The sequence below is a fragment of the Mycobacterium sp. NPDC050853 genome (assembly GCF_040653875.1).
Lineage (GTDB): Bacteria > Actinomycetota > Actinomycetes > Mycobacteriales > Mycobacteriaceae > Mycobacterium.
In genome coordinates this window covers 337,479-448,685 of sequence record NZ_JBFAGW010000004.1, presented here as the reverse complement: position 1 = coordinate 448,685, position 111,207 = coordinate 337,479, and the positions used below count along the sequence as shown (strand labels likewise).

Sequence of the window (111,207 nt, the reverse complement as noted above, 5' to 3'; positions counted from 1 at the left end):
GGCGAGCGTGAGGCTCGCAAACAGGAACTGGCCGCGCATGACGTGGACCCCCTCTGCGGTCAGTCTCTGGATTTGTTACCGATGTGGCAGGTGTGCCGGTCACGGTAGCTTACTAGTACGGCCACATACCCGCTGACTGGAGCCTCCCACGGGGATCCCCGTGGGAGGCGATTTCACTGCAAGGGGCTGTGTCTGGCACAATTAGCGAGCTGTCTGCCGCCGTTCGGCAGACCCAGACAGAACTTAAGCAACATTGATCGGCCGAGGTGCATTTCCTTATGCGACCCGGCCGCGCGACTTAAGTCGAGAGACCAAGAGGGAAGTACACCGATGAACACGCTGGACTTTGTCGATCAGGCGTCGTTGCGCCAGGACGTGCCTGACTTCCGTCCCGGCGACACCGTCAATGTGCACGTCAAGGTGATCGAGGGCTCCAAGGAGCGCGTCCAGGTCTTCAAGGGCGCCGTGCTGCGTCGCACGGGTGGTGGCGTGGGTGCCACCTTCACCGTCCGCAAGGAGAGCTACGGAGTCGGCGTTGAGCGCACCTTCCCGGTGCACTCGCCGAACATCGACCACATCGAGATCGTCACCCGTGGTGCGGTCCGTCGCGCCAAGCTGTACTACCTGCGCGAGCTGCGCGGTAAGAAGGCCAAGATCAAGGAGAAGCGCTGACCGAGTCGGCGCTTTCGTGACAGCACCGGTATCGGGCGAATCGGAGTCATCCGAGACATCCGCGCAGCCCCCCGCCGACACTTCCGAAGCCGAACCAGCCGCTGAGACGTCATCCGCAGCATCGTCGTCCGACGACGAAGGCAGTGGATCCGGGATGCTCAAAGAGGTCGGCGTTCTACTGTTGATCGCCCTGGTGCTGTACTGCGTCACGCAGAACTTCATTGCTCGGCCGTATCTCATTCCTTCGGAGTCGATGGAACCGACCCTGCACGGATGCCGCGGTTGCACCGGCGATCGGATCATGGTCGACAAGATCGTGTTCCGGTTATCCGATCCGACCCCCGGCGACGTGGTCGTGTTCAAGGGTCCGCCCGAGTGGAACGGCAACTACCGGTCGATCCGGTCGTCGAACACCGCGACCCGGTACGTGCAGAACACACTGTCCTTCATCGGCGTGGTGCCCCCGGACGAGAACGACCTGGTGAAACGTGTCATTGCGACCGGCGGGCAGAACGTGGAATGCCGTCCGAACACCGGCCTGACCGTGGACGGGAAGAAGCTGAACGAGCCCTACCTCGATCCGGAGACCATCGGTCCCAACACCGATGGGTGCTGGGGTTTCCCGTTCGGTCCGGTCAAGGTGCCGGAGGGCAAGCTGTGGATGATGGGGGACAACCGCACGCATAGCGGTGACTCGCGTGCGCACTGCCAGAGCCGCGACCGCGACGCCGGACCCGATGTCGAGATCGAGCGCAAGGTCTACTGCACCGGCGACCCGAATATCGGAACGGTGCCGGTGGATAACGTCATCGGCAAGGCGCGATTCATCGCGTGGCCCCCCGCGCGGTGGGGCGGCGTCTCATCGGTGAACCCCCAAAACTAGTTTCACGGTATGACCAGCTGGCCGCCACGCACGGTGATTCGCAAGGCCTCCGGACTGCGAACCCTCGAATTGACGCTCGACAGAGTCGGTTTAGGCCCGGTCGCCGGAGTCGACGAGGCCGGGCGTGGGGCGTGTGCGGGACCGTTGGTGATCGCCGCCTGTGTGCTTGGTTCTAATCAGCGGAAAAGCCTTGCCGCGCTCGATGACTCGAAGAAGCTCTCCGAAAAGATGCGCGAGACGCTGTTTCCGCTGATCTGCCGGTACGCCGAGGCGTACCACGTGGTGTCGGTGCCCGCTGAAGAGGTGGACCGCATCGGTGTGCATGTGGCCAATATCGAAGGAATGCGCCGGGCGGTGGCAGGCCTGGGCGTCAAGCCTGGATATGTGTTGACGGACGGATTCCGGGTACCGGGGTTGCCGGTGCCGTCCCTGCCGGTAATCGGTGGTGACGCCTCCGCGGCATGCATCGCGGCGGCCAGCGTGCTGGCTAAGGTGAGCCGGGACAGGGTGATGGTGGCGATGGATTCGGACCACCCCGGGTACGGATTCGCGGTGCACAAGGGGTACAGCACGGCCGTCCATACCGAGGCGTTGCACCGGCTGGGACCGTCTGCTCAGCATCGACAGTCGTTCGTCAATGTCCGCAATGCGGCGTTGGGGAGTTCACAGGGGGGATAATGGGAAGCCTATGAGTGCTGAAGACCTCGAAAAATACGAAACCGAGATGGAACTCTCGCTGTATCGCGAGTACAAGGACATCGTCGGGCAGTTCAGCTACGTGGTGGAGACCGAGCGAAGATTCTACCTGGCCAACAGCGTCGAGGTGATTCCGCGGAATACCGAGTCCGAGGTCTACTTCGAACTGCGACTCTCCGATGCCTGGGTGTGGGACCTCTTCCGACCCGCGCGCTTCGTCAAGCATGTGCGGGTAATCACCTTCAAGGACGTCAACATCGAAGAGGTCGATAAGCCTGAGCTGCGCCTACCGGAGTAAGTCACGGTAGACGCAGCTCCGGATGTGGCTTACGGGATGCTGACGCAACCTACGTTGTCGACACAGCCCGCCCCGCCGCCGGGGCCACCGTGACCGCCGCCCACGCCGGGGATGTTGCCCCCGCCGCCTTCGGGTCCGCCGCCGCCGGTAGGACCACCCGGGATGCTGCCACTGCCGCCTTCGGGTCCGCCGCCTCCGGTCGGGCCGCCGGGGATCGCACCGGATCCGCCCTCGGGACCGCCGCTACCGGTCGGGCCGGGCGCCGGGGTGCCTTCGGGTGCGCTGCTGGGCACCGGGGTGGTCGTGGTGGTTGTTGTGGTGGTCGTCGTCGTACTGGTACTTGTCTGTCCGCCGTCGGTGCTGGTGCCGCATCCGGCGAGTGCTGTGCCGAGCACGATAACACATCCGGCAAATACCTTGGCAGACTTGGCTGTTCGTATTTTCATCTGATGCTCCCTAAACGTGTGGGGCTTCTTTGATCTTGCTGTTCTCGTTGCCCAGCGTCTTGCAATAGACGGCAGAGGAGTTCCGTGCCGCCATCGTCTGCAGACCGCTGGGGTCCTGTTGGTTCTCGTCCTTCAGCATCTTGGTGACGGCCTCGTTCTGCGTGCCCTCGTCCTGAGTGAGGAATTCCTTGCATGTGGTGTCGCCACCCTGGTTGATCACGCTGGAACAGCCCGCCAGCGATATCGCTGCGATGGTGCCGACGGTCACTGCGAGCTTCTTCGATATGGACGGAATCACTAGGGCCCCTTCTGTTGTGGACTGGCGGAACTTCCTGTTACTCATCGCCGACCGCTGACGAGGCGCACGAGAAACAAGAGAATGCATGCGCCCGCCAACGCGGTGACGAATGTCAGAACCCAGCCGAAACCGTAGGTGCCGACGTCGAGCAGGTTCAGCAGGAATCCGCCCAGCAGCCCGCCCACGATGCCCACCACGATGTTGAGCAGGAGCCCTTGCTGGCCGTCGGTGCCCATGATCTTGCTGGCCACCCATCCGGCGATCCCGCCGATGACGATCCATCCGATCCAGCCGATGCCAAAGCCAAGGTGGGCTGCCGCAACATCAGCGGCCATAGGTGAAATCATTTGTGGTTTCCTGATTCTCGTTGGAGTGGGGGCGGGCTGCTGTGACGATCTGCGCTACTTCTCGGCGTCTTCGCGAGCCTGATGCACGGCAGCCTCGGCGCGGGCCTTTTCTGCCGCGGCTTCCTTGGCGGCTACCTCGCGCTGAGCCTCGGCCTTGTCCTGCTGTGCCTGGCCTTCGCGCTCCAGCGACTCGTCGTCCGTGAGCTTGCCGAAGGCCTCCTTGGCCTTGCCCTTGACATCCTCGACGACGCCCTTGATGCCGGCCTCGATACCGCTGTCCCTGTTGTCATCGCTCATATGTCGCTCCTTTTCAGTGCGTGTGCGGTGAAACCGCTTACGCCGCCTCGTGATGAGGCAACAGAATCCACCGTAGCAGAGTTGCGTACTACGTAAACTACTCTGTAAACAAACCGGTGCTGGTCAGGGGTTTAGCCGACGGAGGTACCTTCTTGTGGACGGCGAAGCCGCCACGGGAGTGCCGTCATGGCCTGAGCCCAGATATGTACGGTGGGAGTGACGGACGCATATGGACGAGACGGAAAACCGAGCAGGCGCCGGTAGCGCCGAGGGTCGCAAGCCGCGCTCGCTGACCCGCGCCGAGATCCTCGATACCGCGATCGCGTTGGTGGATCAGGAGGGGTTGGATCAACTGACGATGCGGCGGCTCGGCGCGGCATGCGGAGTCGAAGCGATGGCTCTGTACCGCCATGTGCACGGCCGCCAGGATCTGCTCGGCGGAGTTGTCGATCACCTCGTCGAAAAGCTCTACGACGACCAGCTTGCTGCCCGGCGGCAGGAAGACGGGTGGCAGGACTATCTCGTCAGGCTCGCGCATGGGGTGCGGGCCATCGCCATCGAGCATCCGCATCTGTTCCCGACATTGGCAACGCGGCCGCCGGAGGCGCCGTGGGTTCGCCCACCGTTGCGAAGCATGAAGTGGATGGAAACCTTCTTGGACACCCTGATCTCGTATGGCTTCGACGACCGCACCGCCGTCACCGCCTACCGGGCGTACACCACCTTCCTGCTTGGCCAACTATTGCTGGAGGTGTCTGCACGCGGAGCCTCGCTGAGCCCAGTCGAGGATGAACTGCCGGAGAAGACCCTGCAGAGCCTGTCGAACTACCCGAACCTGCGGCGGATGCAGAAGCAACTCAGTGAAGACCACGGCGCAACGGAGTTCGAAGAGGCACTCGAATCGCTGCTTGACCGCCTCGAGAGCGGCGCACCGCGCTAGTGCTGTCGACGGGGCGTGCCCAGTAGATGCTCGACCACCCGCCGGATGTATTGCTCTACCTCGACGGGACGGGCCTTCTGGTAGGCGGGATCCGGGACCAGCACCAGCGACATCACCGTTCGGATAAGGACGTCTGCCACAAAATCTGCGTCGGGAGCGGGCAGCGGGTCCTGGAGCTGGGAATCCTGTAGCAGCGTGGAGATGAATGCGCGCCCGAGCTCTTGGCCGGGTGGTTCCAGGTCGCGCCACATCCGGACGATCTCCTGCGGTTCGGCGCGGATAATCCATTGCAGAGCAGGAATTTTCGAAGCGCTATCGACCATTCGGGTGGCCACCGCGGTGGCCCGGCGCACGGACGTGTCGGTCTTCTCCGCGTATCCGGTGATGTCACGGAGGGCCTTGGTGATCTCACGACGGTAGGCGATGTCGATCAAGTTCTGTTTGGAACCAAAGCGGCGGAAGACCGTCATCCGCGACAGATGTGCGCGCTCGGCGACCATATCGACGGTCAGTCGTTGCTCTCCGCAGATTCCGAGCACTTCGACCGTTGCCTCGAGGATTCGGATATCCGAGGCCGGGAGGTCGGACGGGTCCTCAGCGATTGCCGCGGCAACGACGTCTGGCCAATTCATCGCACCGGTATCGGGCATGTGCTCGATGATCCCACCCCCCTCCGGTCGGCTGCGGGGCCATGCCGACAGTTTGGGTATTGACTAATGTGACTCAATTGATAACGATAGTAACATGATATTGATTGAAAAAGCTTCGACCTGGGTTTTTAGTGCATCGGGCGTACTACTTCCCGGGGAGGGCGGCATGCCGGTCGCACCGGAGCTTCATGCGAATCAGGTCGTTGCTTGGGTTTCGATTGCGCTGGCGTACGGGGGAGCCGTCGCGGCCTTGATCTGGGCGGTGTGGAAACTCTTGAAGCACAAGGAGATGCTTCCGCTAGTGCTGCTGGGGGCGGGGTTGATCGCCGCCAATATCGAGCCGTTGGGGGATCTGGTGGGATCGATCGTCTACGCCAATGACACTCCATGGTTCGGCTACACCGTGATGGGCCGGCGCATGCCGGCGTGGATTCTCGTTGGTGCGTCCTCGTACGTCGCGATCGGCGGGTACATCGCCTATCGCTATATCCAGCAAGGCCGATCCCTGCGTGACATCTTCATGCTCTCGGCGGTATACGTCGGCATTCCGGAGATCGTGATCGAGATGGTTTGGCATTTCACGGGAGTCATTTCCTATTACGGTGACAACCCGACCCGCGTCGGAGGGATTCCGCTGTACTCCATCGTGCAGAACACCACGCTGCTGCCTGTGTACGGCATCGTCATCTTCTACGCAGCGAGATACCTCAAGGGCGCCCGGCTCTGGCTCCTGCTTCTTCTGATTCCGGCGACCACCATCGGGTACATCGTCGGCGTGAGCTGGCCCGCGTACCAGGCCGTGCAGTCTTCAGCCCCGGCTCCGGTGACCTGGATCGCGGCGGTCGCGGTGATGGCGACCTCGGTGTTGGCGACGTATCTGCTGCTGCAGATACCCGAGCTACGACAGATTCGCGAGACGGCAAGCAGGACAATGCATACCCAGCATCGGCGGCCGTCGCGGGAGGTATCGGCAGCATGAATTCGATGATTGTCAGTCCCGTCGATGTGGGCAATCTGCCCGTCCCGCCGGGCCCCTCAGGTATCGGCGGTGCAAACGCTCTGGCGCGACTGATCCGCGACCCGTGGCGCTACCCGCTGGAGCTGACCAAGAAGTTCGGCGATATCGTCTCGGTCCCAACACCGTTCGTGAAGACGGTGTACATCAGTCATCCGGACTGGATCGATCACGTACTGGTGAAGAACCCGGACCGGTACCGGCGGTCGGACATGGTCGCCAAGCAGATGGTGCCGCCGAAACTTGGCCACAACTTCTTCGCGTTCGCCGATGACCAAGAGTGGCAACGGGGCCGGTCCCTTTACCGGCCGAGCTTCACCCAGAAGAACCTCGCCGAACTTGGGGACTTGTTCACCGAGTCGGTAACCGAACAGGTGGAAAGTTGGGCGCCGGCGGCCGGCGGCGGGGACGGCCATATCGATATCGAAGAGAAAACCCGCAAGCTGGCATTGATCGTGTTGTTCAATGCGATGTTCGACGAGTACTTGTCTTCGCGCATGTTGGAAGCATCAGTCACGAAGAACGCGATTAGCTTTGGGATGCTCGCGACGACGGCCCGTGTTGCCATGTATTCGTTACCGTCGTGGATTCCCCGGCCATTTCAGCGGCGCATGGATTCGATGCTGGAGATGATCATGGGCGGTGCCGATCAGCTCATCGAGATGCGCCGTCGCCATCCCACGGAGCGCACGGACATCCTCAACCTGCTCATCGACGCGAAGTATGACGACGGCACACCGCTGGAAAACGACAAGATCGCCGTCGAAATCGCCGGAATGATTGTTGGAGGTCATGAGACCACGGCGGCTGCGTTGGCATGGACCTTCGCCTTGGTGTCCGGCCATCCCGAGATCGAACGACGGCTCATCGACGAAGTCGATGCATTGGGTGGAAAACCTGTGACGGTGGCCGATATGGCGAGTCTGCCGCTGGCACGCGCATGCTTCGACGAGGCCCAGCGCCTCCAAGGCGGGTTGGTCATCAACCCCAAGACGGCGCTGGTCGACGACGAAATGGGTGGATTCCGGATCGCGGCAGGGACAACGATCCTGTATTCCTCCCTTGCGATGCAACGAGATCCGCGATTCTGGCCCGAACCGGATCGATACAACCCGGACCGGTTCTTGAACAACGAGGCCGACCTCCGGGCATTTATCCCGTTCGGGCGAGGCCAGCGGCTATGCCTCGGTATGCGCATGGCGTACATCGAGGCGGTGCTCACCATCGCAAGCGCCTACCAGCGCTATCGTTTCGAACTTCCCGCCGGTTACCAGCCCCGGCATCAGTACCGAATGTCCATGGGTCTGAAGGGCGGGTTACCCGTCAAGATCATCCGGCGTTAGTGGGCACCCACTGGTCGCTGGCAGCAGTAGCGTCGCGCCTGCCGGAACCGCGCTAGTTGAACCCGCATCCCTGGTAGCGAGTCGGTCCCTCTTCGAGTTGCGGAACTCGTGAGTATGTCTAGTCTCTGCTAATGAGTACTTTGCTGCTGCGGGCAATGGTTGTGACGGCGCTGGTGGCCGCCGGGGTGCTTCTGGATTCGCCGAGTGCAACGGTGTCGGCATCTACGGTGCACTGTGAGCCGTCGAAGGCAAGTAAAGCTGTGTGTTCTGCCACCGACGATATCGAGATCAAGTCAGCTCCTAACTCGAAAGATCTGCCCGCGCCTGCTTCGGGCGCGATAGGCAAGGTTGCACCGGTAGTTCATCCGGTCAAGATGTGGAACTAGTGGTGCTCTTTAGTTTGCTTGTGGATGAATGCCGGTTTGTGGATAACTATCGATAGGCATAGCTCGGCAGTGCATTGACGTCGGTGCCCGTAGCGATGGTGGGCTCATGACACATTCTCTGAATCGATCCCAGATCGGGACACGCGGTGAGGATCTAGCCGTCCAGCACCTGGCATCGGACGGATACGGCATCCTTGTTCGCAATTGGCGGTGTCGTTACGGAGAAATCGACATCATCGCGGTAGATGGCGAAGCGGTGGTCTTCGTCGAGGTAAAGACCAGGACCGGTTCGGCTTTCGGGACACCCGCCGAGGCGGTGACCGCCGTCAAGTTGCGTCGGTTGCGCAGACTTGCCGGGCTGTGGTTGGCGGCGCAGCGCGGATCCTGGGCAGCGATCCGGATCGACGTCATCGAGGTCCGATTGCGCGGATACGTGCCGGAGATCACGCATATTCACGGGGTGAGCTGAGATGGCCTTGGGCAGAGCGTATTCCGTGGCGGTGAAAGCGGTGACCGGACAGACCGTTGAGATTGAAGCCGACATCAGCGCTGGGCTGCCGGGTGTGCACCTTGTTGGCCTGCCGGATGCGGCGCTACAGGAATCGCGCGACCGAGTGCGGGCAGCTATCACCAACTGCGGATTCACCTGGCCGTCTGCCCGTTTGACCTTGGCTCTATCGCCTGCGACGCTGCCGAAGATGGGCTCGGTGTACGACCTGTCATTTCGTCGATTAGAACTGTGCTATTTGTCCAGTTCAGATGGGTGACGCGCCGGGTGGGGTGAATGTCTTGTTTTCGCTCATGTGTTTGAGTAGGGTTTTGACTGTTCGAACAGAGACCTACAGCTAGTCACCAACGAAGTATCCCCGTCTCCAAGGTCTGAGGGCGTCCACCTTTCGGTGTGGGGCGTTGGGGTATCCGTGAGTATGAACCGGGTGGACGTGCGTTTCGCCGTCAAGTCATGACTGGTACCGAATATTGTTTGTTTACAGCTGGGCTGATCATGAATCCGGGGAGACTCGGGCGCTTGTGATGTTTATACCGAGTGGGTGTGCGTTTCGCCGCCGAATTGGCCTGGTACCGAATATTGGCACTTAGTGGGGCTCACGCTATCCGTGTGCCCTCATTTGGTGTCTTAAAACCAAAGTAGCTAGCCGCTTATTTAAGCGTGTATCGGGGGAGGTTCTGGCTGGCCCGGTTAGGGCTGTGGGCCAGTTTTGGTGTCTGACCTGCATCAAGTGGGTTGGCTTTAACGTTTGGGGTGGGTAGTTCCCGCTGGATGGAGCGGGGGCGAGTTATAGGTTCGATTCGGGGTTTAGATGGTTTATCAATATGCGGATCTGGTGGCGAAGTCGGTGGCGCAAGCACCGCCACTGTCCGGTGGGCAGATCAACAAGCTGACGGTGTTATTCACGATTAACGGTCAGCCGTCACGTGTGGCGAGCATCGTGGATATGGCTGCTACGTATTTACGCGCAGCAAGTTAACGAAGGAGGGGTCTGATAGTGAACAGTTCTGTCGAAATGGATACGGTAACTAAGCGTCGGCCTGGCCTTAGTCCGCTGCGCAAGATCGGCGGCATACCCGGTAAATATGTCCCGGTGTCTAATGAGTTCGCCCGCGATAGGACAGTGACTGCAGTCGGCAAAGCGGTGATGCTGGATCTGCTGTCTAACGACGAGATCACGTGGCGCGTATCTATCCGGTCGTTGGCACAGAATCTGGGGATGGATCGTAAGACGGTCACGCGAGGTGTGGAGTCGCTGGTGGCTGCTAGATGGCTCGCGGTGCGCGATGACCATTCGGCGTACCTGGTGCATCGGGCGCGTCGGCTGACAGATGAGGAAATCCGCGAGTTCATGGATGAAACGTCGCCTAGCGGTGGCCGAGAAATGGGGCCACCGGTTACGCGGGGTGGTGGAGATATGCCACCGGCCAGTGGTAGAGAAAACGGGCCAGGGGTGGTGGAGAAATGGGACCAGCATGTGGGGGAGAATCGGGACCACATAGAAGACTATGTAGAAGACGAATCTAAGAAGACGAAAATAGAAGCACGTTCAGGCGCGCTAATCTGTCACAGCTGCCATACCCCAAACACGGGACTACCAACAAACACGGACAGCAAAGGAAACACATACTGTCAGTCCTGTCCTCCCTTCTAGCGGATATAGAAAAGACAGCATCGAAAAGGCATAACACTTCACGCAATCCACTTGAATTGAAATTGAAAGTGTGTGGACTGTTTTCGGGTCGGGGAGAGAGGCCCGGATAGGCAGAAGTGTCAGGGCGTGAGCGGCTTTGGGGTGTCCCCCAGGCAGTCGAACAGTGACGTGTTGCGCACGTACCGGGAATCAAACAAACGGACCAAAATCGTCGGGCCCCTGACTTAGGATCTCAAGATGCGCCGTTAAGAACGGGAGGTTTGGTCTTGGTAACCGCTTGGCAAGACACGGGTGAGCTGTGCAAGCGTGGTGCTCGCATTCAGAAGCGCACCGTAACGGACGAAATTGAGCAGCCCGCAGGTGCCGAATGGACCGAGGTTGAGACGCGGTGTTGTCGAGCCTGTGAACTTGAGGACGAGTAGAGCAACGTCGAGCAGCGAGGGGGCTCACAGTATGAGCACCCTTTGGCGATGTGGAGATAGGCCACTGCCCTGCAAGGGAACCGGGGCAGGTCAGGCGGGTTGGGTTTTGTAGTTGTAGACCGTTTGGCGGCTGATGCCGTACTCACGGGCCAACGTGGTGGGCGGTTCGTTGTTGTTCAGGCGTGAGCGCAGCGTGGCGTGTCTTGACCGAGGTTCCGGGGTAACCCCCAGGGGTTACATCGGGCAACTGGCACAGCCGGGACACCATTCCTTCGCGGGTACCCGGCGAGCCTCAGTTAGGGAGCAGGTCGAGCGTGCCGTCTTATGCGTCTCACACAGAGCGAACACCGGGTCGTCGATCTCGAAGGACAGCACCACCTTGTATCGCGCCAGGTTGGCGGCGGTGACTGGCTCTCCGCGTCCGTGATACAGCGGGTTTGTGTCCACGAGGCGAAATCCCTTACGCCATGTGCGCAACTCGCCGACCTGACGGTACGGGGCAGTCCGTGCCCATTCCTTCACATGTGCATCGACCAGAGGGGCTACCGTTTCGATGCACTCTGGACGCCACCGTTGCTGTCGCCTGGTTTCGGGACCGCCGCCAACATCGCCGATAGACATCACAGCAGCGTAGTCACGACGCCACGATTAGTTGGATGATCCTCTGTACTGGCCCGCCTGTCTCAATTCTTTAGAAACGGACACTCGCGCCGGAAGGGAGCCGGGACCGTTCGACGGCTCTAAACGTGCTGGTCAATTTTCTCAAAAGTTGTATCAAAACGAAAGTCTTGTATTGACATAGTTTTGCGACTTATGAGACGCTTTCGGTATGGCGACGAACAGCACCGCGACAAGCACCCTGGCTCCGACTGCGGAACCGGCGACCGCGACGGGTTGGTTGTTCGGGTATGCCCGTGTGTCCACTGGGCATCAGAGCTTGGATCAACAAGAGGACGCACTGACCGCTGCCGGGGTTGATCCGGCCCGCATCTACAGCGACAAGCAATCCGGCATGTCCACAAGGGAACAACGCCCCGGTCTAGCTGGCTTGCTCGACAAGGCGCGCACGGGGGATGTGATCGTGGTCGTCGGTATCGACCGGCTCGGACGCAACGCCTCGGAAGTCATGTCCACCATCAGGGAACTAGGCCAACACGGCATCGTGCTTAGGTCACTGCGCGAGGGCATCGACACCGGCAACGCTACGGGGCGCATGATCGCCGGAGTCCTCGCCAGTCTCGCGGAATTGGAGCTAGAGCTGGGTAAAGAACGGCGCACAGCGGCGCGTGAGGCCCGTAAAGCGCGGGGTCTGCATGTTGGCCGACCCAAGTCCCTCAGCGCCGAGCAGGCAGCGTTAGCGGCCCGTATGCACGCCTCGGGAGAGTCGGCCACCACGATTGCCAAGGCGGTAGGTGTCAGCCGTGCGACGGTGTACCGGGTGCTGGCAGAACAGGACGGGTAGCAGCACTCAGGGTGTCGGCAACAGTGACTCCCTTGTCGGCACCCGATGCGTGGAGCGTTCCTGGCTGTCGCCGCTGGTTAGGGTGCTTGACGTGGCCAAACATGGGTATGCGAATCCGCCTCTAAACCGGTGGTGATCTTGGTAGCTTCTGTGTCTCACAGTCACTTCACAGAAGCGGGGGCAAACATGGTCGCAATCTCGTCATGCCGGTATCCACGGGGCGCGGTCCTTGCGGCGGCAATGGTGGCGTTATCGCTGCCGGTGGGGGTAGTGCCGGTGGCGCTGGCCGATCCGCCGTACGCCAGCTGCAAAGAAGCTCATGCGGATGGTAAGTACAACATTCCGCGCGGTGCACCGGGCTACTCGGCCAAGCTGGACCGAGACGGAGACGGTCTGGCCTGCGAAGGCTAAACTTTGAGGCGGTCGGCTAAGCGGGGAGCAACACATAGCCCCTCAGTGGAGCTTCCGTTGGTCCAACTCCCCGCCTAGCCGCCTGCACGCAGATGCCCGGACGAATCCACTCCCGGCAGCCAACACGTTGATACTTGGCTCCGCGTTGCGCTTCGCTTTCTGGCATCTTCATGAGATGGAAAAACCCCTTCCGAAACGGCTAACTTCCCCATTGCCGTATCGAAAGGGGCTCTCCGACAATCAGTTACCGGTAAGAGTTACTGGCTGCTGATTGCAACGCTGATTGAACTGCCGATTGCAACGAGGCCGAGCACATGGCCGATGCTTCGACATTGTCCATAGTGGACCAGGCGGCAAGCTGTGCACCTGGAGCGCTGCTGTATGCCTCCGGCTTACCGAAAAGCTGGACTTGGGTAGCCACGGTTTTCGCAGGCACGTAGAAGGCGATATCGCCCCAGGCGTGGCTGTTGTCCACCAGCGACCCCATCAACGGACCTCCGAGGCTGCCAAGGTCGAAATTTCCATTCGCAACCGGCTGGACGTTCCCCGTCTGTAAACGCCAGGTTGATGTCGGAATCGCACCCTTGTCTGCGCTTGCATTCACGTGGAACACCAGTACCCGTCCACCATTGGCCACGCTGCACACCGGACCAGCTGAGACGTCGATATCGCCTTCGAACTTCTCGCCGTTCCATCCCGGCCCCTGCCCACTGATGTGTGCCGCAGAACCCAGTTGTTGGATGCCGGAACTGGCCTCGGATTTGTCACCGCACGCCGCCAATGCGAGAGCACTGGCCACCACGGCACCCACAGCCACGCCATGAGTGATCTTGATAACTGCCATGTTGATTCCATTCTTCGTGCAGGTCGGACGCCTACACGAGATTGGAAGGGGTGGCGGCACACGGCGTGCCCCATTTGGGCGAGTCGCCGCCGCACTGATACCGTTTAATCCTGTCTCCACAACAGGGATTAGGGGTCCCAGGCTGTGACGCCACCACCAAGCAAGCAGCTTGGGGTTCCTTCCACGTAAATCTTATCCATGTCATTTACCGAAATCACCTTGCGACCACGCAAAATATCCCCGACACGGGAAATCTAAGAATCCCACACTGTGGAACAGCGCCAACGCCCAAGCTGTGGATAAGTCCCAAATTAGCTGCTAGATGCTATCCAACGCTTGTGTACAAGCTGTGAGCTAAGTGTGGACAATGACAAACACTAGCCCAGAAAAATAATTTACCCCGCCATCTGCAATCCCCGGCGCGCCGCGCTGCCAAAGGGCTCAACACACGTCTGCATCAGCGATTCGGTTGCTCCGATGGAGCATGAAACAGGCCCCGTTCCACCCGCCAAGCTATTCAACGAGACCCCGTAAGCCTTAGGGGGGTGGGGGGTGCCTCGAAACGTGCCCGGAACACGCCTATCACGGCCAGCGCTCGCTCTCTCTCTGGCCAAACGGCTGATAGGGCACCTGTCAGCGGTTCTTAGGTTTGAGGTGGTGTGTCGGTGGGTTCGTAGTCGAAAACGAGTTCACCGGAGGGCAGGGTGCGCAGCATCTTTTGCGGTTCAGATGGCACATCGGGCATTGGGGGAATGGGTGTGGTGTGGGGCAGTTGTCGGATGCGGTCGGCGTATTCGTTTTCGATGACTTGGATTGCGGCTTTCATGCGTTCTAGGCGCTGCTAGATGGGCCTTACCCCTGATGGACACTGCCGCTCGACTTGCTGGCCTGCCATGGACGGGTAGCTCGGAGAGTTTGGCATGGCTCGGAAGAACTGCATTTTCGATGGCGCTTGACTGCTTGCGCGTACAGCTAGCGGGCTAGTGTGTGTTCACGCTGTTGTCGTCAGGTTTAGGGGGTACGGATGCCGCGTCACGGGGAGCCCGATTCAAGGGCTAGGAACCTACTTAGCTCCGCCTCGCGTGTGGTCCTAGTCAGCATTGTTTTCGCTGTTATCGCAGCTTTTACGGGAACGTGGTTCTACGAGCACTACTACGGCGCGAAGCAGGCCGTCGTCAATGAGCGCCGCATCGCCGAAGACAAAAACTCTATGGATAGCAGAACTCCGGCAGTGCGGGTCTATCTAGACCAGGGGCCATCGGATTGGCCTTCGTGGCTATCGAGCGATGAGATTGATATTCCACCCGGACAGACACGAGGAATTGCGAACACCGGACAACCGACTGATCGGCAGGTTGTCAATACCGCAATGCCCTTCAACCATCACTCCCAAACATCGCAAGTCTCATCGCGAATCTCATTTACCCTTACAGGTCTGCACAACAACCCCGTCCGAATAACGGGTATCAAAGCTGTGATCGACGCACAGCGGCCTCCACCAGCGGGAACCGTCTACTATGCTGTTCCGCAGGGCGCGGGTGGTAAGGAAGACTTCGCGATTGATTTCGGCTCGCCAGACCTCAATGCCCGTATTCAGGACGACGAGGGTGCACCTACCAAGGTCCATTACCTGGGTAAGAGAACCGTCACCCTGTCAAAAGGCGAATCTGTCGGGTTCAACGCAATGATGATCGCGCCCTTCTATGGCACAGACATCGACTACCACCTGACGTTTTCATTCGATGACAAGTCAACGGTCAATGTGTACAGCAGTAGCGGAAAGCCATTCCGGATCGTTGGATACCCGAGCCAAGCCAAACGCGGATATGTCACGGCAAAAGACGGCCCGGAAGATCCCGAGTTGCATAACTATGGGATTTATCCCTGTGCCTGGCCGAAAGAATGCCGTAGTAACGCTCTCCGTGAATGGCCTTACGGGCAATAAAGGGGGGGTGGGGGGAGGCCCTCAAACGTTCTTAGCGCACGCCTCGCTCGGCCAGCGCCCCCTCTCTCTTCGGTAAAATTGCAGCTCACAGATAGGGGTACCCGTACGCGTCGGTCATGGTGCCGCGCCTGTCGAACTCGAACACGGTGTCACCGTTCCATGCTATGTGAATTATGTAAGGAGCAGCCCGGCCATAGGACAGCAGATACGCCAGAGCCGATTTCTTGATATCGGACCTGTAGCCAATATTGGTACGAATTATGTCGTTCCAGACATACCGTGCATGAACGGCAACCCGGAACGAGCCGTCGGTGTGGGGCGTTAGATTCAATGTGCCGTTAAATTCGAAATCGCCGGCGTCTGGGTAGGGAATGTGTAGGTATTGATATCCGATGGCATCCTCACCATTATCGATTTTTACTGAGAAACGCTCAGAAAATTTCGATATACCACCCTCCGGTGAGCCGTCTTCGGATAAAAATCTTTCCACCTGCCGCGACATATGTGCCGCGACGCTGTGCGCTAAAAAATTGTTCCTCATCATGTATTGTGACCAGGCAGAATCATTCTCAATGATCCAGGTTGCGCCGTTCCCGACGAAATAGTGCTCCAAAATTGCGCGACCAGCCCAGTCACTAACTAGTAACGGTTTTCCCGGCCACTCAACTGGGCGTATAGCCAATACGGCAGTCGCAATTAACCCCCATACCGCGAAGGTGAGAAATATCGTCGCAGAGAATGGTCGCGCACGGCGGAAGGGTGCGACCATCCGCCGCGACTGCACCAACTCTAAATCTGTCATGCCCTGGGTATTGCTGACATCAGTACAGCTAGTCAGGCAGTCAATGCCACGCCCCAGCGCATACCTAGTAGCTATCGCAAGCACAGTCGCGACCGCGATCCGCATAGTCCAATCCGCCGCACCCGCATGAACTGTGCCGGTGAACCACAATACCCAGCCCATCACTGTGTTCGGCGCAAACCACCCTAGCGCTACTAACGCCATAGCCATCCCGGCGAAGACTAATAACGCGATCCGAACATGCTGGCGTCGTCGAGGGTTCCTCGCCCCGGGTGTCCAAGCCTGCAGCAACCTTGCCGCTGGCGGTGGTGCTACGTCTCCGGTTGTGTACAAACCGTGAACCGGCGCTGAGGATGCGTATACCCACCGCTTGTGCACCCATCTAGCCCCATGGTGTCAACGATCACCTTCAGCGGCTTGTATTTCTTCGGCGCTTGCGGATCATCACACGACACCTTCTTGACGGGCTGTCCCAAACTCAAACACGACGACGCATCCCACGCCAAATCCAAACACACCGCAAACGGGCCAGTTGCTTTCGAATTGAAGAAATACGAATGATCGGCATCCCCGCACTCCTGAGGCTGATTCACCCGGCGAACAATCCTATACGCGTGCGCCACAGAACTACAATTCACCAAAACCGGCTTCGCATCAACCACTGAACCACCCAAATTCAAACAACCCCCCACCGGCGCATCCTGCTCACCATTCGCCGTCAACGCCCCCGGGGACACCAACTGACCAGAGATACTCGAAAAGTCAGTCGACTCCCGGCCTTTATCTACCGAATCGGTGGCGCAGCCGCTAATGGCTAAAGTGCACAGCGTGGCCTGTGCCAATAAATTCGAAAGTCTTGAAGTCGGCATAGCAGGCGAACTACTTAGCATTCTTAGTATTGTCAAGAGTGGATTCGAACAGCTTTGCGGCTGTATCGCCTGCATCGCCCTGCCAGGTTACCGAGACGATAATGCCGCGAAGATATCCTACGTAACTAGTCTGTTTAGCAGTTTTCACGCCAACCGTTCTCTCTGCAGAGGTCTGCGGTACGGGAGTTAGTTCCTGCCTCATAGCGGGTACTTCTCGATCAAGGCGGGGAGTGTATTCTGGACATTTCTTGACGTAAGCGTCCACACTATTCACGTAGTCAGGACCTGGAAGCTGCCGATCTATAGAAACGGAAATCCAACCATTGGGCGATGATGCATTGTATGTCACAACCAGGTCCCGATAGGCCAGGAAGTATCCCAATGCATTTTCGCCGCAGGCCAAAGGATCCTTTGGTGCGGTTGGTTTGCCGAGTTCTGGAATAGTCCGCGGACCTTTATCAATTGTTACTTTGTTCGGAAAATCACTAGCTGGAGGCATTAATGCGGTTAGTTCATCGTTAGTCTTTGCCCGCAAATCTGATGATTGACTCGGCGCACTTGTACTTGTACTTGCGGATGCTGGCGCATCGCCGCCAGGGCTAAAATCGCATCCAGCCGTTGTCAGTGAAATCACTAGGGTGGTCGCAGCCATTAGAGTCCGGCAAACGCCAAGCTTGTTACTCAGTTTTCTTTCCATAAAATCCTCCTGCGAAGCCCAGTGGTCCAATGCCCGCTGTCGGGTCTATTTTGCCAGACACTGCCCGTATTTGGCTACGGAATTTTTGAATGAGTCCCAGGGAAAGTTTTTTCCCATGTCGAAGTGGCGATCTGAATCTGTAGCCTTATCTTCTTGCTTAATTCGCTCCCAGAATGCTTCGTTAATCAAATTATGATCAACGATCCCCTTCTCGCCCTGCTTCAACTCATCAGCGGTGAGAACTTTCGCAGGAATGCCATTGGCTAATGCTTCACGGACCGAAATATATGCCATTACGTCTAGAGCGTTTCCCATCTTCTCTATCCATTGCTCAGGAGTCCAATACTCGCGGGCATCTGCGATGACGATGTGGATGCCATGGTCATTCGGAAAACTAAAGGCGGAGTACGATTTTAAAGCTGTATCGACCACGTCAAAGACATCAGTGTTGTCGAGAGCAAAATGATAGCTGAGACCTCCTGCCTCATTCTTGAGCCACCCATTCGCGAGATTTGCAGCGGTACGGCCTTCTGGATTCCCCGGCTCGAGTCCTTCTGTATGGAGAACGATCCACTGAACGCCAGCAGGATCACCCGGCTTGTTAGTTCGAGGCCCGTGATTCGCAGATCTCTGGCCTTCAGGCTCCAGCGGATGTTCGGTAAATCCAGGCGGAGTGCAATCCTTTTTGGGTTCTGTTGATTTCGTTGGGGTTGGTGTTTGTTTGGGTTCTGTGGGTTGGTCTTCTTTGTTGCGGTTGTTGGCTTGTTTGTTGTTCTGGTTTTGTGGCTGGTCTTGGGGTGCGGTTTGTTCGTCGGTGACGCAGCATTGCCCGGGCGGTGCCCAGTGGCGGCTGGGCTGCTGGAAGACGCTTCCGGCGCCGCCTGCGTTGGTTGATGCGACGCTGCGGTATTGCTCAACGTTGCCGTAGTACTGGGCCTGTTTGTCGCACTGCTGCCGCATTTCCTGGTCCTGCTGGTCTTGCTGTTGATCATTGTTGTTGGGTTGTTGGGTCTGTGTGGGCGCTTGGCTCTGTTGTTGTGGCTGCTGCTGTCCCTGTTGGGGCTGTTGTGGCTGGTTGCCCTGTTGTGGTGCTTGGTAGTCGGGGTTGGCCTGGCCGGGGCCTTCGGTGTAGGGGGTGGCGGTCTGGTAGTCCGGCGGCTGCGTCCCGTGAATCGGTTGCTGATTGCCTGGCTGTTGTTGCGCGCCTTGCTGACCACCTTGCTGAGGTGCTTGCGGGGTGCCGCTGTTGTAGATGGACACACCGTTGTCTTGATTGAGGGGCGGCCGGTTGATGCCGCCCTGGTAATCGGGCTGCTGCGCAGGCATTTGAGGCGGGGAGAATTGGCCTCCGTTCATCCCTCCGTCGCCGCCGGGTCCGCCTGTGGGGCCTGTGGGATCGGCAGCGGCGGTCTGGACAGTGGAAAAACCTGTGCCGGGCATGGTGTGGTCGCTAGCGACCTTCGCCCCGCCAATAGCAAGGGCCGCAATCGCTACAACTGCCGATACCCTGCGCAAACCTGGCGACATGCGCCAACGGTCACTCATAGCCATCTTGGGTAGACCCTCCCACTCCTTGCCCCACGCGGAGAACGCGCGTAGCTATTCCTGGGAGCATGGCAGACAAGACCAGCTTATGTCCACACAAAGGGCAAAAATATTTGTTTGCTGTCTTAGATTTTTCGGCGCAAGGGGCGGGCGAACCGGGTTAGTGACCTGCTGCCACCTGGCAATATGTCGACCCAGACGTCAGTAACGGTTATGGAACCGAGGTCTAACCGAGGTCCAGCTACTAATTCAGATGCTCCGTGTACCCGAGGCAGCCAGCTCTGGCCCTGGTTGCCGAGGCTGGCGGCTTTCGGCTGGTGCGGTGAGCGGGTTGTGTTGGCTGGTTAGGGGTTAGATTCTGTGGTTGATGAGTAGTGCTTGGTCTGCCGGTGAGCTTGCGGTGGCTGCTGATGTGTCGTTGTCGAACGCGCAAGTAGCGGCACGGTTGGGGCGTTCGGTGGCGGCGGTCAAACAGCGGCGAGCCGTTATGCGGTTGCGGGGTAAGCCGGTTCCCGAGGGTTTGCATGGTAGTACGCGCGCCTATCAGGTGTACGGGTGCCGATGCGCCGATTGTGTACAGGCACGCCGTGGGGCCGAGCAGGCGCGCTACCACGCGCGTAAACAAGCCGAACACACCGAACTAGCCCGTGCTGGTGTCGATACGGGGGCGCGGCATCGTTGGACCGCCGATGAGCTTGCGGTGGCGTTAGATCGGTCGTTGCCGCGCCGGGAAGCTGCGCAAAGGCTCGGATGTACTGAGAACGCGGTGAAGTGGGCGCGGCGACAGTACCTCGGTGGCGCAGTGGCAGCAGAGCGTCCGTGGCGGGAATGGTCACCGGAAGAGTTGGCGGTGGCGCTAAACGCGTCGCTGTCCACTGCGCAAGCCGCGCAGCGGTTGGGGCGCTCGGTCGCGGCAGTCAAAGACATTCGACACCGCTACCGCCGACCCGACACCAGCGCCGATCACGCCACCGAACACGGCAGGGAATGGACCGCTGCTGAGGTTGCGATCGCAGTAGACAAGTCGTTACCGGCTGCCGAAGCTGCCCGCCGTTTAGGGCGCACGATCAACGCGGTGCGCCGTCGCCGCGTCCTGCACAGTGCTGACAACAAATCGGTGCCCGATGACCTGCACGGCACCCTGCACGCCTACCAGGTATACGGGTGCCGTTGTGAGCCATGCCAACAAGCACTAAGACTAAGGGAGCGCACCCGAAATCGGTTGCACTAGTCTCGCTTCGGCAACTTCGCCAGTCCGGCGCCTATCAACACCACGCCGTGTCGGGCTAGGCTACTTCCATACGATCTGGATTTTCGTCGGATCGAAGTAGCCGCCGCCTGGTTGTCTGCCAGGCGCAACAGGCAGGATCGTGACAGTCATCAACGTGTCAATCACCTTGCCCCGCACATCAGGTGGCACATTCTTCCACGCTGCGCGCACATCATCCTCTGCCAGGATCGAGGCTACTGCCGACGACGAACGTATCGACGCAAGTTCAGCGTCCACTACAGCTAGCTTGGCCTGCAAATCGGAGGTGCCACGTTTCAATTGCGGGCCGTCGATGCTGCCATCAGCGAAATAGGCGCTCAGTTCGTCCAGACGCACTCGCAGGCCCTCCCGTTGGGCGTGTAGGGCGCTCACATCGGGTTCGGCACCCAGGATGACTTGACGGGCATTGGGGTCGCTGAGACGGGCAATGACGTGCTCGCTCACATATTCATCGACGTACTCGGCCACACGCGCAAGGTGCTTAACCTGGCTGCATGCGTAGACCTTGCGCCAATCGGCTTTGCGTTTTGAACCGACTTGGGAGGCACTGCCCATCCGGGCACCGCACTTGCCGCACACGTATACCCCGGAGCCTTGGTACTTGCGGACATAGCTGATGTGTTTGGCGCGCGTAGGGTCACGTAACAGGGCCTCTATCGCGGCGAACGTCTCGGTGTCGATGATCGCTTCCCACTGGCCTTGCCCGACGTGCTGGCCTTCGTGCAGGGTGATTCCGGCATTGCGAGGTCGCAACAAGATGGTGCGCACTTCGCGTGACGTGAACTCCTTGCCGCCAAAGGCTGTGCGCAACCCGGCACTGTTCCAGTCTCGTGCGATCTGGCGCAGCGATACCCCACTCAAAACGCGTTGTGTCCCGGCGCGGATGGCCTCGGCTTCTGGCTCGCGTAGACGTAGCCCGTCCGTCTCGTATCCGAACGCGCGCCGACCACCCCGGAACCTACCGTCAAGGGCGGCTTGTTTTTTCGCGCTCTTGGCCCGTTCAATCAAGTGCTCGACCTCATGGCGGGCCATCGCTCCGAGCAAGCGGGCAGTCACCCTGCCGGTGGGCGTGGACAGATCCAAGGTGCCTGCCGTGACCGCCCGGACGTCGATCTTCTTGCGCTCGCACAGTTCGATGAAACCTTCCAGGTCGATCGGTCGCCGGTGCAATCGGTCGGTATGCCATGCGATCACCGCTTGTGCTTTACCGGCTTCTAGCGCCGCCAACATTGCCTCGTAGGCCGGTCGTGCCTTGCCTGAGAACGCCGAAATATCGTTGTCCGAGAACGTTTCTACTACCGTCCAACCGAGGCTGTCGGCCAACCGCATACAGTCCTCGCGTTGACGCTCCACACCGAGCTCACTACCCGCACGATCCTTACTGATACGTGTATAGATCACAGCCAGCATGTTTAACAGCGTACTAGACGACTATACGACCTCGCGCTGGCGACAGCAGTGTTGTCGGCCAACAAGGTACTACCGCCGACGCGTCTGGAGAAGACGTTGCTGCTGGGGGAATTGGCGCTCGACGGACGCGTACGCCCGGTGCGTGGTGTGCTGCCGGCGGTACTGGCCGCCAAACGTGACGGGTGGCCCACGGTGGTGGTGCCCGATGAGAATCTGGGGGAGGCGGGTCTGGTCGACGGTATCGAGGTGCTGGGGGCGCAGACCCTACGCCAGGTCACGGCATGGCTGACTGGTGCGGGCGAGCTCCAACCGGTGCCGCAGTGGAGCTTTCGGCAGCAGGTTGATAGTCCGGACCTGGCGGATGTGGTGGGCCACGCTGATGCGCGGTTCGCTGTCGAGGTGGCGGCCGCCGGTGCGCATCACCTCATGCTGACTGGGCCTCCCGGCATTGGGAAAACCATGCTCGCGCAACGGCTGCCGGGACTGCTGCCGCCACTCTCTGCTGAGGAGGCGCTCGAGGTGACGGCCGTCCATTCGGTGGCGGGCCTGTTGACGGCGCGGCAGCCGCTGATCACCCAACCGCCGTTCGTCGCGCCGCATCACACGTCGAGTGTCGCCGCGCTCGTCGGCGGCGGTTCCGGTACTGCCAAACCTGGTGCGGTGAGCCGGGCTCACCGAGGTGTGTTGTTCCTCGATGAATGCGCCGAGCTGTCCACGGCGGCGCTGGAGGCGTTGCGTACACCGTTGGAGGACGGTGAAATTCGGCTGGCCCGGCGCGACGGCGTGGTCACCTACCCGGCTCGGTTCCAGCTGGTGCTGGCCGCTAATCCGTGCCCATGCGCTCCGGCGAACCCACGTGATTGCACGTGCGCCGCGCCGCTGCGCCGACGCTACTTGGGTAAGTTGTCGGGGCCGCTGCTTGATCGGGTGGACCTTCGGGTAAGGATGCACCCGGTCAGTCAAAACGCCCTCAACGATGACACTGAGGGCACCGCGCTGGTACGTGAGCGCGTCACGCTGGCCCGCGAGCGCGCGGCGCTTCGATGGTCGGCGTACGGATTTCGGGTCAACGCTGATGCCCCGGGTCCGCTGTTACGCAAGGAGTTCCGGCCCTCGCGAGTGGTCATGGAGCCGCTACGCAACGCCATGGAGCGCGGCCTTATCAGTGTTCGCGCCTTGGACCGCTGCTTGCGCGTTGCATGGACGACAAGATAGCAGATGTCGGGTACGATAGCTCTTATGCTGGCCCGTGACAACACCAAGCCCCGTCGAGTTGCCATTTACTTACGCCAGTCGCAGGATCGCGATGGAAACGCGTACGGTATCGAGCGCCAGCGTGAAGAGTGCAAACGCCTTGTTGAGCAACGCGGTTGGGTGATCGTCGGCGAGTTCGTCGACAACGATGTATCTGCACTGTCACGCAAGCCGCGCCCACAATTCGAGGCGATGATGGCTGCGGTGGACGGTGGCGGTGTCGACGTGATCGTCGCCCGGCACATGGATCGACTGCTGCGGCGACTGGCTGAACTTGAGTCGGTGCTCGCGCGGTGCGAAGCGGTTGGTGCGGCCATTGTGACCGCCGCCGATTCGGTGGATACCAGTAACGACGGAGGGCGCCTGGTAGCGCGTCTGCTCGCGTCTGTGGCGCAGGGTGAGGTCGAACGAAAGTCGGCACGACAGCGCGCCGCGGTCGCCCAGGCGGCCAAGCAGGGGCGCCGGGTCGGTGGGCGACGCCCGTTTGGATACGAGCAGGATGGAGTGACGGTACGGCCAGACGAAGCAGCCTTGATCAAGCAGGGTTACGAAATGATCCTTGCTGGGGAATCGATTGCTGCAGTTGCGCGGTCGTGGAATACGGCTGGAATACCCCCGCCGCAGCAGGCCAGCGAATGGGGGCGTGCGGTAGTGCGCGACTGCCTTTCCAACCCGCGGTACGCCGGCCTGCGGCGCCATCGGCCAGAGGCGGAACGGGACGAGATGCGCAAGAATCCGGAGCTGGGCATCGTGGGCACCGCCGAGTGGCCCGCGATCGTCGATGAGCCGACCTGGCGGGCGGTGGCGAAGCTGTTCGCCGACCCGTCGCGCCGTCGCGCACCTGTAGGCGGCAAGGGTCTGCTTACCGGTCTGGCCGTGTGCGGCGTGTGCGACATGACTGTGCACCGCGGCGGTGCGGCGGGGGACTATCCGATGTACCGCTGCCGGTCAAATCGGCACGTGTCGCGTCGTGCCATGCCGGTCGACGAGTATGTCGAGGCGACCATTGTCGAGGTGCTGAAGCGGCCCGACGCGGCAGAGCTCTGGAAGCCGCAGGGTCTGCCCAACTCCACCCAACTCATGGCCGAAGCTGATGTGTTGCGCAAGCGTCTCGACGACTTAGCGGTTGACTATGCCGACGGCATCATGTCCCGCGATCAGTTCCGCATCGCCAACGACCGAGTCGGCGACCGGCTGAACGAGATTGAGAACAAACTGGCTGCTGCGGGGTCATCGTCGCCGTTAGTAATCGTCGCCGCAAAAGACGTGGATGATGCATGGTCGAGGCTGACGACAGCGCAGAGACGTGCGGTAATCGCCACCCTCTGTACGCCGGTGCTGCACTCGCCAGGCCGAGGTGTTCGGCGGTTCGATCCGGCAACGGTCGGCTTCCGTTGGCATCACGGCGATGGTTGATGGACCGGGCCTAGCCTCAGCGTGATTCGGTCGTCCCTTACGAGGACGGCGCCGGCGGAATGGCCCGCGAGTCTGTGTTCGTAAGGGTGTCACGGTCCCTTTCGTTGAATGCGCCTCTGCCCGTAGACAGTACGTACAGGCACGAACGTCGGCTTGTACGCACGAATACGATCGAAGAGCGGAGCCATGGACGAGACAGAGCGGATACTCACCCCCATTCCTGAATGCTGCACGGTGCTCGGTGGCATCAGCCGCACCACGGTGTATGAACTGATCAACCAGGGGCTGTTGACCCGGGTAAACATTGGTGCTCGCGCATTCATCACGGCTGAGAGCATCCTGGAGTACGTCCGCGGCCTATGCGCAGATCAGGCTGTAGGGCAAGGCGATGTGGGCCGAAGTGAACTGGCGACGCCTGACCGCGGCAAGATCGACACGCGTTCACAGCGTCTCGGCGGTGCCGTTGCGTGATGACCCCGGAGCACAAACTACCGGGCCGCTGGCACCGGCCCGGCACTTCAACTGCAGCAATCAAAGACACCCCGCGTGGTGCTGATGCTTCACGTTGCGCGGCGGATGCGAATTCGCAGGATATCTGTTCGGCGGCCAAACACGCTGCGGCTCAATGCCCACCGCTGACTGTCGCGCAGCGCGACCGTATCGCCACAGTGCTGCGCGCGGCCCGGCTGCCTGAACGTGAATCCTTGAGGGCGGTCGCGTGATCTTCACCGAAACCAGCTTCCCCGACCTGCTCCAGATCCTCGGCTACGCCCCAGACGAACACGTCGCCGTCTGCACCGATGCCAGCGGAGTCTTCGCATCCTCGGTGATCACCGCCGACCAGGCTCCGGGCCTCACCCCGGACGATGATGCTAACTACTGGTTTTCGGTCAACCCCGTCACCGGCCCCGTACGCAGGAACAAGGGCCGCGGGTCGGCGCCCGACGTAACCCGGCTCGCCGCGGTGTGGGCCGACATCGATATCAAGGATGGTGCGTGCCGCGACTTCGATCAAGCCCACGTCGTCATCAACGCACTCTCGGGCCTGCTTGGTAGTAGGCCGTCGGCCATCGTGTCCAGCGGCCACGGACTGCAGCCGTACTGGCCCATAGAGGACGGCCAGATCGTCGATAACGAGACGCGGGCACAGGCCGCCAGGCTGCTGCTGCGGTTCGGGCGCCTGGTGCACGCCGTCGCCAGAGGGCAAGGCGTCAAGCTGGATTCGGTGTTTGATCTGCCGCGCGTCATGCGGCTCCCCGGCACCAGGAACTGCAAACGCGAACCCGTCCCCGTCACCTACACCGTCGACACGGGCGGTCCGCTGTCCCTTGAAGAACTGGACGAACGCCTCACCGAGGCAGGCATCTTCGAAGTCGACGACGACACCCGGGTCGGCGCATCCACGGCCGCCGAGATCTCAGCACCCGCCGAGTGGACGTACACCGATAACCCCTGCTCGTATGCCATCAAGACGATCGAAGGCTGGAAGGTCGACAACCCCAGCGGCAGGCACCCCTGGCTGGTCGCACAGGCCACCCGGATCGCTGTCATGCACCGGCTCGGCTGCCTCACGAGTGATCTGCACCAGTACGCCCTGGCGACCCTGCAGGCAGAGTTCGTGCGGCTATGTGGGCGCAGCGGCGACACCCGGCCGGTACCGCCCCACGAGTTCTCCGATGCGGTGGAGTTCGGTCAGTGGCGGGCCTCGTCAATGAGCGCCCAACAGGTCGCCACCGAGACAGGCAGGCATGTCGAGAAAGGCTTACACATCAACCTGATGGGCAAGTATCAGGTGGTAGCACCGCCCCCTTTCGTCATCCGTGACGCGGATGACACGGATGTCACGGATAAATCAGTAGACAGGGGCGAGGTAGATATGGGGGCCTCTGACACAGATGTCACGGATGTCACGGATAAATCAGAAGACGGGGGGGAACTGCTCAACGAAGTTGAGACCTACCTGTCACGCTTCATCTCGTTCCCCTCACGTCACGCACGGATCGCGTACGTCCTCTGGATTGTGCACACGCACCTGATGGATGAATGGGAGTCGACACCGCGGATCCTGTTCGTGTCACCAGAGCCGGGGTCGGGTAAGACCAGAGCACTCGAAGTAGCAGAGCCCTTGGTGCCGCGTGCGGTTCATGCCGTGAACTGCACCCCCGCATATCTGTTCCGGAAGGTGAGTGACCCAGCAGGTGCTCCGACTGTCTTCTACGACGAGATAGACACCGTCTTCGGTCCGAAGGCGAAGGACAACGAGGACATCCGCGGAATGCTCAACGCAGGCCATCGCAAGGGTGCGGTGGCGGGGCGCTGTGTTATACGGGGGAAAACTGTTGAGACAGAGGAGATCCCGGCGTACTGCGCTGTCGCGCTGGCGGGCCTGAACGATCTGCCGGACACAATCATGACACGCAGTGTCATCGTGAGGATGAGGCGCCGAAAGCCGGACGAGAAGGTGGAGCCGTGGCGCGCGAGGATCAACCGCCCCGAGGGCGAGGCGTTATTCACTCGCCTGCAGCAGTGGACCACCGCCCATAGGCAGACGGCACGTGAGACTTGGCCCGATATGCCTGAAGGTGTCGAAGACCGTGATGCCGATATATGGGAGCCACTACTCGCCGTCGCAGACCTCGCCGGGGGCGACTGGCCCGCTGCTGCCCGCGGGTCCGCGGTGGCAATGGTCGCAGCATCGAAGGCACGTACCCCGAGTATGGGAGTGCGGTTACTGCGCGATGTGCGCAGTGTGTACGGGAAAGACACCATGCTGTCGACGACTCAGCTACTCGGGGAACTGAATCGCCTTGAGGAGTCGCCGTGGGGGGTAAGCCAGAAGGGCATGCCGCTCGACCCCCGGGGTATAGCAGCAATACTCAGGGACTACGGGATCGAGTCCAAGCAACTGCGGGACGTTCGGGGTGGCAGGTTCCGGGGGTATGTCAAGGGGCAGTTCAGTGACGCCTGGACGAGGTACCTCACAGATGAGGAAGCTGTCGACGTATTCGAGGAGGCCGCATGACCTCGCCCCTGTCTTCCGATTTATCCGTGACATCCGTGACATCCGTGTCAGAGTCCCCTGACCAGGAGATATGCCACGCCAAAACAGATAGGGATGCGGCATGACCGCGGTGATGACTCGCGCCGACGCCCGCAAGATGCTCCACCTCCTCGACCGCGGCCACTTCGATGATGTTTTCGACGAGGCCACGAAGAGGGCTCAGTGGATGCGGGCGATGGAGGTAATCGCGGGCTTGACCGCACCGGACCCCCAGCCGGTGGCGCCCGCCGAGCCTGCCGCCCCCTCGATGGCTCAGATCGTCCGCGTAAGCCGAAATGGTGCAGGCGCCCGCACAGTGGAGATCAAGTGCCCCCTGTGCGGCAAGAGGCACCACCACAGCGCCTCCAAGGATGACCCCTATCCCTCGCACCGGGTTGCGCACTGCGCCACCGGTGGCGGTGGCGGGTATTTGATCCCCGACCCGGACGACCTTGATGCCGAGCAGGCACCCCAAACGCTGGCGGCCGGGAGCCGCCGAAACAAGAAACACTCGAAAGGACAAAGCAATTGACCATCCCCGCATTAGGTTCGCCCTACCTCGGCATGAGGCACTGCCGCGCATTCCTCGACCAGCTGTCCAGTGGTGGTGTCGCAGCGCCGGCGGCCCTTACCGATATCGCGGCCGCCGCTGGCCGGCTCGGTGCGATCCAGGCAGGTGGCGATGCCATCGCCCAGCTCGTGGAAGACGTTGCAGGCGGCAAGCTGGCCGGGCAAGAACTCGACGACGCAATCACCGCAGCCGCCAACGCCCGTCAGGTCTCGGTGTTCAAGTCGGAACTGGTTGTGATGTTCGACCGCAGGGCCGCGAGGCTGTTCGCGCACGCTCTCAACGACGGAGCGGCCGACGAGATAATCGATTCGCTGCGACCTGCGTTCAACGGGTCCGCTACGGCGCTGGTCACCGCGCTGGCGCTGGTTCCGCCAGGGGTGGATGCCGAGTCATTCTTGGCTAGTGCAACATCCGAGCAGCTAGCCGCATGGAAATCAATCGATGAGCACGTAGCGAAACTGACCGCGATCGGCAGCCTGGTCGCCCAGTTTGGCTGCAAGTCAACAGATTTTAGTCTGATTGCCCCTCCTAGCAGGGCTGGAGGCTGGTTCTGTACACAGCTCAGCGATCTGGCGCTGCTGTGCACCGGGCCTGACGTGGAACTCACAAATGCCTCGGCACTGTTCAACACGACTGGCAGGCACCGCAACTCGCCGTGGTTCCGTGCCGCGCCGTTCCTGTCGCTGTGCACGATCGCCGAAGCGCGCGAGAAGCTGCGCGAGGCCGCTGAAGGTGAATGGGAAGCGACGAGCCCATCCCCGAACGCCAGGGGAGTAATAACTCCCGAGGGCTGGAAGGCCACCCCAATTCAGAACCCGTACGCCAAAAGTGAGTCGGTGCCCGCATGATCGACCAAGACGGCACCTGCAGGTCAGAGGATCCACGCAGGCTGATGGAACAGCGCCAGTTGTTCGAACAGCGGTTTGAGCCCGTGTATCCGCCCGGCTGGGGATACGAGAGAGAAGCAACCAAGGTGGTGGCCGATCCGGCCTATCCGCCCGAATGGGACACCGCGCCGAGAAGCCGGTGACCCAGTGCGCCGCGGCAGGTTGCGTTCCTCCCTGCCGCGGCGCACTCTCCACCGCGTGAAATCTGTGCCGAGACAATGAAAGACAGGCCGTTGCGCAATCAGAAGACAAGCCCCACAGTCGATTCTGACGGCTTCGAATCCGTCCGCACACTAGGGTATGCGCGCGGCGCGAACACCCGCATACGAGGCGCACAGCCCCCAGGGGGGTGACTCCCTTGCTGCTCGTCTGGCCACCCAAAGGGTCATAGCCTCTCGTCTTCAGTGCATGCATCGCCCCAACCCCAGACCCTGATATCCCCGCGGATTGCCTTCTTGTGAAGGCATTCCGCCGATCAACGATCGATTGGAATACGTCCGATGCCGCCCAGAACTACACGGATAACGCACGGAAAACGGCTCGTAAAGACGCTGAATGCATCGCTTGCGCAGGGCGCGGAGTGGACCGAGGCCGAGCTCATCACGCTCGCGCAGATTGAGCAGGCGGCCGATCGCGCGTCCGAGCTGCAGCGCTTGTTCGACGCCGAGGTGGCCAAGTCGCCTGTGTCGACCCGGCGCGTCACCGAGGTGGCCGCCGAGGTGCGCCAGACCGAAGCGATGATCACGCGACTGGTGGCCGGCTTGGCCCCAGATCCGAACGAGCCTCCTAAAGGCGCAGCACGGCCGAAGTCTGCCAAGCACCAGAAGGCCGCGATGACGCGGTGGCACCCGCCGGTGGCCGTCGATGGCTAGGTTCATCAGCCGCGGCGGCACCCGTGGTGTGCGGGCGCACCTGCTGGCAGACGCCAGCGAATTCCGAGACTGGCTCGTAGAGATGTTCCAAGAGTCGGGATACAGCTCAGTGGCCGATGCCTTAGCTGCTGAATGCTCTAAGCCGGTCGATGCGTTGGCGGCGGGCCTGGAGGTCTCGCTACATCGGTCGGACCTGCCTGACGATCATCCAGACCGACATGCAGGCGCCCCTGGGGACTACCTAGTGCTTGGAGTGGACGATGTGTTGCGTGAACTGTGAGGGCTACGGGGCTTTGCGCACAATCAGCGCTACGCGAGTGAGGGCACTCCCTAAAGCCGTGGTGGCTTCCGCAAGTTTCTCGGCTTTCTTGTGCTCAGACGACTCTGAATCAAGGGCAAGTAATGCCGAGTATGCGTGCTCGACCTCGACGATGGCGCGGACTAAGCTCTTGTCAGACAGACTATTACGTTCATCCTGGAGCTTGTCGAGGTGCGCGCGGAGAGCGGTTTCGCGAAGGGAACCAAGAGTCCGCGTCTTCTGCTGTGCTTCTGCAACAGCATCGCGTAATGCTATTAGCGCAGGCTTGATCGCGGGGAGCTGCTTTTCGGCACGTTGCCACCTCACGTCTAGGCGGCCGAACGTAGAGACCACCGCAGCGTAGGTAGCGGTGGCGGCACCGTATATGGCAGTCGCTGTTGTTGCCCATTCCCAACTCATTTGAGTGCCGCATGCCTAGTAGGAACGGAGCTATAGGTGTCGTATAGTCCGGGTATGCGTGACGTCGATATTCGCGCCGCATTGCTGGACGAACTTCGCGGCGAGTTCTGCGGCGACAAGATCGTCAACGAGATGGGCCTTTGCTTGGGTGCCACGCGAGTTGACGTTGCAGTTATCAACGGTTCATTGCACGGATACGAGATCAAGAGCGACAGGGACACATTGGTGCGTCTTCCTGGGCAGGTTGAGTTGTACAACAGGGTGTTGGATTTCAGCACGATTGTTTGCGGCCCGAAGTATGTCGGGAAGATCCGCGATGCGGTACCTCGGACTTGGGGGATTGTTGAGACCAGATGTATCGACGGCGCTGTGGTACTCAAGCGGCATCGGAAGCCTCGGAAGAATCGCGAGTGCGACTCATTGGCTATAGCGCAGCTCCTGTGGCGCGACGAAGCTGCATCGCTGCTCGTGGCGCGTGGCGAGCACGTGAAGCGCCGCGAAACCCGTTGGAACTTATGGGATCGTCTCGCTGAATGGCCGCTTGGTGAGTTGCAGCTCAGTGTGCGGTTGCAGCTCAAGGCTCGCCCTGCGTGGTGAGTCTGTCGATGACGTAGGCCATATGGTGACTTGTCCCGATCGCGCGCCACGTCGTCGGGTTCCCCGGCCTAGCCTCCGCGGGAGGTGGGTCTTGATCCGCGAACAGTGCTTTTTCGGCGATTTGCCGATCGCCCCAAGATAGACCGGGCGTGAAGGCGGCATGCTCGGTGATCTTTCGACAGATGTCTAGGAATTGTGCGAATCCGCGGCGATCGTTCCTTCGCCCCTTCAGGATCAGCCATGCTTCAGGCGCCGTGTATCTGATTTGTGGCGCCGGCGCGAAGGCAACGCCAGAGAAGAGTTGTCGGGGGTAGGCGACACCATAGTCTCCAAACGAGGGCACGCGTCGTCTGCCGGTGAATCTGTCTCTCAATTCGCGCCACATGACGAGTTCCCAGCGCTGTAGCTCTGTGATGGTCAACGGCTTTACGTCCTGCAGATCTGTGGGGAATCCACCTGCGGCCAGGGTCACCGATTTCCAGGCGTCAAGGTCGGGGAGATCGGCAATGATGAGGCGTGCGACGCGGGATGCAAACGATACTGAAGACTCGTTGATCGCACCGAAATCGACAACTAGGTCAACGTCTTTCGGATCAGCTTGCAGACCAGTTAGGAGTCGGTCGAGTGTTATGGCGATCGGTTCGTCTCGCTCGTCGAGATCCTCGTCTGCGAGCCGGATGCATACCTTGCGGTCGGAGAACTCACTCAGCGCGTTCCTAAGCAGGTCAACTAGCAGGGGATCGTTGGCGTCCGTGGGTCGACATGTTGGAATCACTTGGGCTTCAGCGTGGTTCGTGAAAAACCACTCGACAAGTTCGACAACGGGGAAGTAGCCAGGGATAGGGGGGAGTCCGTGGACATCCACGATCATGTCCGAGTTGTCCACCCAGTTCTTTAGGAGGCGGTCACGCGTCTTGGTGACGGTGGTCTTCACCGCCTCCAGGCGCGGATCGCCGTTGTCGTCTAGTTCGTCACCAGTTGGCACGAACTCGATGAGAGGTGTGTATCGAGGTGTTCCCTCGCTTTGCATGTGGCTGAGTGCACTGAACTCGCCTAGCCGACCTTTGAGTATCGGGACGTAATGGTTCTCGCCTCGCATGGTTCCCCTCCGATATACCCGCCGTCGGATAAGCCTAGAGCGGTATGCAGCGAGGCGAGACGTTTCGTGCCTATCCGTTTCTGAGGTGAAAGCCATAAAGCTGGTTGGGTAGCCCGAGACCGGTCGCAGTCCAATTATGTGCGGTGTAGGGTTCGGCTTGTTAGTTAGCTAAGGGGGTGTCGATGACCGGCTCAACAGGCGGCGGAATCCTTGGTGTCTCCCCAGGAGAATTGCACCGCGTATCGCGGTTGATTGCAGCGACCGGCGGCGGTCTGGCAGCTGAGCTCGATGCGCTCGATGCCGAGGTGTCGAAATTCATGGGCTCCGGCTGGTCCGGTGGGTCAGCGAGCGCCTTCACCGAACGTTGGTTTCAGTGGTACGAAGGCGCCAAGCTGGTGCACCAGGGGCTGACTCAGATGTCCTCGTTGCTGGCGAGCACCGAGCAGGCATTCGTGAATCAGGAATCAACAACTGCGGCCAACGTAGATGCGGCCGCCACGGATCTGTAGGGAGACGACGGGTGTCGGGAGAGTTTGGGGTCAACACCGACGAGTTGATGCGGATTATCGAGCGCATGGCCGAGGTCGAGCAGCGCGCCGAAGCATCGATCGCGGCGATGGACGGCGAGGTGCGCAACCTGCACGCCACCTTCACCGGCGAAGCTGCCACCGCGCAGGCACAAGCCCATGAGAAGTGGGCCGAGGGTGCCCAGCAGATGCGCGAAGCACTCAAGGGGCTGGCCAACGCGGGCCACGTCGCACACGGCAACTACTCCGGTGCCGCCGCCAAGAACCAGCAGAACTGGGCATAGCGGATGGCTCCCCCGATCTACGTCGACCCGGTGGCCCTTGATGGGGCGGGTAGGACCGTTTCGACATCAGTTGATGGCTGGAGCTCGGCCGTCTCCACGCTGCAATCGGCGCTGTCGGGCACCTCCGGCATGGGTGGCGATGATCCGGCTGGCGTCGTGTTCTCCCGCTCGTATGACTCATCAGCCAAGGAACTGCTTGAGGCGATGGTCGATGTGTCCAACGGTGCGGGGCGAGCCGCTGACGGCATCCGCGCCTCGGCCACCAACTACTCACGCGCCGAGGTCGCATCAAACGTCGATGGCAAGGGCGGCACACCGCTTCCGGCAGCGTCACCCACACGCACGGTGAAGACGGGTACACCGCCTACTGCGGTAGGCAACGATGTCGGCGACCCTCCGGGCTGGTTCCTAGTGGAGCCATTCATCGGAATGATCTGGCCCAACGGCGATTCCGCGAAACTGCGCGCCGCTGCTAACGCATGGTCTGCTGTTGGCACGGCGTTTTCCGGTCAGCAAGCCGGATTGGCAGGGGCGCAGGCCACCGCGCAGGCACAACAGATTCCCGAAGGCCCCAAGATTGACAGTGCCTTCAAGACGATCGATGGTGCGGTCGGCGAGGTCGGCGGGATGTGCGGCACCATCGGCGGCAAGCTCAATGACTATGCCGGCAAAATCGACGCCACCCACGCGTCGATCCTAGATCTGTTGTCCCGCTTGGTAAATCCGCTCACCGGGGTCAAGCAGGTGTGGGACTGGATGACCGGCGAAGAAGACGACGAGATCAAGAAGATCGCGGAAGACATCCGCACGATCGTCAACCAATTCAAGTCCGAGGTTGCCTCACTGGCGATGATGCTGGAGCCGATCATCGCGGCGGCCCAGATGGTAATCAACACGTTGAAGTCGTTGGTACAGATGCAGATCGAGCATTTCGGCAACGAGATCTACGACACCGTAGCGCCCGTGGTGAACGCCGCAGCATCATTCGGGCAAGCCATGCTCGACAACCCCGGCCAAACGATTCAGATGGCTGCAGGGGCGGCAATGTTTGGCGTCGGCTACGACATGCTCGGTGTCGGCGGCGCTGCAGAACTGCTTAGCGGTGGGGCGGCCTCCCCGGTTGCATTGCCCGTAGCGGCTGCCGGTGGCCTCCTGATGGCTGGCGGTGCAGCGATTGCCGTACCGCCGGCATTGGATCTCACCACAGAGGCGATGACCAAGGGTGTCGTCGTCATGGAGGCCAGGACTGGCCGCCCTGGCGAAGGTATCAATCGTGGCGACGACCGCGATTCCGCTGGGACCTTCACCGGACGTGGAGGTACTAGCCGTGGGTACGGTCGCCAGCCAGAGGCGGAAGGCATCGCCAAGTACAAAGACGAGACCGGGCGTTCGGTGAACACAGAGACGAAAAAGTCAAGAGTGGACGGCGTTGACCATGGCCGCTACTACGACGGACATGCGCGGAAGCCAGACGGCACGTACGAAGGCGTCGAGGTGAAATCGGGCGGCGCCTCCAGGGACGGCCAGCAGAGGGTATTTGATGACGCTGTGTCGTACGAGAATCCGGCCTATGTGACGATCACTAATGAACAGGGCATCGTAGAAACAGTGAAGATCACCTCGGTGAGGGTTGTGGAGGTTCCGGGCGAATGAGGATCGACAAGCCAACGCACATCGCAGAGTCAAACCTGGCCAAGATGCGTACCAGTGACTTCACGGAAGAGATACCCGGTCAGCTTGCCGCAGGCATAAACCGTTTAGGCACAAAGGGATACACGTACTACTCGATCTACCCGGTTGCGCCCGAGGTTCGATATGACGAGTTCCCATACTCGCCTGAGCGAATCCAAGCCTGCGGCAGGGATGGCAGGCTCACGGTTGAGATCAAACGGCTGGAGGCTGACGGCGTGCGGCGCCATTACACCATCGGAAGACCTTCCGCAGCAGACGAATCCGAAACTGAAGTGGTCTACAACGGCGATAGCGCATACCCAGTACGCCCGTCGGAGGTTCTGGCGCCGACAGAAGCTATCAGACTGTTTCTGCACTACTACGATCACAACGACGCCGCTCCCGGTTGGAATCTGCGCGAGCAACCGGAATTCGCCGACGCCGGATAAGCGCGCGTGGGTGCGTCGACAGGCAGTGTCGCGGTACGGTGCAGAGCACGCACCCCCACCGATGCTCTCTTGCGGAGGGGGTGCTACTGTGATTGACGATTTACCGGCGATCTCTCATCTGAAATGGGTACTGCCCCAACAGGTTTAGCGCTGGTAACGGCCCACCTTTTACCTGCTCCAGCGCAATAGTTTCGGTGTCAGTGAGAGTCAATATCCTCACTCGCACAAGCCAGACATCGACGCGGAGCTGCTGCGCCCAATCGTCAAGACTTGAATTGGGATACTTGAGTACCACGCCGATGAGCTCCCGCAGGGGGATCAGTCGGCGGGCGGTGATCGCCTCCACTTCGCATTCTTCGGCGGCCCGTTCGTCGGGATCGCGCAACCCGAAGATGCCCCGCTCAACATGGATTAGCTCGTGGGCCAACGTCGCTTCACGCTCGAATTGTGTCAGCGTCTTGCATACCCAGATCTGCGATGGCCTGCTCAGTCCCAGCACACGCGGTGGCAGCCGATAATCGAAACTGCACTGCACATCCGAGTGATCCGTGACCAGCGCTTCCCATGGGTTCCATCGCGCCCCATCACCGGGTACCTTCGATGTGGAACTTGCAGCTAGCTTGCTCTTGCTTCCGCTGACGGCCCCCGCCCGGTGCTCCAACACCGGGGTCTCGGGGGCCGTCTCTTTGTCGGTGGTCATATATGTTTCCTTTCAAGGGGTTTCGATTTTCGGTCGAAGGTTGACATCAGCTATTTGGTACGTCTACGTGTCGCGTGGACTCTGTCAGATCTCGGCGGACGAGATGTACCGGGTGTTGAAGATGTCAAGCTCGCATTGACGTTCCGCGACAAGCGATGAGCGGCGATCTGGCCGACTGGGCGTACCTGTCACGGGTTACCGAGGCGCCGTGTGCCGAGCTGGCGGCGATGGTGTCGGTGTTCGGTGCGCACGAGACGGCCGAGCGGGTCCGCCGGTTGGATGTGCCGGATCGGCTGCGGGGCATCGTGCAGGCCCGGCACGATATCGACCGCGGTCGCGAGGATCTGGAGATTCTGGCCCGACTCGGTGGGCGGCTGGTGACGCCGAATGACGCGGAATGGCCGGCGTGGCAGTTCCAGGGTTTCGCACTGGCGGATACGAAACGGATGCCGAATGCACAAGAGCCGCTTACACTCTGGGTGATCGGTGAGCAATCCCTGCCGGAGGTCTCGGCGCGCGCAGCAGCGCTGGTCGGTACGCGCGCCTGCACCGGATACGGCGAGCATGTGGCGGCCGAGCTGGCTGCCGGATTGGTGGCCCGCGGAGTTGCAGTGGTCTCCGGCGCCGCGTTCGGGATCGATGGTGCGGCGCATCGCGCGGCCCTGGGCAGTGACGGCATGACGGTCGCGGTGCTGGCCGGTGGTGTGGACGTGCCGTATCCCGCCGGCCACTCGGCTTTGTTGTATCGCATCGCCCGGCACGGGCTGGTGGTCAGTGAGTATCCGCCGGGAGTTCGGCCGGCTCGATACCGCTTCCTCACTCGAAATCGGTTGGTGGCGGCGCTGTCCGGTGCGACCGTTGTCGTCGAGGCAGGTGTACGCAGCGGGGCGGCGAACACGGCGGCCTGGGCGCGGGCGCTTGGACGGCCGGTTGGTGCGGTGCCAGGGCCCGTCACCTCCACCGCATCGGCCGGTACCCATATCGAAATCGCGGAACGCGGTGCACAATTGGTCGTCTCCGCCCAGGATGTGGTTGAACTGGCGGGTCGGTTGGGGGAATTCGCGCAGGAATCGGGACGACCCGCCTGCGCACTAGACGCACTCGGCGAGGATGAAAAGCGGGTCTACGAAGCGCTGCCTGGCCGGGGTAGTGCCTCGTTGCAGCAGTTGGTCATTGAATCCGGGCTGACCAGTCGAAGGGTCCAGGGCGCGCTGGCGATTCTGGAACTTGAGCAGTTGGTGATTGACGCAGACGGTGCCTGGAAGATCACCCGTGCCAGCCGAACGCGATCGATCTGAGATTCGGCAATGGTTCGGGGGGCATCGTATGCAGCGCTTCCTGCGCCATTCGTCGAGGCCTATTGGTACATAGTTCAATTCGCGCCCGGTGACATCTCCCACTATCGAGACTCTCTGTTCAAAGCTGAGCAACTCCTGGCCGGATACTTCAATGCTGTGTGTTCCGACGTCGTTGGCTGGCAATGCGTGGGCGGTAACGGCAGCGATATCCTGGTAACCAGAACGATTTGCTCTGGAGTGGGACAGCTTGAGCTCTTCCCGGCGGCGGCCAGACATGCCGGATTCGCGCGCAGCTGTTTTGTCGCCGACCAGGTGAAATGCATTCCACCGCTGTATTTTTGGGGGAGAGAATGTGCCGGTAGCACGGCGAGGCCGTGGGGTGTCCGGGTGTGTTATGGCAGTGGGTGTTTGCCAACTGATCGCGAATAGGCGTTGCAGCATCCATGGTTTCCAGGCATATTGGAGTCGGTTGCTTTCAATGTCTGCGGCGCACGCCGAGGAGTGACATGTGGCCTGATAGTGCGGTCGAAGCGGCCTGGTAGTCGGGGAGTTCGCTTTCAGCAGTTTGTATTTCAATGGGGCGCAGGGTAGCGCCGCTCCGCACTGGGGTGTGTCGAGCCTCACAGGCATACAATACCCAGGTAGGGTATGAAGGAAATATGGCATCTGATCCGAAGTCCGCCTGGAAGGCACTCAAAGAGGGTAACCAGCGTTTTGTGGGTGGGCTTCCGCTGCACCCGAGCCAGAGTGTGGCCCGGCGTGCGGAGCTCGCGAATGGACAGAGTCCTGATGTGTTGTTGTTCGGGTGTTCGGACAGTCGGGTCGCTGCGGAGATCATTTTCGATCAGGGCCTGGGTGACATGTTCATCGTGCGCACGGCAGGTCAGGTGATCGACTCGGCGGTGTTGGGTTCGATTGAGTATTCGGTGGCGGTATTGGGGGTGCCGTTGATGGCGATTTTGGGGCATGACTCGTGTGGTGCGGTGGCGGCGACGTTGGCGGCGCTGGAGACCGGCGACGTGCCCGGTGGGTACATCCGGGATTTGGTGGTGCGGGTGATCCCGTCGATCTTGGGCGGCCGTAAGGACGGGTTATCGCGAGTGGACGAGTTCGAGGCGCGTCATGTGCAGGAGACGGGGGTCAAGTTGTTGCAGCGTTCCCAGGTGGTGGCTGATGCGGTCCGTGCCAAGAAGTTGGCCATCGTGTATCTGACCTACAAGCTTGCCGACGGGAATGTGGTGCTGCACGGCCACGTCGGCGATATCGATGAGTCCTGAGCCGGCTGCCATGAAGCAGAAGAGCGGTATGCAGACTGCGGTGTTGGAGAAAGCGGTCACTCCGAAGCCTGCCGAGGCGGTAGTGACCCGTGACGCCGCACTTGGCTCCGAGGCTCGGCTTTCTTGGTTGCTTGCCGGGCTTGCCGGGATGGTTGGCGCCGTGGCCTTCTTACATAGCGCGGGATATTTCGTCACGTTCATGACCGGAAACACAGAGCGTTCGGTTCTGACCTGGTTCAGGGTCACCGATAGGCAACAAGTCGCGGGCGCCGGCCCTGTCGCCGCGATTTCGATGATCGCGGCCTTTCTCTTCGGGGTAATGGTGGCCTCGTTTTGCAGGCGCAAATTTTGGAAGAATCACCCGCACGGAGCCACTGTGCTCACGACATTCGGGCTTCTTGCGGCTGCCGCAGTCGACTTTCTTCAAGACCGTGGCTTCAACGCGAACGTTGACGTGCATTTCACGCCGATCCTCTTGCTGGCCTTCTCAATTGGCGCCTTGAATACCTCTTTTGTCAAGAAGGGCGAAGTCGCGATTCCGTTGAGCTACGTAACGGGGACGGTCGTCAAGCTTGGGCAGGGAATCGAGAGGCACCTTTTTGGGAAAGGTTCTGTCTATGACTGGCTGGGGTATGCGCTGCTGTACATGTCTTTCGCTCTAGGTGCTGCCAGCGGTGGGGTCATAGCTTCGGCCTACAACGGGTCCAAGGTGATCCTCACTGCCGGATTGATCTGTGGCGCAACGACTCTGGTTACATTCTTCTACTCCGACAGGAAGACCATTCTCGGGTGAACGGCGCGCTGCGTAGTAGTGCGGAGGCCCTGTGCCAGGGGCCCAGAGTCGGTAAATCTCTAGAAACAGATGTGAGCTCCGCTGAAAGGAATATGTGATGGAACCTGGATTTCAGATCTATGAGGCACGGAAGAGTGACGGACCATTCCTCTTCGAGCACATGAACGACCTTGTGACGGCGACACTGATATCGATCCTCTTTATTGCTCTGGGAATAGCGAAATTCGGGTCTTTCTGGCCCATCAACTACTGAGGGTTCCCTCGGCAGGGATGCCTTCATCAACTCTCATCAGGTTTGTCGGGTATAGGTGATTTGTATGGAACTGAGGCAGCTTGAGTACTTCCTCGTGGTGGCCGATCACGCGAGTTTCACTCGTGCAGCTGAAGCTCTCCATGTCGCTCAACCTTGGGTAAGCGCACAGGTTCGTCGGCTGGAACGGGAGCTCGGCCACGAGCTGTTCGACCGTTCGAGCAGAGCGCTTAAGCTGACCGAGTTTGGGAAGGCGCTGGTCCCGCTTGCTGAAATGGCACTTCAGACCGTTGGTGAGATACGGACCACCGCCGATGCCATGGCGGGAATACTGTGCGGGCGTTTGGCGATAGGAACGGTCGCTCACCCGCTACCTCTGCTCGCGGACGCCTTGGCTGCCTTCCATGAGGCGCACCCTGCGGTGTCGATAACCCTCACCGAAGCGAGCTCGGATCAGCTCACCGCCGCAGTGCTCGAACGGCACCTCGACATGGCGGTAGTCGGACGGGCCGCGCCACCGCCTCCTCAACTCTGCGAGCAGCTTGTCGCCCAACAGAACATCGTGGCGATAGTCCATCGCGACGACCCCCTGGCGGGACGCGCATCAATCACCCTCGCGGAACTGCAGAATCGCCCACTCATCAGTCACCCGCAAGGGTCCGGTGTTCGGGCGATTCTTGACCAGGCTTGCCTGGCAACAGGATTCGCGCCACGTATCGCCTTTGAAACGAGCTCAGTCGACATGATGAGCCATCTCGTTACCCGGGGTCTCGGCATCGCCGTCGCGCCGGAGCTTCCCCGCGACCGCCTGGACGGGCTCCGGCAGATTGACCTGTCCGATCAGGTGATGCGCGGGCGCCTCGCCCTCGTGTGGAGAGGAAAGGCCGTCACACCGGAAACGGTCGCTTTCGCGGCCCATATCAGTGAACAGTTCCGCAAGGAGGCCAATCTTGTTGGCGCACCCTAGCGCTGGCTGGATTCAGTCACGCGTACCAGCCGAACGCGACCAACACCGCAAGCGCGATCAGGATCACGTTGACCGGGGCGAGTTTCCATTCGTCGCGGCGGGCGTGGACACCAAAGGCGCCGGCCTGCAACACCGCGAGCCCGGCGGCGGCCAGCGGGCTCAGAACCGGGGCGATGCCGGTCGCGTGCGGGGCCACCACGCCGATGGCGCCGAGCACCTCCAATCCACCGATTGCCTTCACCACATTGGGTGAGAAATCGGTGGCCCAGGCAAGGTTCGGGTTCCCGGCGATCTTCTCGTACGGCGTGACCAGCTTGAACACGCCCGCTCCCAGGTGCGCGACCGCCAGCACGCCGGCACAGATCCACAACCAGGTATCCATCGCGTCAGTATGCCCGGGTGTAACGGCCGTATTCGGCGAACCCGATAAAGATCATGACCAGTGTGTGGACACGATGACCACGTTGCCGACGAGCGAAGGGGATGATGGATTTTGTGACTGATACCGGTGAGCTCATGCGGCGCCCTCGTGGCAGACCGCGCAAGGGCGGCGAAGGAGTGTCGACTGACGCGATCTTCACCGCGGCGCTGCACGCATTCGCCACCCACGGCTATCAGGGCATGTCGATGCGCACGCTCAATCGTGAGCTTGGCGTGAGCCACAACCTCCTACATCAACGGTTCTCCTCCAAGGAGCAGCTCTGGTATGCCGCCGTCGACTGGGGGTTCCAGGCGATCATCGACAAGGTCCTGGCCGACGACGACGAGAGCTTAAGTTCCGCCGAACGGATCAAACGATTCATCAAGATGTTTGTGATCTTCGCCGCCGAACACCCCGAATTGATCCGCATCATGGACATCGAGGCGGGCCAGGACAGCGACAGGCTGCAGCACATCTGTAAGGCCTACGTCATACCCATGCAGGAACGGCTCGGCCCGGTCTACGAGGAGGCGGTCAAGGCGGGGGAGCTGCGTGATGTGCCGCTGCAGACCAGTTTTTTTCTCATCACCTCAGGCACCGCTGCCTTGTTCAGCAGCGAAGCGCTGGCACGCACTGTATTCGGCGATGGCGTGTTCGCTCCGGAGCAAGTTCATGCCCACGCCGAAGCCGCGGCCGAGCTGATCGTCAGAGGCATGCTGCCGTGACGGAGGCACCCGGCGGCGGACATTCCTACGTATAGTCAAGGCAATTGACATAGGGGATTCGACGCAGGAGGCGATATGACGCGCCCTTTACATGAGTTTCGGGTAGTTCGGACCGAGCAGGTGACCCCGCATATCACCCGGGTGGTGCTCGGCGGTACCGGATTTGACGGATTCGAGGCCAGTTCGTTCACCGACAGCTACGCCAAGCTGATATTCCTTCCGGACGGCCACGAAGGGCCGGGGCCGCGTGATATCGACCAGGCGCGCGAGATGCAGGCCACGGTGCGCACCTACACCATCCGCTCCGTCGATGCCGATCGTCGGGAGATCGCCATCGACTTCGTGGTGCACGGCGATACCGGAGTGGCAGGCCCGTGGGCAGGCCGGGCCAAGCCCGGAGACAGGTTGTACGCCACCGACCCCAACGGTGGGTATTCGCCCGATCCCGCCGCCGACTGGCATCTGTTCGCCGGGGACGAGTCGGCGATCCCGGCCATCAGCGTGGCGCTACAGGCACTCGCGGAGAATGTCCGCGCCAAGGTGTTCATCGAGGTGGCCGGTCCGCAGGACGAGATCCAGTTCGACACCCGCGGCGATGTCGACGTTGTCTGGGTACACCGCGGCGGCGACGCCGATGAGGTCGGCGAGGGCCAGGCGGGGGACAACGCCCCGCTGATCGCGGCGGTACGCGCCGCCGAATGGTTGCCCGGGCAGGTACAGGTCTTCATCCACGGCGAGGCGCAGACCGTCATGCATAACCTGCGTCCATACATCCGTAAGGAGCGCGGGGTGGGCCCGAAATGGGCGTCGTCCATCTCCGGATACTGGCGGCGCGGCCGTACCGAGGAGACCTTCCGTGTCTGGAAGCAGGAACTCGCAGTAGCCGAGGCCCCGGCGAGTTAGCTTGCATCCGAGGGCTGCTGCACGCACCGTGGGGGAGTGACCCCTCAGCTGACCGCGATTCTCGACGAGTTCGCCGAGTATCTTGCGTTGGAACGCGGGCGGTCGGTACACACTCAGCGCGCCTATCGTGGTGACCTCACCTCGTTGTTCGAGCATCTTTCGACAGCCAATCCCGCGATCGGCACAGCCACACTGGCCGACCTGTCGCTACCGGTGCTGCGGTCATGGCTCGGCGCTCAGGGCAGGCAGGGGGCCGCGCGTTCCACCATCGCGCGGCGCACCTCGGCGGTGAAGATCTTCACCGCCTGGGCGACCCGACGCGGATTGATGGAGACAGATCCCGCGATTCGCTTGCAACAACCCAAGTCTCGTCGAACGCTACCCGCCGTGCTGCGACAGGACCAGGCCGTGGCGGCTATGGAGGCGGCGCATTCCGGCGCGGAACAAGACGATCCGATGGCACTACGCGACCGATTGATCATGGAAATGTTGTACGCCACTGGGATCCGGGTCAGCGAATTGTGCGGACTGGATGTGGATGATATCGACCAATCGCGAAAGGTGTTGCGCGTCTTGGGCAAAGGGGACAAGGAGCGCACCGTGCCGTTCGGGGGTCCCGCCGCCGACGCCTTGACCGCCTGGTTGGAACGCGGACGACCGCATCTGGCCGCCACGGGCTCCGGTGCGGCTCTGCTAGTCGGTGTCCGCGGTGGGCGCATCGACCCGCGTCAAGTCCGCACCGTGGTGCACCAGACCATGTCCGCCGTGCCCGGTGCCCCCGATATCGGCCCGCACGGGTTGCGGCACAGTGCCGCAACGCATCTGCTGGAGGGTGGCGCAGACCTCAGGGTGGTTCAGGAGTTGCTCGGGCACTCCACGTTGGCCACCACCCAGCTGTACACGCATGTCACCGTGGCGCGCCTACGAGCTGTCCACGACCAGGCCCATCCACGGGCGTGATCGTGTCGCGGCTGGTGTCCCGGCCGGTGGCTCGGTCGTGCACCACCACCGGCCACCAGAACCAGCGCCCCAGCAGCGTTGCGATGGACGGGATCACGAACGAACGCACGACGAGGGTATCCAGCAGCAGACCCAGTCCGACGGTGGTGCCGAGCTGCGCGATGTTGTGCGCATAACCGGCGATCATCGCAAACATGGTGAACCCGAACACCAGTCCCGCGATGGTGACCACGCCGCCGGTGTTGGCCATCGACCGGATGATGCCCGTCTTGATCCCGGCATGCATTTCCTCGCGGAACCTGGCCACCAGCAGCATGTTGTAGTCCGCCCCCACCGCGACCAGGAATACGAAGGACAGGGGGGCCACCGACCAGTGCAGTGGATTGCCGATGATGTCCTGCCAGACGAACACCGCCAGCCCCAGTGCTGATAGGTAGGACAGTGCCACGGTGCCGATGACCGCCATCGCGGCGACGAGGCTGCGCAGCAGGATCAGCACCACGCAGAACACGAAGGCGAACGCGGCCACCACGCTGGTGATGAAATCCTCCCGGGTGAACGCCTCGATGTTCAGCAACGTGCCGCCCGGGCCGCCGATGCTCACCGTGCTACCAGCCAACGAAGTCTGCTTGATGGACTGCAGTGCGGTCGGAATGATCTTGGAGCTCAGGTCCATTGCTTCGCGGCTGAACCCCTCCATATCCGGTGTGACGATCATCCGCGTCACCTTGCCGTCGGTGGAGAAGAAGAACGGCATCGCGTTCTTGAAGAGCGGGTTGTCGAATGCCTGGCTGGGTAGGAAGAAGGATGAGCCAGGGTCGCCTGCCGCGAAGCTCTTGCTGAGTTCGTCGGTGAATTGCGTGATCTCGGTGACCTGGGGAACCAGGACCTGCAGGGTGCTCTGCAATGGTGCGGTGACCGCATTGACCTGCGTAATGAAGGCCTTCAGGCCCGACAGCTGCGCGCCGAGCTGAGGCAATGTCTGTGCTAGAGCCCCGGTTCCGTTCACCAGATTGCCGACAAGCCCGTCGAAACGGTGCAGATCGTCGAAGAGCGTAAAACCGGTGAGCGCGGCCTGGCAGTACTCGTTGTCCCGACAGTTCGGGATGGAGCCCACGAACTGCTCGGCGGGTTTGGCGGTTTCCCGTAGCGTGTCGACCTTCTGCACGACGGCGGCCAGGCTAGTGCGCAGTTCGGCTGCGCCCGTATGGATCTGAGTCGCGCCGCGGGTGCCGTTCTGCAATGCCTGCTCCAGGCCCTTGACCGTGAGAGACAGCTGCCCGACCTGGCCACTGAGCGCGGTGAGGTCATTGATGCGCTGGCCGAGCAGATTGGTCATCTGGGTGAGGCGGCCACCGATATAGCCCGCCTGGGACGTCAGCGCGCCTTGTTCCAGTGGAGCCCCGAGTGGACGGGTGATGCCCTGCACATTGTTGATCCCGGGAATGGCCAACACCGCGTTGGACAATTTCGCCAGCGCGATCATGTCCCCCGAGTTCCGCATGTCATGATCCGACTCGATCAGGAAGAGGCTGGGCGCCATGATGTTTGGTGGCAAATGACGGTCCGCCGCGGCGAAGCCGAGATTCGCGGGAGAGTCGCTGGGCTGCGCCCGCCGCTCGTCGTAGCTGGGCCGGAATCCCGGCAGCACCAACAGCGCGAGTGCGAGGACAGCCATGCTGCCCGCCAACACCGGCCCCGGCCAGCGCACCACATAGGTGGCGATGCGGCGCCACCGACGCTGTGACTTATCTTGGCGCGGCTCGAAGAACCCGCGCCGGCTGCCCAGGGCCAGGAGTGCGGGTCCGAGGGTCAATGCCGCGGCAAGGGTGACCATCACCGCGATGGTGCAGGGCAGCCCGGAGGTGCTGAAGATGGCCAAGCGGGTGAAGACCATGCAGGCCGTGGCCCCGGCGACGGTGAGCCCCGAGGCGATGATGATGTGCTGCACCCCGGCCAGAGCCGTGTAGTACGCGGACTCCGGGTCCGCTCCGGCCCGGCGCGCTTCCTGGTATCTGCCGAGAAGGAATATGCCGTAATCGATTCCGGCCCCCAGCACAATCACCGCCAGCAGGGCTGAGGCGAAGATCGACACCCCGATGACTTGATGTTCGCCGAGGAACGCGACCAGGGGCCGTCCGACACCGAGCCCCGCGCCCGCGACCAGCAACGGCATCGCGATGGTGATCGGGTTGCGGTACACAAGGAACAAGATGGCGCCGACCAACAGGCCACAGGAGATCAGCAGCAACAGGATCGAGTCGTTGATCGACACCAGCTCGTCGTTGACCACTGCGGATGGCCCCGTCAGATGCGCGGAAAGCCCTTGGGGTGGTGGATATTCCGCGATGAGATCGCGGATGGCCTGGGTGGATTCCATGGCCAGGGCGGTTCCCATGTTGCCGGCCAGGTTTATCAGAACGTAGGCGGCCTTGCCGTCCGCACTCTCGTTGGCGGGGGAGAACTGTGGATTGGACCACAGGTCCATGGAGGAGTTGACGTGTTGCTTGTCCTGGTTGATCCGTTCGAGGACCGACGAGTAGTACTGGTGCGCTTCGGTTCCCAGGGGCGCGTCGCCTTCCAGGAGTAGATAGACGAAGTTGTTGGTACCGGCACCGCCGAAGTAGTTGCCCATCTTGACGATTGCCTGCACGGAGGCGGCGTCATCGGGCAGGAACGAGCGGGCGTGCCCCTTGATCACCGTCTCCAGCTGGGGGACAGCGAGATTGAGTGCCCCGGCGGCGACGAGCCACACCACGACGACGGGTAGGGAGAACCGGTAGAGCAATCGGGCGAGGAGGGGGCGTCGGTTGTTCTGGGTGTTCACGCCACCACCACCTGGCAGGAGACGGCCGGCGAGTCGGATGCCTTCTCGTCACGGACCTGGCCGTTGATCGTGATGCGACAGGACGCCTGCCCGCTGCTGGACTGTGCGATGACGCCAGTGGGGATGGTGAGCTGGGCCGTGCGCAGCGTGGTCTGCCAGGGGAGCGTGCCCGATACCTCGCGCACCGTTCCGTCTACATCGAGGTACGACGCCGAGACGGTGGCACCGGCGGGCCCGTCGAGCCGGTACTCGACGACCTTTTCACGGGGCGTGCCGATCGACGGTCGCTTGGCCGAATGGCCGATCGCCGGGTCGGGGATATCACTCAGCCGCAGATGGGCTATGTACCCCCCGGCGATACAGAGGATCGCAATCGATACCAAATACACCCATGCGCCACGCATTCCAGCTCCTCATCGATCCGGTCGGTGATCGTTGACGTTAACTGGACGATCGTTAATTTAACAGTCGGTCATATCAATATCACACCGATCGGTCTACTGTGACGGGGAGCACACTGCTTTTGGGGTGGCGAGCCTGCGGAACTGGTAGAAGGGACTGGTGACAAGGGCCGGTACTAAGGGTGTGCCACGCGCTGAGCGCGAGCAACAGATCCTGGATGCCGCCTGTCAGGAGTTCGGGCGCAACGGCTACGCAGGCATGTCCCTGGCCGACGTGGCCTCGAGTGTGGGCATTTCCAAGCCTATGGTCTTGGCGTATTTCGGATCCAAGGAGCAGCTGTACATCGCATGCGTGCAGCGCGCCGGAGTGATCGTGGGCGACCAGATCGAGGCGGCCATGGAGGCTGCTCCGCCCACGCTGGCTTTGCCGCGCGCGGTCCTGCAAGCCGTCTTCCAAGCCTTGGCGCCGCGCCCCTCGGACTGGCTGGTGATCTGGGACCAGACGCTCCCGGAGGAGAGCGAAGCGCTCGCCGCGGCGCGGGCTGCCAGAATCCGGCTCGCCGCGCTGGCCGGTCAGGGCGTCGCCGCGGTCGGCGACGCCGCCGCACAGCTGCGTGATGAGAAGGACATTGGTGTGCTCACCCAGGGCTGGATGGGAATGGTCGGCGCCATGATCACCTGGTGGATCCGGCATCCCGAGCAGAGCGCCGAGCAGATGGCCGAACGCGCCAGTCGGCTCATCGCGATCATCGCGAGTGCCGGGGTGTCCGAGGCGGAGGCACCCGCCGGTGCTGTCACGCCACGGCCCGGGACTCCGGTACGCGGGTCCGGTTCCGGACGGCCACTCATGGCGGCATTCGACCTCTTCGGCCGGCGCTGGGCAATCCTCGTCATATGGGAGTTGCGATCGGGGACAAAGACCCTCCCGGAACTGAGAAACGGGATAGGTGATGCGTCCAGCGGTGTGCTCACCACGCGCCTCGATGAACTCACCGCCGCGCATATCGTGCGCAACCGGGACGGGCGGTACTCCCTGACGGCAGTCGGGAAGGGTCTGCTCGTCGCCTTGGCCCCGCTGGAATTATGGGCAAGAGCCTGGTCGGCCTCGGTCCGGTGACTAAAATGCCAAGCATGCGCGCGGGAATTCTGGTGGCGGCTGCGGCCGCCGTGCTGGGCCTCGGAACCGTGGCCCCGGGCACCGCGGCTGCCGATGTCTACCCGCCATGGTGGGTATGCGTGGCCAACGGCGGTGAGATGCGCGCGTTTTATCAAGTGGTGACCGAGCAGGACGCGCTCGATCGTTTTCACGACGCGGTCTCCCGGATCTCGCAGACCACCGGTAAACCGGCACACGTGGACGTCTGTCAGCCCGCCTGAAGCGGCTTGAGCCGAATCGGTGTTGATCTGAGCAGTCCCAGCGGATCCAGGTAGTCCGCAGCGGACGCCGGCCCGCGCAGCGCACCCCAGTGCAAGCAGGCCGCCGCGGCGCAGCCCTGATGTCCCGGCAGCAGGGTGCCGATGGCGGACCCTTCTGCAACGCGCTGGCCCGGCCGCACCAGCGGAGTGACGGGCTCATACGTAGTGCGTAGGCCACCCTCGTGTTCGACCGATACCAGCGGCCGCCCCGCGAGAGACCCGGCGAACACCACGGTTCCCGGCCCGGCCGCGTACACGCGTTGGTCGGCAGAACTCACCAGGTCGACCCCGCGGTGCCCTCGGTTCCAGCGCTCCTGCGGTTTGTCGAATGACCGGGTTACTGCAGGTCGGGGTCTGAGCGGCCAGTCGAAACGGTTCCCTATATCGCCCGGGGCGGCCGCCGCCGCAGGGGACGCGGCGGCAGCCAGTGTGAGGCCGAATACCAGACAGCCGAGCCCTCTGAACCGCACAAGGTCATCGTCAGGGGAAGATGGCGCAGGGGAAAGGGCCGTTCCGGCTTCTGTGGATAACTCGCCGTGGCTTCCGGGACGTGGGAAAACCACGTACCGGAAGCATGTAAAGTCATTACCGCAACTCGCCTAGCGGGTTGACTTCGCGCGTCTGCACACGAGTACGTGATCAGCAAGCCGGGCGGTCCCAGATGGGGAGAGATTCTCCAGACGGGTTCCGGCATCAGCAGACGCCAGGGTCCAGGATCACCCGATCCCGGGCGACAACCGACTAAGTAAGGAAATAGCCGAAATGGCTGTTGTGACCATGAAGCAGCTGCTTGACAGCGGCGCGCACTTCGGGCATCAGACCCGTCGTTGGAACCCCAAGATGAAGCGGTTCATCTTCACCGACCGCAATGGCATCTACATCATCGACTTGCAGCAGACGCTGACCTACATCGACAGGGCATACGAGTTCGTCAAGGAGACCGTCGCCCACGGTGGTTCGGTCATGTTCGTCGGCACCAAGAAGCAGGCCCAGGAGTCCATCGCCGAAGAGGCGACCCGTGTCGGCATGCCTTACGTGAACCAGCGCTGGCTGGGCGGCATGCTCACCAACTTCTCCACCGTCCACAAGCGCCTGCAGCGCCTGAAGGAGCTGGAGTCGATGGAGCAGACCGGTGGCTTCGAGGGTCGCACCAAGAAGGAAATCCTCATGCTCACGCGTGAGAAGAACAAGCTTGAGCGCAGCCTCGGCGGTATCCGCGACATGATCAAGGTGCCCTCGGCGATCTTCATCGTGGACACGAACAAGGAGCACCTCGCTATTGCCGAGGCCCGCAAGCTGAACATCCCGATCATTGCGATCCTGGATACCAACTGCGATCCCGATGTTGTCGACTACCCGATCCCGGGTAACGACGACGCGATCCGCAGTGCTGCACTGATCACCAAGGTCGTTGCTTCTGCTATCGCCGAGGGCCTGCAGGCCCGTTCCGGTCTGTCCGGTGGCGACGAGAAGCCCGAGGCCGCCGAGCCGCTGGCCGAGTGGGAGCAGGAGCTGCTTGCCTCTGCCGTAGCAACTACCGACGAGGCTGCCGCTGAGTCCGCCGAGGCACCGGCCGAGGCTGTCGAGGCTCCGGCCGAGGCTGCTGAGAAGACCGAAACCGTAACCGAGGAAGGCTAAATGGCGAATTTCACTGCTGCCGATGTGAAGCGGCTCCGGGAACTGACCGGTGCCGGAATGCTCGACTGCAAGAACGCCCTAGCCGAGTCCGACGGTGACTACGACAAGGCCGTCGAGGTGCTGCGTATCAAGGGCGCCAAGGATGTTGGCAAGCGCGCTGAGCGCGCCACCGCCGAGGGTCTCGTCGCCGCGCGTGACGGTGTGCTCGTCGAGCTCAACTCGGAGACCGACTTCGTCGCCAAGAACGCCGAGTTCCAGGGTCTCGCCGACGCGATCGTCGGTGCAGCCGCGGCCGGCAAGATCGGCGAGCTGGAGGCTCTCAAGGCAGCGAAGGTCGAGGACGGCCGGACGGTCGAGCAGGCCATCGCCGACCTGGCGGCCAAGATCGGCGAGAAGTTGGAGCTGCGCCGGGTGGCGTACTTCGATGGGACTGTCGAGGCCTACCTGCACAAGCGTGCCGCGGATCTGCCGCCGGCTGTGGGCGTGCTGGTCGAGTACACCGGCTCGAACACCGAGGCTGCGCACTCCGTGGCGCTGCAGATCGCCGCACTCAAGGCGAAGTACCTGACGCGCGAGGATGTTCCGGCCGATGTGGTTGAGAACGAGCGTCGTATCGCCGAGGAGACGGCGAAGGCCGAAGGCAAGCCCGAGCAGGCGTTGGTCAAGATCGTCGAGGGCCGCGTCAACGGTTACTACAAGGACGTCGTGCTGCTGGACCAGCCGTCGGTGTCCGATAGCAAGAAGACCGTCAAGGCACTGCTCGATGAGGCCGGTGTTACCGTGACCCGCTTCGCGCGGTTCGAGGTTGGCCAGGTCTAGTTCGATCTATCACGTTCGGCCCCGCCAGGATTCGTTCCTGTGCGGGGCCGAACTATTTTGTGCGCTAGCCTCGGGCAATGCCAGCTGTCGGGCGGAATGCAAAGCGGTATCCCAAGGGCGTAGCCAAACGTCAGGAGATCCTTGCCGCCGCGCTGACGGTCTTGGAGCGTGACGGGGAGGCCGGCGCCTCGATGCGCGTCATAGCCAAAGAAGCCAACATCAGCCTGGCCGGGCTTATGCACTACTTCCCGACACGGGACGTGATCCTCACCGAGATCCAGCGCGACGCCGATGCCGGTATTGAAGAGTGGTACCGGAATCCGAATCTGGAGACAGATATCGATCCCGGTGAGGCACTTGCCCAGGCAATGCTCGACAAGGCGAGCAAGCCTGGCTCGGGGACGGTGTATCTGTCGTTGGCCGCCGCTGCGGCCGTCGACCCGCGGCATCCTGCCGGGACGTACCTGCGGGATCGGTACGAGAAGATGCGTGCACTCATCGCCGGGTACGTGCGAGGCCGTCAGGCCGCAGGCGTTGTCCCCGCGCATGTGGATGCCGATTTCGCGGCCACTGCGTTGATCGCCGCCGCCGACGGTATTCAGATCCAGTGGATGTCGGACCCGTCCATCGATATGGGTAGTCACATGCGCCGAGTGTGGGAGCGGCTGCTCACCTAGAAAACCATACAGTGTATTGTTTTGGTATGAGGTGGATAAGGGTGCTGTTGTCGTCGGCCGTCGTACTTGCATTAGGCATGTCCGCGTGCAGTTCTCGACAAGAGGTTGCAAAGGACGACTCGGCCTGGGATCACGGGTTCTACTGGGGCACCGCCACCGCGGGCTACCAGGTCGAGGGGGATGCTCCGGACAGCAATTGGCGCCGTTACGTCGACCGCACCGCGGGCAAGCCGGTGCCGACCGACAACTCCAATCCACTCGCGCACGGGCCTGTCGACCCGTACAAGCAGGCCGATGATTTTCGGCACCGCTACCAGGAGGACATTGCCAACGCGCATGCGATGGGCGTCAATACGTTTCGATTCGGTCTGGAGTGGTCGCGAGTCATGCCGGAGCCGGGCAAGTGGGACGAGAAGGAATTGGCCTACTACGACTCCATTGTCTCCACGCTTCGCGAAAATGGCATGACGCCGATGATCACCCTGATGCACTGGGTGTATCCGGGCTGGGTTGCCGACAGCGGCGGATTCATGAACAACCTCGCGGCATTCGAAGAGTTCGCCACGGCGATCACCAAACGCTATGCCGGACAAGGTGTGCTGTGGGTGAGCATCAACGAGCCGGTGGCCTTCGCGGGCATGGAGATGTTGACCGGGGCGATCAAGCCGGAGGAATTCAATGGATTCCTCGACCGCGTCGCCGACGCGCATCGCGCGGTGTACCGCGCCGCCCACGAGGCCGACCCCGATGCCAAGGTGACGACCAACGAGGCCTACATCCCGCCAGATGTGTTGGCGCAGTTCGCAGATTACGGGATACAAGGGATTGAGGGGTCGTTCTTCGATCGGGTCAAGGGCAGTCTGGACTACCTGGGGTTCGACTACTACACCGGTACCGCAGCGGATAATCCGGCATCGAGCCAGAGCATGGCGGCGCGGTGGGATATCAAGCTGCAGCCCGAGGACATCTACTACGTGTCTCGGCACTACGCGCAGAGATATCCCGGGTTGCCGATCTACATCGTCGAGAACGGAATGGTCACCGATAACGGCAAGGCGCGGTCGGATGGAGTGACTCGATCGCAGTACCTCAACGACACCGTCTTCTGGCTGCAGCGGGCCAAGGCCGATGGCATCCCGATCGTCGGGTACAACTATTGGTCATTGGTCGATAACTACGAATGGGGAAGCTACCGGCCACGTTTCGGCTTGTATACCGTCGATGCGTTGGGTGACCCGGCGCTGAAGCGCGTGCCCACCGATGCTGTGCAGACTTATACCCAGATCACCCGGGCTGGCGGTGTTGCACCCGGCTATCGTCCTGCGATCCCGGCGGCGAAATGCTCGACAACGGTGGGGAAGGACAGCTGCGCCTCGCTCGACCCGAACGGTCCGACGGTCCCGTTGCGCTAGCTTCCCCTCTAAAGGTCTAACCGCCGGGAAGGAAATAGTGCTCGGGGTCGTCCAGGACCACAGCGGGGTCGCCGTCGACGGTGATATCGGCGCGTCCCGCAGTGGGATCCTGGCGGAAGTGCTGTTCCTCCGCATCAATCCACAGTTGCCAGAACTCGCGGAGCTGCTCGCCATCGCGAGCCTCGGCGCGGCGACGGCGGGTTGCCTGGTCGGTCTGCACCCAGATCAGCGAACTCAACCGACTGGCGGCGGCCAATCGGCCCGACCCGACGCCCTCGAGAATCAGCACCGACGGCGGTGAGCACCGCTCCCATAGACCGAATTCACGGGTCTCCCAGTCATAGCGTCGATACCGGGCCTGTTCGCCGTGCGCCCAGGGCGTCAGTACCTGGTCCTCGAGCCGGGGCCACCACCCGAAGAGCGTGTCCCAGGACGCGAAGTCATCCGTGTGCAGGACCACTGTCGAAGGGGTTGTCGCTGACAGCGCGGTGCGCAATCGCGCAGCAAAGGTGCTCTTACCGGCAGCGCCCTGGCCGTCGATGGCTACGACGCGCACGTCACCGCAACGTGGCTCGCTCTCGTTGATGAGCTTGGCCAGCCACGAGAAGCTCCGCTGCTGGGCCGGTGTCGCCATGGCGCGAGTTTAATGCTCGGCTAGCCTGTTGCCGTGGACTGGACTGAGCTAATCGGGAGCCTGGCCGGTGTGCTGTTCGTCATCCTTGCTGTCCGCCAAAATATTTGGACCTTCCCGGTGGCGATCGTCAGCTCGCTGTTCTACATAGTGGTCTTTGGTCGGCAGACCCTGTATGCCGATGCGGCCCTGCAGATCATGTTTATTGCGTTAGCAGTGCAGGGTTGGTATCTGTGGCGGCGGGGAAGCCGAGACCGGCATGGGGTGGCGGTGCGGCGGACGCCGCAATGGGCATGGCTGCCGTTGGCATTGTCCCTGGCGGTCCTGGTCGCGGGGCTCTATGCCTTCCTGGTCACCTTCACCGATTCCAATGTCCCACAGCTTGATTCGATAATCACTGGGCTCAGTGTGGTCTCCCAATTCATGATGAACCGAAAATGGATCGAGAACTGGGCCCTGTGGATCGTCACCGACACGTTCTCTGTCGGGGTCTATCTCTTCAAGGGTCTGAACCTCACGGCAGGTTTTTACGCGTTCCTCAGCGTCATGGCCGCGGTCGGCTTGTGGAGTTGGCGACAAGAGCTGCGGACGGCGGCGACCGCCGACTAGATGGTCGTCAGCGCGCCGCCGTTGACGTTGATGACCTGTCCGGTGATGTGGCGCGCGCCCGATGACGTGAGGAAGCCGATGGTGTTCGCCACATCGGCTGGGGTGCCGGCACGTCCGGTGTGCGTGGATGCGATGAGTGTGGTGCGTCGGGTATCGGCGAGCTTGTCGCGGAAGAACTCGGTCTCGGCGATATAGCCGGGTGCGACGACATTCGAGGTGACGTCGCGGGAGCCGAGTTCGGCGGCGAGCTGGACGTTCCACGAAGCCAGTGCTGCCTTGGCCGCACCGTATGACCCCGCACCGTTGTGTGCTGCGATGGAGCCGATATGCACCACGGCGCCGCCGGTGGCCAATCGATCGCCGAGCGCGGTGGTGGTGAGTACGGCGCTGATGAGATTGGCCTCCAGGTTGGTGCGCCACCGGTCGGCCAACTCGTGCAGACCATCGGGGGCATCGGCGTCGAAGTCGGTGTTTCCTCCGGCGTTGTTCACCAGGATGTCGATAGGTTCGGTGAACTGCGCCGCGAGGCGGCTGACGTGATCCGGGTCGGTGTGATCGCAGGGGAGTGCTTGAGTGTGTGGGCCGAGCGCTGCTGCGGCGGCGTCCAACACGTCCGCTCGGCGTCCGGTGATGAATACCCGTGTACCTGCGTCGATGAGTGCTGAGGCGATGGCGAATCCGATCCCAGTCCCGCCACCGGTGACCACTGCTGTGCGCATGCGACGCTCCGTTCGTTTAGGTCTAAATGTTTAGGTCTAAACGGTAGAATGATTCATATGGAGTGTCAAGACGCCGCTGACGAGATCGCGTCAGCCTGGCAGCGGGAGAGGCCGAGCGCACCAACCGATTCCATAGGTGTGGTGACCAGGATCTGGCATCTCGCGACGCTGTTCGGGGCCCAGAGACGAAAGCTTTTGGCCGGGCTTGGCGTGGATATGGCCACCTTGGATCTGCTCAGCACGCTGCGCCGTAGCGGATCGCCCTACCGTCTCACCACCCGCGAGATCGCCGAGCGCACAATGGTGACGGCCGGGGCGGTATCGCAGCGGGTCGCCCGGGCTGAGCGTGAGGGGCTCGTGACCCGTGAGCCCGGGCCGTTACCCCGCAGCGTCTCGGTATCGCTTACCGAGACCGGGCACGCGCTGGTCGAATCCACCGTCGATCAGCTGCTGACCGAGGAGTTGGAATTGATCACCGGGCTCAGCACCGCCCAACGCACGCAACTGGCCGAACTGCTGCAGATCTTGCTCAAAGACGTGCATGAAAGGGTGGGGCCGACGGTTCCGACCCATGTCGGCTCGGTCTGATTCCCCTACCCTTTAAACATATATCGCATGGTGGGGCTTGCGGCAAGGCCCCGGTCATGGAGCACAATCGCTGGCCGAATATCAGATGCCATGAACTAGAAGGAGAATGGGGAGAAATCCGGGTGCCGACCCACGAAGAAGAACTGCAGTCCGAGCAGGAGTACATCGCCGGGCTCTACACGCGGCTCGACGCCGAACGCGCCCGCGTGAAGGGCCGGTACCGCGCGGCCTTGCGCGAGTCCGTTGATCTGCAGAACGGCGCCGCCATGGTTGAGCGCGATGACGAGGTGCGCGCACTGGCCAGGCAGACGCAACGGTTGGAGGTCGCCGATGACGGCCTGTGCTTCGGCCGGCTGGACGCCATCACGGGGGAACGCTGCTACGTCGGTCGGATAGGCCTTCTCGACAGCCAGAACGAATACGAGCCGTTGCTGATCGATTGGCGAGCGCCGGTGGCGCAGGCGTTCTACACCGCCACCGGCGCCAACCCGGAAAACACCCGGCGGCGGCGTCAATTCCGAACTCGGGGACGTCACGTCGACGATTTCGCCGATGAAATCCTTGGCCGCCCGGACGGCGAGGCGGGCGACGGCGAACGCGGCGGTATGAGCGATACCGCGCTGCTTGCGGCTGTCAACGCACCGCGCGGTCACGGGATGCGCGACATCGTGTCGACCATCCAGGCCGAACAGGACCGGATCATCCGGCTTGATCATCCGGGTGTGCTGGTGATCGAGGGCGGCCCCGGTACCGGCAAGACCGTCGTGGCGCTGCACCGCGTCGCCTATCTGCTGTACACCCAGCGCAAGCGGATGGAACACCACGGTGTGCTGGTCGTCGGGCCCAATGCGGCCTTCCTCGGCCATATTTCGCGCGTACTGCCCTCATTGGGCGAGACGAATGTGGTCTTCACGACGGCGGGCGACCTGCTGCCGGGTCTGAAGGTCACCACCGAGGATGACGCGGAGGCGGCGCGGCTCAAGGGCTCGCTGCAGATCCTTGGTGTGCTTGCGGCGGCGATCGCGGATCGGCAGCGGACACCCGAGCAGGCCGTGCAGATCGACCTGGCCGATGTCTCGGTGCGTATCGATACCGATATCGCGCAATGGGCCATCGACGAGGCGCGCGCGAGCAAGCTTCCGCACAACGAGGCCCGGACGGTCTTCACCGATGTCATCACGTGGGCGCTCACCGAGCGGGCGATCCCGCGCATCGGCAAGGGCTGGCTGACGCGGGAGGACCGCCACGCCTGGGAGCATCTGCGCGCGGAACTGCTCGACGAGCTGGGAGATCATGAGGGGTTCGCCGCCCTACTGGATGCGCTGTGGCCGATGCTGACACCGGAGACGCTGTTGGCGGAGCTGTATACCTCACCTGAGCGGCTGCGCGCGGCCGGTGCTGATCCGGCGCTGGCCCGGGCCGTTGGTGACGCCTGGACGGTCTCAGACGTGCCGCTGCTTGACGAGCTGGTCGACCTGGTGGGCCGGGATAAGGCGGCGGAGGAGGCTGCCGAACGTGAACGCAGGGCCGAGGCCGCGTATGCCGCTGGTGTGCTCGACATGATGACCGGCCGCGAGGACATGATGGACGACGAGGACCATCTGTTCGCCACCGATCTGCTCGACGGCGAGGACCTCGCGGAACGTTTCACCGAGCGTGACACTCGCGACCTCGTCGAGCGCGCCTCCGCGGACCGTGACTGGACATACGGCCACATCGTGGTCGACGAGGCTCAGGAGCTGTCCGAAATGGACTGGCGAGTGCTGATGCGCCGTTGCCCGAGCCGCTCCTTCACCGTGGTCGGAGATCTCGCTCAGCGCCGATCGGTAGCCGGAGCCACATCCTGGGACTCCATGCTGCAGCCGTATGTACCGGGTCGGTGGGTCTACCGGCCGCTGTCGGTGAACTACCGCACTCCCGCCGAGATCATGGCGGTCGCGTCGGCGCTGCTGGCCGAGTTCGCGCCGGGTACCCAGCCGCCCGAATCGGTCCGTTCCAGTGGATTCCTGCCATGGTCCAGGCAACTGACCGAGGCAGAATTATCGAAGGCCATCGACGAGTTCGTGCACGACGAGGCCGGTCGCGAGGGCACCAGTGTGGTGATCGGGCCGCCCGGTGTGCCGGGGACGGTGCCGGCTTCGGAGACCAAGGGGTTGGAATTCGATGCCGTCCTGGTGGTGCAGCCGGAACGGATCCTCGCCGCCGGCCCACGCGGTGCCTCCGAGCTCTATGTGGCGCTCACCCGTGCCACCCAGCGTCTGGGGGTGTTGCACGTGGCACCGTTGCCACAGGTCCTCGTCGGCCTCACCGAAACCACACCCGACGGAGATTCGGTTCGCCGGGTCGTGCCAACGAGCGTCGCCCAATAGGGCAGGATGGACAACGCCATCGCGGCCTGCAGGGCCCCGATGGCTGTGCTTTGTGTGATCCCCGTACCCAGGAGGCGTGATGACTCGCGACGTGAGCCGCACCGGATATAAAAGGGTGCTGCTCAAGCTCGGCGGCGAGATGTTCGGCGGGGGAGCCGTCGGCCTCGACCCTGATGTGGTCCACAGGGTGGCGAGCCAGATCGCAGAGGTGGTCCGCACCGGTGCCGAGGTGGCGGTCGTCATCGGCGGTGGCAACTTCTTCCGCGGCGCGCAGTTGCAGCAGCGCGGTATGGAACGGACCCGCTCGGACTACATGGGCATGCTCGGCACCGTCATGAACAGCCTTGCGCTCCAAGACTTCCTGGAAAAAGAAGGCATCGTCACGCGTGTGCAGACCGCCATCACCATGGGGCAGGTCGCCGAGCCGTACATCCCGCTGCGGGCCAGAAGGCATTTGGAGAAGGGCCGCGTCGTCATCTTCGGTGCCGGTATGGGGCTGCCGTATTTCTCCACCGACACCACCGCCGCGCAGCGTGCGCTGGAGATCGGCGCCGAGGTGGTGCTCATGGCCAAGGCGGTCGACGGCATCTTCACCGATGACCCTCGCGCCAACCCGGACGCCGAATTTCTTCCGGAGATCACCCACCGCGAGGTCATCGACCGTGGACTGCAGGTCGCCGACGCCACCGCATTCAGCCTGTGTATGGACAACCGGATGCCGATCCTGGTGTTCAACCTGCTGACTGAAGGGAATATCGCCAGAGCGGTCGCAGGTGAGAAGATCGGAACACTGGTTACACCGTGATGGTGCGCAACCAGGACTACATAGGAGGTCGTTCGTGATCGACGAGGTTCTTCTTGACGCCGAGGAGAAGATGGAAAAGGCCGTGTCGGTGGCCCGCGACGACTTCTCGACGATTCGCACCGGGCGTGCCAACCCCGGCATGTTCTCACGGGTTGTCATCGACTACTACGGCACCACGACCCCCATTACCCAGGTGGCCGGCATCAATGTGCCCGAGGCGCGCCTTGTGGTCATCAAGCCCTACGAGGCCAATCAGCTCAAGGCCATCGAAGAGGCCATCCGCAATTCGGATCTGGGGCTTAACCCGAGCAACGACGGCAGCATCATCCGCATTGCCGTCCCGCAGCTCACCGAGGAACGTCGTCGGGAGCTCGTCAAGCAGGCCAAGGGCAAGGGCGAGGACGCCAAGGTGACTCTGCGCAACATCCGGCGCAAGGCCAATGACGAGCTCAACCGGATCAAGAAGGACGGCGAGGCCGGCGAGGACGAGGTAGGCCGCGCGGAAAAGGATCTGGACAAGACCACCGGCCAGTACGTGAGCCAGATCGATGAGCTGGTGAAGCACAAAGAAGGCGAGCTACTGGAGGTCTAGGGCCGCCGGTGATGACGACCATGGGAGATACCGACGCGGCTCCAGCGCCCGACGCGCCCCCTTCAGGGGCGAAGTCCCGGGCCGGACGCAACCTGCCGGCCGCCATCGGCGTTGGGGCACTGCTGGCGGCGCTGATCATCTTTTCGTTGCTCTACGAGCCCAAACTGTGGGTCGGGATCATCTCGTTCTTCATGGCGATTGCCACGTGGGAGGTCACCAAGCGGCTGCGCCAGGCAGAGATCTCCGTACCGTTCATCCCCCTCCTCGTCGGCGGGCAGGCCATGATCTGGCTGACCTGGCCGTGGGGGACTTCGGGTGCTCTTGGTGCCTTCGCCGCAACCGTTGTGGTGTGCATGATTTGGCGCCTGGTGGGCCACGGGCTGAGTCAGCAGCCGGTGAACTACTTGCGTGATGTCGCCATTACGGTGTTCGTCGCGGCCTGGATTCCGCTCTTCGCGTCATTCGGAGCCCTGCTGGTGTACCCGGAAAACGGTGCGGCCCAGGTGTTCTGCCTGATGTTGGGTGTTACGTTCTCCGATATTGGCGGCTACGCCGCCGGTGTCCTGTTCGGCAAGCATCCGATGGCGCCGGCCATCAGCCCGAAGAAGTCCTGGGAGGGGCTTGCCGGGTCGTTGATCGTGGGCACGGCCGCGTCTACGTTGGCGGTGACGTTCCTGCTGGGGCATCACCCATTCGTCGGTATCGCCCTGGGCGTCATGCTCGTCATTACCGGAACGCTGGGCGACCTGGTGGAATCCCAGGTCAAGCGCGACTTGGGTATCAAAGATATGGGCACGCTGTTGCCGGGCCACGGCGGCATCATGGACCGTCTCGATTCCCTACTGCCCTCGGCCGTCGCCACCTGGATCGTGCTGACGCTCTTTATTTAGGTTGTGCTCGACGCGGCTGCACTTCGGTACAGCGCCGTTTGATAGATCCCGCTAACGGTTACGGCGATAAGGACTGCGACCGCAATCCAGAGCCCTCCGCACAGTCCGAGCACCCCGGAGAGCCCTCCTTGGCCCACGGCGGCGGCTGCAAAAAGCAAGCCCGCACCCGGCAGTACCAGCATGAGGGTGAAGACGCGAAGGCATATCTGGGCGAGGACGTTCTTGGCCAGCAGGCGCCGAAGCATTCTCGTGGAGGCCTTGATGGCGTCCGCGGAGCCGACGTCTCGCAGAATGATTGTGGGAAGCACCTGGAATGAGACCGCATGCCACATGAGATCGAGGAACCGTCCGATGAACAGAACGTGCAGGAGGGTTCCGACATACAGGAGGTTCTCGTCGATGACACCGATGCCCCACGTGACGGCCGCCTCGATGAGAACCCAGGGAATCAGCCGCTTGCGGTAGCGGGTGGCGGTCGAGAAACCCTTGGCAAAGCTCGGTTCTCTACCCTCCAGCGCGTCGTTCGCCTGCGCGATGAGGGCCGTGAGCCAGAACATCGTGAGATACAAGAGGATGACGTAGTCGACGGCCAGGGCGGTACGGACGAACTGCGGCGTGGTCTTGTCGATGTTCGGCGGTAGCAAGAGCCCCAGAGCTATCAACACCACGATGAAAAGCACGACGGTAATGCCGGCCGCGACGGGGAAGAGCACGAGTGTTCTGTGTCGGCGCAGGAGACGTATCGATGTCTTGAATATGTCCCACGATGTCGACAGAGCGTTGGAAGAAGCCACCGAGTCCCCTGATACTTAGTTACCTTTGCGCACAAGTCATCAGTGTGGCACCTGAGGCGTGGGGACGGGCGACACGTGCCACTGGGGCACTCGATGGCGCGGCGCTGTTCAGCTCTGTCTAACGAGTCTTGAGCGCCTGACGCAGGTCGACTCCGGCGAACGGCCCCGGAACCTGGCCGTCAACCGTGAACCGGTACAGCGCAGTCTGGAAGATTCCGGTGAGGGCTGCGCCGATGATGGAGGCCGCCAGGATCCAGAGCACGCCGATTCCGGCGAGCACGCCCATCGCGGAAGCGACGTTGGTGATAACCCCGAGGTAGATCAGGCCAACCCCGGGCAGCGTCAACAGCCCGGTGAAAAGGCCAAGCCCCGCAACGCCGACGACGTTCTTGCCCCACGCATTTTTGAGCGTTTCCTTGGTCTTCTTGACCGCGTCGATCGCGCCGAGGTTCTCCAGCACGATGGTGGGCAGCACCTGGAAGGAGACCACGCGCCACGCGACGTCGAGGAACCTCCCGATGAACGGCACCCGTTCCTCGATGGCACTGATGATCCAGGAGACGACGCCGGTGATGAGAACCCAGGGCAGTAGGCGACCGCCGCGCTGGGTGGCTGCCGAGATGCCCCCGGCGACACTCGGATCTCCGCCCTCCAACGCGATATTCGCCTGCGAGATGAGCGCCGCCTGCCAGAACGTCACGACATACACCACCACGAAGTAGCCGATGGCAAGCACGGGGTAGAAGAGCGGCGGTAGCGAATCGCCGGCCGTGGCGGGCAACAACACGACCCCGAGGGCCACCATCCCGAACAGCACGAGCGCCGAGGTGAGCCCGGACAGGATCGGGAAAACGACAATCTCCTTGCGCGAGGCGAGCACCTTCGCAGATGTCTTGAAGATTTGCCACGATGTCGAGAGCGTGTCGAAGAAGGCCATCAGATTCCCCCTGGTATTGACGAACGAGTGAGGCCCAAGATACCAGTGCGGTAGCTACGAGGAGGGGTGGCTGGTTTGATGGATCCATGTCTCGCCGCGACGTTCTTATCGCCACACCCGACGGGCAGTGCCACGCGACGCTGCACCTGCCGGATGCACCCGGCCCGGGTGTCATTCTCTATCCCGATGCCGGTGGCGCCCGCGAGGTCATGCGGGAGATGGGGGACCGGCTCGCCGCATTGGGGTATGTGGCATTGGTGCCCGATGTGTACTACCGCGAGGGCGATTGGGCGCCGTTCGATCTGTCCACCGCCTTCGGTGATCCGGAGGAACGCGCCCGGCTGTTTTCGGTAATGGGGACACTCACCCCCGATCGGATCGAGGCCGACGCGGGGGCGTTCCTGGACGTGCTCGCGCAGCAGCCCGAGGTGATCGGGGACAAGGTGGGGCTGACCGGTTACTGCATGGGCGGCCGAATCTCATTGCGGGTAGCGGCGGCTCATTCGGAAAAGGTCGGCGCGGCCGCCTCGTTTCATGGCGGCAATCTCGCCAACGCCGATGATCCGAACAGTCCGCACCGCATCGCCGACCGGATCACCGGCGTTGTGCTGGTGGCCGCTGCCGAGGAGGACGCTTCCTTCCCTCCCGAACAGGCGCAGCTGCTGGGGCAGGTGCTGACAGCTGCCGGCGTACGGCACACCATCGAGACGTATCCCGCCAAACACGGCTACGCCGTCACCGATAACGCCACCTATGACGAGGCTGCGGCCGAACGTCACTGGAGGGCCCTCGAAGAGCTTTACGGTGCGACGCTGGGGATCTGGTTCGGCAGGCAGGAGCGAAGCGACCGGGGGATCTAATGCTGTTCGAACCGAGGTTGCGCACCGGAATCCACGACGGCACCATCTCGGTGGCCTACCGGCGCTGGAAGCGGCCGCAGGTGAAGGTGGGCGGTCGCTACCGGGTGGGTTCGGATCGCATCCGTTCCATGACCGAGTTCGACTTTATAGAGGTGGATGCCGTCGACGCGATCACCGCACGCGATATCGACGATGCCGATGCGCTGCTGGCCGGCTACTCTTCCGCAGCCGCGGCGCTAAACGATATCGGCGCAAACGGCGGTGATCAGTTGTACCGCTTGGCATTCCGCAAGATCGCGATGGCGGATCCGCGTGCAGAGTTGGCTTCGTCGGCGGCGCTTTCGGCCCAAGACCTTGCCGATATCGACGCGCGGCTGAACCGGATGGACCGCAGTGCCAAGCCCGGCCCCTGGACCCGTGACGTGCTGCGCGAGATCGCCCAGCGTCCCGAGGTGCGCGCCAAGGACCTCGAATCCTGCTCCCGCTGGCCCGATTTGGCCACCTTCAAGGTGCATGTGCGCAAGCTCAAGAACTTAGGCCTGACACTGAGCCTGCCGGTGGGTTACCGGCTCTCACCGCGCGGTGAGGAGTACTTCGCCCAATTGTTGCCGCGCTAGCAGCTGAACTCGCGACCATTGCCCTCGGAGGGAGTGACCTCTTTCAGGCAGCCGAAGGGCTCGATCCCGGCATCACTGATCCGAATGGCGGACTTAACCTTGGTATTCGCGCAGAACAATCCGGAAGTCTCACTGCGGCAACCGAAGTCTCCGAACGTCAGGCGGCCACCGTAATCGAGTGGATTTCCGTCACCGCTCTGGAAGGGGCCCGGGTCGCCATGGAGTCCACCCACCGTGACCTGACGGCCGTTGAAATCGGTCCAACCGCCGACCCAGTTCCCCTCGGTATCGGCGGGCCGTTTCGGCGGACTCGTCAGGTTGACCAGGCAGGACAGCGTGTCCGGCTCGATATTGCTCGTCATGCATCGGGTCTTACCCGAAGGGGTTTTAAAGGCGACGTTGTCGCCGAGATCGGTCTTTTGTCCATCCTGGCTGATGGCTGCGTGGAAGTTGGCGGCCGCTACCGGGGCTCCCTTGGAAATCCACTGGGCCACAGCCTCATACGGTGCACCTGCGGCAGGCTCGGGTAAGTCGAGGGGAGTCGTGGTCGTAGTCGTGGTGGGGGCCTTGCTGGTGGTGCTGCTCGATGTTGACTGGCTCGATGAGGGAGTGGTCGGAGAAACCGTCGCCCCTCTCGAGCATCCGGCGACCAGGAGCGGAGCTCCGAGCAGGATCAGACCACCGAGTAACAGGGCACGCATGCAGCCAGGCTAGCTGGCCACTAGCGGCTGACGGGTAGGCGCGGCGGTGGCCCCGTCGATTGCGGGCTTGTCCTGCGCCGCGGCAGGCCGGCTGGCCCGGGCATTGAGCCAGCAGGCGAGCGCGCCGATCACCAGGCCGATTCCCATGCCGATGTCCACGCGCTGGCCGAGTAGAACCCAGGACAGCAACCCGGCGACGGCCGGGATGACGCAGAACAGCATGGCGACGGCCGCCGCGCCGAACTTGCTCACCGAGCGGACGTACAGCGAGGTGCACAGGGTGGCGTTGAACAGCACCACCGCCGCGACCGCGCCCACCGCCTTCCACGGATCGTGCACGACGCTGGGCGTCAGCAGGGCTAGAGCGCCGGCAGGTAGCAGTCCGGCGAGGTTCTGGATGGCGCTGTTGACGCGGAAGTCGACATCGGCGCAGAAACGTTGCTGATAGACGCCGCCCGCGGCCAGACCCAACAAAGCGACCAGCAGCAGCACCAGTACGGTGTCGACTCCGCCGGTGGCGAGCAGCCGGTTGGCACAGGCGGCCAACACCGCCACCACGCCTAGGCCAAGCGCGACAAGCCGCCGGCCGCTGAGGCGCTCGCCCAGGAAGAGGGCGGCCAGCACCGCGGTGACAACGGGATTCATCGAGATGACGACCGCGCCCAACACCGCAGGGGCCCCATGTTCCAGGGCCTCGTACAGCGCACAGAACTGCACGGCCTGCATCAGCAGCCCGGTGATGATGACGTGGCCCAGCTTGCGGCCCGTTGGCCAGGCGGCCTTCGCAGCGAGCGCCCAGGCGGCCAGAATCGCGCCGGCGAGGGCGAAGCGGGCGACCAGAACCAGCATGGGTGTCATGGCCGATACCGAGAGCGCGCCGATGGGGTAGCCGAGCGCGTACAGAAACGTGAGTGCCGCGGCCGAGGAGATCGGCATAGGCACGGTCATCTTCTGCATGACTGCCATGGTCGCCGGTCCGGGCGGTTGATGTCCAACGATAATTACTGATCAGAATCAATCAGTAGTCCTTATCGGTCGTGATTCTGGCTGCCAGCCAGATCAATGTTCTTCGTGTGCGGAGGAGAATATTGATCAGGTTTTGTGATCGGACTACGGTGGCGATATGGCGAGTTCGACACTCGATATCGCACCCCTGCGGTCACTTGTCGCGGTCGCGGACTGTGGAGGTTTCCACCGAGCCGCCGCGGTGCTGCACCTGACCCAGTCCGCGATCAGTCAGCACGTGCGCAAGCTGGAGGCCGCGATCGGCGAACCGGTGGTCCGGCGTTCGGGGCGCGGCGTGGTGTTTACCGATAGGGGCGCGCAGCTGTTGGCGCATGCCCGCCGCATTCTTGACGCCCATGATGTGGCGGTCGACGATCTGATTACCGGTCAAGAGCGCACCCTGGTTCTCGGAGTCACCGAGCACGGCGCGGACTTGATATTGCCGAGCATCACCACGGCGCTACGTGATCATCTCCCGGACTGGTCGGCGCGCGTGCGTTTCGATCGCAACGTCTATCTCGCCGAATCCGTCGACCGGGGAACCATGGACCTGGCGGTAATTCTGGACGGGTCGGGCCTGGATCGCGCCAACGCGGTGGGCACCGTTCGCCTGCAATGGGTGGCGGCGCGTGGCTACAAGGTGAGTTCCGGTGAGCCCCTGCAGATCATGACCTTCACCGAACCGTGCACCCTGCGCGCACCGATGTTCAGTGCATTGCACACGCTGGGGCGTCCGTATCAGATCACCGGTGAATCGCCGGATTTGTCAGGCCTGTACGCGGGCCTGCGGTCGGGTCTCGGGATGGCGCTGCTACCCATCATCGGCTGGTTGCCCGACGGCATTGCACCGGTGGACGTCATGCCCGCGGCGAACCTGGCGACCTTGTCGGTCGTCGGCCGTCGCGGGCTGGACCCAGGTGTGCTCTCAGCCGTGGAACAGGCTGCACGTGAGGCTCTTTCGGGAGAATCCGCGGCTATCGCCTAGCTCGATCCCTCCGACGGCTTGCGCTCGGCCCGCAGCACCGTGTCGGCGATTTCGAATTCCTCGCCGTCCCGCGCGAACTTCCGCATCCGTGACTCGGCGATAAGAACGTTCCATCGGCCCGGGTCGAGGGTGTCGGCGATATCCTCGGCGGTGAAATACCAGTCGGGCAGATCCGGCCGCCCGATCGCCGCCTGCATATCCGACGGATGGTGCCCCACGATCAGCAGCGTGCCCCCAGGAGCGACGGCGTCGGCCAGCGACGCGAACACGGGCTCGCGGAGCGTGGTGGGTAGGTGCATGAAATGCGATGTCACCAAATCGAATAGACGACGCGGCTGCCATGTGGTCAGGTCGGCGTGCGCCCAAGTGATCCGGTTGGCGAGCTCGGGATCGGCCTTCGCGGCGTTATCGGCGGCGCGGCCCAGTGCTGTCTCCGAGAAATCCAGGCCGGTGACCCGCCAGCCCTTCTGCGCGAGCCAGATCGCGTCGCCACCCTCGCCGCAGCCTGCGTCCAGCGCGGTACGGGGAGGCAGTGTCGAAATCTCTCTCACCAGTTGTGGATTGGCATTCCCACTCCAGAGCGCATCGTGTGACTGGTAGAAGTCGTCCCAAGAATTCTCATCGGAGGGTGGGTTGTTGTGATCATGCATGCTGCAGCTCCTGCGCGTCGACGACCGCGAGGTCGGCGTTGATGGTGGCGGCTACCTCGGTTCCGGCCGCCGCCGATGTGATGACTTGTGCCCTGATATCGGTGACGTTTCCGGCGGCGTAGATACCTGGGACTGCCGTGGCGCCCCTGGCGACCGGTAGGTATGTCCCCAGTAGATGGTCCCCGAGTCTCATCTCCTGCGTCGTCAAGCGCACGGGGGCCAGCATGTCGATACGCGCTGACACCACCGTCGCGACGACCAGCGCCTCGCACGCCACCGTGGCGCCCGTTTCCAGCTCCACCCCGGCGAGTGCGTCATCGGTGATGCGCAGCCGTGTCACAGGTCCGTCGATGACGCCGATATCCCGGCGGGCCAGCTGCGCTGCCTCGTCGTCCGATAGCGGAAAGTCGTTATGCCGCAACAGGGTGACGTTCTCGCTGAGCTGACGGAAGATGAGCGCGTGGTGGACCGCGAGGGGGCCGGTGCCCAGCACCGCGATGGTGCGGTCGCGGACCTCCCAACCGTGGCAGTAGGCACAGTGCAACACGTCACGGCCCCAGCGTTCGGCCAGCCCCTCGATTTCGGGTAACTCATCTACCGCACCCGTGGCCACCAGGACCCGACGCGCATGGACCGTCGAGGTCCTGTTGTCCTGAAAATTCACTGACACGTCGAAATGGTTGTCCGCGTGGGACACCGAGGTGACCTGCGCATCATGGAATGTGGCGCCGTATTGCGCCGCTTCATCTCTTCCGATGCCGAACAGCTCGGCCGGCGGCGTCGACTCGCGTCCGAGATAGTTGTGGACCCGATCCGCCGGGGCGTTGCGCGGCCGGTGATCGTCGATCACGACGACGGACCGCCGCGACCGGGCGAGGGTGATGGCCGCCGACAGGCCTGCGGCTCCACCACCGACGATGGCTACATCCCAGAGTTTGTTCATGACACCACTATTGGGGCGACCCGGCGAAATACGCAAGTATTCTTGCCAAAGTGGCAATATGGCGGGTATGGACGAACAGAATCAAAGGCTGGAGGCCGTGCTCGATGCACTGGGGCCGCGGCTGCGGGCGCTGCGCCTGCATCGTCAGGTAACCCTGGCGCAGTTGTCCGAGACGACGGGAATTTCCGAGAGCACGCTGTCTCGCCTGGAATCCGGTCGGCGGCGACCCACACTGGAGCTGTTGTTGCTCCTCGCCGAGGCACACCAAGTACCGCTCGACGAGCTGGTGAACGCACCTGCCACGGGAGACCCGCGCATTCACCTCAAACCGTTCAAACGAGACGGATCGATCTATGTGCCGTTGTCCCGCCGGCCCGGCGGGGTGCAGTGCTACAAGCAGATCATCCCGCCGCACTCACCCAAGGGGGAACCGAACCTGAAGGTCCATGACGGCTACGAGTGGATGTACGTGCTCTCCGGGAAAGTGCGCCTGCTGCTGGGTGAGCTCGACCTCATCCTGCCCGCGGGTGAAGCCGCCGAGTTCGACACTCATGTTCCGCATTGGTTCGGAAATTCGACCGACAAGCCCGTCGAAGTGCTCCACATTTTCGGCCCGCAGGGGGAGCGGATGCACGTGCGGGCACGTTCGGGTTCCGGGGACTAGCGCAGACCTGGGATACTGAGTCGGTTATGTCTGCCGAAAACAGGTCCCTCCCGCTGGTGTTCGACGCGCCGCGTCGGGCCATGCCGCCGCGCCATCTGGCGGATATGACCCTGGAGCAGAGCCGTGAGATCGTGAGTTCACTGGGGCTTCCGGAGTTTCGCGCCAAGCAGATCGCCAACCAGTACTACGGACGACTGGTGGGCGACCCGGCGGCGATGACGGACCTGCCGGCAGGCGCGCGGGACGCCGTGGGCGAGGCGCTGTTTCCCCGACTGCTTGATCCGCTGCGCCAGGTGGCCTGTGATTCCGGAGATACTCGAAAGACCTTGTGGCGCTTACATGATGGCAGCACAGTCGAATCGGTGCTGATGCGCTATCCGGACCGCAACACGCTGTGCATCTCCTCGCAGGCTGGGTGCGGTATGGCATGTCCGTTCTGCGCCACCGGCCAGGGTGGGCTGACGCGTAACCTGTCGGCCGCCGAGATTCTGGAACAAGTTCGTGATGCCGCATCGTCATTGCGCGATGGCGAGCTACCGGGCGGCCCCGGCCGGTTGTCGAACATCGTGTTCATGGGCATGGGGGAGCCCCTGGCCAACTACAACCGGGTGCTCACGGTGCTGCGCAAGATCACCGCACCACCCCCCGACGGTTTCGGCATATCGCAGCGCGGTGTCACGGTCTCCACGGTGGGGCTGGCACCGGCCATCCGGAAACTTGCCGACGAGGGGCTCGGCGTCACGCTCGCGGTCTCGTTGCATTGTCCGGATGACGAGCTGCGCAACACCCTGGTGCCGGTCAACACGCGGTGGGCGATCACCGAGGTGCTCGATGCCGCGCGCTACTACGCCGACGTCACGGGCCGGCGGGTGTCGATCGAATATGCGCTCATCCGCGATATCAACGATCAGCCGTGGCGTGCCGACATGCTCGGCAAGAAGTTGCGAAAAGCCTTGGGTCAGATGGTTCATGTGAACCTGATTCCGCTGAACCCGACGCCGGGCAGCCAATGGGATGCCAGCCCGAAACCGGTCGAGCGCGAATTTGTACGACGCGTCCGTGAGCAGGGGGTCTCCTGCACGGTGCGTGACACCCGCGGTCGGGAGATTGCCGCCGCATGCGGCCAGTTGGCGGCTTCCGAGCGCTAGCTAGCGGATGCGGCCCGAGCGACGGCCCAAGTAATCGTTCACGGTGAACGCCAGCACGATGGCGGCGAACCCGATGAGGAAGATGTCCTCGACCTTGCCGACGTGATTGCCCTTGAGCATCAGCAGCAAGAAGCCCGCAATGGCAATGCCAAGGATGTGGAAGACGCGGGGGTTCTGGCCGGAGAGCCCGCGCCCGAACGCTGCGGACGGCACGTCCTCGACATCGACTCCGTCGTGCTTGACAACCTCAGTCGTGGCCACCGCCAGCCCTCCTCAGAATCTCGATCCGAACTCTTGACCGTCTTCGGTGGTCAGTCTGCCATGTCGTCGGGTGAGTCTACGGAACCGGTAGTAGATATTCGGCCAATACCCGGTCGTCACCATGACACTTGCGATGACACCAAAATGGTGTCACTATGACGTCATGGACTTGCAACCGTACGTCGACTCGGTGCGTCACGACCTCGCCATCGCCGCGAAAGCCGGGGGGTCGGAGGCCGAGGAGCTCGCCGATCGACTGACCGCGCCGCTCGACTCCGCCATTCGGCTCGCGCTACTGGACGCGCTCTCGGCGGCCACCGAGGAGATCACCCGCGAGCTGGCGCCCACCTCGGTAGACGTGCGGTTGCGCGGCCGCGAACCGCAGTTTGTGGTGAACCGGCCGGCCACTCAGCAGCAAGCCGAACCGGCCTTCGCGATCGACGACAGCGCCGGCACCTGGCGGGTGACCCTGCGACTACCGGAAAGCCTGCGGGCCATCGTCGAGGCCGCCGCCGGCAACGAGGGGATCTCGCTCAACGCCTGGCTGGTGCGTGCGGCGGCCGCTGCGATCAAAAAACCCTATAGCTCAACAACATTCAGTTCAGGTAACACCATAAGCGGCTGGGTCCGCTAACAAAGAAAGGAATATCGCTATGTCCAAGTTCGAAACCCTCAACCCCGTCGCTGCCAAGGTCGCACTGGCGCGCGGCACGCTGCAGATCATTGCGAGTGACCGTACGAACACCACCGTCGACGTCAGGCCACGAGACGTATCCAAGGCGCTGGACATCAAGACCGCCGAGCGCACCCGGGTCACCTTCGGAAAGGGCCTGCTCTCGGTGGAGTCGTCACCGGGCCTGACCTTCCGCACCGGCACCGTGGACATCATCATTGAACTGCCCACCCAGTCGGTCCTGGATATCTCGGTGGCCTCGGCGGAAGTGCGCGCCGACGGTGCCTTCGGAGACGTGCGACTGCAATCGGCAAGCGGTGATCTGCTGATCGACACGATCACCGGGGACGCCAAGATCGATTCCGCCTCGGGCGGCGTATCGATCAGGGAGCTCACCGGCGATATCGGCTTTCAGACGGCCCGGGGAGACCTCGCCATCAAGCAACTGCGCGGGAATATCAAAGCGGCCTCATCCTCGGGCTCGGTGACCATCGGGTCCGCGATCGTCGGCGGACTGATCTTCGACACGGCCAGTGGGAACACATCCGTCGGCATCCCGGCGGGCACCGCTGCAAAACTGGCGATCGACACCGCCAACGGCGTCGTCACCAACTCGCTGGATTCCGTGGACGGACCGCTACAAGGGGACGAGAGGTTCCTCGTCCAGGTGCGTTCGGCCTCCGGTGATGTGGAGCTGCACCGTCCCGTGGTGCTCACGAGCTAGAGCGGGCCCGTACTGGGGGCACAATACGTGGGTGACACTTGGTTCAGAGGTCTGTCGGGTCTTGCTCTTGGGCAGCACCGGGTCCATCGGTACCCAGGCGCTTGAGGTCATCGCCGCCAACCCCGATCGATTCGAGGTCGTCGGCCTGGCCGCAGGCGGCGGCAACATCGACCTGCTGCGCAAGCAGATCAACGCCACGGGGGTCACCAACGTCGCGGTGGCAGATCCAGCGGCCGCCGCACAGCTCGACGTACCCGTGCTGAGCGGGCCCGACGCCGTCACCGAGCTGGTGGAGAACACCGAGGCCGATGTGGTGCTCAACGCACTCGTCGGCGCTCTCGGACTACGTCCCACCCTGGCCGCACTGAAGACGGGGGCGCGGCTGGCCCTCGCCAACAAGGAGTCCCTGGTTGCCGGGGGACCGCTCGTCACCAAGGCCGCATCCCCGGGACAGATAGTGCCCGTCGACTCCGAACATTCCGCGCTCGCGCAATGCCTGCGCGGTGGAACCCATGGCGAGGTTGCTCAGCTGATCCTCACCGCATCCGGCGGGCCGTTCCGGGGCTGGACCGCCGAACAGCTCGAGGACGTCACCCCCGAGCAGGCGGGAGCGCATCCCACCTGGTCGATGGGGCCGATGAACACCCTCAACTCGGCCTCGCTGGTCAACAAGGGGCTCGAACTCATCGAGACGCACCTGCTGTTCGGAGTGCCCTACCGCCAGATCGGTGTCGTCGTGCACCCGCAGTCGATCGTGCACTCGATGGTGACGTTCACCGATGGGTCGACGCTGGCGCAGGCCAGCCCGCCCGATATGAAACTGCCCATCGCCTTGGCCCTGGGATGGCCGGAGCGGGTGCCCGGAGCGGCCGCCGCCTGCGATTTCGGCACCGCTTCTACCTGGCAGTTCGAGCCACTGGATGCGCAGGTGTTTCCCGCCGTCGACCTCGCTCGGAGCGCCGGTGAAGCGGGGGGATGCATGACCGCCGTCTACAACGCCGCCAATGAAACCGCGGCCGCCGCCTTCCTGGCCGGACGTATCGGATTCAGGTCCATCGTGCGAACAATTGCCGATGTGCTCGACGCCGCAGGCCAGTGGGTCGCGGAACCGGCTACCGTTGAGGATGTACTTGACGCGCAGCACTGGGCTGACCAGCTGGCTGCGCAACTGATCTTGGCGGAGGAAAATCGATGAGCCGCCTGCGTGAAGAGGATGATTTGGCCTGATGGGTGCGTACGCGATAGGTATTGCGTTGTTTGCGCTGTCGATCTTGGTATCGGTGGCGCTGCACGAGTGTGGGCACATGTGGGTGGCGCGTGCCACCGGTATGAAGGTGCGTCGCTACTTCGTCGGCTTCGGGCCGACGCTGTGGTCCACCAAACGTCCTGCACCCGGAGGAGACGTTATTGAGTACGGCCTGAAGGCCGTCCCGCTGGGCGGATTCTGCGATATCGCGGGTATGACCTCGGTGGAGGAGCTCACCCCCGAGGAAGCCGACCGTGCGATGTATAAGCAGAAGGTCTGGAAGCGGGTGGCGGTGCTCGTCGCCGGGCCGGCCATGAACTTTCTCATCGGCATCGTGGTGTTCTACGTCGTGGTGTTGACGTGGGGTCTACCCGACAACAATGCGCCCACTCACCCCGAGATCGCTCAAACCAGTTGTGTGGCACCGCAAAAGGGTGCGGATCCTAAGGACATGGCTCCGTGCACGGGCGAAGGACCTGCGGCGGCCGGGGGGCTGCGGGCCGGCGACCAGGTGCTCACCGCCGGTGGCAAGCAGGTCAGCACGTCGAGCGATTTGGTCACCGCTATTCGAGGGTTGCGCGGTCCTCAGGTGTTCGAGATCGTGCGCGATGGCAAGCAGCAATCGCTCATTGTGACCGTGGCCGAGACACAACGCTGGGACGAGAAGGCCGGCAAGCTCATCGCGGTGGGCGCAGTCGGCGCCACCCTGGGAACCTATGTGCCGCAGATTCACTACAACCCGGTGACGGCGATTCCCGCCACCGGGAACCTCATCGGAACCGTCTCCTTCGAAACCGTCAAGGCCATCGGGAAGATCCCCACCAAGGTAGGCGCGCTGTGGGATTCGATCACCGGCAGCGAACGAGCGATGGACACCCCGATGAGCGTCATCGGTGCGAGCCGCATGGGCGGCGAGACGGTAGAGCACGACATGTGGATCATGTTCTGGATACTGTTGGCGCAGCTCAACTTTGCGCTCGGCGCTATCAATCTGCTGCCGTTGCTGCCATTTGACGGTGGACATATCGCGGTGGCCACTTACGAGAAGATCCGCAACATGATCCGGTCCGCGCGCGGGATGGCGGTGGGCGCGCCCGTTAACTACATGAAGTTGATGCCGGCGACGTACCTCGTCCTGGTGGTGGTTGTCGGCTACATGCTGCTGACCATCACCGCTGACATCGTCAACCCGATTAGACTCTTCCAGTAGGAGATACATGACCAGCCTGGGCATTCCGAGTGCACCGCCGCCGACACTGGCGCCGCGGCGTAAGACGCGTCAGCTCATGGTCGGAAATGTCGGGGTGGGTAGCGATCACCTGGTGTCGGTGCAGTCGATGTGCACCACCAAGACCCACGACGTCAACTCGACTCTTCAGCAGATCGCCGAATTGACCACCTCCGGCTGCGACATGGTGCGCGTTGCTTGTCCGCGGCAGGAGGACGCCGACGCCCTCTCCGAGATCGCCCGTAAGAGCCAGATCCCGGTCATCGCCGATATCCACTTTCAGCCTAAGTACATTTTCGCCGCGATTGATGCCGGCTGTGCCGCGGTGCGGGTGAATCCGGGAAACATCAAGGAGTTCGACGGGCGCGTCAAGGAGGTCGCCAAGGCGGCCGGTGCGGCCGGAATCCCGATCCGGATCGGCGTCAACGCAGGCTCCCTCGATCCGCGCATTCTCGGTAAGTACGGCAAGGCCACGCCCGAGGCGCTCGTCGAATCGGCGCTGTGGGAGGCCGGACTGTTCGAGGAATGCGGGTTCGGCGATATCAAGATCAGTGTCAAGCACAATGATCCGGTGGTCATGGTCGCCGCATACGAACAGCTTGCCGCGCAATGTGACTACCCGCTGCACCTGGGTGTCACGGAAGCCGGTCCGGCATTCCAGGGCACCATCAAATCTGCCGTCGCCTTCGGTGCGCTGCTGTCCAAGGGCATCGGGGACACCATCCGAGTATCCCTCTCGGCGCCGCCCGTTGAAGAGGTCAAGGTGGGCAACCAGATCCTGGAGTCCCTCAACCTGCGGCCGCGTGGGCTGGAAATCGTGTCCTGCCCGTCCTGCGGTCGGGCGCAGGTCGACGTCTACACGCTCGCCAACGCGGTCAGCGCTGGCCTGGACGGACTCGATGTACCGCTGCGCGTCGCGGTCATGGGATGCGTCGTCAACGGACCGGGGGAGGCCCGCGAGGCCGACTTGGGCGTGGCATCCGGAAACGGCAAGGGGCAGATCTTCGTGAAGGGTGAGGTCATCAAGACCGTGCCGGAGGCACTGATCGTCGAAACGCTGATCGATGAGGCCATGCGGTTGGCCGAACAGATGGGCTTGGAAAACGGCACAGGGATTGGCTCCGGTGAATCCCCTCCAGGCCAGCCGGTCGTCACCGTAAGCTGAAAGCAGCTCGGCGCAACGGACACGGGAGCGATTGCCGATGACGACAACACTGCCGGCGCCTGGAGCACCCGGAGCGCCGTCCTCTGATGCCGTGCGTGTGCTCGGGTTATCGGACACTGACGCGGTCCGCAGCGTTCTTGATGTCGACCCGGTGGCCTCCTGCATGCTGGCCGCCCGGGTGGAGGCCCGTGGTGCCGATCCCACCGCCATCGGCGGTGAAATCTGGTCGACGGGTGCGTTGGCAGACTCGCTGTGCTTCGTCGGGACCACGATTATTCCGCTGGCGGGTGGACCCGAGGCCACCCGACTGTTCGCCGAACGGGCAATAGAGCAGCACCGGATCTGCCCCTCCCTGGTCGGCCCCGCCGATGTGGTTCTCGATATGTGGTGCCACCTTGATCCGGTCTGGGGACCGGCGCGCGAGGTCCGCGCCTGTCAGCCCTTGCTGGCAATGCTCGATACGCCGACATGCGCCGTCGACCCCGCGGTCCGCCAGGTGCGCGCCGAGGAGCTGGACGAGTATTTGAAGGCCTCGGTCCAGATGTTCATCGGCGAGATGGGCGTAGACCCGCGCAACGGCGACGGGGGACGGGGGTATCGGCGACGGGTGGCCGGCCTCATCGACGCGGGTAGGGCATGGGCACGTTTCGAGGACGGCCGCGTCATCTTCAAGGCCGAAATCGGATCACAATCGCTGAGCGTCAGTCAGATTCAGGGCGTGTGGGTTGACCCGGAGTTCCGTGGCTGCGGGCTCGGCACCGCGGGGGTGGCCGCCATCGCGGCCGCGGTCCATCGCAGCGGACGAATCCCGAGCCTGTACGTGAACAGCTTCAACGAGGTCGCCCGCGCGTCCTATGCCAAGGCAGGATTCACCCGTATCGGCACTTTCGCGACGGTTCTTGTCAGCTAATCCTCGTTAGACCCGTGTGCCTCCGGGGTTTTGGGGGCTCGCGGTCATAGCATCGACCCGATGTCCAGACGTGTTTGGTCCCTGCCGTTGTTCGGTACCGCGCTGCTGGTGGTCGGCACGGTCGCGTGCACCCCGCGCCCCGACGGGCCCGGCCCTGTGGCGGAGAAGTTTTTCCAGGCACTGGCCAGCGGTGACACCGCCGCGGCCGCCAAAATGACCGACGACCCGGATGGCGCGAAAGTAGGTCTGGATCAGGCGTTCTCGGGCCTGCAGGCGACGTCCTTCAAGGCCATCGTGAACGGTTCGCAGTACACCCAGGACACGGGCAGTGCCGATGCGACGTATACCTGGCAACTGCCCAGGAAGCGCACCTGGGCCTACAACGGGCGCCTGGAAATGCTGCGCACGGCCGGTAGCTGGGAGGTGCGCTGGGCGCCCAGTGATCTGCACCCCAAACTCGGTGAGCGTCAATCGCTTTCGTTGCGCACCGAACCGGCCAAGCGGGCCACGGTCAACGAGGCGGGCGGTACGACCGTGCTGGCACCGGCCAACCTGTACCGGATCGCGTTCGACGCTTCGCAGGCCGGTAAAGCGCTGATGAGCACCGCCACCGCGCTGGCCGATGCCATCAGGCCCTATGACGACCAGATCAATGCCGCCGCCCTCGCCGAGCAGGCGAGCGCGCAGACCACGCCGATGACTTTGATCACGCTGCGCAAGGATGACTGGGACAAGGTCTCCATTGCGCTCGAGACCCGGCCGGGAGCATTGCGCCCCGGCGTGGTGATGACACCGATCGCGGATCTGCTGCCCACCGATGACTCGTTCGCGCCCGATATCGTCGCGCAGGTTAAGAAGGCCGTGCTCGACGAACTCGATGGTGAGGCCGGTTGGCGCGCCGTCAGCGTCAACCAGAACGGTGTCGACGCCGTCGTCCTCAACGAGGTGAAACCCACCCCAGCACCTTCGAAGACGATCAGCCTGGACCGTCCAGTGCAGAACGCCGCGCAGAATGCCGTCAACACGCGCGGCCAGAAGGCCATGTTGGTGGTCATCAAGCCGTCGACGGGAGAGATCCTGGCGGTCGCCCAGAACGCCGCCGCTAATGCGGATGGACCGTTGGCCACCACGGGGCTGTTTCCACCGGGGTCGACGTTCAAGATCATCACTGCGGGTGCCGCGCTGGACCGCGGCATGGCCACTCCCGACACCATGCTGGGCTGCCCGAAGCGCATCACCATCGGCGATCGCAGCATCCCCAACTACAACGAGTTCGATCTCGGTACGGTGCCGATGGCGCGTGCCTTCGCGAATTCGTGTAACACCACCTTCGCCAAGCTGGCCAGCGAGATGCCGTTGGACGGCCTGACCATCGCCGCTTCCCAATTCGGTATCGGTCCCGATTACGTTGTCGCGGGTATCCCCACCATCTCCGGGGATGTGCCGCCCACCGTCAATCTGACCGAACGCACCGAGGACGGATTTGGGCAGGGCAAGGTGCTGGTCACACCGTTCGGCATGGCGCTGGCGGCGGCTACCGTGGCAAACGGTAAGACGCCTGTACCGCAGCTGATTTCGGGTCAGGCCACCCAGGTCACGGGTGAGCGACCACTGGTGAGCTCGAAAATGGTCGACGGCCTGCGTGGGATGATGCGCGAGACGGTTCTCAGCGGTACCGCCATGGATGTCAAGGGCGAAGGTGAGATCTACGGAAAGACCGGTGAGGCCGAGTTCCCGGGCGGATCGCATGCCTGGTTCGCCGGGTATCGCGGGGATATGGCCTTCGCCACATTGATCGTCGGGGGCGGCGGATCTGAGGCCGCGGTGCGTGCCACCAAGATCATGTTCGAGTCACTGCCACCGGGGTACCTGGCTTAGTCCGCAAGCGCCTCTAGCACGCAGAATTCGTTGCCCTCCGGATCGGCCAGCACGACCCAACTTGAATCGCCTTGCCCGATATCGATTCTGGTAGCGCCGCGGGCCAGAAACCGCTCCACCTCGGCTTGCTGGTCGGCACCGCGAAAGTCCAGGTGCAGCCGGTTCTTGGCCTCCTTCTGCTCGGGGACTTTCAGGAAGAACAGTGACGGTGGATGTCTGTCGGGCTGAAAGACCTCCACATCGCCGTCCTCGTCGACCGTGTAGGGCCATTCGAGCACGTCGGCCCACCAACGCCCGAGCGTGGTGGAGTCGCGGCAATCGATGACGATGGATTCCAATCTGACACCCATGTACGCGATTGTGCGCGTTGTCGCTAACGTTCTGCAGGTCGATCACGAACTACCATGTAGTCAAAACCGTGCCAGGGAGGAAAGTAAGCTTGCGCAGAGCATTTCGGAGTGTGCTTGTAGTGACTGGACTCGCCAGCCTCCTGATGAACGTCGTGATCGCCGCACCGGTGCATCCGTATCTACTAGGCGCGGCCTCGGCCGCGAGTCCCAGCGGTATCGCATCCGTGTCGCCCACCCCGGGAGCCGTGGTCGGTGTGGCTATGCCGGTGACGATCCATTTCGCGAGTCCGGTCAGTGACCGTGCGGCGGCGGAGCGGTCCATCACCTTCTCCGCCCCGAAGGTCCCGGCAGGCGACTTCAGCTGGATCGACGATTCGACCGTCCGGTTCACCCCGAGTGAGTACTGGCCCGCGCATTCGACCATCTCGGTGGCCGCCGGCGAAATGAAGTACAAGTTCCAGACGGGCTCGGAGGTGCTGGGCATCGGCAGCATCAGCGCCCACACGTTCACGGTGAAGATCGATGGCGTGACCATGCGAGAGATGCCCGCATCGATGGGAAAGCCGAAGCACCCCACGCCGGTTGGATCGTTTACCGCGCTGGAGAAGCAGAGCCCGGTAGTGATGGACTCGCGCACCATCGGCATTCCGCTCAATGACCCTGAGGGGTACAAGTTGACGGTCTACTACGCGGTCCGGGTCACCTGGGGCGGCGTGTACGTGCACAGCGCCCCCTGGTCCACCGGCTCACAGGGTAATTCGAATGTCAGCCACGGCTGCATCAACCTGAGCCCGGATAACGCCTCGTGGTACTACAACACCGTCGGCATCGGCGACCCCATCGTCATCAACGCGTAGCCGCCCGGTAGGCCCAGCTACGCTGCATCCATGACTGTTCGTGCTGCGTTGATCGCAGGAGAGCTCTCTTCCGAGCGTAAGGTTCCCGCGTCGATCGACCGGCCCGAGTACGTGGGCAAGTCCAAGGTCGCCGAGGCCATCGGGGAGCCGTACGTCCAGACACCCGAGGTGATCGAAAAGATGCGCGTCGCCGGGAGGGTCGCGGCGCAGGCGCTGGCGCTCGCGGGTGAGGCCGTGGCCCCCGGCGTCACCACCGACGAACTGGACCGAATTGCCCACGACTACATGGTTTCCCAGGGCGCATACCCGTCGACACTGGGATACAGGGGATTCCCCAAGTCGTGCTGCACGTCACTCAACGAGATCATCTGCCACGGGATACCGGATTCGACCGTGATCCAGGACGGCGACATCGTCAATATCGACGTCACCGCTTATATCGACGGTGTGCACGGCGATACCAACGCCACCTTCCTGGCCGGAGACGTCTCCGAGGAACACCGCCTTCTGGTGGAGCGGACCCGGGAGGCCACCACGCGGGCCATCAATGCCGTCAAACCGGGCAGGGCGCTCAGCGTCGTTGGCCGTGTGATCGAGGCGTACGCAAAGAGGTTCGGTTACAACGTGGTTCGCGCCTTCACCGGTCACGGTGTGGGTCCGACGTTCCACAACGGGCTCATTGTGCCGCACTACGATGACCCCAACCTGGACATCATCATCGAGCCGGGTATGACATTCACCATCGAACCGATGATCAACCTGGGATCACTGGAGTACGAGATCTGGGATGACACCTGGACTGTGGCGACCATCGACAAGCAGTGGACCGCGCAGTTCGAGCACACCATGGTGGTCACCGACGACGGAGTAGAGATCCTGACCCTGCCATGACAGGGGCACTGCTGGTCGGGGGCGTCAGCTCCGATGCCGGTAAGAGTCTGGTCGTCACCGGTCTGTGCCGGCTGCTGGTCCGCCAGGGGATTCGCGTCGCACCGTTCAAGGCGCAGAACATGTCCAACAACTCCGTGGTGACGATCGACGGGGGAGAGATCGGCCGGGCACAGGCCCTCCAGGCTCGCGCCTGCGGACTGGAACCCTCGGTGCGGTTCAATCCGGTACTCCTCAAGCCCGGCAGTGATCGCACCTCACAGCTGGTGCTGCGCGGACAGGTGGCTGGAAACGTCAGCGCCCGTTCCTATGTCGAGCATCGCGAGGAATTGCGGCAGGTAGTTGCCGAGGAATTGTTATCACTGCGTGAGGAATTCGACGTGGTGATCTGCGAGGGCGCCGGCTCCGTCGCCGAGATCAATCTGCGATCCACTGATATCGCCAACATGGGGTTGGCGCAGGCCGCGGATCTGCCGGTGGTGCTGGTCGGCGATATCGACCGAGGCGGTGTGCTGGCGCACCTGTTCGGCTCGGTGGCTGTGCTGGACCCCGCGGACCAACGACTCGTCGCCGGTTTCATCGTCAACAAGTTTCGCGGTGATCGCACACTGCTGGACCCGGGCCTGGAGCAGCTTGCCGCGCTGACCGGCCGGCCCACCTATGGTGTGCTGCCCTATGACGACCAATTGTGGCTCGACGCAGAGGATTCGGTGTCTGTAGTGGCATCGGCCCAGGTTGGTCACGCTGCTACCCCCATCGGGCGGGAATGGCTGCGCGTGGCCGCGGTGCGGCTGCCCCGGATCTCCAATTCCACCGATATCGAGGCCATCGCCTGCGAGCCGGGAGTGATCGTGCGGTGGGCGGCCCATCCCGCCGATATCGCCGATGCCGATGTGGTGGTCATCCCGGGAACCAAGGCCACTGTTGCGGATCTTGCGTGGATGCGGCAGAACGGGATTGCCGATGCGGTTGTCGCACATGCTCGCTCGGGCGGGCCGGTGCTGGGTATATGTGGTGGGTTCCAGATGCTGGCCAAGTGGATCGATGACCGTGTCGAGTCCGGGGTCGGGGCCGTTCAGGGGCTGGGCCTGCTCGATATCGACATCGCCTTCGAACCGGCCAAGAACCTGCGCCGCTGGCAGCCTCCCGGCCTGACCGGCTACGAGATCCACCACGGCACCGTCACCCGCTCAGCGGTGGCGCCGTGGCTGACCGATCATCACGAGGGTGCCGTCGACGGGGCGGTCTGGGGCACTCACTGGCACGGGGTATTGGACAACGACGACTTCCGCCGCACGTGGCTCACCGAGGCGGCGGCCGCGGCCGGGCGTTCCGGATTCGTGGTTGCGGCAGACACCAATGTCGGCGGCTGCCGCACAGCTCAGCTGGACAGATTGGCCGACCTCATCGAGACCCACCTCGACATCGATGCGCTGAAGGCCGTGTGGGAAGAATCCGGGTGGCGAGGATCCGCCACGTCGCCTCCGGTAATTGCGCACAGTCGGTAATTGCGACGCAGGTCGAATAACCTGTGCGGGTGCACCGGGGACTGATAGCTATCGCGGCATCCACACTGGCGCTTGCCGGCTGCACCAACTCGGTGGCCGGGACCGCCACCTGGCCGGGGGAGCGCATCGCGCAATCGCTGCTCACCGCCGATGAGCTGCCCGAGGGCACCAAGTACGACAGGGTTGTCGCCGACCCGGGGCCGGTGACCGTCAACAACCAGCAGGTAGTCGGTGCGATGCCCTCGAATCCGGCGGGCTGCGCGGACGGTCTGTCTCCCCGGTTGGCCAATGCCGGTCAAGCTGGGCCCGAGAACACGGCGCGCTACATTGCCCGGTTCAACGGTGCGAATATCATCGTCAGCCTGTTGCGCGACACCATCGACCTGGCCAACGTCAAGGACGTGGCGACCAAATGCGCCAAATACGAGGTGTTCTTCGACAAGAACTCGCCGGGAACGCAGATGACAACCGAACCGGTACAGGGCGGGCCCGTTGGCGTTCTTATCTACAAGCAGACGATGATCATGCCCAAGCGCACGACCTCGCGGTACATGGCTTTTGCGAATGTCCAGGGGGTGGCGCTGGTCGCGACATCCTTCGACCTGCGTGATCCGTCGGTCAAGGCCACCGCCACGATGCCCAAGACCTTCCTGGACATCGTCGAGAAACAGATCGACAAGATCGAACGTAACTAACGGGCCAGGTGAAAGTTTCCTGATAGGGCTGGTTAAAAGCCCAACCGGAGGGTCCGTACTCAGGTACCGTGCGCCCATGAGTTCGACGCCCGAGCTTCGTCGCCCGCGCCCGGGGCACCCGCCTACGCGCGACGGTGAGCTCCATCAGGTCGTCACGATCGACGGCCGAACGGTGCAGGTTAACGTGTCGGGGCCGGATAAGGGAACCACCGTCGTGATGCTCGCCGCCGCCGGGCATTTCGCGCTCAGTTATCGCTCGGTGTGCGAGCGGCTGCATACCGCCGGGCTGCGTACCGCGGTGATCGGTCATGACCCGCACCTCCATGCGAAGGCCATCACCGGAGTGCTCGACGATATCGGTGTCAAGGTCGCGCTCTTGGTGGGAGACCGTGCCGGCGGTGAGCTGGCCTGGGACCTGGCGGCAAGCAAGCTCGACAGATTCATCGGCCTGGTGGCGATCGACCGCGGGCATCCGCGGGTCGCCGACCGTACTGGGCAGATCCGCGACAAGCACTGCCCACCGGTGGAGATCAACACCACGGTTTTGGTGACCTCGGACACCACTCGGGCTATCGCCCGCGCCAGCCAGCGCTTCGTGTACGGCGACTACCGGATTGTCGAACTGATGGGACGCCGGTCGGCGACTCGTGACCTCACCCCGGAGTTGGCCGCCGAGGTGGTGCTGCGCAGCAGCTCGTGGTGAGCTAGCCGCTCGCCTCGTACCAGTCCAGCCAGGAATTCAGCTCCTGGTAGGCCCGTATACGTGGGTCCGCCGCCGATAGGAACACATCGTGTTTGGCGTCCGGGACCGGAACCACCCGTTGATAGTTGCCGATGCACCCCGCCCAGCGCGCTATCTGTTGAACGTCCAAGACCGCGTCGCCGTACAGGGCGGCCGCGGGGTCGACGTCCCCGGGGAGACTGCGGTCCGAGCGCAGGATCAGGTTGGGCACGCCGACGTCCAGGCCGCGGTGGAGCTCGGCATGTCCGCGCCGGATCGCACTGATCCACCCGAACCGCACCGGGAACCCGCCGACGGGTTTCCAGTCGAGGTTGTAATCGAACTCACCGTGAAAGTCCTTGTGCAGGCTCGCTCCGTACGCGCCCTCGTGTGGTAGCGGGATCGCTTGTTTCGCACGGAATCTCGAAATCGCCTTAACGGCTGCGGTGGTGCTGCCACTGCGGAGAAGGGGACGCCCCTGGAGGTCCAGCCACGGGCTGTTAAGGATCAGGCCGGAGAGGCCTCCGTCGTGGAGGCCGTCGGCCATCCGTAGACGGTTGAGCCACAGCGAGACGATCAGACCGCCGGCAGAGTGCCCGTACACGAGCAGCGGTGCGCCCGCGGTTTGCCCGGAGATGATGCTCACCGCGGCGTTGAGTTCGGTGTCGTAGAGCGACAGATCGCTGATGTAGTGCGGGGTTTGGTGTTCATGGCGAGAACGCCCGCATTTGCGCAAGTCGAGCGCGAAGAAACGATAACCGCGGGCCAGGAAATGTTCGGCAAGTGTGGTGTGGAAGAAGTAGTCGGTATATCCGTGCACCATGAGCACCGCGCGCCCGGTATCGGGCTGAATTTCCGGCCGCACCAGTGTGGCGGTTATTACACCTTCGCCGTCAGGATCGACGCCCAGGTCAATGGTCTGTCGGAGGTAGCCATCGAGGACATCGGATTCCCATGTCACGGGCATAGCCTAGTTGAAGTGAGTATGGAAATACTCGCGCGATAACCTGTGTGTACTCATCAGTATTTGAGGGAGTATCGCCACCCAATCAGATTCGAAAAGGACAGTGAACGGTGTCAAAAGCGCAGGTGGAGCAGACGGACGTTGCCCTGATCGGGTCGGGGATCATGAGCGCGACGCTCAGCGCCCTGCTGCGGTTGGTCGAACCGGACCTCTCGATCACCCTGATCGAGCGCCTCGATGCGGCCGCCAGCGAAAGCAGCGACCCATGGAACAACGCAGGCACCGGTCACTCGGCGCTGTGCGAGCTCAACTACACCCCGCAGAAAGCGGATGGCTCGATCGATACCACCAAGGCGGTCACGGTCAACGAGCAGTTCCAGGTGTCCCGCCAGTTCTGGGCGTACGCCGTGGAGAACGGTGTGCTTCCGGACGTCCGGGGCTTCCTGAACCCGATTCCGCACGTGAGCTACGTACATGGCGCCGACAAGGTCGAGTTCCTGCGTAAGCGCCACGACGCCCTGGTGGGTAACCCGTTGTTCGCGAAGATGGAATTCATCAACGATGACGATGAATTCGCACGCCGTCTGCCGTTGATGGCGGCCGGACGCGATTTCTCCGATCCGGTGGGGTTGAACTGGAGCCAGGACGGCACCGACGTCGACTTCGGTGAACTGTCAAAGCAGTTGGTGGGCTATGGGGTTCGTACCGGTACCAGTGCGATCTTCGGCACCGAGGTCCGCAACATCAGCCGCGACAGCGACGGCGGGTGGATTCTCAAGCTCGTCAATGGCCGTACGGGTGAGAAGCGCAAGCTCAAGGCCAAGTTCGTCTTCGTCGGCGCCGGTGGTGGTGCGCTGGGTCTGCTGCAGAAGGCCGGAATCCCGGAAGCCAAGGGCTTTGGCGGCTTCCCCGTAAGCGGTGCCTTCCTGCGTACCAACAACACAGATCTCACCGAGGGCCACAAGGCCAAGGTGTACGGCTTCCCGCCGCTCGGTGCGCCCCCGATGTCGGCCCCGCACCTGGACACCCGTGTGATCAACGGCAAAGAATGGCTGCTGTTCGGGCCGTTCGCCGGATGGTCGCCCAAGTTCCTCAAGATGGGCAAGATCACGGATCTGCCGTCGACGGTGAAGCCCAACAACCTCGTGCCGATGCTCGGTGTCGGTCTCACCGAGTTCGGGCTGGTGAACTTCTTGCTGAGTCAGCTGCGTCTCACCCCGGACGACCGGATCGACATGCTGCGCGATTTCGCGCCCAAGGCACAGCGTTCCGACTGGGAGCTGATCACCGCCGGTCAGCGTGTGCAGGTCATCCGCCCAGCCAAGGGCAAGGGCGGAGCGCTTGAGTTCGGCACTATGGTGCTCAATTCAGCCGACGGCAGCATTGCCGGCCTGCTCGGCGCCTCGCCGGGTGCGTCTACGGCGGTGCCGGCCATGCTCGACGTCATGCAGCGTTGCTTCCCCGACCGATTCGCCAACTGGATGCCCAAGCTCAAGGAAATGATTCCGTCGCTGGGTATCAACCTGTCGGACGAGGCGTCGCTGTTCGGTGAGGTATGGGACTGGGGGACACAGGTTCTCGGCCTGGAGAAGTGATGCTGCCGGCCCAGCCGGCACAGCCCTTTGTGGCCCGGTCCTGGTCCGCGGACCTGGACGCCGCGACGCTTTATGGGCTGCTGCGGCTGCGCGCCGAGGCGTTCATCGTCGGGCAGAACTGCGCTTACCAGGATCTCGACGGACGCGATCTGGAACCGGGAACCCGGCATTTCTGGATAGGAGACTCCGACGGCAACGTGGTGTGCGGTTTGCGGCTCCTGGAAGATCCTGCGGGCGAGGGTTTCTGGATCGGCCGGGTGTGTACCACCGAAGCCGAACGCGGGCAGGGGCACGCGGCGCGATTGGTTCGTGCCGTGTTGACCGAGATCGGCGGTGCGCGCTGCCGGTTGAATGCGCAGGCCCACCTCAAGGACATGTATGGCAAGCTGGGATTCGTGGTCGCCGGTGACGAGTTTCTTGAGGACGGGATACCGCACGTACCTATGACATGGGCGGCCGGAAATGACTGACACGGCAAGCATTCTGGGGTATCCGCTGAGTGCGATCGTGGGGCATGACCAATTGCGCCTTGCGTTGGTGCTCTCGGCCGTGCGGCCCGATATCGGTGGCGTACTCATCCGCGGCGAGAAGGGCACCGCCAAGTCGACGGCGGTACGTGCCCTGGCGTCGGTGTTGAGCGCGACGGACAGAACCGGCACTGCGCGACTGGTGGAGCTTCCGATCGGTGCCACCGAGGATCGGGTAGTCGGATCACTCGATCTGCAGAAGGTGCTGCGCGACGGCGAACATGCTTTTTCCCCAGGGCTTCTGGCGCGCGCCGATGGCGGCGTGTTGTATGTGGACGAGGTCAACCTGCTGCACGACCATCTGGTCGACGTGATCCTGGATGCGGCGGCGATGGGCCGGGTGCATGTGGAACGTGACGGCGTATCCCATTCCTACAATGCGCGATTCGTATTGATCGGCACCATGAATCCCGAGGAGGGCGAGCTGCGTCCGCAGCTTCTCGACCGTTTCGGATTCGCGGTGGATGTACACGCCTCGCGCGATGTGGCGGTGCGGGCAGAGGTCATCCGTAGGCGTCTCGCGTATGAGGCAGATCCTGCCGGGTTCGTCGCGCGCTACGCCTCCGAGGAGGCCGAGCTGGCCGCCCGGATAGCCGAGGCCCGGCTGCTGCTGTCCCGGGTCACATTGCCCGACGCGGAATTACAGCGTATTGCGGCCCTGTGTGCGGCGTTTGATGTGGACGGGATGCGTGCCGATCTGGTGGTTGCGCGTGCCGCCATCGCCCATGCCGCGTGGCGGGGTGCCGAGGTGGTGGGCGAGCCCGATATCCGGGTGGCAGCCGAGTTGGCGCTGCCGCACCGTCGGCGCCGAGACCCGTTCGACGAGCCGGGTCTGGATCCGGATCAGCTCGACCAGGCGATGCGCGATAGTGCGCCGCCGGAGGATCAGGATCCCAGCAAGGACGACCCAGATCCCGATCCGGATGGTCCAGGTCCAGATGGTCCGGGGGGTGCTCCCGAGCCCTCCCCGAATCCTGGCAAAGCAGATGATTCACAACAGGATTCGAGCGACTCCGCGCGTGGGTCCGGCGCGGCCTCCCGGCCCAGCCCGGCGCCGTCATCGACATTTCGCACCAAGACGCTCCGAGTGCCCGGCGTCGGCATGGGCGCGCCGGGACGTCGCTCGGTCGCGCGCAACCGGGCGGGCAAGGTGATCGCCCCGAGCTCCGATGCGGGTTTCGGGGTGCACCTGATCGGCACGCTGATGTCTGCGGCAGGCCGGGTGACCGAACCCGGCAGGCTGCCCAAGCCGGTGTTCTCCGATGTGCAGTGGGCGATTAGGGAAGGGCGCGAAGGCAATCTGGTGATCTTCGTGGTAGATGCTTCCGGATCGATGGCGGCACGCCAGAAGATGTCGGCGGTCGGTGGGGCCACATTGTCGCTCCTGCGGGATGCCTATCAGCGCCGCGACAAGGTCGCGGTCATCACCTTCCGCGGTCAGGAAGCCACGACACTGTTGGCGCCGACCAGCTCGACGCATATCGCGGGGCGCAAGCTGCAGCGGTTCGATACGGGCGGCAAGACGCCGCTGGCACAAGGACTTCTGGCGGCACGAGATCTGGTGGCGCGTGAGCGTGGACGCGATCCGCATCGCCGAGCATTAGTGGTGGTGCTCACCGATGGCCGCGCTACCGGCGGTCCGGATCCCTTGGGGCAGACACGTCGTGCCGCGGGAATGTTGCGTGCCGAACATGTTGCTTCCGTGGTGATCGACTGCGAGACATCATTCGTGAGAATGGATCTGGCGGTCACGCTGGCCCAGCAGTTGGACGCGCCGGTGATCCAGCTGGACCACTTGAATGCCGACCGGCTCGCCGGCGTGGTGCGCGGCGCCACTGCCGCTGCGTGAGATAGCGGAGGAGGTTTCGATGCCACAGGGACAACCGTCGGCGATACCGGAGGACGGGCTCACCACCAAAGCGCGGCGCAATGCGCCGATTCTGGCGGTGCATACCGGTGCTGGAAAGGGCAAGTCCACAGCCGCTTTCGGTATGGCGTTGCGAGCCTGGCATCACGGTGCCGATGTCGCGGTGTTCCAATTCGTCAAGAGTGCCAAGTGGCGAGTGGGCGAGGAGTCGGTTTTCGGTGAGCTCGGCAAGCTGCACGACGAACAGGGGATCGGCGGCTCGGTGCAGTGGCACAAGATGGGGTCGGGGTGGTCCTGGTCGCGTAAGGCCGGCACCGAGACCGACCATGCCGCCGATGCGGCGGCCGGGTGGGCGGAGATCTCGCGGCGGCTGGCCGCGGAGGAACACGGCTTCTATGTTCTCGACGAGTTCACCTATCCGCTCAAGTGGGGGTGGGTGGATGTCGACGAGGTGGTGTCCGTACTACGTGACCGGCCCGGAACGCAGCATGTGGTCATCACGGGACGCGATGCGCCACAACAACTGTTGGATGCCGCCGACCTGGTCACCGAAATGACGAAGATCAAGCATCCCATGGATGCCGGCCGCAAGGGCCAGCGCGGTATTGAGTGGTAGGGATGGTAAGCCGTATTGTCCGCTAGCGTTCCGGCCGTTGTGATCGCCGCGCCCGCCTCGGGTAGTGGAAAGACAACGGTGGCAACGGGTTTGATGGGTGCACTGCGACAGGCGGGGCACCGGGTGGCGCCGTTCAAGGTGGGGCCGGATTACATCGATCCCGGGTATCACGCCCTGGCGGCGGGCAGGCCGGGCCGCAACCTGGACAGTGTGCTGGTGGGCAGCGATCTCATCGGGCCGCTGTTCAATCACGGCTCCCGGGACTCGGATATCGCAGTGGTCGAAGGGGTGATGGGTCTCTTCGACGGGCGGATCGGCGATGCGAAGGGGTCCACCGCCGAGATCGCGGCCGTGCTCGGAGCGCCCGTGGTGTTGGTGGTCGATGCGAAGGGCTACAGCCACAGTCTGGCCGCGCTCCTGCATGGTTTTGCGGTGCACGCCGCTGAGACGGGGATCAGGATCGCGGGTGTCATTCTGAACCGTGTCGGGTCGGCGCGGCACCGGGAGATCCTCACGGCGGCAGCGGACCGTGTCGGACTTTCCGTGTTAGGAACATTGCCCCGTACCGAGGAATTATCTGTTCCGTCAAGGCATTTGGGCCTGGTAACGGCCACCGAGCATGGCCAGGCGGCGCTCGATGCGATCGAGGCGATGACACAGCTGGTCGCCGCGCATGTGGATGTGTCGGCGATTGTCGGGGCGGCACGCAGTGGGGTAGACGGCCCGGCATGGGATCCGGTGGAGGTTGTCGGGAGCCCGGTTGCCGGGAATCCCGTGGTGGCATTGGCATCCGGACACGCGTTCACCTTCGGGTACGCCGAACATCGTGAGTTGTTGGTGGCGGCAGGCGCGGTGGTGGCGGAGTTCGACCCGTTGGTCGACTTGTTGCCGGCAGACACCGCGGCATTGGTGATCCCGGGTGGATTCCCGGAACAGTTCGCCGCGGAGCTGTCGGCGAACGAACCTCTACGCCAACAGGTTCGCGTGATGAACGGCCCGATTCACGCCGAATGCGCCGGGCTCACGTACCTGTGCAAAAACCTGGATGGCGCGCCGATGTGCGGGGTGATCGATGCCAGCGCGCGATTCACCGACAGACTCACCCTCGGATACCGGGAAGCAGTGGCGATCAGCGGTTCGGTGCTGTTCGACGAGGGGGAACGGCTGAGCGGGCATGAGTTTCACCGCACCACCGTGGATTGCCCCGATGACTCCAGGAACTCCGCCTGGGCCTGGAGCACCGCCGACGGCATCCGTCGAGAGGGCATTGTGGCGGGGGAGGGTGGTCGCATCCACGCCTCGTATCTGCATACGCACCCGGCTGCGCACCCGCGGGCGGCGGCTCGTTTCGTCGCGCGCGCGGCCGCGGAAGCATAGAACTCACATGGCTGCCGCGGAATACAGCCGCCGGATCGTATCGGCATACGGCCGAGCACACGCGCGCATCAATCCGGTTGAAGCGTGAGGAGTTCCGGATGGTGGAACTCATTGGTGAGACCCTCGTTGAGGCCAAGCTGCGGTGGCGGTATCCACTCGGTGCGCCCGGTTTTTCGATTCTTCCGGGTCGTCCAGCCTTGAGCCAATAATCGATGATGCGGTCCGCAGACGAACGTCAGCCTGTCGATGTCGGTGGCGCCGCCGTCTGCCCAGTCGTCGACGTGGTGCACCTCGCAGAGGTATCCCGGGACACTGCAGCCGGGGTGGGTGCAGCCGCGATCATTGGCGTGCAAAACAATCCGCTGATCTACCGATGCGATGCGTTTGGTGCGACCCAGATACAAGGGGCGGCCATCGTCATCGAAGATTGTCAGGTAATGGAGAGCGTGAGACGCCATGCGGATCACATCACGCATCGGTAGGAGTGTCCCGCCGCCGGTAACCGCCTGGCCGGATGCTGATTCCAGCTCATCAAGGGTGGTAGACACCACGACGGTGACGGGAAGCCCATGGTGGCTGCCGAGTTGTCCGGAGGCCAGCGTGCTGCGGCAGACGGCTCTGAGGGCGTCGTGGTTGCGTTGAGCATCGGTGCGGTGATCTGCCGCCTCGCGCGCGGGTTCACCATCCACGATGGGGGATTCGTCGGTCGGGTTGCACATACCCGGTGCGGCCAGCTTGGACAGCAGCGCGTCGAGATAGGAGCGGGTTTCAGGATCCAGTAAGCCGGTGATCGGGGACATGCCATCAAAACCCTGGCGGCCGATCGTCATACCGCGTCGGCGGGCCCTGTCCACATCCGAGAACTCACCATCCGGGTTCAGCAGCACCATGATGCGATCGGCACCCATCCGTAGCTGATCAGGCCCGAATTGCACTGCCATCTGCGCGAGTTGCCTCTCAGCGGCTTCCCGAGTGGGTGCATCGACCGCACTCGCCAGCTTGTCGAAGAAGCCGCGCACAATTCGTACATGCTCCTCGCCGACCTCGCCGCGACGCAACGCATCGGCCACACTCGGCAACATGGGTGCTAAAGGTTCCCCGTTCAGGGCCTGTCGTGGGCCGAGTTGTTCGGAATCGCCGATCCGTCGCCGGGCTACGGACTTGCTGATGTGCAGCTTGCGGGACAACACATCCGGAAACGATGTGCCACCGAGCTCTATGGGGGAACCCTGCGCAACGATTCCCGCGGTCAAGGTGTGGGAGACGGACAAGAGCTGGCGTTGAACTTCCTCCAGCTTGGCCAGCGTCAGGAGCTTTTCGCTGCAGCTGAGCCCATCGAACGACTCGGCAGCGGCTTCTGAAGCCGCCACCTTAAGGGCGTCGATCGAATGCATGTATGAATCGTAAAGACGCCCACCGACAAAACGGGCCCCGATGTGACTGTAGAAACCACTGTGATAGAAGGGGTTTCGAAGATCTACGTCGAGCTGACAGGAGCCTGAACCAAGGGAAGGATGACCTCGTCGACCATGCGGCGCATATATGTTTCGTCGATGACCGTTCTTTTGAGGGCGGCGGTCAAACTGAGGCCCAGAGGTATGTCGTAGACGAGGGACAAGTCGCGGTCCCGGGCTATCTCGCCACGTTCGACAGCACGGGCGAACACGAGTTCCATCCGTTTCTGGGTCTGCGACACCAACAGGTCGTCTAACGCCGACGCCAGGGTGGGATCGTTGACGGCTTCGGCGATGATCCCCGCGAGTAGGTTGCCCGTGAGGATGTCGTTGTCGCCGAAGTCCCTTGCCTCATAGAGTGCGTGCAGGTCGCCACGGAGACTCCCGGTATCAGGTACGTCGTCGTGCCGGCCGAGCGAAGGGCGCCCGTGCAGGATCGCATCCGCGGTGAGCGCGGCCTTCGAAGACCAACGCCGGTAGATGGCTGCCTTGCCCACACCGGCGCGGGCGGCGATCACATCCATGCTCATGGTGTCGTATCCCTGCTCGGCCAGCGTCACGAATGCCGCTTCGAGGATCGCTACGTCCAGTGACCTGTTGAGGCGCCCAGGTGTTCGCTGTCGTTGAACCGCTGCGCTTTTCGTCATCGGATCCCTCCGTGAGTACGGACGTTCAGCGGCCACCAGAACCAGCGGCCGAGCAGGGCCGCGATGGCCGGGGTCATGAAGGACCGCACGATCAGAGTGTCGAAGAGCAGGCCAAGGCCTATCGTTGTCCCGAGCTGCCCAACGATGCGCAGATCGCTGACGACCATGGCGCACATGGTGAATGCGAACACCAGACCCGCATTGGTTACCACCTTGCCACTGCCGCCCATGGCCCGGATGAATCCCGTCTTGAGCCCGCCGTGTAGTTCCTCCTTGAACCGGGCGATCAGCAGCAGGTTGTAGTCGGAGCCCACGGCCAACAGGATGATCACCGACAACGGGACCACGAACCAATGCAGGTCCATACCCAGCAGGTCCTGCCAAATCAGTACTGACACCCCAATGGAGGCGCCGAGCGACACCGCCACTGTGCCGACGATGACCAGAGCGGCGACCACACTGCCGGTGACGAGCAGCATGATGATGAAGATCAAGCACAGCGACGCGATGCCCGCGAGGATGAGGTCGTACTTGGCTCCGTCTTGCAGGTCCTTGTTTGACGCTGCCGTGCCGCCGAGATAGACCTTCGCGTTCTCGAGCGGTGTGCCCTTGATCGAATCCGCCACTGCCTCTTTGATATTGCCGACGGTCGCTATTCCCTCGACCGAGGCCGGGTTCTCTTGATGGGAGACGGTCATCCGGACGGCTTTCCCGTCGGGGGACAGGAACATCTTCAATCCGCGTTTGAAGTCGGGGTTGTCGAATACCTCAGGCGGCAGATAGAAGGAGTCATCGTTCTTGGCCTGGTCGAAGTACTTGCCTATCAGGGTGGAGTTCTTGGTGCTCTCATCCATCTGGTTCATAATCCCGGACATGGTGCTATGCATGGTCAGCAACGTGCCATGCATGGACTTCATGATCGCGATCATGGGCGGAAACTCGGCGAGCATGCGCGGCATCAGCACATCGACTTTGTCCATGTTGACCAGCATGCCGTCCATGTCCTCAACCATCGCGTCGACGCCGTCGAGAGCATCGAACACCGTCCGGCTCGCCCAGCAGATCGGAATATCTGCGCAATGCTTTTCCCAGTAGAAGTAGTTGCGAATCGGCCTGAAGAAATCGTCGAAAGTGGCCATCAGGTCGCGCATGTCGTGCATCTTGCCCTGCATCACCTTCATCTGGCCGGTCATATCGTGCATGATGTCGGTGAGCTCGCGCATCATGTCGTAAACGCGTTCCATGGTGCCGATCAGGGTTCCCATTTGGTCCGCCATGGTCAGCATGTCCGCCATGCGGTCTTTCATGTACTTCATGTTCTGGATCTGACCGGCACCCTGCAGGCCGATCTGGAACGGTATCGAGCTGTGTTCGATGGGAGTCCCCAGCGGACGGGTGATCGCCTGCACTCGGGCCACCCCGCGCGCATGGAATGCGGTCTTGGCGATTCTGTCGATAACCAGCATGTCCGCCGGATTGCGCATATCGTGATCGGTTTCGATCATGAGCATTTCGGGGTTCATCCGGGCCGGCGAGAAATGCCGTTCCGCAGCGGCATATCCAACTTTCGATGGCACGTTATCGGGCATGTACTGACGATCGTCGTAGCCCGGGGTGTATCCGGGCAGAGTGGCCAACCCCACGAGCGCAATGGCGATTGTCACGACGAGAATGGGTCCGGGCCAACGCACTACGGCTGCGCCGATGCGTCGCCAGCTGCGTTCGTCATACTTGCGTTTGGGCTCGAACAACCCGAAACGGCTGCCTACTGCCAGTATTGCGGGGGCCAGGGTGAGCGCCGCCGCGACGATCACAAGGATGACCAGCGCACATGGCACGCCCATCGACCGGAATAGTGGCAGACGCGTCAGGCTCAGGCAGAGCGTGGCGCCGACGATCGTCAGTCCCGATCCCAGGATCACATGGGACACACCGGAATAGGCGGTATAGAAGGCCGCTTCCCGGTCTTGTCCGCGATGGCGGGCCTCGTGGTAGCGGCCGAATAGGAAGATCACATAGTCGGTCCCTGCCGCGATGCCGAGCATCGTGACCATGCTGACGGCGTAGGTCGACAGGCCGATCACATTGGTATTGCCCAATGTTGCGACCACTCCCTGCCCCGCCATCAGTTCCACCCCGACGATCACCAGCGCGAACACGGTGGTTATCACGGACCGGTAGACAAGCAACAGCATCACGAGGACGACACCCACCGCTATCAGCGTCGTTTTCTGCATGCTCTTGTTACCTGCCGTGCCTGTATCGGCGCTGGCGGCAGTCCCTCCCGTGACGTATGCCTTCACTCCGAGTGGGGGCGGAGACTCGTCGATGATCTTGCGGACGGCATCGACGGATTCGTTCGCGAGTGTGGTGCCCTGATCACCGGCCAGGTTCACCTGGACATAGGCGGCTTTCCCATCGGCACTCTGCGCGCCAGAGGCGGTCAGCGGGTCGCCCCAGTAGTCCGAGATGTGCTGGACATGGGTCGGGTCGGCCTTCAGCTTCTTGATGATCCCGTCGTAGAAACGGTGCGCCTCATCCGCGAGTTCCTGCTGCCCCTCCAAAACGATCATTACCGAGCTGTCAGAGTCGAACTCCCCGAACACCTTTCCTGTATGCATCATCGCGATCATCGATGGTGCATCCTTCGGAGACATTGACACCGAATGCGCCTTGCCGACCTCGTCCAGGGAGGGGGTGAGGACGTTCAGGAGGATGGCGAGGGCAAGCCAGAAGAGAATGATCGGGACCGACAGAATCCGGATCAGTCGTGCGATCCGGGGAGGCCCCGCAGCGTGGCCGCTCATGCGGACTTCACCAGGCAGTAGATGTAGGCGTTGTGCTCGTTGGCGACTCGTTCCATCTTGACTTCGCCGTTGACGGTGATCCGGCAGCCGATCTGGTTGCCATTGCCTTGGGCGACGATGTTTCCGCTCAATGACGGCAAGATCGAAACGATCTTGAATGACCACGGCAGCTGCACCGCATCGACGCGGGTCGGCTGCGCATCCTCGTTGAAGTAGTTCACATCGGCCATGGCGCCGGGTTCCCCGAAAATTTCGTAGATCAAGGTTTTGGGGTTGTACGGGGCGGCGTCTTTCGCGTTGTTGTCTGCAGACGAGATCGACGACTCCGACCCGAAGATTCCCCGGACCCGCAGGACCGCGAAGCCCCCGATCGCAACCACAACCGCGATCAGCAGCGGCATCCATATCCGTCTTACAATGCGAAGCACACCAAACCCCTTTGCACTCATTGGAATTGGCACATAGTCGGCATCTCGCTGAGGAGTGCTGCCGTCACTGGTCGTGTCGGGCATCGTCGCCCCGGCCACGCACGGAACTCAAGTTCCGCCTGTCGTTGGGGAGGCTACTCCTTAGCTGTTACGCGCGCGACACGAGCGATGTCCTCGCTGGTGTAGACGGCTCGATGGGGAGATCCGTTGCAGCAGCCAGTATTTGCAATCTTGGCACTCCGGCGATGTGGTGCAGGGGGCTCCGCTGCGTGAGAGCGCGGGTGCTGCGGCCCGGATCGGCGCCGGCTCCCGGGCGGGCATGCGCGAAGTTCCGGGTGGGGTTCGCCTGCGGCAGATACGCCTGGAGGCGTCCCGGCCACTCGATACGCTTCCAACAGCAAACAAATTGGCGCCTCCCGGCTTCCGGTGGCGGGGCTGCCCGCGATCCTTGGTTGCGAGCCGTCACCGGCACCCCTGGTGCTGGAAACCAGCTGCACCGCCGCCGCCGCGGCGCCCTGAGACCGGCACGATCCGCGGCCGCGGTGAATGATCCCGTGTCCAATTCGATTGGGGCCGCTAGTGCACACGAGCCCCAGATTCATGCTGAACAAATCTCGTAAATATTTCTAGCGCTCTTTAAGCTATTAGCCGACCTGCGTTATTGCACTGATAGCAAATCTTGAGAACTGCTGTGAATATCCTGTGTCGGATCCGGGGCCTGGCGTTTTGGATACCCCCATGGGGTAGAAAATATGGAGATACTGCGAGGTGACATGACATTTATGTGCACGTCATTTGATATCGGCGCCAGCATGGGAGCAAGCTGTCTGAATGGGCAGCGTTGCCCCGGGGTGTATATATAGCGAATTGTTAACGATCGCCAACATCTCGTGAATTCTGTGTTTCGCGGCTATCAATGGACCGTAAATCGTGCGGCTCTCGAGCATTGAACGCGAGTGTTTTTTGGACATCGTGCCGCCTTGGTTCTGGAGGCGGTGTGACGCTGATCTCTTGGGTCGCGAATTCCGTTCGGCAGCCTTATCTTTAGCTCTATCGAGATCGACTGCTAGTTATCTCCAGTTCTACTACCAGACGGATTATGGTGTTCGAGGAGGGCGTAGCAAGATGACGGACGCGTCTGCAACCCCGGTTGCAGTTATCGGGATGGGATGCCGACTCCCGGGAGGAATCGAATCTCCCGAACAGTTCTGGCAGGCGTTGCTACGCGGTGAGGACTTCATCACCGAGGTCCCGCCGGACCGGTGGGACCTGAGCGAGTACTACGACCCAGAGTCCGGTGTGCCGGGCAAGTCGCCCTCCAAGTGGGGAGCCTTCCTGGACGACGTCGGGGGATTCGACGCGGACTTCTTCAGCATCAATGAGCGGGAAGCCACCTCGATAGACCCTCAGCACCGGGTATTGCTCGAGACCTCTTGGCAGGCAGTGGAACACGCTGGCCTGAATCCGCGGTCACTGGCCGGTTCGCAGACTGCAGTGTTCGTCGGGGTTACCCACAACGACTACCAGCTGCTGGCCGCAGACGCGGGCGACCTGGGAGCCACCTATGGCTTCGCCGGCACCAATCTCAGCATGGCCTCGGGGCGGATCTCTTACGCGCTGGGTGTTCACGGGCCGTCGTATGCGGTAGATGCGGGGTGTGCCTCCGGCCTACTCACAGTGCATATGGCAAGCCAGAGTTTGGCATCGGGTGAGAGCGACCTTGCGCTCGCCGGAGGTGTGAACCTGGTGCTGGAGCCACGCAGGTATGTCGGCGCCTCACAACAGCGCATGTTGTCGCCGACCGGCCGTTGCCACACGTTCGACGAGCAGGCCGATGGTTTCGTGATGTCCGAGGGCTGCGTCGTGCTCCTGCTGAAGCGGCTACCGGATGCGGTGCGCGACGGAGACCGGATTTTGGCGGTAGTGCGCGGTAGCGCCTCAAACCAAGACGGTCGCACCGTGAATCAGTCGACTCCGTCCTCGGAGGCGCAGACGGCGGCTTGCCGCGCGGCACTGGCGGTAGCAGGTGTGGACGCCGACACCATCGGGATGGTCGAGGCGCACGGCACCGGCACCCCGGTGGGTGATCCCATCGAATTCAAGGGCCTTGCACAGGTATACGGGGTCGGTAGCCCCTGCGCCGTGGGCTCGGCGAAGACGAACTTCGGGCACACCATGTCGGCGGCCGGCGCGCTGGGGTTGATGAAGGCCGTTCTTGCCGTGCAGCATGGCGAGGTCCCGCCAAACCTGCACTTCACGGGGATACCGGGCAAGCTTGCCGATGTCGAGACGAATCTGTTTGTACCGCAAGAAGTTACCCCCTGGCCCGGGCAGGCAGGCGTTCCGCGCCGGGCGGCGGTGTCTTCGTATGGGATGTCGGGTTCGAACGTGCACGCCATCGTGGAGCAGGCTCCGCTTGCAGACGCCTCCAGCGTCGTCGCGGACTCTCCACTGGGGGAGCAGCTGCTCTTTCCGCTGTCCTCCACCTCGGTCGATGAACTGCGTCGAACCGCAGGACAATTGGCCGACTGGGTGGCAGGGCGCCCCGATATTTCACTCAACGATGTGGCATACACCCTGGCGCGCCGCAGGGCCCACCGGTCGGTGCGCACCGCCGTGGTGGCCGACGGAATTGAGGAGCTGCTCGAAGGGCTGCGCGAGGTGGCGGGTGGGGACGCTCCCCACCAGCCGGCGGTCGCCCAAGACGACCGGGGCCCGGTGTGGATGTTCTCGGGCCAGGGGTCCCAGTGGGCGGGCATGGGCGCCGAATTGCTCACCAAAGAACCGGTATTCGCCGCAACCATCGCGCGGCTCGAGCCGCTGATCGCCGGGGAGTCCGGGTTCTCGGTGACCGAGGCGATCTCGGCGCCCGAGACAGTCACGGGTATCGACCGGGTCCAGCCCACCTTGTTCGCCATGCAGGTGTCGCTGGCCGCCGCCGTGACGTCCTACGGGATCACTCCGGGAGCTGTCATCGGCCATTCGATGGGCGAGGTCGCCGCCGCGGTGGTGTCAGGGGCGCTCTCGCTGGAGGACGGCGTCCGTGTCATCTGCCGCCGCTCGCGGTTGATGTCCCGTATCGCCGGTTCCGGTGCCATGGCCTCGGTGGATCTTCCTGCCCAGCAGGTCGTTTCCGAGCTTGCTGATCGCGGGATCCACGATGTCGTTCTTGCCGTGGTCGCCTCGCCGCAGTCAACGGTCGTCGGTGGTGCCACCGAAACGGTGCGTGAGCTGATCGCCGAGTGGTCGGATCGCGGGCTGATGGCACGTGAGGTCGCGGTCGATGTTGCGTCGCATTCGCCGCAGGTCGACCCGATTCTCGATGACCTGGCCGACGCTCTCGAAGACCTGACACCGCAGACACCCGTTATCCCGCTTTACTCTTCGGTCACGTTCGATCCGCGTGAACAGGCCGTCATGGATGCCGACTACTGGGTGGATAATCTGCGCCACACGGTGCGGTTCGCGACGGCGGTACAGGCAGCGCTGGACGACGGCTATCGCGTATTCGGGGAGCTGGCGCCCCACCCGCTGTTGGTGTACCCGGCAGAACAAACCGCCCGGGGCCTCGAGATTCCCATGGTGGCGTTGGCAGGTATGCGTCGTGAGCAGGCGCTGCCGCACGGCCTCCGCGGATTCGTGGGAGATCTGCATGCGGCGGGTAGCGCCGTGGATTTCTCGGTGCTCTATCCGTCCGGCGAGCTGGTGGATGTTCCGCTGCCCACCTGGACCCGCCAGTCCTATCTGTTGAGTTCTGCCTCTTCGGCGCAACAGGCCCAGGGCGGCCACACCGTTTCCGTGCATCCATTGCTTGGTGCCCACGTGCGGCTGGCTGAGGAGCCAGAGCGCTATATCTGGCAGGCAGACGTCGGTACGGCCGCCCAACCGTGGATCGCCGATCACCAGGTTCGCCATGTCGCCGTGTACCCGGGTGCCGCGTATTGCGAGATGGCCTTGTCGGCGGCCCGTGCCGTGTTTGGTGAATCTGCTGCGGTTCATGATGTTTCGTTTGAACAACTGCTGACGCTGGGTGAAACGACGCCGATATCGGCGACGGCAACGGTGAAGACCCCGGGTGCGGTCGATTTCGTGGTGGAAACCCTGAGCGAGGGTGACAGCGCAAAACGCGCTACCGCCATCTTGCGGAACGACGGCGGGGCAGACGCCCCCGCCGCCTACGACGTGGCCGCCCTGCGCGCGGAGCACCCACATCTCGCCGCGGGCGACGAGCTTCGAGAGTCGTTTGACGAGAGGGGGGTTCAGTACGGCCCGGCCTTCCAAGGCCTGGCCGCGGCATACGGCGGCGACGAGTCCGTGAGGTCGGTGCTGGCGGAAGTGGCACTGCCCAGGGCCATTCGCGCGCAGCAGACCAGCTACATCGTTCACCCGGCGCTCCTGGATGCCTGCTTCCAATCTGTCATCGCCCTACCGGATGTGCAGGAGGCCAGCAAGAATGCGCTGCCACTTCCCAAGGGCGTACGCAGCTTGCAGGCCTACGATTCCGCACGCAAGGCGCACTACTGCTACACGCGGGTGACGCGGGTGGACGGCAATGAAGTGGAAGCCGATATCGACGTGCTGGATGAGCATGGCGCCGTGCTGCTGGCAGTGCGTGGTTTCCGTTTCGGCGCAGGAGCGTCCGAAGACGAACAACGCGATCAGCTGCTCAACAACCGGCTGCTGGCCATCGAATGGCAACAGCAGCGGTTGCCGGAGGAAACGCCGGCTGGGCGGCGCCGGTGGCTGCTGGTCAGCACGGGCGAGACGGTAGATCCTTGGGCGGCGGAGTTGATCGACTCGCTGAAGCTGCGCGAGGGCGAGGTGACTCCGGTGCAGTGGCGGCCGGACGCCGATCATGCTGCGGTGCTTGAGGTCCTGCGTGAGCAGCTCGCGACGGGCAGTTTCAGCGGTGTGCTCATCGTGACGGCGCCGGCAGACGCTGCCGGTCCGCCCGGCGCCGCGCTCCAGGGTGCGGTGCAGGTGCGGCATGTGGTGCGTATCAGCAGCGAACTAGTCGACCTGCCGGGCGAATCGCCGCGGCTGTATGTGCTGACTCGCGACGCGCAGACGGTGGTGCCCGGCGATGTGACCAACCTTGAGCAGGCGGGTCTGCGCGGTCTGGTGCGCGTCATCGGTGCCGAGTACCCGCATTTGCGGGTCACCCATATCGATGTCGACGGCCACACCGATGCCCAGAATGTGGCGGGGGAGTTGGTCTCTGGCTCCGAGGAGGACGAGACGGCGTGGCGCGGAGGGCAGTGGTACCGGGCGCGCCTGAACCTGGGCCCGCTGGGACCCGACGAATGGCACACCACCAGTGCTGCTCCGGGTAGTGAGGGCGTGCAGTTCGAGGTCCGCACGCCCGGGGACCTGCAGTCGCTCGGATTCGTCGCATTTGACCGGGTGCCGCCGGGGCCGGGACAGATCGAAGTTTCGGTCACGGCCACCAGCATCAACTTCGCCGATGTGCTGAACGTGTATGGCCGGTACTCGAGTTTCGAAGGGCGACAGGAGCTCGGCGTCGATTTCGCGGGTGTCGTGACGGCCGTCGGTCCGGGTGTCACCGAACACCGGATCGGCGACCGCGTCGGCGGTATGACGCCCCACGGTGCCTGGAAGAGCTTCGTCGTGGTCGATGAGAACCTCGCGGCGACACTTCCTTCGGAAGTACCCGATCAGGAAGCCGCGGCGGTCCCCGGCGCCCACGTCACCGCCTGGTACGGCTTGCACGAGCTGGCCAGGATCTCCGCACGGGACAAGGTGCTGATCCACTCCGGTACCGGTGGTGTCGGACAGGCAGCGATAGCCATCGCGCGCGCCGCGGGTGCCGAGATCTATGCCACCGCGGGCAGTGCCGAGCGTCGGGACTTGTTGCGCAGTTGGGGTATCGAACACGTTTATGACTCGCGCAGTACGGAATTCGCCGAGTTGATCCGTCGCGACACCGACGGGTACGGAGTTGACATCGTGCTCAACTCGCTCACCGGTGCCGCCCAGCGGGCCGGCCTGGAGCTGCTGACCTTCGGTGGCCGCTTCATCGAGATCGGCAAGCTCGATATCTACGGTGACACCCGGCTCGGGCTCTACCCCTTCCGGCGCAATCTCGCCTTCTATGCCGTCGACTTGGTGCTCGTGGCGAAGACCCGGCCAGAAGTGATTCACCGGACTCTGAGTGCCCTGTATCAGCAGATGGCAGATGGTGTGCTCCCGCTGCCGGAGATCTCATTCTCTCCGCTGCAGGATGCTGCCGAGTCGATTCGGGTGATGGGTGCCGCCGGGCACACCGGCAAGCTGGTGCTGGACCTGCCCAAGGTCGGTCAAGTCGCCGCGGTGATACCGCCTTCGCACGCGCGGTCTTTCCGCACGGACGGCGCGTACATCATCACCGGTGGCCTTGGCGGCCTGGGCTTGTTCCTCGCCGGAAAGCTGGCGGCGGCTGGATGCGGGCAGATCATTCTCAACGGCCGCAGTGCCCCCAAGCCGGAGACGCTGGACATCATCGACGGGATTCGGGAGCACGGTACCCAGGTCGATGTGGTCCTTGGCGATATCGCAGAGCCGGGGACGGCGCAGCGGCTGGTTGCGGCCGCGACCGAGTCGAGATTCCCGGTACGCGGTGTGCTGCATGCCGCGGCACTTGTCCACGATGCCACGCTCACCAATATCACCGATGAGCTCATCGATCGCGGTGACTGGCGGCCCAAGGTGCACGGCGCGTGGAACCTGCACGAGGCCACCGCGGAACAACCGCTGGACTGGTTCTGCTCGTTCTCGTCGATCGCCGCGCTGGTGGGCTCCCCGGGGCAGGGTGCCTACGCGGCGGCCAACAGCTGGTTGGACGGATTCACGCACTGGCGGCGGGCAAAGGGCTTGCCGGCTACGGTCATTGCCTGGGGTGCGTGGTCTGAGATCGGGCAGGGCACCCACCTGGCGAATGCGGACGCGGCCATCCTCCCGGATGAGGGCGCCTATGCCTTTGACGCGGTGCTACGGCACGACCGTGCCTACACCGCGTACGCGCCGATGGCTGGGATATCCTGGCTGGCCGACTTTGTGGAACGGAGCCCATTCGCGCAGGCGTTCCGCGCCTCGGGCCAAACTCAGACGGAGACAAACAAGTTCCTCGACGAGCTCAAGGCATTGCCTCGTGAGGAATGGCCGACCCTGCTTCGGCGGTTGGTCGGCGAGCAGGTCGGTCTGGTGCTGCGCCGCTCGATCGACCCGGACCGCTCGCTTCCGGACTACGGCCTCGACTCGTTGGGCAATCTCGAAATTCGTACCCGTATCCAAGCGGACACTGGCGTCCGTATCGGCCCGGCCGATGTGTCGACCGTGCGCGCCTTGGCGACGCACTTGTTCGACAGGTTGGCAGAGCAGGAGCCCGAGAGTGGCACGGTCGGCGCGGCCGCGCCGACTTCCTGACGCAACCGCAATTATCAAGGCAGAGAAGGGGAAACAATGCGTAGTGGACCAGTCACAGTGTCTCTGACCGACAAGTGGGAGCCTGCTCCCGGCTCGGTCATGTCTTGGCAGCCCTCGCCGTCGTCGTACGCAAAGGCTCTCGAAGCACCGGTGAGTGACGTGCCGCCGAGCTTCATGCAGGTGCAGCATCTGCGCAACTATGTTCGGCAAGCCGCTAAGGGCCTCGACTTCTCGCGGGTGCTTGTCTTTACATTGGATATGCCGGGCCGGTGTGACAAGCGTGCCATGGGCCACGTGATCAACGCCCATCTTCGCCGGCATGACACGTATCGCAGCTGGTTCTCGCTCGACCATGAGCAGAACATTGTCCGCCGTACGATCGCCGATCCGGCAGACGTCCAGTTTGCTCCGGTAAGGCTGGGCGAGATGACGTCGGCAGAGGTGCGGGATTTGGTGGTCTCGGGGACGCCGAACCCGTTCCAGTGGGACTGCTTTCGCTTCGGGATCGTCCAGAGCGCTGGTCATTTCACCTTCTACTTCAGCGTCGACCATCTCCATCTGGATGCGACCTTCGCGCGGTTGCTGATCATGGAGATCCTCATGGGGTACAACGCGCTTGTCCAGGGCGGCGCCCCCATCGATCTCCCGCCTGCAGGCAGCTATGGCGATTACTGCATCCGGCAGCACGACTTCCTCTCCAGTCTGACTCCGGATTCGCTGCCTGTCCGCGACTGGGTCCAGTTCGCCGAGAACAACCGTGGCAGCCTCCCGGACTTCCCACTGCCAATGGGCGATCATTCCGTGCCGTGCGGGACAGCGATAGTGACCGAACAATTGTTGGATGAGCAACAGGCACTGCAATTCGAGTCCACCTGCCTGGAATCGGGTGCACGCTTCATCGGTGGAGTGATGGCGGCCATCGGTTTTGTCGAGCGTGAATTGACCGGTGCGGATACGTATTACGGCATCACCCCCAGTGATGCCCGTGACGAAGCGGACATGTTCACCACCGGCTGGTTCACGGGTCTGGTCCCGATAACCGTCCCGGTCGACGGGTCCTTCGGGGCCGCGGCCCGGGCCGCACAGGAGTCTTTCGACCGGGGCAGGCAACTGGTGAATGTCCCGTTCTACCGGGTCCTGGAGTTGGCGCCCCAGCTGAACTGGCCCCGGCCATACCATCCGATGATCAATTTCTTCGATGGTGGTGCGCCGCCGCTGTCCCAGTTGTTCACCAACCCGCTGCTGGTTACCAACCCCATCGGTCTCTACGCCGAGAGCAAGTCGGTCTACCAGCTGACGATCTTCATCTCGCGATTCCCCACCGAGACGGCACTGACCATTGCGTACCCGGATAACGCGATCGCGCGTGAGTCGATCACCCGTTATGTCGCGCTCCTGAAGTCCATGTTCGCCCGTTTCGCCGGGCAGCATGAGGCCGTGTCCGCGCGGTCCGTCGTCCGGACTTGACGGCAACTGAGAGGTAGACCGCCACCGGGCGAATCGAATTCACTGTCAGAGGGGTCGTCATGTGGACCGTTGTTCTCTTGATGGCGCTTGGGGTGAGCGTCGAGCCCACCCGGCTGGGCCTGACGGTCCTGATGTTGAACAGGCCGCGGCCGCTGCTGCAACTGTTCGTCTTCCTGTGTGGTGCCTTCGCCATGGGGCTGAGTTTGGGGCTGACGCTGTTGTTTCTCCTCCGGGTGTCACCGGCAGGGGAGACGAACATCTCCGGGCCGCACATACAACTCGCGCTGGGTCTGCTCGCGCTGGTGGTTGCGGCGGTGCTGGCAGCCACCCACCGGGCCCGGAGGACTCCCGCGCCGGCACCCGCCCTTGTCGGGAAGATGTCGACGCGGGTGCGTGGCTTCCTGAAGAACAACTCGCTGTGGGTGGCGGGGGTAAGCGGACTGGGAATTGCCTTGCCATCAGCGGACTTTCTCGCGGTAATCGCGCTCATTCATTCCTCGGGTGCCACGCAGTCAATCCAGACCGCGGCATTGCTGTTCTTCAACGTGGTGGCCTTCTCGATGGTGGCACTGCCGCTGTTGAGCTACGCGGCTATGCCCGATAGGACCTACACGATGTTGTCCGCGCTTCATACCTGGGTCCGGTCACGTCGACGGATCGATATCGCGGCCATTGTCGCCGTGCTCGGTCTGCTCATGCTCATGCTCGGAGTGATCGGTCTGCTTCGAGGCTGAGTGGCGTTGTCTCCACTTCGACGAGGGACGGACCTAAACCCAGGACACTTGATTGATGCGCGGCCAGTACGCTCTCTCTATGACTCAAGGGATTTCGCGTAGATGGCCCAGGGAGTTAGCTGGGCTCACTGTGTCCGGTGTGGCGGTAACGGTGGTCGCCGCGATCGGCACGGCTGCTTCGATCAACGCTGCAGATTCCTACGGGCGGCTGCAACAGCCCGCGTGGGCCCCGCCTGCCTGGCTATTCGGTCCTATGTGGACAGCGCTGTATGCGTTGATGGCCGTATCGGCCTGGCTGGTGTGGCGGTCAGGCTCGCCGGAGGACAACCGCACGCCACTGATTGTTTATGGCATCCAGCTCGTTTTGAACATGGCATGGACACCACTATTTTTTGGTCTGGGCTGGCGGGGTCTGGCATTCATTGAGATCCTCGTGCTCTGGGGCTTCATCGCTGCGACTGTTCTGTTGTTTTGGCAGCGAAACCGTTGGGCCGCAGCCCTGCTGCTCCCATACGTGGCCTGGACCACATTCGCGGCAGTCCTGAACTTCTCGGTGTGGCAGCTGAACAACTAGCCGCGCAACGGTTCGCTATTGGATCAGCGGTAGTTGTGCGATGACGGGGCCAGTGGGTGCGGTTGAGCCCGTGCCCTTTTCGAGGGTGAATGCGAGCGCAGTGGAGTCATTGAGGTGAGGTATCACAGCGGTGGTCGACGGTGCGACGGCATGAGTGTCCATTGTTCCGGCTGACTGCGGGCCGCGGTCACTGATCAGCCACATTTGGTAGACGGTCCCCGGTTCCGGGGGCGCGACGTTATTCATAACCAGCACCGCCGTGTTCTTCTCCCGCGAGTAGACGACAGTCGCGGTGCCGCCCGTGGGGATGTTGCCTGTGACGGTCCGGACGTCAGTTGCGGCAAATATCTGCTGCGCATTTGGCGGCTGGGGCCGCAGGATGCCGCCGAGGCCGGCGGCGGCCAGCCCGATCGCAGTGGCCGCTGCGACCGCGACCAGAGGGGCTCTCCAGCGATTGACATTCATTGTCCCGGTTGATCTTCGGGCGTCTTTGGCCACGATCTTAAGCAGCCGAGGGCGGAGCCTGGCAGGCGGTTCGATCGCGGTACTCGCTGCTACTGCCGCCATTGTTTCGCGGGCGGCACGGACTTCCTGGATGAAGGGGAAGCTCTCTTCGGGTGCGGCAGCGGCCAGCCATTGATCGACCTGGTCTCGTTCATCATCGTGCAGCGCGTGCAGTGCATAGGGGGTCGCGACAGTGATGAGGTCGTCAGGTTCGGTCATGGCGTCCCCAGGCATCGGCGCAGCGCTTTGATTGCGTCGCGCATCCGAGATTTGATGGTTGCCAGGTTTGCGGTAAGCCGTTGTGAAACCTGGTTGTAGGTCAGGCCCTCGTAGTAGGCCAAGTGCAGACACTGCCTTTGGTTATCGGTAAGCGTTTGTAAGCATTCGGTGACTTGCCGCTGCTCGTCATCCAGGATCACCGATTCAGCCACCTGATCTGAGGCTCGTTCGATGTTGGCGGCACCGTAGCGTGACTCGCGCTCCGCCGCGGATTGCTCCGAACGCACGCGATCGACGGCACGACGATGGGCCAGGGTCATGATCCAAGCCAGGGGCGAACCGGCTGTGGGGTCGTAGCTTTGAGCCGAACGCCAGATCTGAAGATAGATCTCTTGTGTCGTCTCCTCGCTGTACCCGGGATCCCGCAATACGTGCACAACTAGTCCGAAAACTTGCGCGCGGGTGCGATCGTAGAGTGCGCCAAATGCACCGGTATCGCCGTCGGCGACACTGCGCAACAAAGCATCCAGGTCGCCGGTCACGCCCGTGAGCCTAAACGGATCCTGAAGAATCCTCATAACTATCCCCGCTTCGGGGGAAGTGGCAGGAAAAAGGAAACCCGGCGCTGATAGTCATCGAATCCGGGCCGCCCAGCCATCACCCTCTCAGTGCGCCGGCCCCCGGTGGCGGAGACAAGAAAATATGTCATCAGCACCGGGTAAGGCACCGTCGCCAGGGATTGCCATCCTGTGATGGTGATCAGCCACAGTCCCCACCACAAGCAGGCATCGCCGAAGTAGTTCGGGTGCCGGGTCCAGGCCCACAAACCTTGGTCCATGATCGTGTTCTTGTTGGTCGGGTCCTGTTTGAAACGGCGCAGCTGATAATCGCCTACACCCTCGAAAAGCAGCCCGACGAGCCAGAGAGTTACGCCGGCGGCCAGCACAGGGTGCAGCAGCTCGGGGGTGGGTCCTTCCACAGCGGACCGCTGCACGGGTATCGACACCAGCCACGTCGCGGCGGCTTGGATGCCGAAGATCTTGCGCAGCACATGCGGCACCGAGAAGTTCCCACCAAGCAGGTCCCGATAACGCGGGTCTTCACCTCTGCCGGCCGATTTGACGGCCATGTGCCAGGACAACCGTGCTCCCCAGATCCCGATAAGAATCAGCAGCAGCACCCGCCGCCGCCAGTCGCCGGTGCCAAGTGCAGCGCACACCGCCGCGACGGCCACAAATCCCAGCCCCCACGCCACGTCGACCACGTTGTAGCGGCCGATGCGGTGGCCGATCGCAAAAGCCACGCAATGCACGGCAATGACGGCCCCGAGCGAGGACGCCATGATGATCAAGAAGTTCATTCTCGACCTCGCTGCAAAATCCACTGCTGGACATCGAGATAGCCGGAACGGAAACCAGCTTCCGAATAGGCCAAATACAACTGCCACATGCGGCAGAACACCTCGTCGAAACCCAACATCAAGACGGCGTCGCGTCGCGCGGTGAACTGCTGGCGCCACAGCCGCAGTGTTTCGGCGTAATGGGGACCCAGTGACACCGTATCGACGGTCCGCAGCTGCGTTGTCTGGGTGGTGATCTCGGCGATGGCTGGCATGGAGGGAAGCAACCCGCCGGGAAAAATGTACTTCTGTATCCAGGTGAGGGTGTTGCGGCTGGCCAGCATCCGGTCGTGGGGCATGGTGATCGTCTGCAGAGCCAACCGTCCACCCGGTATAAGCAAGCGGTCGATGGTTTGGAAATACGCTGTCCAGAAATCGAATCCGACGGCTTCGATCATCTCAACCGACACGATGGCGTCATATTGGCCGTCCAGGTCCCGATAGTCGCGAAGCTCAATCTGAACCCGATCGGCTAGCCCGGCAGCTTGCACCCGCTGCCGGGCCAGTTTCTGTTGTTCGATCGACAAGGTGACCGAGCGCACGTGAGCACCCCGGGCAGCCGCAGACACGCACAGTTGTCCCCAGCCGGTCCCGATTTCCAGCACTCGGGTGCCTGGGCCTACCTTCGCGCGGTCCAGGAGGCGGTCTATCTTGCGGCGCTGAGCATCAGCCAATGCCGTTGCGGAAGATGGGATGTGATCGAACAGGGCGCTCGAGTAACTCAGCGTCTCATCCAGGAAGAGGGCGAAAAAGTCATTCGACAGGTCGTAGTGGTATGCAACGTTGCGCTGGGCTTGCCGTGGCTCGTTGCGCTGCGCCCGCGGACTGCGTGGCACAGCCACACGCCGGAAGCGTTGCAGGGCAGGTGTAATGAGCTCACCCGCCGATGCGGCCCAGGGGGTCAGGAAGCCTGTCAGATCGTCGCAGTCCCAGTCGCCGGCCATGTATGCCTCACCGAAACCGATCAGGCCGAACCGGCCCAGGCGGCGTGCTAGCGCCGTGGGCCGCCGGATTCTCATCGTGGGCAGGGATCGATCGGCCGCCCCGACGACCGAGCCATCCGGATACTGCAATCGCACCGGCAGCCGTGCAGCGGCGCGGCGCAGCAGTTTGTCGGCGATGATCGCCCGCGCCGCCGTCAGTGGCCCGCAGGGCACTACCGCGATATCGGGCCAGCGGTGCGGATCGGTTGCCACCACATCAGTTGCGGTGCTATCGAGGTGCCCACTCACTTCACGCCGTCCGTTCCGGCTGAAAGCCTGCGTTGTGTTACCGGCAGGCCCCGCAGCCACAGCCTGATGCCTTCGACACGGATTGCCAGCGCACCCATCAGCGGTGCCAATGGCGTAATGGCCTGCAGCCGCAACAATTCACCGATCCAGGCGGGGCGCCGGGTGCCGCGCATCGAGGCGAAGAACGGCAACTGGCCATCGCGATACAGCCAGATACTGATGTTCAACGTGGCATCGGGACGGTCGGCGCGTACCCGGTATCGGCCGTCAACACCATTGAACGGGGACACGTACAACTGCTTGGTCAGTACGGCATCAGCAGTCGGCGGCAAAAGATACGCGTGACGGCCGCCGTAGGTGTTGTGAACCTCAGCGATCACATGCACAAGATTCCCCGCGCGATCGTGGCACCAGTACAGGCTCAACGGGTTGAAGACGTACCCGAGCACCCGTGCCTGAAGCAACGCCGTGATAGTCCCGCCGCTCCCGGCGATCTGGCGCGAGGCGAGGAACCGGTCAACGCGCTGACGCAGCGTGTCATCAGCATCCCCCCAGAGATGGTCCCGCACTTGGAAATTGGCCAGGCTCGCCAGGCCGCGAGGAAGCCTTGGCAGGTTGTCTATGTCGACGTACCAGCTGTATCCGCGGTAAGTGAAACGGTGCGATACCGGCGATCGCCGCACATGGGTGATACGAGTGCGGTACAGGCACGGAACCATCGGTACCGAAGTCATCACGCGGCCGCCCCTTGCCTGTCGGCAGTCCTGGGCAGCCAAGACCGGCCTAACGATTGGGCGGCCCGCAGACCCGCGATCGCGCCGTCCTCATGGAATCCCCAGCCGTGGTAGGCACCCGCGAACGCGATGCGGCCATCGTTGAGGCTTGGCAGCAGACGCTGAGCAGCAACAGATTCCGAAGTGTAGACCGGGTGTCTATAGGTCATTTCGGCGAGCACTGTCGAGGGATCGACTAGATGCGATCCCCCCAAGGTAACCAAAAATCTTTGCGGCCCAGTCAATCGCATCAGCCGGGTGATGTCATACGTGACCACCACACCCTGGTCGCTGGTCTGGCTCAGGTAGTTCCATGACGCTCGGACGCCTGCGTGGCGAGGCAACAGAGATTCATCGGTGTGCAGCTGCGCGGAATTAGCGACGTATCCAATAGATCCCAATACCTCGCGCTCTGCAGCGGTTGGCTGCGCCAGCAGGCGCAGCGCCTGATCGGAATGTGTCGCGATCACGGCAGCATCGAACAGCCTCGGCGGGTGCCCGTCGGCGGTCACAACAACACCATCCGATGTGCGTGCCGCATGAACGACGATGGTGTTGGTGAACACCTCGTGCAGGCGGCTCACAATAGCGTCGACGTAGGTAACCGAGCCGCCCCGCACGGTCCGCCACTGAGGAGATCCAAACACCGAGAGCATGCCGTGATGGTCAAGAAACCTGAACAAGTACGCCGCCGGGTAACCCATGGCCTGCCCGGGCGGGCACGACCACACAGCGGCGACTAGTGGCGTCAAGAAGCAGTCAATAAAGAACTGCGAAAAACCGTGCTGCTGAACAAACTCCCCGAGGATCGGGGTTTGATCACCTTCCCCGGAACCCGCGAGCAATCGGCGCGCACTATGGTGAAAACGCTTGATTTCCAACAGCATCCAGAGATAGCGAGGATATGCTGCGGCGAGCGAGGCAAAGAGACCACGTGCACCGCGCGCACCGGCGTACTCCAGGCCAACCCTGTCATCACGCACCGACATCGACATGTCCGTTGGAGCCGTGTGGACGCCGAGCTCATCGAACAGCCGGCACAGGGTTGGGTAGGTCCGGTCGTTGTGCACCAAGAACGCCGTGTCCACCGCGACCGTGCCACCACGGCCATCGTCGACGAACTGCGTATGAGCGTGTCCTCCGAAACGGCCATCTGCCTCGTACAAAGTGACCTGGTCGTCAGCGCACAACACGTGGGCTGCGGTCAACCCGGCCACACCGCTTCCGATAACGGCAATAGTTCGGGATTCACTGCGGCCAGATGTTGCGGTCACATCCAGTATTCGGAGTGGGGCGGCGCCTGGATTGGTGTGGGGCCGAATTTTCCTCATATCGACGTGCCCAGCTTTTTTCGAGTCGGACCCATCCAGATAGCTCTCGGCGCCGAATAGAAGAGCAGAGTTCCAGCCGTGCACCCTCACGGCGGGCAGCGCAGCACCCTACGGAAGGTAGTCCCGCTCAGATGTCAGACTCACCGCGGCTGCGGCCGCACTTCGATGATGTGCAGGCGCATTACGACTTGTCGGATGATTTCTTTCGGCTGTTTCTCGATCCCACCCAAACCTATAGCTGCGCGTACTTTGAGCGCGACGATATGACCCTGCAAGAAGCCCAGCTGGCCAAGATCGACCTGGCGCTAGGCAAGCTGGGGCTAGAACCCGGCATGACACTGCTGGATGTGGGCTGCGGATGGGGCGCCACCATCAACCGCGCCCTGGAAAAATACGACGTCAACGTCATCGGCCTGACCCTGAGCAAAAACCAGAAAGCCCACGTCGAAGAACTGTTGGCCAAATCGCCGAGCACCCGCCACAAAAGCGTCCAACTGCACGGCTGGGAAGAATTCGACGGCACCGTCGACCGGATCGTCTCGATCGGCGCGTTCGAACACTTTGGTTTCGATCGCTACAACGACTTCTTCGCGTTCGCCTACAACGCCCTGCCCGACGACGGAGTGATGCTGCTGCACACCATTACCGGGCTGCTCCCCAACGAGGTAACCGCCAAGGGA

General features: G+C 62.7%; 112 protein-coding genes and 4 pseudogenes (2 of these 116 running past the window's edge). 74 read left to right on the top strand and 42 right to left on the bottom strand.

Going from position 1 to position 111,207, the window contains the following annotated elements:
* Window positions 1–39, bottom strand: partial view of a hypothetical protein gene (locus tag AB0H22_RS16860; protein ID WP_358147394.1) — the 5' portion only. It extends 867 nt beyond the left edge of the window; 39 of the gene's 906 nt are visible here — the first part of the coding sequence; the start codon lies at window positions 37–39; the stop codon falls past the left edge of the window.
* 291 nt (window positions 40–330) lie between these two features.
* Here AB0H22_RS16860 and rplS point away from each other — a divergent pair, with 291 nt between their 5' ends.
* The 4 genes from rplS to AB0H22_RS16840 are packed head-to-tail and all read left to right on the top strand — an operon-like array spanning window position 331 to window position 2,549.
* Window positions 331–672 (top strand): 50S ribosomal protein L19, encoded by a 342-nt coding sequence (rplS, locus tag AB0H22_RS16855; protein WP_180748111.1) that lies wholly within the window; start codon window positions 331–333, stop codon window positions 670–672.
* 16 nt (window positions 673–688) lie between these two features.
* Window positions 689–1,555: a signal peptidase I gene (gene lepB, locus AB0H22_RS16850; protein ID WP_358147392.1), complete on the top strand. Its 867-nt coding sequence runs from the start codon at window positions 689–691 to the stop codon at window positions 1,553–1,555.
* A 9-nt stretch (window positions 1,556–1,564) separates the two neighbouring features.
* On the top strand, window positions 1,565–2,233 hold the full coding sequence (locus tag AB0H22_RS16845) for a ribonuclease HII (RefSeq protein ID WP_358147390.1): 669 nt from the start codon (window positions 1,565–1,567) through the stop codon (window positions 2,231–2,233).
* 10 nt (window positions 2,234–2,243) lie between these two features.
* Window positions 2,244–2,549 (top strand): DUF2469 domain-containing protein, encoded by a 306-nt coding sequence (locus tag AB0H22_RS16840; RefSeq protein WP_180748108.1) that lies wholly within the window; start codon window positions 2,244–2,246, stop codon window positions 2,547–2,549.
* 29 nt (window positions 2,550–2,578) lie between these two features.
* On the opposite strand, the gene AB0H22_RS16835 is transcribed toward AB0H22_RS16840, so the two are convergent.
* From AB0H22_RS16835 to AB0H22_RS16820, 4 genes are read right to left on the bottom strand one after another with little or no spacing between them, the layout of a single operon-like run.
* Entirely contained in the window at window positions 2,579–2,995 is a 417-nt protein-coding gene (locus AB0H22_RS16835) for a hypothetical protein (protein ID WP_358147387.1), read from the bottom strand.
* A gap of 10 nt (window positions 2,996–3,005) precedes the next feature.
* Window positions 3,006–3,293: a hypothetical protein gene (locus AB0H22_RS16830; protein WP_358147385.1), complete on the bottom strand. Its 288-nt coding sequence runs from the start codon at window positions 3,291–3,293 to the stop codon at window positions 3,006–3,008.
* Window positions 3,294–3,334: 41 nt separating this feature from the next.
* Entirely contained in the window at window positions 3,335–3,640 is a 306-nt protein-coding gene (locus AB0H22_RS16825) for a GlsB/YeaQ/YmgE family stress response membrane protein (RefSeq protein WP_078287540.1), read from the bottom strand.
* Window positions 3,641–3,694: 54 nt separating this feature from the next.
* A complete protein-coding gene (locus AB0H22_RS16820) occupies window positions 3,695–3,937 on the bottom strand; it encodes a CsbD family protein (protein ID WP_180748105.1) in 243 nt (80 codons plus the stop codon).
* Between the two features lie 229 nt (window positions 3,938–4,166).
* Here AB0H22_RS16820 and AB0H22_RS16815 point away from each other — a divergent pair, with 229 nt between their 5' ends.
* Complete coding sequence (locus tag AB0H22_RS16815; protein WP_180748104.1) at window positions 4,167–4,877, top strand: TetR/AcrR family transcriptional regulator C-terminal domain-containing protein; 711 nt, start codon at window positions 4,167–4,169, stop codon at window positions 4,875–4,877.
* Here the strand turns inward: AB0H22_RS16815 and AB0H22_RS16810 are convergent.
* Entirely contained in the window at window positions 4,874–5,527 is a 654-nt protein-coding gene (locus tag AB0H22_RS16810) for a TetR/AcrR family transcriptional regulator (RefSeq protein ID WP_180748103.1), read from the bottom strand. The genes AB0H22_RS16815 and AB0H22_RS16810 overlap by 4 nt on opposite strands.
* A gap of 166 nt (window positions 5,528–5,693) precedes the next feature.
* Between AB0H22_RS16810 and AB0H22_RS16805 the strand changes: the two genes are divergently transcribed.
* The 5 genes and pseudogenes from AB0H22_RS16805 to AB0H22_RS16785 form a co-directional block, all read left to right on the top strand.
* Window positions 5,694–6,506, top strand: coding sequence for a hypothetical protein (locus AB0H22_RS16805; protein ID WP_358147382.1), 813 nt, complete (start codon window positions 5,694–5,696; stop codon window positions 6,504–6,506).
* A 5-nt stretch (window positions 6,507–6,511) separates the two neighbouring features.
* The gene (locus AB0H22_RS16800; protein WP_358147378.1) at window positions 6,512–7,885 is read left to right on the top strand and encodes a cytochrome P450; all 1,374 of its coding nucleotides are present in this window, start codon (window positions 6,512–6,514) and stop codon (window positions 7,883–7,885) included.
* A 146-nt stretch (window positions 7,886–8,031) separates the two neighbouring features.
* Complete coding sequence (locus AB0H22_RS16795) at window positions 8,032–8,271, top strand: hypothetical protein (RefSeq protein WP_180749639.1); 240 nt, start codon at window positions 8,032–8,034, stop codon at window positions 8,269–8,271.
* A 106-nt stretch (window positions 8,272–8,377) separates the two neighbouring features.
* Window positions 8,378–8,740: a YraN family protein gene (locus AB0H22_RS16790; protein ID WP_180748101.1), complete on the top strand. Its 363-nt coding sequence runs from the start codon at window positions 8,378–8,380 to the stop codon at window positions 8,738–8,740.
* Between the two features lies 1 nt (window position 8,741).
* A pseudogene (locus AB0H22_RS16785) lies at window positions 8,742–8,993 on the top strand (magnesium chelatase domain-containing protein); the annotation flags it as partial.
* Window positions 8,994–10,945: 1,952 nt separating this feature from the next.
* On the opposite strand, the gene AB0H22_RS16780 reads toward AB0H22_RS16785, so the two are convergent.
* A complete protein-coding gene (locus AB0H22_RS16780) occupies window positions 10,946–11,086 on the bottom strand; it encodes a helix-turn-helix domain-containing protein (RefSeq protein ID WP_358147512.1) in 141 nt (46 codons plus the stop codon).
* Between the two features lie 3 nt (window positions 11,087–11,089).
* Window positions 11,090–11,476 (bottom strand): hypothetical protein, encoded by a 387-nt coding sequence (locus AB0H22_RS16775; RefSeq protein WP_358147376.1) that lies wholly within the window; start codon window positions 11,474–11,476, stop codon window positions 11,090–11,092.
* A 277-nt stretch (window positions 11,477–11,753) separates the two neighbouring features.
* On the opposite strand from AB0H22_RS16775, the gene AB0H22_RS16770 reads away from it, so the two are divergent.
* Complete coding sequence (locus tag AB0H22_RS16770) at window positions 11,754–12,317, top strand: recombinase family protein (RefSeq protein WP_358147510.1); 564 nt, start codon at window positions 11,754–11,756, stop codon at window positions 12,315–12,317.
* Window positions 12,318–12,503: 186 nt separating this feature from the next.
* Window positions 12,504–12,728 (top strand): excalibur calcium-binding domain-containing protein, encoded by a 225-nt coding sequence (locus tag AB0H22_RS16765; protein WP_358147374.1) that lies wholly within the window; start codon window positions 12,504–12,506, stop codon window positions 12,726–12,728.
* Window positions 12,729–12,972: 244 nt separating this feature from the next.
* Here AB0H22_RS16765 and AB0H22_RS16760 read toward each other — a convergent pair whose 3' ends face one another.
* Both AB0H22_RS16760 and AB0H22_RS16755 read right to left on the bottom strand, forming a co-directional pair.
* Complete coding sequence (locus tag AB0H22_RS16760; protein WP_358147372.1) at window positions 12,973–13,572, bottom strand: hypothetical protein; 600 nt, start codon at window positions 13,570–13,572, stop codon at window positions 12,973–12,975.
* A 643-nt stretch (window positions 13,573–14,215) separates the two neighbouring features.
* Window positions 14,216–14,398, bottom strand: a complete 183-nt coding sequence (locus tag AB0H22_RS16755) for a hypothetical protein (protein ID WP_358147371.1) — start codon at window positions 14,396–14,398, stop codon at window positions 14,216–14,218.
* Between the two features lie 258 nt (window positions 14,399–14,656).
* Between AB0H22_RS16755 and AB0H22_RS16750 the strand changes: the two genes are divergently transcribed.
* Window positions 14,657–15,517, top strand: coding sequence for a hypothetical protein (locus AB0H22_RS16750; RefSeq protein WP_358147369.1), 861 nt, complete (start codon window positions 14,657–14,659; stop codon window positions 15,515–15,517).
* A gap of 85 nt (window positions 15,518–15,602) precedes the next feature.
* Here AB0H22_RS16750 and AB0H22_RS16745 read toward each other — a convergent pair whose 3' ends face one another.
* The 4 genes and pseudogenes from AB0H22_RS16745 to AB0H22_RS16730 all read right to left on the bottom strand — a co-directional run.
* Window positions 15,603–16,529 carry a hypothetical protein gene (locus AB0H22_RS16745; RefSeq protein ID WP_358147367.1) on the bottom strand — a complete coding sequence of 309 codons (927 nt, stop codon included), beginning with the start codon at window positions 16,527–16,529 and terminating at the stop codon, window positions 15,603–15,605.
* A 101-nt stretch (window positions 16,530–16,630) separates the two neighbouring features.
* On the bottom strand, window positions 16,631–17,011 hold the full coding sequence (locus tag AB0H22_RS16740; protein WP_358147509.1) for a hypothetical protein: 381 nt from the start codon (window positions 17,009–17,011) through the stop codon (window positions 16,631–16,633).
* A 187-nt stretch (window positions 17,012–17,198) separates the two neighbouring features.
* Window positions 17,199–17,885 (bottom strand): hypothetical protein, encoded by a 687-nt coding sequence (locus AB0H22_RS16735; RefSeq protein ID WP_358147365.1) that lies wholly within the window; start codon window positions 17,883–17,885, stop codon window positions 17,199–17,201.
* 846 nt (window positions 17,886–18,731) lie between these two features.
* Window positions 18,732–19,436, bottom strand: a pseudogene (locus AB0H22_RS16730) (hypothetical protein); the annotation flags it as partial.
* 361 nt (window positions 19,437–19,797) lie between these two features.
* Between AB0H22_RS16730 and AB0H22_RS16725 the strand changes: the two are divergent.
* Window positions 19,798–20,661: a hypothetical protein gene (locus AB0H22_RS16725; RefSeq protein ID WP_358147363.1), complete on the top strand. Its 864-nt coding sequence runs from the start codon at window positions 19,798–19,800 to the stop codon at window positions 20,659–20,661.
* A gap of 60 nt (window positions 20,662–20,721) precedes the next feature.
* On the opposite strand, the gene AB0H22_RS16720 is transcribed toward AB0H22_RS16725, so the two are convergent.
* On the bottom strand, window positions 20,722–22,110 hold the full coding sequence (locus tag AB0H22_RS16720) for a recombinase family protein (protein ID WP_358147361.1): 1,389 nt from the start codon (window positions 22,108–22,110) through the stop codon (window positions 20,722–20,724).
* A gap of 21 nt (window positions 22,111–22,131) precedes the next feature.
* Between AB0H22_RS16720 and AB0H22_RS16715 the strand changes: the two are divergent.
* The 10 genes and pseudogenes from AB0H22_RS16715 to AB0H22_RS16670 form a co-directional block, all read left to right on the top strand.
* Window positions 22,132–23,313, top strand: a pseudogene (locus AB0H22_RS16715) (YifB family Mg chelatase-like AAA ATPase); the annotation flags it as partial.
* A 36-nt stretch (window positions 23,314–23,349) separates the two neighbouring features.
* Window positions 23,350–24,780: a recombinase family protein gene (locus AB0H22_RS16710; protein ID WP_358147359.1), complete on the top strand. Its 1,431-nt coding sequence runs from the start codon at window positions 23,350–23,352 to the stop codon at window positions 24,778–24,780.
* A 186-nt stretch (window positions 24,781–24,966) separates the two neighbouring features.
* Window positions 24,967–25,251: a helix-turn-helix domain-containing protein gene (locus tag AB0H22_RS16705; protein ID WP_358147357.1), complete on the top strand. Its 285-nt coding sequence runs from the start codon at window positions 24,967–24,969 to the stop codon at window positions 25,249–25,251.
* Between the two features lie 247 nt (window positions 25,252–25,498).
* Window positions 25,499–27,802 (top strand): DUF3631 domain-containing protein, encoded by a 2,304-nt coding sequence (locus AB0H22_RS16700; protein WP_358147355.1) that lies wholly within the window; start codon window positions 25,499–25,501, stop codon window positions 27,800–27,802.
* A 100-nt stretch (window positions 27,803–27,902) separates the two neighbouring features.
* On the top strand, window positions 27,903–28,352 hold the full coding sequence (locus AB0H22_RS16695) for a hypothetical protein (protein WP_358147353.1): 450 nt from the start codon (window positions 27,903–27,905) through the stop codon (window positions 28,350–28,352).
* Window positions 28,349–29,239: a hypothetical protein gene (locus AB0H22_RS16690; protein WP_358147351.1), complete on the top strand. Its 891-nt coding sequence runs from the start codon at window positions 28,349–28,351 to the stop codon at window positions 29,237–29,239. Before AB0H22_RS16695 ends, AB0H22_RS16690 begins: the two co-directional genes overlap by 4 nt.
* A complete protein-coding gene (locus AB0H22_RS16685) occupies window positions 29,236–29,421 on the top strand; it encodes a hypothetical protein (RefSeq protein WP_358147349.1) in 186 nt (61 codons plus the stop codon). Before AB0H22_RS16690 ends, AB0H22_RS16685 begins: the two co-directional genes overlap by 4 nt.
* A gap of 357 nt (window positions 29,422–29,778) precedes the next feature.
* Complete coding sequence (locus AB0H22_RS16680) at window positions 29,779–30,150, top strand: hypothetical protein (RefSeq protein ID WP_358147347.1); 372 nt, start codon at window positions 29,779–29,781, stop codon at window positions 30,148–30,150.
* Window positions 30,143–30,430: a hypothetical protein gene (locus AB0H22_RS16675; RefSeq protein ID WP_358147345.1), complete on the top strand. Its 288-nt coding sequence runs from the start codon at window positions 30,143–30,145 to the stop codon at window positions 30,428–30,430. The genes AB0H22_RS16680 and AB0H22_RS16675 overlap by 8 nt, the downstream gene beginning before the upstream one ends.
* 492 nt (window positions 30,431–30,922) lie before the next feature.
* Window positions 30,923–31,465: a sce7726 family protein gene (locus AB0H22_RS16670; RefSeq protein ID WP_358147343.1), complete on the top strand. Its 543-nt coding sequence runs from the start codon at window positions 30,923–30,925 to the stop codon at window positions 31,463–31,465.
* Here the strand turns inward: AB0H22_RS16670 and AB0H22_RS16665 are convergent.
* Window positions 31,443–32,564, bottom strand: coding sequence for a beta family protein (locus AB0H22_RS16665; protein ID WP_358147341.1), 1,122 nt, complete (start codon window positions 32,562–32,564; stop codon window positions 31,443–31,445). The genes AB0H22_RS16670 and AB0H22_RS16665 overlap by 23 nt on opposite strands.
* A 182-nt stretch (window positions 32,565–32,746) precedes the next feature.
* On the opposite strand from AB0H22_RS16665, the gene AB0H22_RS16660 reads away from it, so the two are divergent.
* From AB0H22_RS16660 to AB0H22_RS16645, 4 genes are read left to right on the top strand one after another with little or no spacing between them, the layout of a single operon-like run.
* Window positions 32,747–33,073 (top strand): WXG100 family type VII secretion target, encoded by a 327-nt coding sequence (locus AB0H22_RS16660; RefSeq protein ID WP_358147339.1) that lies wholly within the window; start codon window positions 32,747–32,749, stop codon window positions 33,071–33,073.
* Window positions 33,074–33,084: 11 nt separating this feature from the next.
* Window positions 33,085–33,375, top strand: coding sequence for a WXG100 family type VII secretion target (locus tag AB0H22_RS16655; protein ID WP_358147337.1), 291 nt, complete (start codon window positions 33,085–33,087; stop codon window positions 33,373–33,375).
* 3 nt (window positions 33,376–33,378) lie between these two features.
* Window positions 33,379–35,028: an NAD(+)--arginine ADP-ribosyltransferase gene (locus AB0H22_RS16650; protein WP_358147335.1), complete on the top strand. Its 1,650-nt coding sequence runs from the start codon at window positions 33,379–33,381 to the stop codon at window positions 35,026–35,028.
* Window positions 35,025–35,495 carry a hypothetical protein gene (locus tag AB0H22_RS16645; RefSeq protein ID WP_358147333.1) on the top strand — a complete coding sequence of 157 codons (471 nt, stop codon included), beginning with the start codon at window positions 35,025–35,027 and terminating at the stop codon, window positions 35,493–35,495. Before AB0H22_RS16650 ends, AB0H22_RS16645 begins: the two co-directional genes overlap by 4 nt.
* A gap of 100 nt (window positions 35,496–35,595) precedes the next feature.
* Here AB0H22_RS16645 and AB0H22_RS16640 read toward each other — a convergent pair whose 3' ends face one another.
* On the bottom strand, window positions 35,596–36,195 hold the full coding sequence (locus tag AB0H22_RS16640; RefSeq protein ID WP_358147331.1) for a hypothetical protein: 600 nt from the start codon (window positions 36,193–36,195) through the stop codon (window positions 35,596–35,598).
* Between the two features lie 155 nt (window positions 36,196–36,350).
* On the opposite strand from AB0H22_RS16640, the gene dprA reads away from it, so the two are divergent.
* The 4 genes from dprA to AB0H22_RS16620 all read left to right on the top strand — a co-directional run bounded on the left by dprA (window position 36,351) and on the right by AB0H22_RS16620 (window position 40,780).
* Window positions 36,351–37,493 carry a DNA-processing protein DprA gene (dprA, locus tag AB0H22_RS16635; protein ID WP_358147329.1) on the top strand — a complete coding sequence of 381 codons (1,143 nt, stop codon included), beginning with the start codon at window positions 36,351–36,353 and terminating at the stop codon, window positions 37,491–37,493.
* Between the two features lie 659 nt (window positions 37,494–38,152).
* Window positions 38,153–38,770 (top strand): carbonic anhydrase, encoded by a 618-nt coding sequence (locus tag AB0H22_RS16630; protein WP_358147327.1) that lies wholly within the window; start codon window positions 38,153–38,155, stop codon window positions 38,768–38,770.
* Between the two features lie 28 nt (window positions 38,771–38,798).
* Window positions 38,799–39,563 carry a YoaK family protein gene (locus AB0H22_RS16625; protein ID WP_255485672.1) on the top strand — a complete coding sequence of 255 codons (765 nt, stop codon included), beginning with the start codon at window positions 38,799–38,801 and terminating at the stop codon, window positions 39,561–39,563.
* A 317-nt stretch (window positions 39,564–39,880) separates the two neighbouring features.
* Window positions 39,881–40,780: a LysR family transcriptional regulator gene (locus tag AB0H22_RS16620; protein WP_358147325.1), complete on the top strand. Its 900-nt coding sequence runs from the start codon at window positions 39,881–39,883 to the stop codon at window positions 40,778–40,780.
* 16 nt (window positions 40,781–40,796) lie between these two features.
* Here the strand turns inward: AB0H22_RS16620 and AB0H22_RS16615 are convergent, their stop codons facing one another.
* On the bottom strand, window positions 40,797–41,162 hold the full coding sequence (locus AB0H22_RS16615) for a DoxX family protein (RefSeq protein WP_358147323.1): 366 nt from the start codon (window positions 41,160–41,162) through the stop codon (window positions 40,797–40,799).
* Between the two features lie 176 nt (window positions 41,163–41,338).
* On the opposite strand from AB0H22_RS16615, the gene AB0H22_RS16610 reads away from it, so the two are divergent.
* The 3 genes from AB0H22_RS16610 (at window position 41,339) to AB0H22_RS16600 (ending at window position 43,789) form a co-directional block, all read left to right on the top strand.
* A complete protein-coding gene (locus AB0H22_RS16610) occupies window positions 41,339–41,926 on the top strand; it encodes a TetR/AcrR family transcriptional regulator (protein WP_180749634.1) in 588 nt (195 codons plus the stop codon).
* Window positions 41,927–42,001: 75 nt separating this feature from the next.
* Window positions 42,002–42,829 (top strand): siderophore-interacting protein, encoded by an 828-nt coding sequence (locus AB0H22_RS16605; protein WP_358147321.1) that lies wholly within the window; start codon window positions 42,002–42,004, stop codon window positions 42,827–42,829.
* Window positions 42,830–42,865: 36 nt separating this feature from the next.
* Entirely contained in the window at window positions 42,866–43,789 is a 924-nt protein-coding gene (locus AB0H22_RS16600) for a tyrosine recombinase XerC (protein ID WP_180748073.1), read from the top strand.
* On the opposite strand, the gene AB0H22_RS16595 is transcribed toward AB0H22_RS16600, so the two are convergent.
* Both AB0H22_RS16595 and AB0H22_RS16590 read right to left on the bottom strand, forming a co-directional pair.
* Window positions 43,737–46,616 carry an RND family transporter gene (locus AB0H22_RS16595; RefSeq protein WP_180748072.1) on the bottom strand — a complete coding sequence of 960 codons (2,880 nt, stop codon included), beginning with the start codon at window positions 46,614–46,616 and terminating at the stop codon, window positions 43,737–43,739. The two genes, AB0H22_RS16600 and AB0H22_RS16595, sit on opposite strands and share 53 nt — an antisense overlap.
* Window positions 46,613–47,020 (bottom strand): MmpS family transport accessory protein, encoded by a 408-nt coding sequence (locus AB0H22_RS16590; RefSeq protein ID WP_180748071.1) that lies wholly within the window; start codon window positions 47,018–47,020, stop codon window positions 46,613–46,615. The genes AB0H22_RS16595 and AB0H22_RS16590 overlap by 4 nt, the downstream gene beginning before the upstream one ends.
* A 157-nt stretch (window positions 47,021–47,177) precedes the next feature.
* On the opposite strand from AB0H22_RS16590, the gene AB0H22_RS16585 reads away from it, so the two are divergent.
* A complete protein-coding gene (locus AB0H22_RS16585; protein ID WP_180748070.1) occupies window positions 47,178–48,134 on the top strand; it encodes a TetR family transcriptional regulator in 957 nt (318 codons plus the stop codon).
* 14 nt (window positions 48,135–48,148) lie between these two features.
* Window positions 48,149–48,394: a hypothetical protein gene (locus tag AB0H22_RS16580; protein ID WP_358147317.1), complete on the top strand. Its 246-nt coding sequence runs from the start codon at window positions 48,149–48,151 to the stop codon at window positions 48,392–48,394.
* Here AB0H22_RS16580 and AB0H22_RS16575 read toward each other — a convergent pair.
* The gene (locus AB0H22_RS16575) at window positions 48,382–48,861 is read right to left on the bottom strand and encodes a M23 family metallopeptidase (protein ID WP_358147506.1); all 480 of its coding nucleotides are present in this window, start codon (window positions 48,859–48,861) and stop codon (window positions 48,382–48,384) included. The two genes, AB0H22_RS16580 and AB0H22_RS16575, sit on opposite strands and share 13 nt — an antisense overlap.
* 334 nt (window positions 48,862–49,195) lie before the next feature.
* Between AB0H22_RS16575 and rpsB the strand changes: the two genes are divergently transcribed.
* The 4 genes from rpsB to AB0H22_RS16555 all read left to right on the top strand — a co-directional run bounded on the left by rpsB (window position 49,196) and on the right by AB0H22_RS16555 (window position 52,979).
* The gene (gene rpsB, locus AB0H22_RS16570) at window positions 49,196–50,071 is read left to right on the top strand and encodes a 30S ribosomal protein S2 (RefSeq protein WP_180748067.1); all 876 of its coding nucleotides are present in this window, start codon (window positions 49,196–49,198) and stop codon (window positions 50,069–50,071) included.
* The gene (gene tsf, locus AB0H22_RS16565) at window positions 50,072–50,890 is read left to right on the top strand and encodes a translation elongation factor Ts (RefSeq protein WP_180748066.1); all 819 of its coding nucleotides are present in this window, start codon (window positions 50,072–50,074) and stop codon (window positions 50,888–50,890) included.
* A gap of 77 nt (window positions 50,891–50,967) precedes the next feature.
* Entirely contained in the window at window positions 50,968–51,567 is a 600-nt protein-coding gene (locus AB0H22_RS16560) for a TetR/AcrR family transcriptional regulator (RefSeq protein ID WP_358147314.1), read from the top strand.
* Between the two features lie 26 nt (window positions 51,568–51,593).
* The gene (locus tag AB0H22_RS16555; RefSeq protein ID WP_358147312.1) at window positions 51,594–52,979 is read left to right on the top strand and encodes a family 1 glycosylhydrolase; all 1,386 of its coding nucleotides are present in this window, start codon (window positions 51,594–51,596) and stop codon (window positions 52,977–52,979) included.
* Window positions 52,980–52,995: 16 nt separating this feature from the next.
* Here the strand turns inward: AB0H22_RS16555 and AB0H22_RS16550 are convergent, their stop codons facing one another.
* On the bottom strand, window positions 52,996–53,613 hold the full coding sequence (locus tag AB0H22_RS16550; protein ID WP_358147310.1) for an aminodeoxychorismate synthase: 618 nt from the start codon (window positions 53,611–53,613) through the stop codon (window positions 52,996–52,998).
* Window positions 53,614–53,646: 33 nt separating this feature from the next.
* Here AB0H22_RS16550 and pnuC point away from each other — a divergent pair, with 33 nt between their 5' ends.
* Window positions 53,647–54,219, top strand: a complete 573-nt coding sequence (pnuC, locus tag AB0H22_RS16545) for a nicotinamide riboside transporter PnuC (protein WP_358147308.1) — start codon at window positions 53,647–53,649, stop codon at window positions 54,217–54,219.
* Here pnuC and AB0H22_RS16540 read toward each other — a convergent pair.
* Window positions 54,216–54,938: an SDR family oxidoreductase gene (locus AB0H22_RS16540; protein ID WP_358147306.1), complete on the bottom strand. Its 723-nt coding sequence runs from the start codon at window positions 54,936–54,938 to the stop codon at window positions 54,216–54,218. The two genes, pnuC and AB0H22_RS16540, sit on opposite strands and share 4 nt — an antisense overlap.
* Before the next feature lie 57 nt (window positions 54,939–54,995).
* Here AB0H22_RS16540 and AB0H22_RS16535 point away from each other — a divergent pair, with 57 nt between their 5' ends.
* The 5 genes from AB0H22_RS16535 to AB0H22_RS16515 all read left to right on the top strand — a co-directional run bounded on the left by AB0H22_RS16535 (window position 54,996) and on the right by AB0H22_RS16515 (window position 60,182).
* Window positions 54,996–55,526: a MarR family transcriptional regulator gene (locus tag AB0H22_RS16535; protein ID WP_358147304.1), complete on the top strand. Its 531-nt coding sequence runs from the start codon at window positions 54,996–54,998 to the stop codon at window positions 55,524–55,526.
* Window positions 55,527–55,582: 56 nt separating this feature from the next.
* A complete protein-coding gene (gene helR, locus AB0H22_RS16530; RefSeq protein WP_358147302.1) occupies window positions 55,583–57,895 on the top strand; it encodes an RNA polymerase recycling motor ATPase HelR in 2,313 nt (770 codons plus the stop codon).
* Between the two features lie 79 nt (window positions 57,896–57,974).
* Window positions 57,975–58,700: a UMP kinase gene (pyrH, locus tag AB0H22_RS16525; RefSeq protein ID WP_070910662.1), complete on the top strand. Its 726-nt coding sequence runs from the start codon at window positions 57,975–57,977 to the stop codon at window positions 58,698–58,700.
* A 34-nt stretch (window positions 58,701–58,734) separates the two neighbouring features.
* Window positions 58,735–59,292: a ribosome recycling factor gene (frr, locus tag AB0H22_RS16520; RefSeq protein WP_180748060.1), complete on the top strand. Its 558-nt coding sequence runs from the start codon at window positions 58,735–58,737 to the stop codon at window positions 59,290–59,292.
* 20 nt (window positions 59,293–59,312) lie between these two features.
* Window positions 59,313–60,182, top strand: a complete 870-nt coding sequence (locus tag AB0H22_RS16515) for a phosphatidate cytidylyltransferase (RefSeq protein ID WP_180749633.1) — start codon at window positions 59,313–59,315, stop codon at window positions 60,180–60,182.
* Here the strand turns inward: AB0H22_RS16515 and AB0H22_RS16510 are convergent.
* Window positions 60,179–60,976, bottom strand: coding sequence for a DUF6159 family protein (locus AB0H22_RS16510; protein ID WP_358147299.1), 798 nt, complete (start codon window positions 60,974–60,976; stop codon window positions 60,179–60,181). The two genes, AB0H22_RS16515 and AB0H22_RS16510, sit on opposite strands and share 4 nt — an antisense overlap.
* A gap of 118 nt (window positions 60,977–61,094) precedes the next feature.
* Entirely contained in the window at window positions 61,095–61,913 is an 819-nt protein-coding gene (locus AB0H22_RS16505) for a DUF6159 family protein (protein ID WP_358147297.1), read from the bottom strand.
* Window positions 61,914–61,999: 86 nt separating this feature from the next.
* Between AB0H22_RS16505 and AB0H22_RS16500 the strand changes: the two genes are divergently transcribed.
* A complete protein-coding gene (locus tag AB0H22_RS16500) occupies window positions 62,000–62,773 on the top strand; it encodes a dienelactone hydrolase family protein (RefSeq protein WP_358147295.1) in 774 nt (257 codons plus the stop codon).
* Window positions 62,773–63,390: a hypothetical protein gene (locus tag AB0H22_RS16495; RefSeq protein WP_358147293.1), complete on the top strand. Its 618-nt coding sequence runs from the start codon at window positions 62,773–62,775 to the stop codon at window positions 63,388–63,390. Before AB0H22_RS16500 ends, AB0H22_RS16495 begins: the two co-directional genes overlap by 1 nt.
* Here the strand turns inward: AB0H22_RS16495 and AB0H22_RS16490 are convergent.
* Complete coding sequence (locus AB0H22_RS16490; RefSeq protein WP_180747719.1) at window positions 63,387–64,091, bottom strand: hypothetical protein; 705 nt, start codon at window positions 64,089–64,091, stop codon at window positions 63,387–63,389. The genes AB0H22_RS16495 and AB0H22_RS16490 overlap by 4 nt on opposite strands.
* 9 nt (window positions 64,092–64,100) lie before the next feature.
* The gene (locus AB0H22_RS16485; RefSeq protein ID WP_180748055.1) at window positions 64,101–65,048 is read right to left on the bottom strand and encodes a DMT family transporter; all 948 of its coding nucleotides are present in this window, start codon (window positions 65,046–65,048) and stop codon (window positions 64,101–64,103) included.
* Between the two features lie 166 nt (window positions 65,049–65,214).
* Here AB0H22_RS16485 and AB0H22_RS16480 point away from each other — a divergent pair, with 166 nt between their 5' ends.
* The gene (locus AB0H22_RS16480; RefSeq protein WP_180748054.1) at window positions 65,215–66,081 is read left to right on the top strand and encodes a LysR family transcriptional regulator; all 867 of its coding nucleotides are present in this window, start codon (window positions 65,215–65,217) and stop codon (window positions 66,079–66,081) included.
* Here the strand turns inward: AB0H22_RS16480 and AB0H22_RS16475 are convergent.
* Window positions 66,078–66,731, bottom strand: a complete 654-nt coding sequence (locus tag AB0H22_RS16475; RefSeq protein WP_358147290.1) for a methyltransferase domain-containing protein — start codon at window positions 66,729–66,731, stop codon at window positions 66,078–66,080. The two genes, AB0H22_RS16480 and AB0H22_RS16475, sit on opposite strands and share 4 nt — an antisense overlap.
* Window positions 66,724–67,674 (bottom strand): NAD(P)/FAD-dependent oxidoreductase, encoded by a 951-nt coding sequence (locus AB0H22_RS16470; protein WP_358147288.1) that lies wholly within the window; start codon window positions 67,672–67,674, stop codon window positions 66,724–66,726. Before AB0H22_RS16470 ends, AB0H22_RS16475 begins: the two co-directional genes overlap by 8 nt.
* Before the next feature lie 88 nt (window positions 67,675–67,762).
* Between AB0H22_RS16470 and AB0H22_RS16465 the strand changes: the two genes are divergently transcribed.
* Both AB0H22_RS16465 and rlmN read left to right on the top strand, forming a co-directional pair.
* The gene (locus AB0H22_RS16465) at window positions 67,763–68,338 is read left to right on the top strand and encodes an XRE family transcriptional regulator (RefSeq protein ID WP_358147503.1); all 576 of its coding nucleotides are present in this window, start codon (window positions 67,763–67,765) and stop codon (window positions 68,336–68,338) included.
* Window positions 68,339–68,364: 26 nt separating this feature from the next.
* Window positions 68,365–69,486 carry a 23S rRNA (adenine(2503)-C(2))-methyltransferase RlmN gene (gene rlmN / locus AB0H22_RS16460; RefSeq protein WP_180748051.1) on the top strand — a complete coding sequence of 374 codons (1,122 nt, stop codon included), beginning with the start codon at window positions 68,365–68,367 and terminating at the stop codon, window positions 69,484–69,486.
* Here rlmN and AB0H22_RS16455 read toward each other — a convergent pair whose 3' ends face one another.
* The gene (locus AB0H22_RS16455) at window positions 69,487–69,747 is read right to left on the bottom strand and encodes a DUF2631 domain-containing protein (RefSeq protein WP_180748050.1); all 261 of its coding nucleotides are present in this window, start codon (window positions 69,745–69,747) and stop codon (window positions 69,487–69,489) included.
* A 163-nt stretch (window positions 69,748–69,910) separates the two neighbouring features.
* Between AB0H22_RS16455 and AB0H22_RS16450 the strand changes: the two genes are divergently transcribed.
* The 7 genes and pseudogenes from AB0H22_RS16450 (at window position 69,911) to AB0H22_RS16420 (ending at window position 77,571) form a co-directional block, all read left to right on the top strand.
* Window positions 69,911–70,381: a toxin-antitoxin system HicB family antitoxin gene (locus AB0H22_RS16450; protein WP_180748049.1), complete on the top strand. Its 471-nt coding sequence runs from the start codon at window positions 69,911–69,913 to the stop codon at window positions 70,379–70,381.
* A gap of 19 nt (window positions 70,382–70,400) precedes the next feature.
* A complete protein-coding gene (locus AB0H22_RS16445; protein WP_358147285.1) occupies window positions 70,401–71,144 on the top strand; it encodes a DUF4097 family beta strand repeat-containing protein in 744 nt (247 codons plus the stop codon).
* Window positions 71,107–72,339 carry a 1-deoxy-D-xylulose-5-phosphate reductoisomerase gene (gene dxr, locus AB0H22_RS16440; protein ID WP_255485565.1) on the top strand — a complete coding sequence of 411 codons (1,233 nt, stop codon included), beginning with the start codon at window positions 71,107–71,109 and terminating at the stop codon, window positions 72,337–72,339. Before AB0H22_RS16445 ends, dxr begins: the two co-directional genes overlap by 38 nt.
* Before the next feature lie 31 nt (window positions 72,340–72,370).
* On the top strand, window positions 72,371–73,600 hold the full coding sequence (locus AB0H22_RS16435; protein ID WP_358147283.1) for a M50 family metallopeptidase: 1,230 nt from the start codon (window positions 72,371–72,373) through the stop codon (window positions 73,598–73,600).
* A gap of 7 nt (window positions 73,601–73,607) precedes the next feature.
* The gene (gene ispG, locus AB0H22_RS16430; RefSeq protein WP_358147281.1) at window positions 73,608–74,783 is read left to right on the top strand and encodes a flavodoxin-dependent (E)-4-hydroxy-3-methylbut-2-enyl-diphosphate synthase; all 1,176 of its coding nucleotides are present in this window, start codon (window positions 73,608–73,610) and stop codon (window positions 74,781–74,783) included.
* 121 nt (window positions 74,784–74,904) lie between these two features.
* A pseudogene (locus AB0H22_RS16425) lies at window positions 74,905–75,693 on the top strand (GNAT family N-acetyltransferase); the annotation flags it as partial.
* 60 nt (window positions 75,694–75,753) lie between these two features.
* Window positions 75,754–77,571, top strand: a complete 1,818-nt coding sequence (locus tag AB0H22_RS16420) for a penicillin-binding transpeptidase domain-containing protein (RefSeq protein WP_180748044.1) — start codon at window positions 75,754–75,756, stop codon at window positions 77,569–77,571.
* Here AB0H22_RS16420 and AB0H22_RS16415 read toward each other — a convergent pair.
* Window positions 77,568–77,921, bottom strand: a complete 354-nt coding sequence (locus AB0H22_RS16415; RefSeq protein WP_180748043.1) for a VOC family protein — start codon at window positions 77,919–77,921, stop codon at window positions 77,568–77,570. The two genes, AB0H22_RS16420 and AB0H22_RS16415, sit on opposite strands and share 4 nt — an antisense overlap.
* Window positions 77,922–78,031: 110 nt before the next feature.
* Here AB0H22_RS16415 and AB0H22_RS16410 point away from each other — a divergent pair, with 110 nt between their 5' ends.
* The 5 genes from AB0H22_RS16410 to AB0H22_RS16390 all read left to right on the top strand — a co-directional run bounded on the left by AB0H22_RS16410 (window position 78,032) and on the right by AB0H22_RS16390 (window position 82,572).
* Window positions 78,032–78,778 (top strand): L,D-transpeptidase family protein, encoded by a 747-nt coding sequence (locus AB0H22_RS16410; RefSeq protein WP_358147279.1) that lies wholly within the window; start codon window positions 78,032–78,034, stop codon window positions 78,776–78,778.
* Window positions 78,779–78,808: 30 nt separating this feature from the next.
* Window positions 78,809–79,669 (top strand): type I methionyl aminopeptidase, encoded by an 861-nt coding sequence (map, locus tag AB0H22_RS16405; RefSeq protein WP_358147277.1) that lies wholly within the window; start codon window positions 78,809–78,811, stop codon window positions 79,667–79,669.
* Window positions 79,666–81,174 carry a cobyric acid synthase gene (locus AB0H22_RS16400; protein WP_358147275.1) on the top strand — a complete coding sequence of 503 codons (1,509 nt, stop codon included), beginning with the start codon at window positions 79,666–79,668 and terminating at the stop codon, window positions 81,172–81,174. The genes map and AB0H22_RS16400 overlap by 4 nt, the downstream gene beginning before the upstream one ends.
* A 65-nt stretch (window positions 81,175–81,239) precedes the next feature.
* Complete coding sequence (locus tag AB0H22_RS16395; RefSeq protein WP_180749629.1) at window positions 81,240–81,869, top strand: hypothetical protein; 630 nt, start codon at window positions 81,240–81,242, stop codon at window positions 81,867–81,869.
* Between the two features lie 76 nt (window positions 81,870–81,945).
* Window positions 81,946–82,572: an alpha/beta hydrolase gene (locus tag AB0H22_RS16390; protein ID WP_358147273.1), complete on the top strand. Its 627-nt coding sequence runs from the start codon at window positions 81,946–81,948 to the stop codon at window positions 82,570–82,572.
* 1 nt (window position 82,573) lies between these two features.
* On the opposite strand, the gene AB0H22_RS16385 is transcribed toward AB0H22_RS16390, so the two are convergent.
* Window positions 82,574–83,557 (bottom strand): alpha/beta hydrolase, encoded by a 984-nt coding sequence (locus AB0H22_RS16385; protein WP_180748039.1) that lies wholly within the window; start codon window positions 83,555–83,557, stop codon window positions 82,574–82,576.
* 107 nt (window positions 83,558–83,664) lie between these two features.
* Between AB0H22_RS16385 and mqo the strand changes: the two genes are divergently transcribed.
* The 5 genes from mqo to AB0H22_RS16360 are packed head-to-tail and all read left to right on the top strand — an operon-like array spanning window position 83,665 to window position 89,536.
* Complete coding sequence (mqo, locus tag AB0H22_RS16380) at window positions 83,665–85,149, top strand: malate dehydrogenase (quinone) (RefSeq protein WP_358147271.1); 1,485 nt, start codon at window positions 83,665–83,667, stop codon at window positions 85,147–85,149.
* Window positions 85,149–85,619, top strand: coding sequence for a GNAT family N-acetyltransferase (locus AB0H22_RS16375; protein WP_358147269.1), 471 nt, complete (start codon window positions 85,149–85,151; stop codon window positions 85,617–85,619). The genes mqo and AB0H22_RS16375 overlap by 1 nt, the downstream gene beginning before the upstream one ends.
* Window positions 85,612–87,525, top strand: a complete 1,914-nt coding sequence (locus AB0H22_RS16370) for a VWA domain-containing protein (protein ID WP_358147267.1) — start codon at window positions 85,612–85,614, stop codon at window positions 87,523–87,525. The genes AB0H22_RS16375 and AB0H22_RS16370 overlap by 8 nt, the downstream gene beginning before the upstream one ends.
* A gap of 19 nt (window positions 87,526–87,544) precedes the next feature.
* On the top strand, window positions 87,545–88,159 hold the full coding sequence (gene cobO / locus AB0H22_RS16365) for a cob(I)yrinic acid a,c-diamide adenosyltransferase (RefSeq protein ID WP_180748035.1): 615 nt from the start codon (window positions 87,545–87,547) through the stop codon (window positions 88,157–88,159).
* A gap of 15 nt (window positions 88,160–88,174) precedes the next feature.
* Complete coding sequence (locus AB0H22_RS16360) at window positions 88,175–89,536, top strand: cobyrinate a,c-diamide synthase (RefSeq protein ID WP_358147264.1); 1,362 nt, start codon at window positions 88,175–88,177, stop codon at window positions 89,534–89,536.
* 68 nt (window positions 89,537–89,604) lie between these two features.
* Here AB0H22_RS16360 and AB0H22_RS16355 read toward each other — a convergent pair whose 3' ends face one another.
* The 4 genes from AB0H22_RS16355 to AB0H22_RS16340 all read right to left on the bottom strand — a co-directional run bounded on the left by AB0H22_RS16355 (window position 89,605) and on the right by AB0H22_RS16340 (window position 94,893).
* Window positions 89,605–90,930, bottom strand: a complete 1,326-nt coding sequence (locus AB0H22_RS16355) for an HNH endonuclease signature motif containing protein (protein WP_358147262.1) — start codon at window positions 90,928–90,930, stop codon at window positions 89,605–89,607.
* Between the two features lie 83 nt (window positions 90,931–91,013).
* Window positions 91,014–91,637: a TetR/AcrR family transcriptional regulator gene (locus AB0H22_RS16350; RefSeq protein WP_358147260.1), complete on the bottom strand. Its 624-nt coding sequence runs from the start codon at window positions 91,635–91,637 to the stop codon at window positions 91,014–91,016.
* Complete coding sequence (locus tag AB0H22_RS16345) at window positions 91,634–94,444, bottom strand: RND family transporter (protein WP_358147258.1); 2,811 nt, start codon at window positions 94,442–94,444, stop codon at window positions 91,634–91,636. Before AB0H22_RS16345 ends, AB0H22_RS16350 begins: the two co-directional genes overlap by 4 nt.
* Window positions 94,441–94,893 carry an MmpS family protein gene (locus AB0H22_RS16340; protein ID WP_219602688.1) on the bottom strand — a complete coding sequence of 151 codons (453 nt, stop codon included), beginning with the start codon at window positions 94,891–94,893 and terminating at the stop codon, window positions 94,441–94,443. The genes AB0H22_RS16345 and AB0H22_RS16340 overlap by 4 nt, the downstream gene beginning before the upstream one ends.
* 1,104 nt (window positions 94,894–95,997) lie before the next feature.
* Between AB0H22_RS16340 and pks2 the strand changes: the two genes are divergently transcribed.
* From pks2 to AB0H22_RS16320, 4 genes are all read left to right on the top strand, one after another.
* Window positions 95,998–102,294 (top strand): sulfolipid-1 biosynthesis phthioceranic/hydroxyphthioceranic acid synthase, encoded by a 6,297-nt coding sequence (gene pks2 / locus AB0H22_RS16335; protein ID WP_358147256.1) that lies wholly within the window; start codon window positions 95,998–96,000, stop codon window positions 102,292–102,294.
* A gap of 36 nt (window positions 102,295–102,330) precedes the next feature.
* The gene (locus tag AB0H22_RS16330) at window positions 102,331–103,761 is read left to right on the top strand and encodes a condensation domain-containing protein (protein WP_358147254.1); all 1,431 of its coding nucleotides are present in this window, start codon (window positions 102,331–102,333) and stop codon (window positions 103,759–103,761) included.
* Between the two features lie 59 nt (window positions 103,762–103,820).
* Complete coding sequence (locus AB0H22_RS16325) at window positions 103,821–104,495, top strand: GAP family protein (protein WP_358147252.1); 675 nt, start codon at window positions 103,821–103,823, stop codon at window positions 104,493–104,495.
* Between the two features lie 79 nt (window positions 104,496–104,574).
* Window positions 104,575–105,069 (top strand): TspO/MBR family protein, encoded by a 495-nt coding sequence (locus AB0H22_RS16320; protein ID WP_180748026.1) that lies wholly within the window; start codon window positions 104,575–104,577, stop codon window positions 105,067–105,069.
* A gap of 15 nt (window positions 105,070–105,084) precedes the next feature.
* Here AB0H22_RS16320 and AB0H22_RS16315 read toward each other — a convergent pair whose 3' ends face one another.
* Genes AB0H22_RS16315 through AB0H22_RS16290 form a run of 6 tightly spaced genes read right to left on the bottom strand, consistent with a single transcriptional unit; the run spans window position 105,085 to window position 110,470 of the window.
* Entirely contained in the window at window positions 105,085–105,792 is a 708-nt protein-coding gene (locus AB0H22_RS16315; protein WP_180748025.1) for an anti-sigma factor, read from the bottom strand.
* Window positions 105,789–106,370: a sigma-70 family RNA polymerase sigma factor gene (locus AB0H22_RS16310; RefSeq protein WP_358147249.1), complete on the bottom strand. Its 582-nt coding sequence runs from the start codon at window positions 106,368–106,370 to the stop codon at window positions 105,789–105,791. Before AB0H22_RS16310 ends, AB0H22_RS16315 begins: the two co-directional genes overlap by 4 nt.
* Window positions 106,371–106,372: 2 nt before the next feature.
* A complete protein-coding gene (locus AB0H22_RS16305; protein WP_358147247.1) occupies window positions 106,373–107,152 on the bottom strand; it encodes a DUF1295 domain-containing protein in 780 nt (259 codons plus the stop codon).
* Window positions 107,149–108,390 carry a class I SAM-dependent methyltransferase gene (locus tag AB0H22_RS16300; protein WP_358147501.1) on the bottom strand — a complete coding sequence of 414 codons (1,242 nt, stop codon included), beginning with the start codon at window positions 108,388–108,390 and terminating at the stop codon, window positions 107,149–107,151. The genes AB0H22_RS16305 and AB0H22_RS16300 overlap by 4 nt, the downstream gene beginning before the upstream one ends.
* A gap of 29 nt (window positions 108,391–108,419) precedes the next feature.
* A complete protein-coding gene (locus AB0H22_RS16295) occupies window positions 108,420–109,157 on the bottom strand; it encodes a DUF1365 family protein (protein WP_255485564.1) in 738 nt (245 codons plus the stop codon).
* Complete coding sequence (locus AB0H22_RS16290) at window positions 109,157–110,470, bottom strand: FAD-dependent oxidoreductase (protein WP_358147245.1); 1,314 nt, start codon at window positions 110,468–110,470, stop codon at window positions 109,157–109,159. The genes AB0H22_RS16295 and AB0H22_RS16290 overlap by 1 nt, the downstream gene beginning before the upstream one ends.
* A gap of 188 nt (window positions 110,471–110,658) precedes the next feature.
* Between AB0H22_RS16290 and AB0H22_RS16285 the strand changes: the two genes are divergently transcribed.
* Window positions 110,659–111,207: the 5' portion of a cyclopropane mycolic acid synthase family methyltransferase gene (locus AB0H22_RS16285; protein ID WP_180748020.1), read on the top strand. Its footprint extends 345 nt past the window's final position; 549 of the gene's 894 nt are visible here — the first part of the coding sequence; its start codon is at window positions 110,659–110,661; its stop codon lies beyond the right edge, outside the window.

Excerpts from the sequence above, each read along its gene's own strand:
- AB0H22_RS16755 (WP_358147371.1), bottom strand. The coding sequence starts at position 14,398 with ATGAAAGCCGCAATCCAAGTCATCGAAAACGAATACGCCGACCGCATC.
- AB0H22_RS16735 (WP_358147365.1), bottom strand. The coding sequence starts at position 17,885 with ATGGAAAGAAAACTGAGTAACAAGCTTGGCGTTTGCCGGACTCTAATG.
- AB0H22_RS16720 (WP_358147361.1), bottom strand. The coding sequence starts at position 22,110 with ATGCTGGCTGTGATCTATACACGTATCAGTAAGGATCGTGCGGGTAGT.
- AB0H22_RS16725 (WP_358147363.1), top strand. The coding sequence starts at position 19,798 with ATGAGTAGTGCTTGGTCTGCCGGTGAGCTTGCGGTGGCTGCTGATGTG.
- AB0H22_RS16385 (WP_180748039.1), bottom strand. The coding sequence starts at position 83,557 with ATGCCCGTGACATGGGAATCCGATGTCCTCGATGGCTACCTCCGACAG.
- AB0H22_RS16625 (WP_255485672.1), top strand. The coding sequence starts at position 38,799 with ATGCAGACTGCGGTGTTGGAGAAAGCGGTCACTCCGAAGCCTGCCGAG.
- AB0H22_RS16495 (WP_358147293.1), top strand. The coding sequence starts at position 62,773 with ATGCTGTTCGAACCGAGGTTGCGCACCGGAATCCACGACGGCACCATC.
- AB0H22_RS16835 (WP_358147387.1), bottom strand. The coding sequence starts at position 2,995 with ATGAAAATACGAACAGCCAAGTCTGCCAAGGTATTTGCCGGATGTGTT.
- AB0H22_RS16695 (WP_358147353.1), top strand. The coding sequence starts at position 27,903 with ATGACCGCGGTGATGACTCGCGCCGACGCCCGCAAGATGCTCCACCTC.
- AB0H22_RS16320 (WP_180748026.1), top strand. The coding sequence starts at position 104,575 with ATGACTCAAGGGATTTCGCGTAGATGGCCCAGGGAGTTAGCTGGGCTC.
- AB0H22_RS16475 (WP_358147290.1), bottom strand. The coding sequence starts at position 66,731 with ATGCATGATCACAACAACCCACCCTCCGATGAGAATTCTTGGGACGAC.
- AB0H22_RS16685 (WP_358147349.1), top strand. The coding sequence starts at position 29,236 with ATGATCGACCAAGACGGCACCTGCAGGTCAGAGGATCCACGCAGGCTG.
- AB0H22_RS16375 (WP_358147269.1), top strand. The coding sequence starts at position 85,149 with ATGCTGCCGGCCCAGCCGGCACAGCCCTTTGTGGCCCGGTCCTGGTCC.
- AB0H22_RS16800 (WP_358147378.1), top strand. The coding sequence starts at position 6,512 with ATGATTGTCAGTCCCGTCGATGTGGGCAATCTGCCCGTCCCGCCGGGC.
- AB0H22_RS16820 (WP_180748105.1), bottom strand. The coding sequence starts at position 3,937 with ATGAGCGATGACAACAGGGACAGCGGTATCGAGGCCGGCATCAAGGGC.
- AB0H22_RS16450 (WP_180748049.1), top strand. The coding sequence starts at position 69,911 with ATGGACTTGCAACCGTACGTCGACTCGGTGCGTCACGACCTCGCCATC.
- AB0H22_RS16590 (WP_180748071.1), bottom strand. The coding sequence starts at position 47,020 with ATGCGTGGCGCATGGGTGTATTTGGTATCGATTGCGATCCTCTGTATC.
- AB0H22_RS16660 (WP_358147339.1), top strand. The coding sequence starts at position 32,747 with ATGACCGGCTCAACAGGCGGCGGAATCCTTGGTGTCTCCCCAGGAGAA.
- AB0H22_RS16580 (WP_358147317.1), top strand. The coding sequence starts at position 48,149 with ATGCGCGCGGGAATTCTGGTGGCGGCTGCGGCCGCCGTGCTGGGCCTC.
- AB0H22_RS16615 (WP_358147323.1), bottom strand. The coding sequence starts at position 41,162 with ATGGATACCTGGTTGTGGATCTGTGCCGGCGTGCTGGCGGTCGCGCAC.
- AB0H22_RS16515 (WP_180749633.1), top strand. The coding sequence starts at position 59,313 with ATGGGAGATACCGACGCGGCTCCAGCGCCCGACGCGCCCCCTTCAGGG.
- tsf (WP_180748066.1), top strand. The coding sequence starts at position 50,072 with ATGGCGAATTTCACTGCTGCCGATGTGAAGCGGCTCCGGGAACTGACC.
- pks2 (WP_358147256.1), top strand. The coding sequence starts at position 95,998 with ATGACGGACGCGTCTGCAACCCCGGTTGCAGTTATCGGGATGGGATGC.
- AB0H22_RS16810 (WP_180748103.1), bottom strand. The coding sequence starts at position 5,527 with ATGCCCGATACCGGTGCGATGAATTGGCCAGACGTCGTTGCCGCGGCA.
- AB0H22_RS16805 (WP_358147382.1), top strand. The coding sequence starts at position 5,694 with ATGCCGGTCGCACCGGAGCTTCATGCGAATCAGGTCGTTGCTTGGGTT.
- AB0H22_RS16760 (WP_358147372.1), bottom strand. The coding sequence starts at position 13,572 with ATGGCAGTTATCAAGATCACTCATGGCGTGGCTGTGGGTGCCGTGGTG.
- AB0H22_RS16775 (WP_358147376.1), bottom strand. The coding sequence starts at position 11,476 with ATGTCTATCGGCGATGTTGGCGGCGGTCCCGAAACCAGGCGACAGCAA.
- AB0H22_RS16745 (WP_358147367.1), bottom strand. The coding sequence starts at position 16,529 with ATGGCTATGGCGTTAGTAGCGCTAGGGTGGTTTGCGCCGAACACAGTG.
- AB0H22_RS16555 (WP_358147312.1), top strand. The coding sequence starts at position 51,594 with ATGAGGTGGATAAGGGTGCTGTTGTCGTCGGCCGTCGTACTTGCATTA.
- AB0H22_RS16620 (WP_358147325.1), top strand. The coding sequence starts at position 39,881 with ATGGAACTGAGGCAGCTTGAGTACTTCCTCGTGGTGGCCGATCACGCG.
- AB0H22_RS16340 (WP_219602688.1), bottom strand. The coding sequence starts at position 94,893 with ATGAGTGCAAAGGGGTTTGGTGTGCTTCGCATTGTAAGACGGATATGG.
- AB0H22_RS16500 (WP_358147295.1), top strand. The coding sequence starts at position 62,000 with ATGTCTCGCCGCGACGTTCTTATCGCCACACCCGACGGGCAGTGCCAC.
- AB0H22_RS16630 (WP_358147327.1), top strand. The coding sequence starts at position 38,153 with ATGGCATCTGATCCGAAGTCCGCCTGGAAGGCACTCAAAGAGGGTAAC.
- AB0H22_RS16840 (WP_180748108.1), top strand. The coding sequence starts at position 2,244 with ATGAGTGCTGAAGACCTCGAAAAATACGAAACCGAGATGGAACTCTCG.
- AB0H22_RS16665 (WP_358147341.1), bottom strand. The coding sequence starts at position 32,564 with ATGCGAGGCGAGAACCATTACGTCCCGATACTCAAAGGTCGGCTAGGC.
- AB0H22_RS16845 (WP_358147390.1), top strand. The coding sequence starts at position 1,565 with ATGACCAGCTGGCCGCCACGCACGGTGATTCGCAAGGCCTCCGGACTG.
- AB0H22_RS16305 (WP_358147247.1), bottom strand. The coding sequence starts at position 107,152 with ATGAACTTCTTGATCATCATGGCGTCCTCGCTCGGGGCCGTCATTGCC.
- AB0H22_RS16605 (WP_358147321.1), top strand. The coding sequence starts at position 42,002 with ATGACGCGCCCTTTACATGAGTTTCGGGTAGTTCGGACCGAGCAGGTG.
- rplS (WP_180748111.1), top strand. The coding sequence starts at position 331 with ATGAACACGCTGGACTTTGTCGATCAGGCGTCGTTGCGCCAGGACGTG.
- AB0H22_RS16355 (WP_358147262.1), bottom strand. The coding sequence starts at position 90,930 with ATGCATTCGATCGACGCCCTTAAGGTGGCGGCTTCAGAAGCCGCTGCC.
- AB0H22_RS16330 (WP_358147254.1), top strand. The coding sequence starts at position 102,331 with ATGCGTAGTGGACCAGTCACAGTGTCTCTGACCGACAAGTGGGAGCCT.
- AB0H22_RS16670 (WP_358147343.1), top strand. The coding sequence starts at position 30,923 with ATGCGTGACGTCGATATTCGCGCCGCATTGCTGGACGAACTTCGCGGC.
- AB0H22_RS16705 (WP_358147357.1), top strand. The coding sequence starts at position 24,967 with ATGGACGAGACAGAGCGGATACTCACCCCCATTCCTGAATGCTGCACG.
- cobO (WP_180748035.1), top strand. The coding sequence starts at position 87,545 with ATGCCACAGGGACAACCGTCGGCGATACCGGAGGACGGGCTCACCACC.
- pyrH (WP_070910662.1), top strand. The coding sequence starts at position 57,975 with ATGACTCGCGACGTGAGCCGCACCGGATATAAAAGGGTGCTGCTCAAG.
- AB0H22_RS16400 (WP_358147275.1), top strand. The coding sequence starts at position 79,666 with ATGACAGGGGCACTGCTGGTCGGGGGCGTCAGCTCCGATGCCGGTAAG.
- AB0H22_RS16535 (WP_358147304.1), top strand. The coding sequence starts at position 54,996 with ATGGAGTGTCAAGACGCCGCTGACGAGATCGCGTCAGCCTGGCAGCGG.
- AB0H22_RS16675 (WP_358147345.1), top strand. The coding sequence starts at position 30,143 with ATGGCTAGGTTCATCAGCCGCGGCGGCACCCGTGGTGTGCGGGCGCAC.
- helR (WP_358147302.1), top strand. The coding sequence starts at position 55,583 with ATGGAGCACAATCGCTGGCCGAATATCAGATGCCATGAACTAGAAGGA.
- AB0H22_RS16825 (WP_078287540.1), bottom strand. The coding sequence starts at position 3,640 with ATGATTTCACCTATGGCCGCTGATGTTGCGGCAGCCCACCTTGGCTTT.
- AB0H22_RS16710 (WP_358147359.1), top strand. The coding sequence starts at position 23,350 with ATGCTGGCCCGTGACAACACCAAGCCCCGTCGAGTTGCCATTTACTTA.
- AB0H22_RS16540 (WP_358147306.1), bottom strand. The coding sequence starts at position 54,938 with ATGCGCACAGCAGTGGTCACCGGTGGCGGGACTGGGATCGGATTCGCC.
- AB0H22_RS16485 (WP_180748055.1), bottom strand. The coding sequence starts at position 65,048 with ATGCAGAAGATGACCGTGCCTATGCCGATCTCCTCGGCCGCGGCACTC.
- AB0H22_RS16560 (WP_358147314.1), top strand. The coding sequence starts at position 50,968 with ATGCCAGCTGTCGGGCGGAATGCAAAGCGGTATCCCAAGGGCGTAGCC.
- AB0H22_RS16815 (WP_180748104.1), top strand. The coding sequence starts at position 4,167 with ATGGACGAGACGGAAAACCGAGCAGGCGCCGGTAGCGCCGAGGGTCGC.
- AB0H22_RS16445 (WP_358147285.1), top strand. The coding sequence starts at position 70,401 with ATGTCCAAGTTCGAAACCCTCAACCCCGTCGCTGCCAAGGTCGCACTG.
- rpsB (WP_180748067.1), top strand. The coding sequence starts at position 49,196 with ATGGCTGTTGTGACCATGAAGCAGCTGCTTGACAGCGGCGCGCACTTC.
- AB0H22_RS16650 (WP_358147335.1), top strand. The coding sequence starts at position 33,379 with ATGGCTCCCCCGATCTACGTCGACCCGGTGGCCCTTGATGGGGCGGGT.
- AB0H22_RS16310 (WP_358147249.1), bottom strand. The coding sequence starts at position 106,370 with ATGAGGATTCTTCAGGATCCGTTTAGGCTCACGGGCGTGACCGGCGAC.
- AB0H22_RS16315 (WP_180748025.1), bottom strand. The coding sequence starts at position 105,792 with ATGACCGAACCTGACGACCTCATCACTGTCGCGACCCCCTATGCACTG.
- AB0H22_RS16350 (WP_358147260.1), bottom strand. The coding sequence starts at position 91,637 with ATGACGAAAAGCGCAGCGGTTCAACGACAGCGAACACCTGGGCGCCTC.
- AB0H22_RS16470 (WP_358147288.1), bottom strand. The coding sequence starts at position 67,674 with ATGAACAAACTCTGGGATGTAGCCATCGTCGGTGGTGGAGCCGCAGGC.
- AB0H22_RS16490 (WP_180747719.1), bottom strand. The coding sequence starts at position 64,091 with ATGCGTGCCCTGTTACTCGGTGGTCTGATCCTGCTCGGAGCTCCGCTC.
- AB0H22_RS16640 (WP_358147331.1), bottom strand. The coding sequence starts at position 36,195 with ATGACCACCGACAAAGAGACGGCCCCCGAGACCCCGGTGTTGGAGCAC.
- AB0H22_RS16295 (WP_255485564.1), bottom strand. The coding sequence starts at position 109,157 with ATGACTTCGGTACCGATGGTTCCGTGCCTGTACCGCACTCGTATCACC.
- AB0H22_RS16790 (WP_180748101.1), top strand. The coding sequence starts at position 8,378 with ATGACACATTCTCTGAATCGATCCCAGATCGGGACACGCGGTGAGGAT.
- AB0H22_RS16550 (WP_358147310.1), bottom strand. The coding sequence starts at position 53,613 with ATGGCGACACCGGCCCAGCAGCGGAGCTTCTCGTGGCTGGCCAAGCTC.
- AB0H22_RS16415 (WP_180748043.1), bottom strand. The coding sequence starts at position 77,921 with ATGGGTGTCAGATTGGAATCCATCGTCATCGATTGCCGCGACTCCACC.
- AB0H22_RS16435 (WP_358147283.1), top strand. The coding sequence starts at position 72,371 with ATGGGTGCGTACGCGATAGGTATTGCGTTGTTTGCGCTGTCGATCTTG.
- AB0H22_RS16345 (WP_358147258.1), bottom strand. The coding sequence starts at position 94,444 with ATGAGCGGCCACGCTGCGGGGCCTCCCCGGATCGCACGACTGATCCGG.
- AB0H22_RS16765 (WP_358147374.1), top strand. The coding sequence starts at position 12,504 with ATGGTCGCAATCTCGTCATGCCGGTATCCACGGGGCGCGGTCCTTGCG.
- ispG (WP_358147281.1), top strand. The coding sequence starts at position 73,608 with ATGACCAGCCTGGGCATTCCGAGTGCACCGCCGCCGACACTGGCGCCG.
- AB0H22_RS16420 (WP_180748044.1), top strand. The coding sequence starts at position 75,754 with ATGTCCAGACGTGTTTGGTCCCTGCCGTTGTTCGGTACCGCGCTGCTG.
- rlmN (WP_180748051.1), top strand. The coding sequence starts at position 68,365 with ATGTCTGCCGAAAACAGGTCCCTCCCGCTGGTGTTCGACGCGCCGCGT.
- AB0H22_RS16505 (WP_358147297.1), bottom strand. The coding sequence starts at position 61,913 with ATGGCCTTCTTCGACACGCTCTCGACATCGTGGCAAATCTTCAAGACA.
- AB0H22_RS16680 (WP_358147347.1), top strand. The coding sequence starts at position 29,779 with ATGCCGCCCAGAACTACACGGATAACGCACGGAAAACGGCTCGTAAAG.
- AB0H22_RS16370 (WP_358147267.1), top strand. The coding sequence starts at position 85,612 with ATGACTGACACGGCAAGCATTCTGGGGTATCCGCTGAGTGCGATCGTG.
- AB0H22_RS16645 (WP_358147333.1), top strand. The coding sequence starts at position 35,025 with ATGAGGATCGACAAGCCAACGCACATCGCAGAGTCAAACCTGGCCAAG.
- map (WP_358147277.1), top strand. The coding sequence starts at position 78,809 with ATGACTGTTCGTGCTGCGTTGATCGCAGGAGAGCTCTCTTCCGAGCGT.
- AB0H22_RS16390 (WP_358147273.1), top strand. The coding sequence starts at position 81,946 with ATGAGTTCGACGCCCGAGCTTCGTCGCCCGCGCCCGGGGCACCCGCCT.
- AB0H22_RS16480 (WP_180748054.1), top strand. The coding sequence starts at position 65,215 with ATGGCGAGTTCGACACTCGATATCGCACCCCTGCGGTCACTTGTCGCG.
- dxr (WP_255485565.1), top strand. The coding sequence starts at position 71,107 with ATGTGGAGCTGCACCGTCCCGTGGTGCTCACGAGCTAGAGCGGGCCCG.
- dprA (WP_358147329.1), top strand. The coding sequence starts at position 36,351 with ATGAGCGGCGATCTGGCCGACTGGGCGTACCTGTCACGGGTTACCGAG.
- AB0H22_RS16325 (WP_358147252.1), top strand. The coding sequence starts at position 103,821 with ATGTGGACCGTTGTTCTCTTGATGGCGCTTGGGGTGAGCGTCGAGCCC.